79 protein-coding genes and 1 tRNA gene (1 of these 80 running past the window's edge) are annotated in these 115,343 nt (G+C 37.6%); 37 read left to right on the top strand and 43 right to left on the bottom strand.

The window, feature by feature from the left end; genetic code table 11:
* Positions 1-1,266 carry the 3' portion of an FG-GAP-like repeat-containing protein gene (locus AADJ06_RS18095; RefSeq protein WP_341227901.1) on the top strand. It extends 306 nt beyond the left edge of the window, so the window shows 1,266 of its 1,572 coding nt (coding positions 307-1,572); its start codon lies beyond the left edge, outside the window; it ends in the stop codon at positions 1,264-1,266.
* Positions 1,267-1,325: 59 nt separating this feature from the next.
* Here the strand turns inward: AADJ06_RS18095 and AADJ06_RS18090 are convergent, their stop codons facing one another.
* The 11 genes from AADJ06_RS18090 to AADJ06_RS18040 all read right to left on the bottom strand — a co-directional run bounded on the left by AADJ06_RS18090 (position 1,326) and on the right by AADJ06_RS18040 (position 16,367).
* The gene (locus AADJ06_RS18090) at positions 1,326-2,045 is read right to left on the bottom strand and encodes a 3-ketoacyl-ACP reductase (protein WP_341227900.1); all 720 of its coding nucleotides are present in this window, start codon (positions 2,043-2,045) and stop codon (positions 1,326-1,328) included.
* Positions 2,046-2,062: 17 nt separating this feature from the next.
* Positions 2,063-3,328, bottom strand: a complete 1,266-nt coding sequence (locus tag AADJ06_RS18085; RefSeq protein WP_341227899.1) for a carbohydrate porin — start codon at positions 3,326-3,328, stop codon at positions 2,063-2,065.
* A 137-nt stretch (positions 3,329-3,465) separates the two neighbouring features.
* Positions 3,466-4,992 (bottom strand): Dabb family protein, encoded by a 1,527-nt coding sequence (locus AADJ06_RS18080; RefSeq protein WP_341227898.1) that lies wholly within the window; start codon positions 4,990-4,992, stop codon positions 3,466-3,468.
* Positions 4,993-5,019: 27 nt separating this feature from the next.
* The gene (locus AADJ06_RS18075) at positions 5,020-5,514 is read right to left on the bottom strand and encodes a heme-binding protein (RefSeq protein WP_341227897.1); all 495 of its coding nucleotides are present in this window, start codon (positions 5,512-5,514) and stop codon (positions 5,020-5,022) included.
* Between the two features lie 78 nt (positions 5,515-5,592).
* Positions 5,593-6,168 (bottom strand): Crp/Fnr family transcriptional regulator, encoded by a 576-nt coding sequence (locus AADJ06_RS18070; RefSeq protein WP_341227896.1) that lies wholly within the window; start codon positions 6,166-6,168, stop codon positions 5,593-5,595.
* 50 nt (positions 6,169-6,218) lie between these two features.
* Complete coding sequence (locus AADJ06_RS18065; protein ID WP_341227895.1) at positions 6,219-7,271, bottom strand: hypothetical protein; 1,053 nt, start codon at positions 7,269-7,271, stop codon at positions 6,219-6,221.
* On the bottom strand, positions 7,268-9,130 hold the full coding sequence (locus tag AADJ06_RS18060; RefSeq protein WP_341227894.1) for an FAD-dependent oxidoreductase: 1,863 nt from the start codon (positions 9,128-9,130) through the stop codon (positions 7,268-7,270). Before AADJ06_RS18060 ends, AADJ06_RS18065 begins: the two co-directional genes overlap by 4 nt.
* Before the next feature lie 56 nt (positions 9,131-9,186).
* Complete coding sequence (locus AADJ06_RS18055) at positions 9,187-11,478, bottom strand: sulfatase-like hydrolase/transferase (protein ID WP_341227893.1); 2,292 nt, start codon at positions 11,476-11,478, stop codon at positions 9,187-9,189.
* Between the two features lie 97 nt (positions 11,479-11,575).
* Positions 11,576-12,826 (bottom strand): family 43 glycosylhydrolase, encoded by a 1,251-nt coding sequence (locus AADJ06_RS18050; protein WP_341227892.1) that lies wholly within the window; start codon positions 12,824-12,826, stop codon positions 11,576-11,578.
* A gap of 99 nt (positions 12,827-12,925) precedes the next feature.
* Positions 12,926-14,584, bottom strand: a complete 1,659-nt coding sequence (locus AADJ06_RS18045) for a sulfatase-like hydrolase/transferase (RefSeq protein WP_341227891.1) — start codon at positions 14,582-14,584, stop codon at positions 12,926-12,928.
* Between the two features lie 184 nt (positions 14,585-14,768).
* Entirely contained in the window at positions 14,769-16,367 is a 1,599-nt protein-coding gene (locus tag AADJ06_RS18040; RefSeq protein ID WP_341227890.1) for a hypothetical protein, read from the bottom strand.
* A gap of 188 nt (positions 16,368-16,555) precedes the next feature.
* On the opposite strand from AADJ06_RS18040, the gene AADJ06_RS18035 reads away from it, so the two are divergent.
* The 3 genes from AADJ06_RS18035 to AADJ06_RS18025 are packed head-to-tail and all read left to right on the top strand — an operon-like array spanning position 16,556 to position 23,095.
* Positions 16,556-18,106 carry an arylsulfatase gene (locus tag AADJ06_RS18035; protein WP_341227889.1) on the top strand — a complete coding sequence of 517 codons (1,551 nt, stop codon included), beginning with the start codon at positions 16,556-16,558 and terminating at the stop codon, positions 18,104-18,106.
* A 39-nt stretch (positions 18,107-18,145) separates the two neighbouring features.
* Positions 18,146-21,268, top strand: a complete 3,123-nt coding sequence (locus AADJ06_RS18030) for a TonB-dependent receptor (RefSeq protein WP_341227888.1) — start codon at positions 18,146-18,148, stop codon at positions 21,266-21,268.
* Positions 21,269-21,313: 45 nt separating this feature from the next.
* Positions 21,314-23,095 carry a RagB/SusD family nutrient uptake outer membrane protein gene (locus AADJ06_RS18025; RefSeq protein WP_341227887.1) on the top strand — a complete coding sequence of 594 codons (1,782 nt, stop codon included), beginning with the start codon at positions 21,314-21,316 and terminating at the stop codon, positions 23,093-23,095.
* A gap of 187 nt (positions 23,096-23,282) precedes the next feature.
* Here the strand turns inward: AADJ06_RS18025 and AADJ06_RS18020 are convergent, their stop codons facing one another.
* Positions 23,283-24,104, bottom strand: a complete 822-nt coding sequence (locus AADJ06_RS18020; RefSeq protein WP_341227886.1) for an AraC family transcriptional regulator — start codon at positions 24,102-24,104, stop codon at positions 23,283-23,285.
* Between the two features lie 148 nt (positions 24,105-24,252).
* Here AADJ06_RS18020 and AADJ06_RS18015 point away from each other — a divergent pair, with 148 nt between their 5' ends.
* Both AADJ06_RS18015 and AADJ06_RS18010 read left to right on the top strand, forming a co-directional pair.
* On the top strand, positions 24,253-25,359 hold the full coding sequence (locus AADJ06_RS18015) for a Zn-dependent alcohol dehydrogenase (protein ID WP_341227885.1): 1,107 nt from the start codon (positions 24,253-24,255) through the stop codon (positions 25,357-25,359).
* A gap of 8 nt (positions 25,360-25,367) precedes the next feature.
* Positions 25,368-26,147 (top strand): alpha/beta hydrolase-fold protein, encoded by a 780-nt coding sequence (locus AADJ06_RS18010; RefSeq protein ID WP_341227884.1) that lies wholly within the window; start codon positions 25,368-25,370, stop codon positions 26,145-26,147.
* 214 nt (positions 26,148-26,361) lie between these two features.
* On the opposite strand, the gene AADJ06_RS18005 is transcribed toward AADJ06_RS18010, so the two are convergent.
* Positions 26,362-26,433: transfer RNA gene (locus AADJ06_RS18005), tRNA-Arg, on the bottom strand.
* A 150-nt stretch (positions 26,434-26,583) separates the two neighbouring features.
* Positions 26,584-27,099, bottom strand: coding sequence for an acyl-CoA thioesterase (locus AADJ06_RS18000; protein ID WP_341227883.1), 516 nt, complete (start codon positions 27,097-27,099; stop codon positions 26,584-26,586).
* A gap of 305 nt (positions 27,100-27,404) precedes the next feature.
* Here AADJ06_RS18000 and AADJ06_RS17995 point away from each other — a divergent pair, with 305 nt between their 5' ends.
* From AADJ06_RS17995 to creD, 8 genes are read left to right on the top strand one after another with little or no spacing between them, the layout of a single operon-like run.
* Positions 27,405-28,052 (top strand): DUF1361 domain-containing protein, encoded by a 648-nt coding sequence (locus tag AADJ06_RS17995; protein WP_341227882.1) that lies wholly within the window; start codon positions 27,405-27,407, stop codon positions 28,050-28,052.
* Positions 28,039-28,404, top strand: a complete 366-nt coding sequence (locus tag AADJ06_RS17990; RefSeq protein ID WP_341227881.1) for a diacylglycerol kinase family protein — start codon at positions 28,039-28,041, stop codon at positions 28,402-28,404. The genes AADJ06_RS17995 and AADJ06_RS17990 overlap by 14 nt, the downstream gene beginning before the upstream one ends.
* A 4-nt stretch (positions 28,405-28,408) precedes the next feature.
* Positions 28,409-29,038, top strand: coding sequence for a hypothetical protein (locus tag AADJ06_RS17985; RefSeq protein ID WP_341227880.1), 630 nt, complete (start codon positions 28,409-28,411; stop codon positions 29,036-29,038).
* On the top strand, positions 29,035-29,328 hold the full coding sequence (locus AADJ06_RS17980) for a transcriptional regulator (protein ID WP_341227879.1): 294 nt from the start codon (positions 29,035-29,037) through the stop codon (positions 29,326-29,328). The genes AADJ06_RS17985 and AADJ06_RS17980 overlap by 4 nt, the downstream gene beginning before the upstream one ends.
* A gap of 50 nt (positions 29,329-29,378) precedes the next feature.
* Positions 29,379-30,152 carry a ferritin-like domain-containing protein gene (locus AADJ06_RS17975; RefSeq protein ID WP_341227878.1) on the top strand — a complete coding sequence of 258 codons (774 nt, stop codon included), beginning with the start codon at positions 29,379-29,381 and terminating at the stop codon, positions 30,150-30,152.
* Between the two features lie 7 nt (positions 30,153-30,159).
* On the top strand, positions 30,160-30,540 hold the full coding sequence (locus AADJ06_RS17970; protein WP_341227877.1) for a DUF2809 domain-containing protein: 381 nt from the start codon (positions 30,160-30,162) through the stop codon (positions 30,538-30,540).
* Positions 30,537-31,304: an oxygenase MpaB family protein gene (locus AADJ06_RS17965; protein ID WP_341227876.1), complete on the top strand. Its 768-nt coding sequence runs from the start codon at positions 30,537-30,539 to the stop codon at positions 31,302-31,304. The genes AADJ06_RS17970 and AADJ06_RS17965 overlap by 4 nt, the downstream gene beginning before the upstream one ends.
* A 32-nt stretch (positions 31,305-31,336) precedes the next feature.
* Positions 31,337-32,662: a cell envelope integrity protein CreD gene (creD, locus tag AADJ06_RS17960; RefSeq protein ID WP_341227875.1), complete on the top strand. Its 1,326-nt coding sequence runs from the start codon at positions 31,337-31,339 to the stop codon at positions 32,660-32,662.
* Between the two features lie 75 nt (positions 32,663-32,737).
* Here creD and AADJ06_RS17955 read toward each other — a convergent pair whose 3' ends face one another.
* Positions 32,738-34,702 (bottom strand): 3-coathanger stack domain-containing protein, encoded by a 1,965-nt coding sequence (locus tag AADJ06_RS17955; RefSeq protein ID WP_341227874.1) that lies wholly within the window; start codon positions 34,700-34,702, stop codon positions 32,738-32,740.
* A 141-nt stretch (positions 34,703-34,843) separates the two neighbouring features.
* Here AADJ06_RS17955 and AADJ06_RS17950 point away from each other — a divergent pair, with 141 nt between their 5' ends.
* The 5 genes from AADJ06_RS17950 (at position 34,844) to AADJ06_RS17930 (ending at position 43,353) form a co-directional block, all read left to right on the top strand.
* A complete protein-coding gene (locus AADJ06_RS17950) occupies positions 34,844-36,019 on the top strand; it encodes an AIR synthase-related protein (protein WP_341227873.1) in 1,176 nt (391 codons plus the stop codon).
* Between the two features lie 195 nt (positions 36,020-36,214).
* Positions 36,215-38,095 (top strand): DUF1800 family protein, encoded by a 1,881-nt coding sequence (locus AADJ06_RS17945; RefSeq protein ID WP_341227872.1) that lies wholly within the window; start codon positions 36,215-36,217, stop codon positions 38,093-38,095.
* 1 nt (position 38,096) lies between these two features.
* Complete coding sequence (locus AADJ06_RS17940; protein ID WP_341227871.1) at positions 38,097-39,605, top strand: DUF1501 domain-containing protein; 1,509 nt, start codon at positions 38,097-38,099, stop codon at positions 39,603-39,605.
* A 1-nt stretch (position 39,606) separates the two neighbouring features.
* On the top strand, positions 39,607-41,970 hold the full coding sequence (locus tag AADJ06_RS17935; protein ID WP_341227870.1) for a PA14 domain-containing protein: 2,364 nt from the start codon (positions 39,607-39,609) through the stop codon (positions 41,968-41,970).
* A gap of 12 nt (positions 41,971-41,982) precedes the next feature.
* Positions 41,983-43,353, top strand: coding sequence for a DNRLRE domain-containing protein (locus AADJ06_RS17930; protein ID WP_341227869.1), 1,371 nt, complete (start codon positions 41,983-41,985; stop codon positions 43,351-43,353).
* 103 nt (positions 43,354-43,456) lie between these two features.
* Here AADJ06_RS17930 and AADJ06_RS17925 read toward each other — a convergent pair whose 3' ends face one another.
* Together AADJ06_RS17925 and AADJ06_RS17920 are read right to left on the bottom strand one after the other, a co-directional pair.
* On the bottom strand, positions 43,457-45,208 hold the full coding sequence (locus AADJ06_RS17925) for a hypothetical protein (RefSeq protein ID WP_341227868.1): 1,752 nt from the start codon (positions 45,206-45,208) through the stop codon (positions 43,457-43,459).
* Positions 45,192-46,127, bottom strand: coding sequence for a CPBP family intramembrane glutamic endopeptidase (locus tag AADJ06_RS17920; RefSeq protein ID WP_341227867.1), 936 nt, complete (start codon positions 46,125-46,127; stop codon positions 45,192-45,194). The genes AADJ06_RS17925 and AADJ06_RS17920 overlap by 17 nt, the downstream gene beginning before the upstream one ends.
* A 62-nt stretch (positions 46,128-46,189) precedes the next feature.
* On the opposite strand from AADJ06_RS17920, the gene AADJ06_RS17915 reads away from it, so the two are divergent.
* The 5 genes from AADJ06_RS17915 (at position 46,190) to AADJ06_RS17895 (ending at position 50,040) form a co-directional block, all read left to right on the top strand.
* A complete protein-coding gene (locus AADJ06_RS17915; protein ID WP_341227866.1) occupies positions 46,190-46,753 on the top strand; it encodes a zeta toxin family protein in 564 nt (187 codons plus the stop codon).
* Complete coding sequence (locus AADJ06_RS17910) at positions 46,750-46,911, top strand: hypothetical protein (protein WP_341227865.1); 162 nt, start codon at positions 46,750-46,752, stop codon at positions 46,909-46,911. Before AADJ06_RS17915 ends, AADJ06_RS17910 begins: the two co-directional genes overlap by 4 nt.
* A gap of 4 nt (positions 46,912-46,915) precedes the next feature.
* Positions 46,916-47,944, top strand: coding sequence for a tRNA dihydrouridine synthase DusB (gene dusB / locus AADJ06_RS17905; protein WP_341227864.1), 1,029 nt, complete (start codon positions 46,916-46,918; stop codon positions 47,942-47,944).
* A 31-nt stretch (positions 47,945-47,975) separates the two neighbouring features.
* Positions 47,976-48,587 (top strand): DUF6134 family protein, encoded by a 612-nt coding sequence (locus AADJ06_RS17900; RefSeq protein WP_341227863.1) that lies wholly within the window; start codon positions 47,976-47,978, stop codon positions 48,585-48,587.
* Positions 48,588-48,654: 67 nt separating this feature from the next.
* The gene (locus AADJ06_RS17895) at positions 48,655-50,040 is read left to right on the top strand and encodes a glycoside hydrolase family 140 protein (RefSeq protein WP_341227862.1); all 1,386 of its coding nucleotides are present in this window, start codon (positions 48,655-48,657) and stop codon (positions 50,038-50,040) included.
* On the opposite strand, the gene AADJ06_RS17890 is transcribed toward AADJ06_RS17895, so the two are convergent.
* Entirely contained in the window at positions 50,037-50,822 is a 786-nt protein-coding gene (locus AADJ06_RS17890; RefSeq protein ID WP_341227861.1) for an L-2-amino-thiazoline-4-carboxylic acid hydrolase, read from the bottom strand. The two genes, AADJ06_RS17895 and AADJ06_RS17890, sit on opposite strands and share 4 nt — an antisense overlap.
* Before the next feature lie 142 nt (positions 50,823-50,964).
* Here AADJ06_RS17890 and AADJ06_RS17885 point away from each other — a divergent pair, with 142 nt between their 5' ends.
* Together AADJ06_RS17885 and AADJ06_RS17880 are read left to right on the top strand one after the other, a co-directional pair.
* Positions 50,965-52,248, top strand: a complete 1,284-nt coding sequence (locus AADJ06_RS17885) for a serine hydrolase domain-containing protein (RefSeq protein ID WP_341227860.1) — start codon at positions 50,965-50,967, stop codon at positions 52,246-52,248.
* 111 nt (positions 52,249-52,359) lie between these two features.
* Positions 52,360-54,318: a sialate O-acetylesterase gene (locus tag AADJ06_RS17880; RefSeq protein ID WP_341227859.1), complete on the top strand. Its 1,959-nt coding sequence runs from the start codon at positions 52,360-52,362 to the stop codon at positions 54,316-54,318.
* Here AADJ06_RS17880 and AADJ06_RS17875 read toward each other — a convergent pair whose 3' ends face one another.
* Complete coding sequence (locus AADJ06_RS17875) at positions 54,319-57,957, bottom strand: GEVED domain-containing protein (protein ID WP_341227858.1); 3,639 nt, start codon at positions 57,955-57,957, stop codon at positions 54,319-54,321.
* Between the two features lie 145 nt (positions 57,958-58,102).
* Here AADJ06_RS17875 and AADJ06_RS17870 point away from each other — a divergent pair, with 145 nt between their 5' ends.
* Together AADJ06_RS17870 and AADJ06_RS17865 are read left to right on the top strand one after the other, a co-directional pair.
* Positions 58,103-59,209, top strand: coding sequence for an acyltransferase family protein (locus AADJ06_RS17870; protein ID WP_341227857.1), 1,107 nt, complete (start codon positions 58,103-58,105; stop codon positions 59,207-59,209).
* Between the two features lie 20 nt (positions 59,210-59,229).
* Complete coding sequence (locus AADJ06_RS17865; RefSeq protein WP_341227856.1) at positions 59,230-59,517, top strand: hypothetical protein; 288 nt, start codon at positions 59,230-59,232, stop codon at positions 59,515-59,517.
* A 56-nt stretch (positions 59,518-59,573) separates the two neighbouring features.
* Here AADJ06_RS17865 and AADJ06_RS17860 read toward each other — a convergent pair whose 3' ends face one another.
* From AADJ06_RS17860 to AADJ06_RS17840, 5 genes are all read right to left on the bottom strand, one after another.
* Positions 59,574-61,256 (bottom strand): RagB/SusD family nutrient uptake outer membrane protein, encoded by a 1,683-nt coding sequence (locus AADJ06_RS17860; protein ID WP_341227855.1) that lies wholly within the window; start codon positions 61,254-61,256, stop codon positions 59,574-59,576.
* Between the two features lie 13 nt (positions 61,257-61,269).
* Positions 61,270-64,296, bottom strand: a complete 3,027-nt coding sequence (locus AADJ06_RS17855; RefSeq protein WP_341227854.1) for a TonB-dependent receptor — start codon at positions 64,294-64,296, stop codon at positions 61,270-61,272.
* A 416-nt stretch (positions 64,297-64,712) separates the two neighbouring features.
* On the bottom strand, positions 64,713-66,386 hold the full coding sequence (locus tag AADJ06_RS17850) for a RagB/SusD family nutrient uptake outer membrane protein (protein WP_341227853.1): 1,674 nt from the start codon (positions 66,384-66,386) through the stop codon (positions 64,713-64,715).
* Positions 66,387-66,416: 30 nt separating this feature from the next.
* On the bottom strand, positions 66,417-69,518 hold the full coding sequence (locus AADJ06_RS17845; protein WP_341227852.1) for a TonB-dependent receptor: 3,102 nt from the start codon (positions 69,516-69,518) through the stop codon (positions 66,417-66,419).
* A gap of 351 nt (positions 69,519-69,869) precedes the next feature.
* On the bottom strand, positions 69,870-71,039 hold the full coding sequence (locus tag AADJ06_RS17840) for a redoxin domain-containing protein (protein WP_341227851.1): 1,170 nt from the start codon (positions 71,037-71,039) through the stop codon (positions 69,870-69,872).
* 160 nt (positions 71,040-71,199) lie between these two features.
* On the opposite strand from AADJ06_RS17840, the gene AADJ06_RS17835 reads away from it, so the two are divergent.
* The 4 genes from AADJ06_RS17835 to AADJ06_RS17820 all read left to right on the top strand — a co-directional run bounded on the left by AADJ06_RS17835 (position 71,200) and on the right by AADJ06_RS17820 (position 75,458).
* Positions 71,200-72,090 carry a DMT family transporter gene (locus tag AADJ06_RS17835; protein WP_341227850.1) on the top strand — a complete coding sequence of 297 codons (891 nt, stop codon included), beginning with the start codon at positions 71,200-71,202 and terminating at the stop codon, positions 72,088-72,090.
* Positions 72,091-72,152: 62 nt separating this feature from the next.
* Positions 72,153-72,866 (top strand): UMP kinase, encoded by a 714-nt coding sequence (gene pyrH / locus AADJ06_RS17830; protein ID WP_341227849.1) that lies wholly within the window; start codon positions 72,153-72,155, stop codon positions 72,864-72,866.
* A gap of 66 nt (positions 72,867-72,932) precedes the next feature.
* A complete protein-coding gene (gene frr, locus AADJ06_RS17825; RefSeq protein ID WP_341227848.1) occupies positions 72,933-73,493 on the top strand; it encodes a ribosome recycling factor in 561 nt (186 codons plus the stop codon).
* A 27-nt stretch (positions 73,494-73,520) separates the two neighbouring features.
* Complete coding sequence (locus AADJ06_RS17820; protein ID WP_341227847.1) at positions 73,521-75,458, top strand: M1 family aminopeptidase; 1,938 nt, start codon at positions 73,521-73,523, stop codon at positions 75,456-75,458.
* Here the strand turns inward: AADJ06_RS17820 and AADJ06_RS17815 are convergent.
* The 3 genes from AADJ06_RS17815 to AADJ06_RS17805 form a co-directional block, all read right to left on the bottom strand.
* On the bottom strand, positions 75,455-75,937 hold the full coding sequence (locus tag AADJ06_RS17815) for a hypothetical protein (protein ID WP_341227846.1): 483 nt from the start codon (positions 75,935-75,937) through the stop codon (positions 75,455-75,457). The two genes, AADJ06_RS17820 and AADJ06_RS17815, sit on opposite strands and share 4 nt — an antisense overlap.
* Positions 75,938-76,029: 92 nt before the next feature.
* A complete protein-coding gene (locus AADJ06_RS17810; RefSeq protein ID WP_341227845.1) occupies positions 76,030-77,271 on the bottom strand; it encodes an ABC transporter permease in 1,242 nt (413 codons plus the stop codon).
* 107 nt (positions 77,272-77,378) lie between these two features.
* Positions 77,379-78,035, bottom strand: coding sequence for a hypothetical protein (locus AADJ06_RS17805; RefSeq protein ID WP_341227844.1), 657 nt, complete (start codon positions 78,033-78,035; stop codon positions 77,379-77,381).
* Positions 78,036-78,104: 69 nt separating this feature from the next.
* Here AADJ06_RS17805 and ggt point away from each other — a divergent pair, with 69 nt between their 5' ends.
* Positions 78,105-79,877, top strand: a complete 1,773-nt coding sequence (gene ggt / locus AADJ06_RS17800) for a gamma-glutamyltransferase (protein WP_341227843.1) — start codon at positions 78,105-78,107, stop codon at positions 79,875-79,877.
* Here the strand turns inward: ggt and AADJ06_RS17795 are convergent, their stop codons facing one another.
* The 12 genes from AADJ06_RS17795 to lysS all read right to left on the bottom strand — a co-directional run bounded on the left by AADJ06_RS17795 (position 79,878) and on the right by lysS (position 96,058).
* Positions 79,878-81,620, bottom strand: coding sequence for an arylsulfatase (locus tag AADJ06_RS17795; protein ID WP_341227842.1), 1,743 nt, complete (start codon positions 81,618-81,620; stop codon positions 79,878-79,880). It lies immediately after the preceding gene.
* Positions 81,621-81,641: 21 nt separating this feature from the next.
* The gene (locus tag AADJ06_RS17790) at positions 81,642-82,181 is read right to left on the bottom strand and encodes a hypothetical protein (RefSeq protein ID WP_341227841.1); all 540 of its coding nucleotides are present in this window, start codon (positions 82,179-82,181) and stop codon (positions 81,642-81,644) included.
* 115 nt (positions 82,182-82,296) lie between these two features.
* Positions 82,297-84,186 carry a family 20 glycosylhydrolase gene (locus AADJ06_RS17785; protein WP_341227840.1) on the bottom strand — a complete coding sequence of 630 codons (1,890 nt, stop codon included), beginning with the start codon at positions 84,184-84,186 and terminating at the stop codon, positions 82,297-82,299.
* Positions 84,187-84,285: 99 nt separating this feature from the next.
* Positions 84,286-84,588: a rhodanese-like domain-containing protein gene (locus tag AADJ06_RS17780; RefSeq protein ID WP_341227839.1), complete on the bottom strand. Its 303-nt coding sequence runs from the start codon at positions 84,586-84,588 to the stop codon at positions 84,286-84,288.
* Positions 84,589-84,662: 74 nt separating this feature from the next.
* Positions 84,663-85,412 carry a sulfite exporter TauE/SafE family protein gene (locus tag AADJ06_RS17775; RefSeq protein ID WP_341227838.1) on the bottom strand — a complete coding sequence of 250 codons (750 nt, stop codon included), beginning with the start codon at positions 85,410-85,412 and terminating at the stop codon, positions 84,663-84,665.
* A 31-nt stretch (positions 85,413-85,443) separates the two neighbouring features.
* Entirely contained in the window at positions 85,444-85,902 is a 459-nt protein-coding gene (locus tag AADJ06_RS17770; protein ID WP_341227837.1) for an Lrp/AsnC family transcriptional regulator, read from the bottom strand.
* A gap of 198 nt (positions 85,903-86,100) precedes the next feature.
* Positions 86,101-87,216, bottom strand: a complete 1,116-nt coding sequence (locus AADJ06_RS17765; RefSeq protein WP_341227836.1) for a hypothetical protein — start codon at positions 87,214-87,216, stop codon at positions 86,101-86,103.
* A 65-nt stretch (positions 87,217-87,281) separates the two neighbouring features.
* Positions 87,282-88,466: a histidinol-phosphate transaminase gene (locus AADJ06_RS17760; protein WP_341227835.1), complete on the bottom strand. Its 1,185-nt coding sequence runs from the start codon at positions 88,464-88,466 to the stop codon at positions 87,282-87,284.
* Between the two features lie 76 nt (positions 88,467-88,542).
* Entirely contained in the window at positions 88,543-89,010 is a 468-nt protein-coding gene (locus AADJ06_RS17755; RefSeq protein ID WP_341227834.1) for a hypothetical protein, read from the bottom strand.
* A 29-nt stretch (positions 89,011-89,039) separates the two neighbouring features.
* Complete coding sequence (locus tag AADJ06_RS17750) at positions 89,040-90,509, bottom strand: SusD/RagB family nutrient-binding outer membrane lipoprotein (RefSeq protein ID WP_341227833.1); 1,470 nt, start codon at positions 90,507-90,509, stop codon at positions 89,040-89,042.
* Between the two features lie 21 nt (positions 90,510-90,530).
* Complete coding sequence (locus tag AADJ06_RS17745) at positions 90,531-93,686, bottom strand: SusC/RagA family TonB-linked outer membrane protein (RefSeq protein ID WP_341227832.1); 3,156 nt, start codon at positions 93,684-93,686, stop codon at positions 90,531-90,533.
* Between the two features lie 656 nt (positions 93,687-94,342).
* Complete coding sequence (lysS, locus tag AADJ06_RS17740) at positions 94,343-96,058, bottom strand: lysine--tRNA ligase (RefSeq protein WP_341227831.1); 1,716 nt, start codon at positions 96,056-96,058, stop codon at positions 94,343-94,345.
* A gap of 110 nt (positions 96,059-96,168) precedes the next feature.
* Here lysS and AADJ06_RS17735 point away from each other — a divergent pair, with 110 nt between their 5' ends.
* Positions 96,169-97,005 carry a S1-like domain-containing RNA-binding protein gene (locus tag AADJ06_RS17735; protein WP_341228079.1) on the top strand — a complete coding sequence of 279 codons (837 nt, stop codon included), beginning with the start codon at positions 96,169-96,171 and terminating at the stop codon, positions 97,003-97,005.
* Between the two features lie 7 nt (positions 97,006-97,012).
* Here AADJ06_RS17735 and AADJ06_RS17730 read toward each other — a convergent pair whose 3' ends face one another.
* Positions 97,013-97,963 carry an MlaD family protein gene (locus AADJ06_RS17730; RefSeq protein WP_341227830.1) on the bottom strand — a complete coding sequence of 317 codons (951 nt, stop codon included), beginning with the start codon at positions 97,961-97,963 and terminating at the stop codon, positions 97,013-97,015.
* A 49-nt stretch (positions 97,964-98,012) separates the two neighbouring features.
* Positions 98,013-98,795: an N-acetylmuramoyl-L-alanine amidase gene (locus AADJ06_RS17725; RefSeq protein WP_341227829.1), complete on the bottom strand. Its 783-nt coding sequence runs from the start codon at positions 98,793-98,795 to the stop codon at positions 98,013-98,015.
* A gap of 173 nt (positions 98,796-98,968) precedes the next feature.
* Here AADJ06_RS17725 and AADJ06_RS17720 point away from each other — a divergent pair, with 173 nt between their 5' ends.
* Positions 98,969-101,944, top strand: coding sequence for a putative LPS assembly protein LptD (locus AADJ06_RS17720; protein WP_341227828.1), 2,976 nt, complete (start codon positions 98,969-98,971; stop codon positions 101,942-101,944).
* Positions 101,945-101,971: 27 nt separating this feature from the next.
* On the opposite strand, the gene AADJ06_RS17715 is transcribed toward AADJ06_RS17720, so the two are convergent.
* Positions 101,972-102,889: a PfkB family carbohydrate kinase gene (locus AADJ06_RS17715; RefSeq protein WP_341227827.1), complete on the bottom strand. Its 918-nt coding sequence runs from the start codon at positions 102,887-102,889 to the stop codon at positions 101,972-101,974.
* 222 nt (positions 102,890-103,111) lie between these two features.
* Between AADJ06_RS17715 and AADJ06_RS17710 the strand changes: the two genes are divergently transcribed.
* The gene (locus tag AADJ06_RS17710) at positions 103,112-104,629 is read left to right on the top strand and encodes a hypothetical protein (RefSeq protein ID WP_341227826.1); all 1,518 of its coding nucleotides are present in this window, start codon (positions 103,112-103,114) and stop codon (positions 104,627-104,629) included.
* Between the two features lie 79 nt (positions 104,630-104,708).
* On the opposite strand, the gene argH is transcribed toward AADJ06_RS17710, so the two are convergent.
* Complete coding sequence (gene argH / locus AADJ06_RS17705; RefSeq protein WP_341227825.1) at positions 104,709-106,049, bottom strand: argininosuccinate lyase; 1,341 nt, start codon at positions 106,047-106,049, stop codon at positions 104,709-104,711.
* A 464-nt stretch (positions 106,050-106,513) separates the two neighbouring features.
* On the opposite strand from argH, the gene AADJ06_RS17700 reads away from it, so the two are divergent.
* A partial coding sequence (locus AADJ06_RS17700) for an SdrD B-like domain-containing protein (RefSeq protein ID WP_341227824.1) occupies positions 106,514-115,343 on the top strand: 8,830 nt, incomplete at its 3' end.

Raw genomic sequence — 115,343 nt, 5'->3', positions numbered from 1 at the left:
AACCCAACATTAACTAAAGAAGAATGGAAAGCAATAAAAGACTTCATTTTAAAAAAAGCACAAGAAACTATTCCACAAGGCCCACGCCCTCCCATAAATTTTGAATTAGCGAGATTTAAGCTTAAACCTGTTTCCTTAGATAATAATCAGCAAATTCCAAGCCTTGTAAAAGTCTTAGGGAAAAATAGAATAGGTCTCGGACTGAGTTCATCGGCCGAAAATCACTCTTATAGTATTACAGATTTAGATGGAAAAAGCAAGGCGACCATAGCCCTTCCCTCTCCTGTTACAGCACTTCTTCAGTATGGAGCAAAACTTTATTTGACTTTAATGGGTCCATTTGCTGCTGATGATAATCCGCAGGGTAAAATTATTTCTATTGCTACTCAAGATGGTTTACAAATAAATAACTCCTTAGAAATCCTATTAAATAATAGAGAGCGGCCTATACATACCAATATTGCTGATTTTGACAAAGATGGAAAAAATGACCTCTTGGTAACAGAATTTGGAAAATACCTGGGAGGTCTGAATTTATATCTACAAAATAGTCACAAAGGCTATACTAAAAAAACATTATACAACGGCCCAGGAGCCATATCCACCATAATAAAGGATGTAAACCACGACGGGCTGCCCGATATCTATGCATTGATTTCTCAAGAGAAAGAAGGTATCAATTTGTATATAAACAAAGGACACGGAGATTTTGAAGAAAAGGTACTTTTGACTTTCCCCCCGTACTACGGCTCCACTCATTTTGAGGTGATTGACTTTGACCAAGACGGCAAAGATGATATCATTTATTCAAATGGTGACAGTGGAGATTTTGGTATGCCAGCCAAACCATTTCATGGCATTCGTTTTTATAAAAACTACGCCGATTTTTCATTTAAAGAAGAATGGTTTTATCCGCAGCAGGGCACTTACAAAGCTATTGTGAAAGACTTTGACCAAGATGGCGATTTAGACATAGCATCTATCGGATTTTTTGCCATTGCAACTTTGCCCGATGAGAGTTTTCTTTATCTAGAAAACCAAGGAAACATAAAAGGTAAACACAATTTTAAAACGTATTCCTTTTCTGAAGCCAGAAACAACAGTTACATGGTGATGGATGCCGGCGATATCGATAACGACGGCGACATTGATTTGGTTTTGGGCTCTTCGATGACTTTACTGACGAATTCAGAAAAAAAGAGGCAGTTTGAAAAATGGAAAAAAGAAGGCGGCATGATTATGATTTTAGAGAATACCTTAAAGTAACCTTTCTTAAAACATCCGCCTTATTTCTGATACTGCTTAGCAGTTTTAACTGTAAAAATCTAAGGATTTGTAGACCACAAGGCGGCACTTTTTAGCATGGCACGTCTTGGAAGTTTTAAGCCTGCCACAATTAATTCTGCAAAATCTTCTGGCTGAAGCACATTTTCCTCTGAGCCTTCTTTTACAAAACCTAATTCAACTGTCATTTCTGATTCTATGGTGCTTGGTGTTAATGTAATTACCCTAATATTATTTTTACGCACTTCTTTCATCAAAGATTCAGACATGCCAATAACAGCAAATTTTGATGCCGAATAAGCAGATACGTTTGAATTTCCCGTTAAACCTGCGGTAGAAGACACGTTAATGATATCGCCTTCATTCTTACTTAATAGGTATGGTAAAACTTCTTTGGTAACGTAATACATCCCCATTACGTTGGTTTGGATAATTTGACTCCATTCGCTCACTTTCATGTCATTGAAAGAGCCCAAAGCTGCAATTCCGGCATTATTAACCAAAATATCAACAGTGCCTAATGTGTCAATAATGCTTTTTATACCGCTTTTGACTTCTTCATAATTGCTCACATCAAATACCGAATAAATGGCTTTTACACCGTAGGTCTCTAATTCACCAACGGTTTCTTTCAAGACAGCCTCGTTTCTACCTGTTATAGCTACATCTATTCCTTCTTTGGCAAAAGCTATTGCAGTGGCTTTTCCTAATCCTCTTCCACCACCAGTTATGATGGCTTTTTTATTTTTTATATTTTCCATTTTGAATATGTTAATGTCTAAAAATTAGTCTCAATCCAGACACCTGGAATAATAGCATTTTTGATTAATCCAGAACCTCCTGGTTTAATGTCATATTGAACTGCAGGCTGAACTACAAAGTGCTTAGCTATTTGAAAACGATAACCCATCTCCAATACTATTTCTGAAGTTAACTCTTGTTCTTGTAAGTTGGCCCACTCTTCACTAAAAGTACCTACAGTAGCAAAGAATAGTAGCCTATCGTCTGCTCTTTTTTTGGAGAAACCTTTCCAATTTAGTCCAAAGCTACTTTGAAAAGGCACTTTCGCAATCTCACCATGGTTCGAATATGCCATCGTAAGAAAAGAACTTAAACCTTCTTTTAATTCTACGTCCAGATGCCCATAATAACGCGTAAAATGGTTCGAACTATTATCAGAATCAAAGGTATCAAAAGAGCCAAATGCTTGATGTGTTCCTAGATAAACTCTGGCATTACGACCTGCAATTTCCCCAAGCCAGTCGTATTGAAAAAATACGGATAAATCATCTGAACTCCTGAAAGCAAAGTCTAGCCCATGGTGCGAAATGTCAAACACGCGTTCGCCTAATTGATAAGCCGCTAATTGGAATTGGTGCTTAGCCGTCGGCTTGTATTTTAACCTTGTCCCCCAAGTGGGGAAGGGAAAAGTGGTCATCAATCCGTCTAATAAAAGGGCTCTTATGACACCATTTACGGTATTGTTGAGCGAATAATAGTATAGCGTGGACATAGTGAAGTCATCACTTGTAGTAGTTCGTCCTGCCTTTAAAGAGAGCTGTTTGCCAAAGTCTTTCTCAATACTTAAATCATATAAAAAAGTGCTTTGTCCACCAACCAAGGTCAATGGCTCAAAAACAGAACCCACGGAATTGGAAAGTCCACTGCCATGACGATTAATCATCGAAAGCTTTGCACGTGTTCCTTTCCAGCCCCATATTTTTTCAAAATCAAAATTGATTCCGGCGTAAAGTTGACCCGAGTAACTTCCTTTTTGCTCAAGTCCTCCCGAGACATTTGCCGCTGCAATAGCAGCAAATGAAAAGAATGGCACTATACCTTCATTTAACCATTTGCTTTGGTTTAATTCATCGGTCGTAGGTTTTGCACTTTCTTCCACAATCAAAGTAGCTGAAGTAGTCAGCATACTAGAGTCTATACCCTGGTTAATTTTCATGGCAAGGGTGGAGGTTTGAGATTCCTGAGATTGACCCATCAACGTTGACGAAGAAAAGACAAGGACGAGTAAAATTATTTTTTTCATTTTACGTCAAATTGAGGCAATAGATTTCCTGGCGATATCATTATTCGCTATTCAGTGCTTCAAAGTATTAGCACGATTTTCTCTTATTCTTGATTTTGTTGAGATTGTTTGACTTGTTTAAGTCATCACATGAATTTTTACTTTTCTGTCCAATAATCCATTACCAATACATCGGCTATAATTGGCCCTATTTTACCAACTAAGCGTATATGAGCTTCATGGAATAAGTAAATTTCTCTGCCGTGGTCGTCTTTAAATGTTAGATTAAAAACATGTGTCAAACCTTTACTAGCACCTTCTTTACTGTCATTAACGCCCCATTCGATATGCTCTATCTCTGGAATTTCATTTTTAAGATTTAAGAAAGCTTGAACAGCCTCGTTTACCTGTTCTTCAGTAGCACCTTCCTTGTATTTAAGGTTTACGATATGCCTTAAGACTTTGCCCTTTCTATCTATTTTAGGTAAAATCCTATAGGTCGCCACCTTCCTAAGGTCGAATCTATTGGAGCCTGCGATAAGGAAATTGCTATCACCAATTTTATGCGACCTCAAACCATAATAAATAGAAAAACCTGTTTCTAGGTAATTGATAGGACTTAGTATACCATTGACATCTAATTTAACAAGCTGAATACTCGCATCGTCTCTAGTACCTACTGCCAATACGGCTTCATTATCTTTTACAGACACAATTTCTATTCTAGTTTGCCCTTGTAGTTTAGTGTTTTCATCATCTTTCAAAACGTAATGTGGCACAAGTGCCCCTTTCTTGTCAATTTTAAAAACACTCACACCATCACCATGGTAAACAAAGTCTGGATTTTTGATAAAACCACTGCTTTTATCGTAATATTTATGATGTCTGTGGCCTACTATGATATAATAATTCTCTCCTAATTTCACTCCTGTTACGGGGTAGGCTCCTGTTAAATATCTATCTGTAGTATTGTCACCAATATTGTTGATGTTTTTAAATGTTCCGTTGTCTTTTACTTCAAAGCTACTTACGCCATTGTCTTGAAAGCCACCAGTGTATAAATATGTCTTTCCATTAATTTTATGTGTAAACATTCCAATAATTCCATCTGTAAAGATTTTGTCGTCGTCTTTCATAGACTGCACATGCGTCAGTTTTCCGTCATTCTCTATTTTGAAACTGCTTAAGCCTGGAGTTTCTTCCAAACCACCTATAAAAAGATAGGATGCTGCATCCATATGAACCACTTGTAATGTAATGGCAATACCCAGATGAGTTTCATCGGTATCCATAGTTAGGTACATGCGGTCAAGGGAACCATCTTCTAAAATCTTAAAAGTTTCAATGGCATTGCCATGTTTGTTTGCTACAAATAAAAAGTCGGTACCATTGATATTATCTGCAACCATTCCTCTTGCTGGTCCTTCTTCCTTATAGAGCTCTTGGGTACTTACAGGTGTTAATTTGCCTTCACTATCCATAGAAAAAACATCAACCCCTTTAAAACCTCCTACGTAAACATAGTGAGCACCGCCTTTTTCATAACTCGTTATAGTTACAGTGTTGTTAGCACTTATGCTCTTAAAGTCTTGCATGTAAGGCATTAGCTCATCTGTGGATTGCGAAAAGCTAAATTGAGACAAAAGCAATAAACTGAGTAGAATAGAAAATTTTATATTATTCATAAATCTAGTTTTTTAATGTTTTGTAGATTATTTATTAATTGAATCTGCCCCTGCTGAAGCAATTTCATGGTCTTGTTCGATAGTTCCACCACTCACGCCAATGGCCCCAATAATTTTTCCGTTTTCATTTTTTATAGGAACTCCGCCGGGAAAGGTCATGAGACCACCATTTGAAAGTTCAATGTTATAAATAATACCTCCTGGTTGGCTAAGTTTTCCCAAATCACCAGAATTGATATCAAAGTAACGTGAGGTTTTTGCTTTTTTGATGGCTACGTCAATACTTCCTAAAAAGGAATCATCCATTCGGATAAATGCCTTCAGGTTAGCTCCTGCATCCACTACCGCAATATTGACTAATACACCTGTCTGTTCAGCTTTTTCTTTTGCTGCTAGTAAAACTTTTAAAGCTTTCTCGTGTGAAATGTCCGTTGGTGCTTGTGCAAAAACGACACTAGTATTTAAAAGTATTAATATAAGTAAGTAGGCAATGTTTTTAGGTCTTGTTGTTTTGTTTTTCATCTCTGATTTACATTTTTAATTCTGCAAATATCTTCAAGGGAGATGACAAAAAAGTTGAACTTGTTCAACCGGGGATAATTAATTCAGCGATTTTTTAATCTTGCTCAAAAATTCGTGGGTTATTCCTAAGTAGCTAGCTATATGTTTATCAGTAAGTTTTAAGGCAATATGCGGGTAAGTCTCTACGAAAATCTGGTATCGTTCTTTGGCTGTTTGACAATGGTTACTTACTAAGCGGCGTTGCCATGCCACCAATGCTTTTTGAAACATTACTCTAAATAGCTTTTCTACGGAGGGGATTGTTTGGTAAAGTGAAAGTTTATCAGTCCTGTTGATAATTAGTACCTTACTGTCTTCCAAAGCTTGAATATTAAGATTGGAGGGAGTTTGATTCGTAAAACTATCAATATCCATTAACCACCAGTCACTTGCCGCAAAATATAAGGTATTTTCATTTCCTTTATCGTCGATAGTGAACACCCTAAAACAACCTTCAACCACAAAGCCTTCAAACTTGGATACATTGCCTTGTCTCAATAAAAAGTCTTTTTTCTTAATGATGCGAGGCTTAAAATAGCTTGTGAAACGGTTGATGTCTTCCTCTGACATCTCCACAAGATTGTTGATATTTTGTTTTAATAAATTATAGGGCATTGATTTTTTATTGGTTTACCTAATTCCTGAAACTGCAACTCTTCCACTTGCTAAAGTTTTTCCAGTGTTTTTAGATTGAAATTATCGTTTTCATTTCGTTTTTCTATTTCAAAAAAGTTTTCGTCTGATATAGGAATCTGATTATCTTTTAGCTTTGTCAATAATTCAGCGAAGACTTCTTTATCTATTTGACGAAGTATTAAGGCTACCAGCTTTTGATTTTGAAAGGTATTGTCAAGGCTTATTTCATTAATAAGAAATTCGCTGAGCTCAGAATGGTGTTTAACCTTTTCAAGCTTTTTAAGAATAGCCTTTTGCGTGAAATAATCTAGTTCTTGGTAATTGTTGATTATATAATTCTGAACCGACTTGGACTCAAAAAGTGTTTCAGGAATCTTTTCAAAGGCATTCTTACTGAAGTAGCCTTTACTCTCTGCCATTAAGCCTAAAATGGCGTCAATATTTTCGCTATAAGAGGCTTCATCTAAACGGTTAATAAGGAAATAATTATTTGTCTGGCTTTTTTGGCCTATCATCTTGGAAACAAGGTTTTTGTCTAAATCAGCACTTGTATGAGCTTTTATAGAGTCTACTACGGCACCATTTGCTACATGCCAGAGCGTATAACAAGTATAAAGTGCTCCTTCTATTACCTCTTTTTTTACGGTTTCTTTAGTGGCTCCAGAGTAGCCGTCTAATTTGGGCTTGTCAGATTTGACTACTAATTCTTCGGCAGGTATTTTGACAAAGTTCAAATCTTGATTTCTTAGAATACTTTGAAGCCTTTGATAGTCTTTTGGTGAAAAAGGAATATGGTCAAGTTTGGTCAAAGGCTCGCCAGAAAGAATTTCAAAGTCAATGAATTCACCAATCAAGTTCCAGTTGAAAATAAGATTGACGTCATAGCAAACTCTATCTTCACACACAGGAGCTATTATATTGGCTCTGTATGTGTCTAGTAGCCCTTGTTTGTCTTTTAAAGCAGTAACTTTAAAACTGCCTCCATTTTCCATGTTAACCTCAAGATCGCCTTTTTCTTGATGGTCAAATCTCAAAAAAGAAGAGCAAAAGAGGCATAAGATAATAGAGTAGAACAGTTTCATCTATCCTGAGTTTCCATTAATGTTCCACCTCTATTATAGTCTTGTGTATTAGGAATATTTGGGTTCCCTACACCTTTTATCATAAGGGCTTCTAATTGGTCAAAATGCTTTTGGTACAAACCTCTTGGATTAGTATTTTCTTTGGTACATACAGAAGCTGCCATGCCAAGAACCTCTCCCATCATTCCGCCTGTTCGCATTAACCTTACGGTACCTAATGCCACATGTGATACGCTTATGTCTCTGCCAGCCATCATCAGATTATTTATATTTTTAGAATACAAGCATCTGAAAGGAATAGGGTAGGGGTAAATTTTGGTATGTATCGCAATAGACTTAAACGCAGCCCCAGGGAATAATTTCGAGTTTTCAGGGTCTGGATAATGTAAATCAATGGTCCATGAGGTAGGTGCTGTGCCGTCAGGATATACGCGGCGTTCTGTCAAATCTTGCTCTATCAATACATAATCACCTTTTAGCCTTGCAGATTCTCGCTTACCAGCTATATAGGCTACCCAGCGGATGCTTTCATTTTTAAACTTCTCTTTATTTACAGACTTGTTTTTAAGGTAAGACCAGTTAGAATAAACGGCTAGCATACCGTAATCTCTAATTTGCTCAAAGTCTAGCGTCATATCTAAACCCATACCTGTTTCCCATTCCCAGTCTCCTTTAGTAATTTCCTCAGATTTCGCTTCGTCCCACTCCATGCCCCATTTTATATCAGGGAATGTCACAGGCTCATCTTTCTTTTCAGAAAACCACTGTACAGATGCACCCATTGTAAGATTATCACCTACTTCAGGTGCGGTAGGTTCATTATAAACAGATTTAGCCTCTCTACCAGTCATAAATTCTGCACCTGCTAAAAGTCCTATGGTACCATCACCGGTACAGTCGGCAAAGAGCGGTGCTTTGAAAATTACTTTTTCACCCGTTTCAATGTTCGTCGCAAATACTTTTTTGATAGTACCATTTTCGGTTTCTACTTTGTTCGCATGATGATTTAAGAAAAGAGAAATATTAGGTTCGTTTAAAACGGCATTTAGTTTTTTGTCGTCTTCATAATAGTTTTTTGGTTGGGCGTTCCCGCCTTCATCCGGCCCTATTTCATTGACTAGGTTTCCTAGGGCTGGATAAGGTTCTAGGTTTATACGTCCGCCTAAATGTACACGCACCTCCGAACTATTGTTCCCTCCAAGCAAAGGCCTATTTTGAATGAGAGCCACTTTTACACCATTTCTAGCAGCAGATATAGCGGCACAAGTACCAGCCATACCACCTCCTATGATCACAAAATCAAATTCACCAGCATCTCTAGGATTATCATCAAATCCGAAATAATCATTCCTAAACTGACTTAATTCTTTGACGTCTTCAATGGGTTTGAAGTCAGGGTCATTCGTGAAAATAATGGCATCGCAGCGGCCATTAAAGCCAGTTAAGTCTTTAAGAGAAAGAGTGATTTCTTTATTCGAAATAGCTATTTCACCTCCGTCTGTCCAAGCCCATTCTGCATGGTCTTTCCCATAGATTTTAGGTAAAGGTATACCGTCAATGGCCAATTGAAACTGCCCTGCGGCTTCGGCCTGTGACCATTGAGAAGACCAATTTAGGGTACGAACATAGACACGATATTTCCCTTTTTTAGGGAATGTTACTTTGGTAGAAGCATCTTTTACAGGAATGCCCATGCCATGTGCCATAAGAAAGGAAGACCCCATGACATCCATAAATTGTTGGTCAATCACCCATCCGCCTTTGTTCTCAAAACTTTCGGTTTCTATAAATACGGTGGTGTTTTTTTGTCCATAGGTATTGACCTGACTAAAGAGAAGAAGGAATACTAGTTTTTTCATTTTGGGTTGAATCTTAATGGCATGTAAGAAGCTGACCTCTACATTTTGTTTTGAATTTATTTCTTCTTGTATGCATATCCTAAAACAACTCTCAAAATATAGTCGTCGCAGGTGACGTATAGTGTTTTTTCGTCGTCAGATAAAACACAATTTGAGGTCTTTTTACCAGTATAGATAGTACCTAAATGTTTTCCCGATGGGTCAATGAGCAACACGCCATCTGGCCCAGCTAGAAATATCATACCTTCTTTATTTATGTCTAAGCCGTCTGGTTGTTGCTTGCTTCGGCTCTCTTCTACTAAGGTTTTAGCATCAAAAAACAAGCTCCCTTTCATTGGGAAGGTTTCTTTTTTTAAGTCGTAAACCATAAACTGTGAATTGGCCGAATTGGCCACATAAAGTTTACTTTCATTAGGCGAGAGCCCAAGGCCGTTAGGTCTACTTAAGTTTTCAACTAAAAGGTCTACCGTTCCGTCCAGATTTAACCTATATACTCCATAAAAGTCTAGGTCTGGTTTAATGTTCGGGTCCATGCCATAAGGAGGGTCTGTAAAATAGATGTTTCCCTTTTTGTCGACTATTACATCGTTGGGGCTATTAAGACGCTTTCCTTGGTAATTATCTACCAGAGTCTGAAAAACCGGAATAGGATAAGCATAAGAACTAATCAAACGGGCAATCTCTCTGTCGCCATCTCTACAGATAAGTAATTGACCATCATTGTCTACCGCAAGGCCATTACTGCCTGAGCCTTTTTTTGTGCCTGTATAGCCAGATTTCTCTAAGAACAATTCTATGCCCTTGCTTTCTGTCCATTTATAAATGACGTTTCTTGGCACATCAGAAAACAACAGTGCTTGCTCTTTTTCTACCCATACTGGCCCTTCTATCCAAGTGAAGCCTTCACCCAAAACTTCAATTTTAGTGTGTGCAGGAACCGTTTTATAAAAACTAGGGTCAAAAACTTTAAGCTCACCAAAAGTTCGATAAGCTCTTAAAGAATCTAAAATCTTGCTATACTTCTTTTTTATTTTAAGCTTATCCCCCGAAAGCTTAACAAGTTTATTTTGCTCTAGTTCATCATTCTTTATGTCGTAAAAGCGGTCGTCGTCGTACAGTTTATACCGCTTTCCCTTTACAAATCTGGAAGGCATGATGCTTTCTTTGTCCCAGCCTGGTCTTGGGTTGTGGTCTATTAAAACCCAATCTCTACGATTAAAATCTTCTTTTTTATTCAAGATTTCTGGCCAAAAACTACTGCCGTCCGTATAGAAACCTTTGGGTGTATTTCGGCCAATTACATCAAAAATGGTTGGAATAAAATCACTAGGAGCAACCATTTGGTCAGACTTCTGAGCGTTAATTTTCCCTGGCCAACTTAAGATTAAGGGTGCTCTAGTGCCATTGTCAATCATTTCACCTTTGGCTCCTTGCACGGCCTTTGCTCCTTTCATAGAAACAATACTTTGATGGGTACCATTGTCTGTATAAAAAATAAGTAATGTATTATCCCTAACACCTAAGTCTTCTAGCTGTTTAATGATTTTACCTACGAGCTTGTCGGCGTATTCCACCATGTCTCCAAAGTTTGCTTTGTCTACCAAAAGCCTTTGGCTGGCATCGTCCCAAGTTTTACTATCTGGCGTGATATTAAACGGAGGATGTGTAAGAGCCATTGGGTAATACACAAAAAAGGGTTGTTTTACATTTTTGGCTATAAAGTCATTAATGAAATCTACGAAAACATCTGGACCGTATTTGTTATGCGTATCTTTTAAAAAATCACCATCACTGTAAATCATTGGGTCAGCAAAACGACTCCCTTTGTCTTCCGTATGAGCAGTGTGATACATGGCATATTCATCAAAACCGGCATTTTCTAGAGTCATGCCTTTTCCTCTTCGTAGGTCTGAGCCGGGAAAGCCAGGAGGGTCATAACTTTGGAGTTGCCATTTTCCTACCATGCAGGTTTTATAGCCTTGTTCCTGCATTAAATGGCCTATCGTTTTTTCATTGGGGTCTAAAATTCCGAATGCCTTCCAGTTTCTGAAATTATATTTCCCCGTCATTAAGCTCACACGTGTAGGAGTGCATAATGGATAAGCGTAAGCATGGTCAAAAAGAGCCCCCTCTGAAGCTATTTTGTCTAAAACGGGAGTTTTATAAGATGTACCGCCATAAGCACCAAGTGCTTCTCTACCTAAATCATCGGCCATAATTAAGATAATGTTTGGCATTTTGTCTACGGTGGGCTCTTGGGCAAACGAAGAGATGCTAAACAAGTAGATTATAAAGAGACCACAGAGGATGAGTGGCTTATTTTTAACTCTAAGTTTTATTTTTTGCATAGGGAGTTTTTTCTTTCAAATAGTTTTAGGTATCTAAGGATAAATAATTAGAACAAAAGGCATTATCTCAATTGTAAATGAGGTGACGCTATTTGTATCAATTTCTAAGTTTGGCGTTTTCTTTTTTTACTCTATCTAATTGCTTTTTACTTAGGCTTTGCCTGTAGAATACATCTGGTTTATGATTTACACGGTGCTCTTTCATTTCTTCATCATGTAAGTCTTGACTTAAATCGCAATCAAACCTTACTAGCACCGAGTGGGTTTTCCCTCGACCACCTTGATTTATAAAATGGGCTAAGCCCCAAGTAATACCACGGCCATCTTTTGTATCTGTAAATGCATCGGGAATATAAGGTGCAGCAGCGTATGGCATAAGTTCTGTAATGGCGGCAATATTAAAATTTACGCCATCTTCGGCATATTGAACAGTGTTATGTTCGTTTCCATCTTTATATACTAGTGCTGCTATTCCTTCTTTGAAAGGGAATAAGGATGTTTCATGTCCTGAACTTATTACAGGGTTTAAGGGATGTTTGGTAAAAGGTCCTAAAGGATTATCTGCCGTAGCGAGGCCCTGCATTCTGACCCAGTTAGGGTTTTTATCAAAATCAGATTTATAATAAAGGTATATTTTACCATTGTGCACTAATGGGTAAGGGTCATGGATAGAAAAATGGTCCCATTCGTTTTCCGCACCGTTTGGTACTACTATTTTATGATATGGAGTCCATGGTCCATCGGGAGAGTCGGCATAAGAAACGGCCACAGGGCAGTCATCTCCTCGTTTTCCGCTGGCTTCCATAAATCCTTGGTAGTATAAATAGTACTTTCCTTCCCAGACTAAAATGTCAGGTGTGGTGACCGAACGCCAGCCTACTAGAGGTTTCTCGGGTCTTTTGATAGCAACTCCTTCTTCTTTCCATGTAAAACCATCTGTAGAACTAGCATACCAAATTTCTGCTAAATCCCAATCAGAAGAAGGAATAACATCGCTTGATTTTTGGGCACCCTGTGGAGGTGTGGAAGTTTCTCGGTGAGTGTACCAAACATAATACTTACCATTGGCAAAAATCACCTTTGACGGGTCTCTTCTGGTAATAGTCCCGTCGGCATTGTTATAGTCAAAACCTTTTACCTCCGTGTACTTGAATTGGCTGAAAACCTCGTTGTTTTCCGGTTTTGGGGCAGCGTAGTTGGTATAAATGCGTTCTACGGCTGCACTCATCTCTCTGTCTGGTTTGTCTTTAGGTAGTATGTAAGGAAAACCGTCTTGACTAAAAGTACTATTGACATTGAAAGTCGTTAATACACTTCCAAGAATTAAGATGAGTGCTGTTCTTTTCATGTTGTTCAATTATTTGAGCTTTGCTTATAGTGTTGTACTTTATTTAGAAGTGATGGAATTAGGTCTCTCTTTTAAATTTGATTTTTGGAAACAAGAATTTTAGTAAGAACCTGCACTATGGCTTTCAACCGTATATCTTAAAACTTTAGGTCGTTCAGTGCCCCTGGCATTCTTTATCTCTGATTTCCAGGCTTGCCTCATTTCTGCTAAAACTGTTTGGTTTGACTTTTCTGAAATAAGGTTATTAAGTTCGTATGGGTCTGTTTTTAAGTGGTACAGCTCTTCATAAACCGCTTGTTCCCCTTTTAAAGGAGCTTCCACAAAATCGCGGTAAATGGCCATGTCCAAATCATGGACGGCGTAGAGTATTTTGTTGGTTTTGATACCAAAGAAATCAGCAGCTTCTATTTTTTTTGAGGCGGAAAAAGTTTCGTTTTTATAATATCGGATATACTTCCATTCTTTATTTTGAACGGCCTCACATCGAGGGTTTCCAAATTGTGTAGACCATAAGTTTTCTGTGAAAATGTATTCACGAACGCCATTTTCTTGACCATTTAAAAGCCCTGAAATATCTTTTCCTTGAAAAGATTCAGGTTGCTCTATTCCAGCAAGGGACAGCATGGTGGCAGGAATATCAATGCTCTGTACCAAGGCATCTCGTTTAAGTCCTTTTAGGTGAGTGGCTTGGGAAGGATTATAAATAATTAAAGGCACGTGGGTTACTACTTCGTAACAAAGAGCTTTTCCGGCAAGGCCTTGTTCTCCATGAAAAAGTCCGTGGTCTGAGGAGAAAATAATGACGGTGTTTTTATCAAGTCCCTGTTCTTTTAGCGTTTTTCTAATGTTACCTACTAATCTGTCTATCCCGGTGACAGCTTGTGATTCTCTAATAATTCGCTCCCGATTCTCTTCAGGAGTGTAAGCGTAACTATAACTATCTTGACGGTCATCTGCTCTTAGTAATTCTGAGGGCAGTTTAGGGGTCTTTATATCTTTTTTTGCTATGTAGTTTGGAGGCATCGAGATCTCGTTATTTCTGTAGAGTGTTCTGTAAATTTCATCATCTTCTGGCTTAATTTTCATAGAACTGGTTCCGGCTCCGTGTGGAAGGTTTAAAGAAATCGAAAGTACAAATGGCTGTTCTTTGGGTCTTTCTTTTAAAAAGTGAACCGCACCTTCTAGCCTATCCTCATTGGAGTCATTTAGGAAATCGTCAATACCTTCGTTTATTACCTCAACCTGTGTGTTATGCTTAGCCCCTTTAAAAATTTTGTGCCTGTCTTTTGGGTAAAAGCCTAAATGCCCGTGGCCAGCATACCAATAATCAAAACTTTTATCCATTAATCCGCTTTCATAGCCTCCGTCTCCAATAGGTGCATGGTTTTTACCTATCCAGCCGGTATAATAGCCTGCTTTTTTCATCACCATAGGGTAAGACAGTTCCCAAGCTTCCGGCGAGACACTAGTACCTGAATTAAAATTAACCTGATGTTTTCTTTCGTATTGGCTTAGCAAAATTGAGATTCTACTTGGTGTGCAAATTCCGCTTGTGATATGGGCATTGGTAAAAACCGTGCTTTCGTTTGCCAGTCGGTCTAAGTTGGGGGTTTGGACAATTTCGTTTCCCTCATGCCCCATCAAACCATAAGACTGGTCGTCTGTCAATATGAATACAAAATTTGGTTTTTCGTGCTGTTGGGAATAGGTAGAATTGGCAAACAGTAGGCCTGTAAGTACGTAGATTATTTTATTCATAAGACTAAGGGTTAATGTCTTATCAAAGAACCTAACTATCAAAAGGTATTACAACCGATATGTTATCATGGTATAATAGGATATTACCATACAAAAAGACTGACCCTCTTTTTTCTAAATAAAATCTAGACTAAGCCTTAGAACTACATCGATTGATGTTTTACTATCAACAATGCTAATTATACTAGAATTTGCCTATAAATTCCGTCAAATTTACATGACGGTCAAGTCCCAATTTAGTGCGTAATCGAGAGCGTTTGGTATGTACGCTCTCATTTGAAAGTCCTAATAGCATTGATATTTCTTTACTGGAGAGTTTCAATTTAATCAAAGCACATAATTTATCATCGGAGGCAGTAAGGTTGGGGTAACTTGAGTGCAATCGTTTATAAAAACTGCTATTTATTGAGGTAAACCGCGTTTGGAATTCTTCCCAGTTTCTATTTCTATTTAAGTCCCAGTTCCTAATGAAATTCTTCAGGAATCTTGGTTCAGCTGCCCACTTTTTACTTTTCAAAACAATACCAAACTCCTCCACAATTTCGTCTTTTTCAATAAGTTTTAGCGTAGAAGTAGCAAGCTCCTTATTTTTCAATTCAATTACCTCTTGGACTTTTTCAAATTCCATTTCTTGTTTCTTTTTTGCCAGCTCCTTTTCTAGTCGATATTTTTTTGTCAAATACTTAACATAATAAAAGGCAAATAATCCAAGCAAAAGGATTCCACAAATTAAAAGAGCTCTTTGGAAAAACAGGATTTTACCGGTATTCTCCATTTCTTCAAAACGGATTAATTGTATCTCTGCTTCTTGTTCTTCTATGTATTTTCTTTGTTCATCTTGAATCTCAAGCAATGACTTGTTTCTTTCACTTCGGCTATCGAAAAAATCGAAATTAACATTAGCCATTTTATTGAGCATTTCAATTGCCTTTTCAGGTTCACCCCTTTGTAAATAAATATTTGAAAGTTCCTTATATATTTTGGGTATGAAGTCTAAATGTGCGTTGTATTTATACCCAATTCGTAAGGCATTTTTTAGTTTACTTTCAGCTTTTTTGGTTTCTTTTAAATGGCGAAGGTTAACTGCTTCATAAAATTCAAATAAGACGAGATATGACTTTAATTGCTCATTTATAATAGGGTAAGCTTGCTTAAAAAGAGCCTTTGATTTGGTGAACTCCTTATCCTTAGTTAGTATAACTGCTTCTTCCATTATTAGCATTGCATTTAGGATTTCACTCCTTTCTTTATCAATGTATTTTTTGCTGCTATCTAAGCTTTGCTTTTGCATTGGTAAATCATCGAAGTCTCTATAAAAGGAGCAAATATTATGGTAGTTTTCAGCTAGAATGGAAGGACTTTGCGAGTTTTCTTTTATTCGAGTCATTTGAGCATCAATAGACCTCTGAAAATATTTTAATGCTTCCTTCTTTCTTCCGTAAAAACCGTAATGTCTTCCAATTCTTAAGTTAATTGTTGAGATGCCTTCAAGGTTATTAGCTTGTTCAGCTATTAAAAGTCCCTTCCATAAATTGTCATAAGAGGCTTTATAATTTGCCTGGCTTCCATAAAAATGAGCAATTTTTAGAAGCCATTGTATCTGTTTGTTCGTGTCGTTTTGAGAAACTGCGGCTTCATAGCCACTTAAATTTGCTGAATAAAGGCTATCAGAATAAGGGTTTGTCGAGTCTGTAAAACCTACCTTCTCCTCTAGATTTTGAGATGACGCAATCGTTGAGTTAAAGAAAGAAATCCACAACAAGATGATTAAAACTCTAAGCATATATTTTTTAATAAAATTTAGACTTTAAAGCGGTAAGTACATATCTAAATGAGCAATTAGCGTCATAGAATACATATTTATTCCTTTTTGTTAAGTTTTTGTTAAGGTCTAAAATAGCAATATAACTGGATATAATAGCAAGATTTGCATGTCTTTAACAAAAAGAGTTCCTCTCTCAAAAATGAATAATGATAAAATTTAAAAGAAATATCACCACACTTGTCTTCTCTATTATTGCAATTTCAGTTTGCTTATTCTCATGTAAGTCTTCGGAAAAAAGCACTAAACCCAATATTGTTATCGTCTACTTGGATGATTTGGGTTTTGGCGATCTAAGTAGTTATGGTGCTACAGAGCTTATAACTCCAAACATTGATATATTAGCTAACGAAGGCATTCGTTTTACAAATGGCTACGCCACTTCGTCTACGTGTACACCAAGTCGTTATGGATTACTAACGGGTGTTTATCCATGGAGAAATAGTGATGCCAAAATATTGCCAGGAACAGCTCCATTAATTATTAGTCAGACTCAGCAAACTATCCCTAAAGTTTTAAAAACGGCTGGATACGAAACCGCTATAATCGGGAAATGGCATTTAGGCTTGGGTGATGGTGAAACTAATTGGAATGAAACCATTACACCAGGACCCAATGAAGTTGGTTTTGACTATTCTTACATTTTGGCTGCCACCCAAGATAGAGTACCTACTGTTTATATCGAAAATGGAAAAGTTGACAACTTAGATCTTAATGACCCTATTGAAGTCAACTATCAAAAAAACTTTGAAGGCCAGCCTACGGGAGTAGAAAACCCAGAACTATTGAAAATGAAATGGCACCATGGCCATAATAATAGCATAGTAAATGGCATACCAAGAATCGGCTATATGAAAGGTGGAGAATCTGCCAAATGGAGTGATGAGGATATGGCAGATACATTTTTAGATAAAGTAAAATCTTACTTAAGCGAAAAAAGAGAAAACCCATTCTTTCTGTATTATGCTTTACAGCAGCCTCATGTGCCTCGTACTCCACACCCAAGATTTGTTGGTAAATCCGGTTTGGGACCTCGCGGTGATGTTATCCTTGAAGCGGATTGGGTAGTTGGTGAATTATATGCCTCGCTGGAAAAAGAAAATTTATTAGAAAATACGATCATTGTTTTCACCAGTGATAATGGTCCTGTTTTAAACGATGGTTACTTTGACCAAGCAGATGAACTCATAGCCGACCATACTCCTTCTGGCGGATTAAGAGGTGGTAAGTACAGCCTTTTTGATGCGGGTACGCATGTGCCATTTATCACTTATTGGAAAGGGAAAATAGAACCCAAAACTTCTGATGCACTTGTGTCTCAACTAGACCTATTGAATTCTTTAGCCGCATTGGCGGGTGTAGAGGCTAATATTGAAGATGGTCAAAACTTACTACCCGCATTAATGGGAAAATCTGTCACTGGCAGAGAAAGTCTCATAGTAGAAGCTACATCTAGAACGGCATTGAGACATAAAGAGTGGGCTATGATTCCTCCTTATAAAGGGGCGAAGGTCAATAAGCAAGTAAATATTGAGTTAGGAAACGATTCTGACTATCAATTATATAATCTAAACACCGACCCTACACAAAAGGTAAATTTGGCACTTTCTGAACCCCAAATCTTACAAGAACTTATAACAAGATTTCAAGAAGAAAGAGGAAGTCTGAACCACACGATAAAAGAGTTAGAACTTAAATGATTTTTTTAAAAGTATTTTCAATTAACCTATAATAATACAATGAATAAACTTAGACATGTAAAATTGTTCTTGATTTTTACGGCACTGCTATTTGGCAACCAGCTGTATGCTCAAGATAAAATCAGTGGAATGGTCACTGACGAAACAGGCGAAGCCCTTGTGGGTGTAAATGTGATAGTAAAAGGTACCACCACGGGTACTATGACTAATGTAGATGGCAAGTATGAAATTGGGGCTGCCAAAGGCTCAACACTTGTGTACAGCTTTATTGGATTCAATAGCCAAGAGGTAGCTATACTTAATCAAAAAATAATAGACATTTCTCTAAAAGAAGGCTCTGTTTTAGACGAAGTAATAGTGGTAGGTTATGGGAAAGCAAAAAAGTCAACGCTTACTGGTGCGGTAGCAGCTATTGACAACAAGCAGCTGACTGCTGTACCTGTGGCTAATACGGCAAATTTACTAGGGGGAAGAGTTCCGGGAGTAATGACTCGCCAAAGTACAGGTTTGCCAGGCGGAGAAGATACTCAAATTCGTATCAGAGGTTTCGCCAAACCTCCACTTACTTTGGTGGATGGTGTTCAAATGGACTTTAGCCGTGTTGACCCTAATGATATCGAAAGTATTACGATATTAAAAGATGCTGCTGCGGCTGTTTATGGTGCTAGAGCGGGTAATGGAGTTGTTCTAGTCACAACAAAGCGTGGTAAGACTGGTAAAGCAAGAATTTCTTACGCCGGAAGTTACACATCGCAATCAGCCGCTCAGTTTTTAGAACAAGTAAATCCTGAACAATATGTTCAGCTTTTTCGTGAAGCTGATTTAATGGACGGAAACGGATATGATTTTACTTTTAATGATGAGGAGCAACAGAAATACAGAGACGGAGTTCCAAATTACGAAGGGGGAGACTGGGTAAATGCATTAATAAAGAATAACGCTCCTATGACGCAGCACAATCTAAGTGTTTCTGGAGGTAGCGAAAACATCAGTTACTTTACTTCTGTTGGTTTAACAGACCAAGAGAGTTATTTCAGATCAAGAGATTTTGATTATGGCAGAATAAATGCCCGTTCTAATATAGATGCTAAAATCAATAAAAATCTTAGTTTTAACCTGGATTTATCTTATAGAACAGAGCAAACCAATAGGTCGATATCAGGTGTACCAAACCTGAGCGACCTGTGGACAGAGTTGTCGACTACCCAACCAATCTTACCAACAGAACTCCCAGATCCTACAATAGGCTATCCTTACACTGGTTTCTCTCAAAGAAACCCTGTAACTTCAAGTACAAGATCTATCAGAGGGACATGGGACAGAACAGAGAACCTTTTCCGTGGTAAACTTGGTTTAACTTTTAAGGTGCCATTCATTGATGGATTAACGGCAAAAGCGGAAATTAATACCCAACAGTATGACCGTGCCATAAAACAATTCACTAAACCAGCGGAACTATATCAATACTTGCCAGCATCAGATACCTATGTACTAGAAGGAACGCAAAACCCTGTTTCAACTATATCTGACTCACAGTATAGACGAAATCAAATTTATCCTTTGATTTCGCTGGAATATGCTAAACAAGTAAATGACCATAGTTTCAAGATCTTAGGAATTGCTGAGCAAACCACCCAGAAATTCAATAGTCTTTCTGCAAGCAGAAGGGAGCTTCTTTCTACCGCTATTCCTGAGCTGTTCATTGGGTCTACAGATCAACAATTCAATTATGGATTTTCGGGTTCTGATATTGGAAGAAAATCAGTAGTAGGTAGACTTAACTATGGTTACAAAGACAAATACTTATTTGAATCTACTTTTAGAGCGGATGGAAATGTGCTTTTTGCTCCTGAAACAAGATGGGGATACTTTCCTAGTTTTTCGGCAGCATGGGTAATGTCGGAGGAGAGTTTTATGAAATCAAATAAAGTAGTTGATTTCTTAAAACTTAGATTAGCATATTCTCAATTAGGAGACGACACCGCAGATGGATTAACGGGTTTTGATTACTTAACAGGTTATGATCTAAATGGAATTTACATATTTGATCAAAGTGCTGGTTTTCCAAGAATTTCTACCAGAGGTTTGGTAAATCCACTCCTCAGTTGGGAAGTACTTACCATGTATAATTTAGGTTTAGAAACATCTGTTCTTAATGGTAAATTGACTTTAGAAGCCGAGCTTTTCTATAGAAAGAGAGATGGTATTATTGATGTAAACATTGAAGATGTACCTTCTACTTTTGGAGCTGCTTTACCAGTGGTGAATATCAATAGTCAAGATAGCAGAGGTATAGAGCTGTCTGCATATTACAGACAAAATGTTGGCAAATTTAAGTTTGACCTTTCACCAAACTTCTCCATAGCGAAATCGAAATGGTTAGAGGTTAAAAGTCAAGAAAACTTTACTGACCCCGATTTGCAACGAATTAATGGCCTAGACGGCAATTGGGTGAACAGAAGGTTTGGGTATGTTTCTGATGGAATTTTCATGTCACAAGAAGAGGTTGATTCTCATCAAATCATTCAAGATGGTAATGGAAATACAACTTTAAGACCAGGAGATATCAAATACAAAGACTTGAATGATGATGGAGAAATTGATTTTAGAGATCAAGATTTAATCGGTTTTGCAGCAGGTATTCCAGAATTAATGTATGGAATGAATATTGGCATAGACTATGGCAACTTTAGGCTAAGTGGTTTGCTTCAAGGAGCTTCTAGGTTCGGAATGGCTATTACTGCTTATGCTAGAGATATGTTTAGTAATGGATCAACTCCATTAACCTATCACTTTGAAAATCGTTGGCAGCCAGACCCTAACAATCCGGGGGTAAATATTAACCCTAATGCTTCTCTTCCAGCTGCTACCCAAGCTCCAGGAAGTAACAATGGTAAATTTTCAGATTTCTATTATAGAAATGTGAATTACCTAAGACTTAAGAATGTCAATTTGTCTTACAATTTACCTAGTTCATTTTTGGCTAAAGCGGGTATAGAAAGTGCCCAAATTTATATTGCTGCCGAAAATATTTTCACTTTGACTAATCTAGGTTTTTATTCCAATTCTTTTGACCCAGAATTTGACCCATCTGTAGGAGGAACAGGATATAATGTCCCAATTACAAAATCGCAGTCTATAGGTTTGAGATTAGGCCTATAATTTAGAGAACAAACATTGTATTAAATCATTAAAAAATTTAAACAGATGAAAAAAATTATTATACTTTTTGCGGGTTTGCTAATTTTTAGCACTTCCTGCGAAGACCCTTTCGAACTAACACCTACAGGTATTATTTCCGGGGATATTGTATTCGCTGATGAAAATTTGGCAAATGCCTTCTTGGCAAATTTATATGAGGAAAGTTTATTTAGCATTACCAGTGGAGGCACCAATATTGAAATGAACCTAATAGGTTCTTTAGGTGCTGAGGCTAGAAACTTTGCCCCATGGCAATCGCCTTTCGGACAAGTTATGAATACCGACTTTAATGAAACTGGGGCGGGTGTAATTGACTATTGGCCTTATGCACTTATTAGAGAAGCAAATGTTTACATAACAGGATTAGATAATTCTGAGAAGTTAAGTGCTGACTATAAGAGTGTTCGTAGTGCTGAAGCTAGATTTATTAGAGCCTTTGCTTATTTTGAAATGGTGAAAAGATTTGGAGGCGTACCTATCTTAACAGAGGCTCAATCGATTGACGCCACTCCTGAAGAATTATTTGTTACGCGTAATTCTGAAAAAGAAGTCTATGACTTCATAGGTTCCGAAATGGATGAAATTACAGCCATATTACCTGCTGTGGCTGATAATGATGGTAGAATCACGAGATGGACAGCATTGGCATTACAAAGTAGAGCCATGCTGTATGCTGCTAGTGTTGCAAATTTTGGCAAAGTTCAGTTAGATGGTCTACTAGGATTTTCTGCTGGAGAAGCCAACTCGTATTATCAGAAATCTTTGGCGGCATCAAAGGAAATTATGCAGAACGGGCCTTTTTCACTTTATAGAAAAAGTGATGATAAGGTTCAAAACTTCATGGATCTTTTCATAGACGAGACTAACAACACTGAAGTAATTTTAGCAGAAAAGTATGATCAAACTGCTGGTAAATCTCATGCATGGGATATAACAGGAACACCCGCTGGATTTGGTTTTGCATGGAACTCTAATTATCCTGTTTATATGGAAACATTAGAAAATTTCGATTTTATAGATGGCACTTCAGGTAAAGTAGATAGAGCTATGTATGATGACAAAACACCAATTGACCCAGAATGGTATTTTGAACAAAGAGACCCAAGAATGAGGGCTTCCATTTTTTACCCAGGTACAGCTTTTAAAGGCGATAAAGTATATTTCCATAGAAGTACAGACTATACAGATGCTTCTGGAACTGTGCAGCGTTCTACAGCACAGGGCTTCACAATTCCTGGTTCTGACGGATGGCCTGGTGCTGGGCACCCAAGACATGTTGGTGGTAACCCTACAGGCATGCTAATCAGAAAGAGAATAAACCCAACTACCCCAGACGGCGTGGGTTCTAGTACAGACATCATCATCTTTAGATTGGCAGAAGTGATGCTAAACTATGTAGAAGCGGCATTCTATTTAGGTGACCCAAATGGAGATATGGCTAGTATATTAAATGACGAAATCAGAGATAGAGCTGGAATGCCAGCTTTGACTGCAAATCAAATTACGGAAGACAAAATCCGTCAAGAAAGACGAGTGGAACTTGCTTTTGAAGAGCATGTGTTCTGGGACTTAAGAAGATGGCGTACGGCCGTTGAAGAATTGGATAATGTGCAAAAACATAGAACCCATTTTAGATACAATTATGATACGGGAATGTATACTATTCAATTAGCCGATGGAGATTTAGGAAGAATAAGGCTTTTTAAAGAAAGGAATTATTACTACGCTCTAGGTCTTGGGAGAATAGCTGACAACCCTAATTTGGTTGAAAACCCAGGATACCAATAATGCTTGGTTACTAATTAAATACTCTATCTAAAAACAAGAAGTCGCTGGAAATATTTTCAGCGACTTTCTTTTATGAGCAGTGTGAGAATATCATATTATTGTATAGAAAGTCAGTATTTTAAATTTGGAGGTATAGCGAAAATTATGAGTTAATTCATTGTAATTTTGGTACTCTTCTTAAGAAATTCTACCCTTTCCGGAAAACTTTTGGGCTTACTCCTTTCCACTTTTTGAAGGCTCTGTTGAAATACGGGATATCGTCAAAACCCGATTCGAATGCGACTTCATTTATTCTCATGGAGCTTGACGCCAAAAGCTGGGCAGCAGCCTCTAGTCGGTAATCTAAAATTACTTCAAATAGCGTTTTACCAGTAGTCTTTTTAAAGTATCTACAAAAGGAAGTCGGCGTTAAACCGGCTTTTTCGGCAACTTCATTTAGAGAGATGTCTTCTCTAAAATGTTCTATGATATAACTAAAAACAGAGTGAAAACGATCTGGGCTAGTACCTTGGGAAGGAACAATATCTAAAATGGTTTTTGAGGGTTGAGATGCCAGTTCCAGAAAAAGAGTCATCAAACCTAATATGCGTTGATTATTTTCAGCTTGGAAAATACCTTCTATTGCTTCTCTGTGATTGCCCTCAAACCTGATACCCGCCTTTGAAAGTGAAAAAAGCTTCTTAACCTCCTTAAATTCTGGAAGCTGAAAGAAGGTATTTTCAAAAATGGATTGCTTGAACTGAATCACATACGATTTTACAAATTCACCATCTGATTTTGGTATATCAAGCCAGCAGTGTGGCAAATTAGGTCCTAAGAAAACTAATTCACCTTCCTGAAATTCCTCCATTTTAATTCCAACATGCCTTGTCCCTTTACCCTTAACTATTAGTGTTAATTCGCACTCAGGATGATAATGGAATGGAGAATCAAAGTTTGGAAGTTCTAGTTCTCGGTATACAACAGAATGATTGTTGTTTGGACTAATATGCTCTAAAACTGCCTTCATTTTGCATCGATTGTTATATAATGCTTGTCTGGAGATAAAATAAGACAATTTTTTGAAAAGAAACACCAAAAAACTACTTCGAAATTAAATAACCTTTGTAAAGGTTTGAAATGGGCTATCGAGGATTTAAACATAAAATTGAACAAAAATGACCGAAGCAAAAGCAGCAATCGCTTTAGGAAATGGAGATTTTTCTATTGAGACTATCAATATTGAAGACCCTGTAGGTGACGAGGTACTGGTACAAATGAAAGCGGCGGGTATTTGTCATACAGACTGGGATTCTTTAAGCTGGGGCAAGCCTATTGTAATGGGTCATGAAGGGGCTGGTGTTGTTCACAAAGTTGGCCCTGACGTTAAAAACCTTCAAGTGGGAGACCATGTCATTCTAAATTGGGCTATTCCCTGTTATTCATGCTTTCAATGCATGGAGGGTAATCAACATATATGTGAAGAAAACTCTGCGGTTACTGCTGGTAATGCTCTTGCTGGTGGACATGCTACTTTAAACGCCACTACTTTTAATGGTCAAGCTATAGAGCGTTCGTTTGCACTGGGTACTATGGCGGAGTTTAGTTTAGTAAGGGAAGCAGCATGTGTGGTGACGATGGAAGATGTTCCATTTCCTAGTGCGGCTATAGTTAGCTGTGGCGTTATGACTGGTTATGGTTCAGTTATTAATGCTGCCAAAGTTAGCCCAGGAAGTACGGTAACTGTCATAGGCACTGGTGGTGTAGGCTTAAATGTTATCCAAGGGGCAAAAGTATCTGGAGCGTCAAAAATTATAGCGATTGACATAAAAGAGGAAAGGTTAGCACTGGCAAAACAGTTTGGAGCAACGCACACCATTTTGGCTGATAAGGAAGATAAAGTATTATTAAAAGCTGCTGAAAAAGTAAAAGAGCTTTGTAACGGAAGAGGGGCAGATTTTGCTTTCGAATGTACAGCCATTCCCTCTTTAGGGGCAGCTCCGCTGGCTATGATTAGAAACGCGGGCACTGCTGTACAGGTGAGTGGTATTGAGGAAGAGATTAGTATTGATATGAATCTTTTTGAGTGGGATAAGCTCTACATCAATCCTTTATATGGAAAAGCTAGACCACAAATTGATTTCCCGAAAATTATTGACCTCTATAAAAATGGCGACTTGCTTCTTGACGAAATGGTAACAAGAACATACCCCTTACAAAATTTAAAACAGGCATTTGATGATATGTTAGCTGGTAAAAATGCGAAAGGCGTACTTGTTTTTTGATGATGAATATGAAAACTTTTTTTACTGTAGAAAACGGCTCAAATAACGGCATAGAACATTTTACCGTTAAGAGTAAAGCCATAGGAAATCGCGTTGATGTTTCGGTGTATAAGCCAGCTGGTGAGTTTGAAAATTTACCAGTAGTGATATTACTTCATGGCGTGTATGGCAGTCACTGGGCTTGGAGTTTAAAAGCCGAAGTGCACCTAACTTTAAAACAAAAAATAGACAAAGGAGAATTGCCTCCTATGATGTTGGTAATGCCATCAGATGGTTTATTTCAAGATGGAAGTGCTTATTTGCCGCATCATACAGCGAATTATGAGAAATGGATTTCTCATGAAGTGCCAGAATTAATCAAAGAACAATTTCAAGAGGTGGGCGAGATTTCTCCCTTTTTTCTTGCCGGGCTTTCTATGGGAGGTTATGGTGCTTTGAGAATTGGAGCTAAATATCCTGAAGTATTTAAAGCTTTCAGCGGCTTGTCTTCCATTACCTTTTTTGACGAGTTTGAGCACTTTGTTGAAGATTTTGATGCTCTTAAAGCAGCTGTTATTAAAGAGGAAAAGGTCTTTGATATTATTGATGAAAATAAAAGAAAACTGGCTCCATTTAGATTTGACTGTGGTAGTAAGGATACGCTTTACGGAGGAAATGTCTCCTTACATGAGCAACTAAAAGAGGCCAAGATAGCCCATGAGTTTTACACCTATGAAGGGGAACATACTTGGGAGTATTGGAAAGAGAATATTGCAGAAACACTTCAGTTTTTTGCAAAACAATTATAAAAAACTGTTGAAATTTTAAAGATTGAGAAGAAATGTTATCGAGTAGTTTGCTTAATGGCTCCAAAGCGAATCTCTGATTGCCAACAGGCAAAAAGTTGAGCTCATCAAGGGTACCAGAAATGGAATGGGAGGCATTCCTTTGGGCTGCGGTCAGTCGGGCGGCGAACCGCTTCCATCCATTTAACTCTAGAGCCGTTTTTATTAAGTTAAAAAGTAGCTCCGGAGCGAATCGAACGCTCATCAAGGGTACCGGAAACCCTCATTCTATCCATTGAACTACGGAGCCAAATTACTTTCTTCTCTACCTATTTCTAACACCCTTATCAAGGGTACCTTAAACTGAACGGGCGGCGAACCGCTTCTACGCATTGAATGGCAGGTACGGAGCCAAATTACTTTTTCTCTGCTCTATTAATTACCACAAATTTAAGTGATTTTAAAGCCCAAAAATAGCCTTTAATTCATTGGCTTCTTCTGGATTCATTCTACCTCCTAAAACTAACCTTAATTGTCTTCTTCTTAAAGCTGCCGCAAACAAATCTTTTTCTTCCTCTGTTTCGGGAATAGCTTCTGCTATTTCTATAGGTCTGCCAGACTGATCTACAGCGACAAAGGTCAGAAAAGCAGTATTCGTTTGAATTCGAGTACCCGCTGGTATGTTTTCAGAGTAGACTTTGACCATGACTTCCATAGAAGTGTTAAACGCTCTTGTGACTTTGGCTTCCAAAGTAATTACGTCTCCTAGCGGTACTTTGTTTTCAAAAGAAACATTATCAATGGATGCTGTTACCACAATTCTGTTAGAATGTCTTTGAGCAGAAATAGCTCCCGCTATATCCACCATTCTCATCAAATTTCCGCCCATCAGATTCCCTAATGTGTTGGTATCATTCGGCATGATCATTTGAGAATTGATAGCTAAAGACTCAGAGACTTTCTTTGGTTTGGGCATACGTTTGTTGTTTTCTGGTGCAAATCTACCCGATTTATAAAAGAGGAACTAAAGATTTTACAGCAAACCCATTATTATTTGTGACCATGAAGGTATTTCTCGTCTTAAAAATGATTTTAACTTTTAAACCGTCGGGTTTAAAGATTATTATTTTGATTGATTATGTGGTCAAATTTTCTGAAACCCCTTTTAGATGACCACTTAAGCCCCTACTGAGAAATCAGAGGGGCTTTTATTTTTCATGAAATAAGTTTTGTAATGTTCTTTTTTTGATTCTACTTTGCATTTCAAAGTACTTTTAATAAATGAAAAAACATTACATCAGTCGGTCAACAAAGAGTCTTTTAATACTTTCTGGGCTTTGTTTCACACTTTTTTTAGTTCGTTTTCTCTTAACTAGTGAGATGCTTGGTTTTGGTTTAGTTTGGAATTTATTTTTGGCATGGGTGCCTTTATTCTTTGCACTTATTGCTAGGAGATATTCGAAAAAAGAAAACCATATTTTGCTTTATTTGAGTTTGGGTTTTTGGCTACTCTTCTTTCCTAATGCTCCTTATATTATTACTGATTTGGTGCATTTAAATCATCTGACAGCTTCTTTATGGTGGTTTGATTCCTTAGGTATTTTTATGACTGCCATGACAGGACTAATTCTTGGGATTTATTCTTTGAGTATTGTTCATTATTTGTTTGAAAAGTATTGGGGAGTACTTATGGCATGGGTAACAGTATTTATAAGTATTCTGCTGAGTGGGTTTGGGATTTATCTAGGCAGATTTTCAAGATTTAATTCTTGGGATTTATTTACCAATCCCGTTTTTCTCTTGCAAAGCTCGCTTAACGAAGCCTTCAACCCTTTGGCCATTAAACTAACGCTGGTTTTTACATTGGTTTTATCTGTTTTGTATATTTCTTTCAGAATCTTAAAAGTGCAGCCAGATGAATATCAATAAAATGGTTAAAAGTTTTGGCTTTGCCAGTAAGGGCTTTAGTCATTTGCTGAGAAGTGAGAATAATTTTCAGTTTCATTTCCTTGCAGCTGTTTTGGTATTCATTTGTGGTTTTTGGCTAAAAGTATCGCGAATAGAATGGGCAATATTGATAATACAAATAGGCTTAGTTTTCTCTGCTGAGGCTTTCAATACAGCTCTGGAAATTCTTTGTGACGTCGTTTCTCCAGATTGGAATGAAAAAATTGGCAAAGTAAAAGACGTAGCGGCAGCTGGAGTTTTGATAGTGGCTGTAGTAGCCGTGGCAGTGGCAATTCTGATTTTAGGAAATAGATTCATAACCCTTTATTTTTAGCACAATGCAAGAACATTTAAATGACCTGAAGGAAATAAGAAGCCTGATGGAAAAGTCTTCCAAGTTTATTTCGCTAAGTGGCCTTTCGGGCATCTTTGCGGGAGCAGTAGCTTTACTTTCAGCAGGTGTATTATACCTAAAAAAGGTAAACGCTGTTGGTTCTTATAAGTTAAGTGGCTTTTATATTGATAGAAGTACCGACGCTAGCTATTTGGAGTTTTTATTTCTTTTGGCGGTGGCTACATTGGTTTTGGCCATAGGAGGAGGTTTGTTTTTGACATGGCGAAAAACTAGAAAATCGAATCAAAAGCTTTGGAATCCTTTGTCTAGAAAACTCGCAGTAAGCTTAGCTATTCCACTTTTAGTTGGAGGTGTTTTTGCCATTGCTTTAGTGCTGAATGGAATGGTGCGTTTGGTACCCGCTACCACCCTTGTATTTTATGGATTGGCCCTTATAAATACGTCACAACATACCTATAGAGACGTTTACTCGCTTGGCTTGTGCGAAGTATTATTAGGTCTTTTCGCTTTGTTTGTTGCGGGGTATTCTTTGCTCTTTTGGACAATTGGTTTTGGCGTTTTACATATAGTGTATGGCGTAAGTATGTACTATAAATACGACAGGAAGGCATGAATTTAGACAAATTCAATAAAGCTTTTGAGAATAAGGCCAGGCTAGGCATTATGTCAGTACTGATGGTAAATGATACCATCAATTTTACTGGACTCAAAGAGATATTGGAGATGACTGACGGAAATTTGGCCACGCATTTAAAAGCCCTAGAGAAGGTTAAGTTTATTTCTGTAACAAAGGAGTTTGTCAAGAGAAAACCAAACACCACTTATAGTGCTACGAAAAGTGGGAGAGCAGCTTTTGAAGAGCATTTGGCGGTCTTAGAAGCTTTGATAAAAAGGAACACTTAAATTTTTTTATACCTGTACTTTGAAAAACAAAGTACTTTTAAATATATAAAATGAAGAGAAGAACAACCAAACAATGGCTGGAATATTTCCAAGAGAATACGACCCAGAAACGTATCGACTGGAGAATTGAGCCCAAAGTGACAACTGAAGAAAGAAAAGTGATTATTAAATCGCTTAAGGCCTGGCAGCTAGGCGAAACGTCAGAAGGGCATAATTTAATAAAGGCCACTAAAGTATACGCCGATAAGATTCAAGATTACGATTACCTCTATGCGGTCAAGCTTTTTATTAAGGAGGAACAAAAGCATGGAAATAACCTAGGAAGATACCTCGACTTGATTGGTGAAAGTCGGATAAGCTTTAACTGGGGTGACCATTTTTTCAGAAAAGTGAGAGGAATTAATACCAGCCTAGAAATATGGACTATTACTGTACTCATAGTGGAAACCTACGCACAGCTATATTATGAGGCAGTTCGTAAAACTATTAATTGCCCACTATTAAAAATTATTTGCAAAGATATTCTTATAGATGAAGCTGCTCATATCAAATTCCAAACGGAGCGTTTAGCTACCTATTTAGATAATAATACTCTCTGGAAGAAATGGACTCGGAAGTTTGTTTATCATGCTTTTTTCTATGGTATAAGCTCTGCGGTGTGGATTGGTCATCGTAAAGTTTTTAGTAAAGCCGGCTATTCTTTCTTGACTTACTTAGCCAAGGCTAAATTCAAGTTTGATAAAATTAATCATACTCTTTTCACCGCTCGTAACGAGCAAACAAGCCCCGCTTTTCAGCCTATTCTCGCTACCAAAAATTCATAATATCAAAATGTTTACATTTCGTTTAAATTATTTCTTGCTCTTCGTAACCATTCTTTTGGTCGAGGTATTTATCGCACTTTATGTGCATGACAGTTTTATTCGCCCATTTTTCGGAGATTTCTTAGCCTCCATTTTTGTTTACTTGGGTTTGAAGAGCATATTCAGTATGCCTGTCAAAGCAGCTGCAATTTTTAGTTTGTTGCTATCCTATTTAGTAGAGACACTTCAATATTTCAATTTCTTGGAATCGTCTGGTTTGCATAGCAATAAGTTCTTCAGAATTGTCTTAGGAACATCGTTCGCTTGGGAAGATATCTTGGCTTATACTTTAGGAATTGGCCTAGTATTACTTGTAGAAAACTACACAAAACTAAAGCTGTCAAAATGAATTTTGTAGCAAAATATTCTATTGTAAGAGAAATCTGGGGAAGCTCAGATACCCTGCTCTTTATTTTTGCGGGTGCGGCAGCCGAGTTTTCTTTAAATAAGTCTATTGACTGGCTCTATTTTACTGGAAAACTCCCGAAAGACCCCATTGGTAGGCTGTTTTCCACCGTGAACTATTCCCAAGACATACTTTTCTCCGATCAAGAAACTGCCAATAAGACCATTGACAAAATGGTAAAAATTCATGGGCAGGTTGAAAATGCCAGAGGCATGAAAATTCCCGAATGGGCCTTTAGGGATGTTTTGTACATGCTTATTTATTATTCCATTGCCGCTTTTGAGTTGCTTCAAAGAAAATTAAATCTTCAAGAAAAAGAGGAGGTTTTTGATGTTTTCTATAGACTGGGGCAAAGGATGAAATTAGAGGCTTTGCCAAATACATATTCCGATTGGCTGATTAGCAGAAAGGAACACCTCGAAAGCAATTTGGTGAAAAGTGATTTAAGTATAGACCTATACGGTCAATATAAAAGAAGCTTAGGACCGTTAAGATATTGGCTTCTTTTGGAGGCTCAAAAAGGCATGATGCCAATTAGCGTGCGAGCATTGTTGGGCTTTGCTAGACCAATTTCGATTTTCCCTATGATAGCGGCCTATAGAGTTACAAAGTTTTTATCCTTGAGCAATTACCTTTTAAAGATGCTTTTACCTGCAGTTTATACACAAAGAATTATGGACTTGAACACTCCTGAAATAAAGGGGTGACTTTTTAATAAAAATTTAAATACAAAATAACAATGGAAGAGAAACCGTCATTTTATCAAAGAAATCAGTTGTTGATCAAAGGGGCTTTAATCGGCTTTTTAGTTCTTCTTTTAATGATTCCGACATTTTTTATTCGAGACTTAATTTCCGAAAGGCAGCTTAGGAAATCAGAAGTACTAACAGACATTTCGCAAAAATGGGGAAGAGCTCAAACAATTAATGGGCCGCTTCTGAAAGTACCATACTTTCAGAAGGAGGAAGTACAGGTAAGTGCTAGCAACGGCACAACAAGTTTGCAAATAAAGAAAGTGGAGAAAATTAAATACTTCAGTCCTCAGGAGCTCAATGTTAGCTCTAATTTGATTCCGCAGAAAAGGAAGCGAGGCATTTTCGAAGTGATTGTTTATGAATCAGAGAATCACTTATCTGGGAATTTTAAATTTATCAACGACTTCTTTAAAGATATTCCTGAAGGTGACGTGGAATGGAATAAAGCAGAATTGATATTGGGTTTTTCAGACCTCAGAGGAATAAATAGTGAGGTGAAATTGCTTTTTGATAATAAAGAAGTAGACTTTGCAGAAAGCCGACATATTGCTCAGAGCTTTGGAGATGGTATTATTGCTCCTTTGGATTTGAGTGATTCTGATGGAAATGGAAGTTTTGATATCTCATTGAGGCTTAACGGTTCAGAGGAGCTAAATTTTGTGGCATTGGCTAAGCAAAATAATGTAGAGGTTACTTCTAACTGGGATAGTCCAAAGTTTTTTGGTGAGTTTTTGCCATTTGAAAGAGAAGTCAATAAAGATGGCTTTAATGCAAAGTGGCAGGTCTCACACCTGAATAGGAATTTGCCAGAGACATGGAGTGAGAACTCATTTCCAAGTTTCAGGGCAAGTACATTCGGGGTTTCTTTAATAAATCCGAATAATAATTATCAGAAATCTGAGAGGTCTGTCAAATATGCTATTCTGGTAATAGGTCTTACCTTTCTGGCTTTCTTTTTTGGAGAAATTCTCAAAAATCAGAAAATACATGTCTTTCAATACATATTGGTGGGTTTTGCACTGTGTATCTTTTATACATTGCTAATTTCCATGTCTGAAATATGGACCTTTAATTTGTCTTATGGAGTAAGTGCAGCCATGACCCTGATTTTAACTTTCTTTTATTCCAGAAGTATTTTTCAGAATACTGGTCTAGCATTAGGTATAAATGGTGTTTTGGCGGCTTTATATGCATTTATTTTTGTGATAATTCAGTTGGAGGATACAGCACTACTCATTGGTAGTTTAGGTTTGTTCGTTATCCTGGCTATCACTATGTATGTTTCCAGAAAGATAAATTGGTATAAGTGATTTTTTATGTGGGCTTGAACTAAATACTAGATCAGCCCATATATTGTTTTTTAGCCTTTGGGTATACCTAACATTCTATTCAATACAGTTTTTTATTTCTGCTCTAAAAGGATTTGTGCTATTAGTTTCAAAACCAGGGTTGATACTTATGCTTTTTCCGGCTTCTAGTTCTAGCTTTTCTGATTGCGTTTCCTGGATACTTATGTAGTCGGTAGCCTGATAAAGTCTTGGATTGGAGGCTATACTAGTGTTCAAAGTTCTGCTTTCTGGGCAAGGATTGACTTCGATACTTAAATGATTGAATGGTTGTTTAATGGTTGAGCATTGATTAAAGCCATATACTATATTATAAACTGCATCAAATTCAAATTCTGGACTAATAGGCCATTCACTATTTTCATTTTCAAAGGTGAACCAGTCATTTGTATTTAGTTGAATTCGAGCGGGGTACAGCGAGTTAGTAATAAGTTTTAAGTTTAGTGAGTCATATTTAATGATACTGGCAGGGGCAGATAGCTCTGCATGAAAGGTTGGACATTCAGAAAACTCATAGCTGAATACACTATAACCGTTAGAGTATGCATAGTTAATTTGGTAACCTGTTATTGAAAAACCAGAGCCAGTTTTTGTGATATTAGCGATGTGTTCATTTATGGGGTTGTTTATACCACTTGTCCAGTTACTAGTTCTATCGGAATATAATTTATGAAGGCGTATACTTTTTGTATTGTTGGTGCTGGAATTTTGATAATCATACGCGATGATATATTCATTATTGGTTTCGGCCAGTATTCCTTTTGGGTTAGTGATGTTATTTGACTCAAACAGCTTTTCATACTTAATTAGCCCGCTAGTGTCTATTTCAAAAAAAGCCGTATTGTAGAGCGAATTGTTTTTGTCTGAGGGGAAGCCCACGGAAGAACAGCTACCTAGAATTCCAAGATTTCCATTATCAGAGAGACAAATGGAACGAAAGTATTCATGTGAACCGCTACCATAGTTTTTGTTCCAAATACTGCTGCCAAGACTATCTATTTTAGATAAAAGACAATCCGAAAACCCAAAGTTCCCAGTAATATCACCATTACTCGAAGAGGTCTGTCCAACGGCGTATAGGTATCCTGAGTCATCTTCTTCAACTGCATGAAAGCTATCAGAACTGCTTCCACCAATCTGTTTTGACCACTTTTTATTTCCATTAGAGTCTGTCATTAATATAAACGCATCTTGTTGACCATGGTTTCCGATAGCGTCACCGTTGTTAGAGAGGCTATTGCCCACTAGAACATAATTTCCATTTTTGGTTTCAATACAATCAATTCCATATTCATGTTGAAGTCCTCCGAAATTTTTCTCCCAAAGAACATTTCCATTCTGATCAATTTTTGTGAGCCAAATATCATCTCCACCAAAGCCATATTCGCCAATTCTAAGGCTGCCTATTATTAGAATGTTATTTTCTGAAGTTAGTATCGCTTTGGAGGCATTTCGAAATTCAGTTCCCCTTACTATTGAGGTTTCCCAAATTAATGCGTTAGCTTCATTTGTTTTACGAATTATTATAGAGTTAACAGCTGAGTTTCCACGATAAGCAAAATCCATGTCTTTAGAATCTACAGATGCTATTAAGTATCCATTGTTACTACTGTCTTTCAGATAGGAAATTCCTTGGTCATTTCCGCTTCCTAATAAGACGGTGGATTTTAATATATTAGGGCCATATTTTTCGTAATACATGTAAATGCTATCTTGCGGATAAGAGGTTCCACTTGTATTCCAAGCAGAATCTATTTTCATCCATTTATTTTCATTAATAGCTAGAAACAGGGTGAAAGTTGGTTGATTAACGTCACGATATTCTTTACCATTTAAAACAAATGACATTGGAAATGTTCCACTTAAATTTACTTCTAATTCAATTCCATTTCCGGCAGAAAAGCTTACACCCGATGGTGCAGTTAGGGTAGCAGACGGTAATGTAGCGTATGAGTGGAAAGTAATTAGAAACAGGATAATAACTGCTAATTTAGATAAAGTCATTTTATGAATTTTAATTATTCAAAAGTAATATGATTAATGGAATTAAAAAGAATATAAAATAAGATTATGAACACCGGTAAAACCAATCGCTTAACTATTATCTTTTATCTTTGTGCCTTATAAAACCAAATATTTTAAATCATGACCGATAGGTACATGCAAAGAGGCGTTTCGGCTTCAAAAGAAGACGTACATAAAGCCATAGAAAAGCTTGATAAAGGTTTATTCCCAAAAGCATTTTGCAAAATCTCACCTGATACCTTGGGCGGAGACCCTGAATATTGCAATATCATGCATGCTGATGGAGCTGGAACTAAGACTTCTCTGGCATATTTATATTGGAAAGAAACGGGTGATTTAAGCGTTTGGAAAGGCATAGCACAAGACAGCATCATCATGAATACAGATGATTTGTTATGTGTAGGTTCTACAGGACCTATTCTTATGTCATCTTCTATTGACAGAAATAAAGGTAAAATTCCTGGTGAAGTAATCTCGGAACTAATCAATGGGGGAGAAGAAGTATTAGAAATGCTTCGCAATAACGGTGTAGAAATCTACAGTACAGGTGGCGAAACGGCCGATGTGGGTGATTTGGTAAGAACCGTCACGGTCAATACCACGGTTATAGGAAGAATGAAGCGTGCTGATGTTATTTCAAATGATAATATCAAAGCGGGTGATGTAATAGTAGGTTTATCTTCAAGTGGCCAATCTACTTATGAAGACGAGTATAACGGCGGAATGGGAAGCAATGGCCTTACATCTGCAAGACATGATGTTTTAGACCGAATTTATGCTGAAAAGTATAAGGAAAGTTATGACCCTGACATTCACAGCTCTTTAGTTTACTCAGGTAGCAAACAGCTAACAGATAAAATTAAAGTAGAAACTGGTGAGGAAATTTCTGTAGGTAAATTGATTCTTTCTCCTACTAGAACTTATGCTCCCGTGGCAAAGAGATTATTAGAAGAGCTTAAAGGAAAAATAAACGGGATGGTTCACTGCTCTGGCGGTGCTCAAACCAAGGTTCTTCATTTTGTAGATAATCTACATATCATAAAAGATAGCATGTTTCCGGTTCCACCACTTTTTGAATTGATTCAAAAAGAAAGTGACACTAGCTGGAAGGAGATGTATAAGGTGTTCAATATGGGTCACCGTTTGGAAGTTTACCTTCCTAAAGAGAACGCTCAAAAGGTGATTGACATCTCAAAATCCTTCAATATTCACGCACAAGTAGTGGGTAGGGTTGAAGCCTCTGAAACCAAAAAATTGACGATTACGAGTCAATTTGGGGAATTTGAATATACCTGATTAGGGTAGTTTTGGGTAATTATTAAAGTTCCGTAAGACCCTGCTAACTGCTTTAAGGTATTTCTTTTTAGTTGTATAGTGTTTATAGTAAGTGTTTAATGAGTGCTTCTGCTCTTTAATACTTATCTTTCAGTGATTTAGGAATAATATTTGCGGCTGTTTGCTTTTGCAAACCCCTAATATTTCCTTTTCAAGATGAAAACACTGCTACCTTTAATCTTTTGTAGCTTTTTGTTTACCACCATTTTTGGCCAAGAGCTAGAAACCTTTGGTTTAGGAAATGTTAGAAATGTTACCGTTACGGCAAGTTCAAATGCTTCCAATGGAATAAACACATTATTGGTAGATGGCTATATTCCAAATCATAATGCGGCCTCTCGTTTTTTATCGCAAGCTACACTGGGTGCTACTTTTTCTGATATCCAAGAAGTCGCAAATCTAGGTACTGAAACATGGCTAGAAAACCAATTAAGTCAGCCTAATTCTTTTAGTATAGAAGGCTACTTAAGATATTTAGCCCAAGGTGTGGCAGATTCCTTGAATCTCGCGAATCCACCTCCACAAACTGCATTTACAGTTGAAAACTTAAATTTAAGCGATTGGTATTTTGATATTGTTTGGTTTCAAGGAAGCATGACAGCACCCGATAAGTTAAGATGGCGTGTAGCCTTAGCTCTAAGCGAGATATTTGTAACTTCCAGAGTTTCTGATTTTGACGGAAACCCCTATGCCTTGGCCAGTTACTATGATTTGCTTTTAGACCAATCCTTCGGGAACTATAGGTCTTTGCTTGATAGTGTTACCTATCACCCTACTATGGCGGTTTATTTGACATATATGAATAACCATGCTCAGGGTGTTGTTAACGGAAATTTAGTTTTTCCTGATGAGAACTATGCCAGAGAAATCATGCAGCTTTTTTCAATAGGTTTATACGAGTTAAATATTGATGGAACAGAAAAGAAAGATGCACAAGGTAATTCTATTCCGACTTATGATAATAATGACATTGCGGAATTAGCAAAAGTGTTCACCGGACTTTCTTGGAATCATTCGCTTTACCTGGGCGATGGTGTAGAAAGTGAGCAAGATTACACCAAAAGATTGAAATTTTTTCCGATTGACAGTATGGATGCCTATAGAAACTCCTGGCGAAACCCGCCTAGAATTGTTGATGGTCATCAGTCTGGCGGTAAAACATTTTTAGGCACCACCGTAGGTCATGGAAGACCCATAGAACAAGGCGAAGACGATATTCAAGATGCCTTAGATGTTATTTTTAATCACCCAAATGTAGGTCCTTTTATAAGCAGACGACTTATTCAAAGGTTAGTAACCTCAAATCCTTCGAGTGCATATATAGGGAGAGTAGCTACCGTTTTTAATAATAATGGTCAAGGAGTCAGAGGTGATTTGGGGGCGGTGGTTAAAGCCATACTTTTAGATAGGGAAGCTAGGCTTGTCAATGAACAAGAAGAAGCTTTTGCGGGTAAACTGAGAGAGCCTTTTGTTACTTACATGAATTTAGTTTACGGTTTGGGATTAAACTCTACTACTGGGGTTTTCAGAAATAGAATGAATGAGGTTTATGACCAAATGGAGCAAAGGCCTCTGGAGTCTCCAACGGTATTTAATTTCTTTGAGCCTGATTACGTACCAGATGGAGACTTAAAAGAAGCTGGGAAATATGGGCCAGAGTTTCAAAAACTTAACTCCATTACGTTAACAGGCTATTTAAATGCTCTGAATGAGTGGTTGATAGACGATGACCCCATTGATTATTCGTCTTATTTCGGCGGAGAAACTTATAAAGAAGACCAGGAACCGCGTTTTGATTTTTCAGATGACTATGCTTTAAGTAGCGACCAAAACGTTTCGGTCTTACTAGATAAATACAACTTGATTTTGGCTCATGGAGCTTTAAGTGAGCAAAATCTCCAAGAAATAGAGTTTGTAGTTAAAAACTTGCCTTATCGATATTCGGATGGTTTACCTAATGAAGACGATCAGGATTTCAGAATTAGAATGGCTATATACCTTATCATGGCTTCGCCAGACTTTTTAATTAATAGGTAAAATGAGAAGAAGAGACTTTATTAAATCGGTGGGTTGTGGAGCCATGGGAAGTACTACGCTTCTGAATACTTTGGCAAATTTAGGTGTCATGAATGGTGCTATGGCAAATAGTACTTTTGATAATAATGCAGATGACTATAAAGCTATAGTTTGCGTCTTGCTTTCAGGAGGTTTAGACTCTTACAATATGCTAATTCCGGCTGGCACAGATGCTAATGGAGATAATGGTTTTGCCGAATATAACGCACTAAGAACTGATTTGGCCATTCAAGACATAGAGGACGTCAACGTTTTTAACGCTCCTCAGCATGTTGGAGTTCGAGGTTTTTCTAATGCTTATAGTTCATTTGGAGTGCATACGGGTATGCCTGAAGTCAAAACACTATTTGACCAAGGTAAACTAGCTTATATGTCAAACATAGGCACGCTGGTTGAGCCATTGATGTCAATAGCCGATTACCAAAACAGTGAGAAAAAGAAACCTCTGGGTATATATTCTCATTCTGACCAATCTATGCAGTGGCAAACTTCTGTGCCACAAAGTAGAGATGCTGTAGGCTTTGGTGGTAGAATGGCAGATTTGCTTCAAGCAAGTAATACCAATCAAAATTTAAGCATGAACCTTTCACTTGATGGTAAGAATATTTTCCAGCGAGGTCAAGACATTTCTGAATATGCCATTGGGTCAAATATTGGCCCTAATAATGTAGGTTTTGAGTCATTTCCCACATGGTGGAGTAATGCCGGTTATCTTAATCAATTGAGAGATAATGCCATTGACAATATGATGTCAAATACTTATGCTAATCTTCTTCAAAAAACATACGCCACCACGGCTAAAACATCAATTTCGGCCTTTGCTACTTTTAAAGAGGCTTTACAGAAAGTGCCTGCCATGAGCACCGTTTTTCCTGATACTAACCTTGGAGATGAAATGGCAGCTATCACCAGAGTAATGAGTGTGAGAAATGATTTAGGAGCCAAAAGACAGATTTTCTTTGTGAATTATGGTGGTTGGGATATGCATGATGGGCTAGTAAATGGCTTAAATGCAAGGTTGCCAGTAGTTAGCCAAGCTTTAAAAGCTTTTTATGATAGCACGGTGGAATTAGGTATTGCAGATAAAGTAACCACCTATACCATTTCAGATTTTGCCAGAACAGTAACCTCAAATGGCCAGGGCTCAGACCATGGCTGGGGCGGGAATAGTTTGGTAATGGGAGGAGCGGTGAATGGAGGAAAAATTTACGGCGGCTTTCCTCAAATGAGCCTAAATAATAATCCTCAAAATATTTCATTCAGAGGTAATTTCATTCCGGCTGTTTCTACAGACGAACTTTATGCGGAGTTGGCCCTTTGGTATGGCATTAGTCCTGCAGACTTATGTTATGTATTGCCTAATCTGGGCAATTTCTATTCTTATTCGGCAGGGAATTATCCATTGGGTTTGATGAATATGTCGGATGGGATTTCAAGTGTAGATAGACCTAAAAATTGTTTGACTTATTGATATGAAAAAAGTTCTATTTATACTGCTTTTGATGTCTGCATTTATTTCTGAAGGGCAAGCCCAATGCGTTGGGCAGGCTGGTCAGGTCAAATGGAATATTTGGATGGGTTTTGAAACTTATAGAGACAGCTCCTTTATGGCTGTGCAAGAGTTTTACCCCGAAACACCAGACCAAACCATAATTCTGGGTTCTTTAGAAACCGCTGTCAATTTCAATAATTATTACGTCTCTTATATCAGAGGCTATATTTCTGTGCCAGTTACGGATTCCTATTATTTCAATATTACAGGAGATGACGACTCTCAATTTTATCTCAGCACCGATGAAAACAAGGCAAATCTTGAGAAAAAAGCTTGGGTGTATTCGTACACCAGCGTTGGGCAACATGACAAAGATTCCACCCAAACATCAGAATTAACACAATTAGTAGCAGGCCAGAATTATTACTTTGAAATACATCATTATGAAGGTGGAGGGGGTGACCACGTAGGTGTTTATTGGCGAAGTCCAGATGTTCCTGATGTGGATACTGTTTGGCAAATAATAGACTACAATTACATCAAAGATTATAATTGTGAAGTGAGCTGTCCAGAAAGAGGTACCGCCTGTGACGATGGAAACGCAAATACTATTAATGATCAGCAAGACGGTCACTGTAACTGCGTTGGGGAATATCCTAAAACCAATGCTTGCATAGGAGAAAGAGGTAAAGTAGAGGCCTATTTTTATGACGATATTGACGGAACCTACGTAGAAAATGATTTGACTAATGCTCCAAACTTTCCTCTAGTGCCAGATAGGCGACAATATTTAGAAGGGGCTTTTGGTCCACATGATTATTATGATAGAAATGACTTCGGTTCTTTAGTACAGGGTTATTTAACAGTTCCCGTAACTGGTCAATATGAATTTAACATTACAGGAGATAATCAAACTTTTTTCTTCCTGAGTAAAAATGATTCCATAGAATATAAACAAACCAGTCAGGCTCTAGTTTTTTATGGAGTTGACGAATCAGAGCATGATAATTCAGTATTTCAAAACATAGGTCCGCTTCAGCTGGAAGCCGGCAAGTATTATTATTATGAGTTTAGGCATAAAGAAAACTCATGGAGAGGTTTCTTTAGTTTACACTGGAAAACACCTTTCCAAACGCATGATGGCTGGAAACAAGTACCAAAATTCTACCTCTATGATTATGATTGTGAAGTTTCTTGCATAGCTCAAGGTACACCATGTGATGATTTTGACCCATTCACAAATAACGATCAGATAGACGCCAACTGCGACTGCGTAGGAGTACCATGTTCAGGGCCAGACTGTGACAATCTATTTGCCAGTTATAATTTCTATGATAAAGCCGAGCATACCACTAACGTTATTAGTACTGAGGAAAATTCTTGGTTGTCTTGCGGAAACGGCACCGCCATAAACCCAAACCCATCTCGGGCTAACCTTAATAGGTGGATTAAATATGATTTTACAAACCAATATAAATTCGAGAATTCAAGGATTTGGAATTATAACGTACCAGGAGAAACCACGAAAGGTTTTAAAAATGTAGTAGTTGATTACTCTATTGATGGCACTTCATGGCAGGCTTTGGGAGGAACATATTCATGGCCTCAAGCACCTGGTAATAGCGATTACTCTGGTTTTATAGGGCCTAATTTCAATGAATTAAAAGCTAGGTATATTTTAATATCGGCGATTGATAATTGGGGAAACGCTACCTGTTCAGGGTTTAGTAAAGTGTCTTTTGATGCCTTATTATGTGATGATAAAGACACACCTTGTGATGACGGTGACCCGCTGACGTCTTATGATGTTTTTGACAATGACTGTAACTGCCGTGGTCAAGATATTAACTGTGCTAGTGATACTTTAGCTTTAGTAAGAGGAGAAATTACCGATGCAGAATTTAAGGCAATCAAAAGGATAGAATCTCAAAGTCTCGTGCCAAACACACAAAATATAACATTCACAGCCGGAAATAGTATAGTACTGCTCCCTGGCTTTGAGGTATCTAGTGAAGCTGTTTTTAAGGCAGATATCGCTAATTGTGTTCAAACAGCTTTTGAAGAAAATCAAGAGTTAAGTCTGAAGAAAGAAACAATGCTATCAGACGACACCGAAAGAGATAATATCAAAAAAGTAATATTTAGGCTCAATGCCCCAGGAGATGTCAAACTGGTGCTTTTAGATGCTAAAGGACAAAACTTGGTGACTATCATTGATGATTACTATGAAAACTTAGGAACGCAAGTTAAGTACATACCTACGGCCAAACTAGATAAAGGTACTTATGTAGTTGAGTTATCAATCAATGGGAATCAGTTGAAAGAAACCTTTACGGTAGATTAAATAAAAGAGATTTTGATAAGGCAATTAGCTGTATTTCTTTACTTATTCTTAGTGACCTTTTCGGTCAATTCACAGAGCTTTACACTGGAATTAGGTGCTGAAAAGGATAATAGTATTTTTTCGGAAAACACAGCTCTTAGTAATGGTGCTGGTAATAATATTTTTGTAGGAAGGATTCAAGACGGCTCGGCTTTTAGAAGAGGCTTGATAAAGTTTGATGTTAGCGACTTGCCGAGTGAAGCAGTTATAGAATCAGTTCAATTAGACCTGTATGTTTTTCGTTCTGCTCGTTCTACCACCACTCCGCATAGTTTTTCAATACATAAGGTTTTAAGCGAGTGGGGTGAAGCAGGAAGCTCAGGGAATGGTAGTGGAGCTGCCGCTCAAACTGGTGATGCTACTTGGTCACAAAGAACATATCCCAATACTGATTGGACTTCATCGGGAGGTGATTTTGCAGTTATAGCCTCTGCCGCACAAATGGTTTCTTACAGTAGTTTTAATTTAGAAAAAGATGTTTGGAGCTCTGCTCAAATGATTTCTGATATTAACTCATGGAGGTCAAATTCAAACACGAATTTTGGTTGGATTTTAATAGGAGATGAAACCATCTTTGGCTCCGCAAAGGGTTTTGTTTCTAGAGACATGACTGCTCCTTATGACTATGCCAGACCTAAACTAACCATTACCTACACTTTCCCTTCTGATAACAGAGTAATACTAAACGAAGTTAATCCGCAAAAGAGAAGAGTAGAACTTTATAATCCTGATAGCTCAGCGGTAGATTTAAGTAATTATACCTTAGTAGGCGGAACTACCACTTCTACCATTTCAGGAGGTAATGTTTCTATTTTGAACGGAAATATACTTTTAGATTCTTCGGAATATATTGTGCTAGAATGGCCTGACTTAAACCAAAATGATGGGGAATTAGCTCTTTATAATGGAGATACTATTTCTGGCGAATTGATAGATTATATACAGTATGGTTCTGGAAACCAATTACATGTAGCTGCCGCGGTTTCTGATAGTGTATGGGATAATGCCACACTATTTTTAAGTACAGAAAGTGACAGTAGCAATAGTTATTCATTAAGTACAGTTCAAAGCTATGCTAACGGTACAGAATCAAATTCTACACATTGGTTAAGTCAACATGAAACCCCGACTTATGTAAATATCCCATGCCTAGCTACTTTAAACTTAAAAGGTAATTTAGTGGAGGCGGATTATTATAGTTCTGACTTTATAGAGCTTGAAGGTGTCTTAAGTCCTTCTAAAGATGTTTTGCTAAGTTCAAGTAATGCCATTCACTTAAAACCAGGCACTTCCATAGAATTAGGGAATGTGTTTGAGGCTGTAATTGATGGCTGCTCGGAATAGTATTGATTTGCGTTAAATCAAAAGAACAAAACTCAAAAATGTTAAATATGAATAGAGGTCTTGGGCTTATAGTTCAGGGTGGAGGATATCAAATGTAAAAGCACTAGTTGTTTATTATTAGCCTTTTAGAGGTGTTTGCCGACAAGTTTTTCAAAATGTAAATATTCTGAAGAGGTTTTGCTATATAGATTTTATAATTGTACGGGTCTTCTACAAACATCGAAAACTTCACCTCTTTTCCATTTAAATCATAAAGCTTCAGTACGGGAATTACATTTCTTTCAGCACTCGAAAGGCGAACATAAAAAGTTTTTCCATTTACAGGGTTAGGATATATTTCAAGAGCTGAGCCGTCGTCAGAGTTAGGGAGGGCAACGTTATAATTGCAGCTTCGCACATTGGAAGCCATAAAATTCTCGTTTTCCAAAGCCTGTATATTGAAATTTAAAGTACTTTTGGTGAACTCTTTAATGGTGAGAGCTCCATTTTCATAAGTGCCGTTTCCACCTTCAATACTAACTTCGACCTCACTTTGATAAGGGTTTTGAATTTCAATCTGAAAAATCAAAGGAAGGTCGCTCGGCAGATTCCAGAAGTATTGGTGGTCACAGCTTTTAATTCTAAAGTCGGGGTTAGACTTTAGAACGTTTATTGTTATTTCCTGAGGCGGAGTACCCAATTCTACGGTATTACCGATTAACTTAAAAGTACCTGCCGCTTCAAAAAACACGGTATCATTTGAAACGTAACCAGGCCCTTCCATAGTGAAAATTGGAGGCGAAACACTATTGGTTTCATAGCTTAGGACATGAAACTTTGACAAATATTCATAGTTCTGCTTAGGTTCAAATAGGTCTAGGTAGATTAAACTATCTTTTAGTTTGCGAACACCGAGTTTGTCTAAAGCATAGAAATCGTCGCCTATTTGAACAAAGTCGTGAGTTTCAAATCTAATTTGGATATTACTATTAAGAGATTTCCATTTAGACGGCGTGTGTATAAACGCAAGGCCATTCTCTAACTCCTTGATATGATTGAAACCTTTATTATCAAAAACTTTGTTTCCCGCTTCAGATATTTCGAAATACTTATAATACCCTGAAAAAGTGTAATCGATGATTTCAAAAAGAAAATTATCAGTGCCTATATTAGGTTTTATTTTAACATAAGTTTCGCTATCTCTACCCCAAGGAACTCTGGGATAAATATTCATGTCACTGTAAGATATTAATTGGAAGAAATGGTCTAGGAAATAGATTTTAGTAGCAGAAGAATCTTTGTCCTTTAATACTAGGCAAATCTGTTTTTCATTTGAACTTATTGCTATAAAGTAGTTTTCGAAAGGTTGGTCGAAATCAAAATTGGAGCGAACTTTACCCGTAAGAAGGTCTTTACTAAAAACTTTATGATTAAGGGAATCGTAGAAGTATAACTCTCCAAGGTTGGTTTCGAGATGTAATATCTGGGAAGAATCTACTAAGTTAAGTTTATTCCCAAATGTCAGAGTCTTTAAATCGAAAGTCGAAATGCTTCGTGTATCGCTAAAGACTAATTTATTTCCCGTTTTTCCTATATAATTTATCTTTTCAGGGAATTCGGTGAATTGAATTTCTTCTTTAGATATATCATAAATACCAAACGCATCCAACGTTTGAAAGGTGTTTTTATCATCGTGGAAAGTTTTACTCTTATAGCTTACTAGAAATGATGAGTCACTTAACTCAAACATTCTTTCAGCAAAGTACCCTTCCTTATTCGGAATTAGATAGGAGCTATCTAGTCCAAAAACCTGACTGTAAGTTTGGCTTTGACTTCCAATGATTAGAATAAAAAAAACACTAAGAAATACTCTCACTCTGCTGTTTCCTAAAATACCAAATAAGCCCTCCCGTCAATACTAAAGAAGCAATAACGGCGGGCATTGGAAATGTTTCTAGCTCTTCGAGGTCAGTGCTGATAGCACCTGTGTGTGAGAGGTAAAACATTACTACTGCAAATCCATTATTGAAAATATGAGCGACTATTGGCACCCAAATATTGCCAGTCCAGAAATAGAAGTAACCAAACAAGGCACCAAGCATTAATCTTGGCAAGAAGCCGTAAAACTGCATGTGAATGGCAGAAAATATAAAAGCCGCTACCCAAATAGCTAAATGAGGATTCTTTAAGCCTTTATAAAGTTTACGTTGAATAAGTCCTCTGAAAATAAACTCTTCACCCACGCCAGCTACCACGGCTATCACAATAAATCCAACTAGCATTTTGATAAAACTATCAAAAGTGGTAAGGTACTCTGTCACTTCTGCGAGCGAGTCTTCCATGGTTTTAAAAAAACTTTCAAGACCAGAAAGAGCCTCAGGGAACTTCATACCCTCATTCATTTCTTGAAGCCATCCATTAAAAGGCAGAAAGCACAGTTGGGTAAGTATGACTAAAAAGAAGACGGCTGGCTTAGGCAAGCTTCTAAAATTAAGCTCAGAAAGGGATTTCTTCTCTACCACCTTCCAGTAAAATATCGCTGCAAGTACGAAGGTGATAATGGCAGCCACTCCCTGACCAAGCATTAAAGCCCACCAGCCAGAATCAGAAGCCATGAGAGCACCATTAATATTACTCAAATCTTCCATGCCAATTCCGCCTACTAAAATCATGACAGCCGCCGCCGCTAAATTTCCCACGACCATACATAAAAGAACCACTCCTATTATAATCAATAAGCTAGAAAGAGCTGGTTTGTCGGCGTTTAATTTGCTTAGGATGGAATTGAAATTCATGTTTTGAGGTTATTTTGATGTAAATTTGTAACCTCAACAAAAGTAGTAGATTTATTTCATCAATGGCTAATCTTTATATTATTGCGGGATGTAATGGAGCGGGTAAAACTACCGCTTCCATGACAGTATTGCCTGAGCTATTGGAATGTTATGAGTTTGTGAATGCAGATAATATTGCTGCAGGCTTATCCCCTCTAAATCCAGAAGGTGCTGCAATTAGGGCAGGTAGATTGATGCTTGAAAGGATTGATTATTTGTTAGAAAAAGGAGTTGATTTTGCGTTTGAAACTACTTTAGCAACTAAATCTTTTGCTAATTTTATTAAGGAAGCAAAAGATAAAGGTTATGAAATTACTCTTCTGTTTTTCTGGTTGAAAAATCCTGAAGTAGCGAAGTTGAGGGTGTCAAAAAGAGTATCTGAAGGAGGACATGATATTCCTGAAACTGTAATAGAAAGAAGGTATTTTAGAGGAATAAATAACTTAGTGAATATTTACTCAAACTTAGTTGACGATATATTGGTTTATGATAATAATGATGATACGCCTGAAGCAATATATTCTAGAATAAGTTTGGAAGAGGAAATATTTGTAGAGGAAACCTGGACGAAAATTAGAAATACATGAAAAAGCACTTAAAAGTGGAAGATTTCACCAAAAGCATCAAAAAGGCTATTGATAAAATGTTGGTTCAAAAGGCTAAAGATGGTCTTGATGTCGTTATTGCTGGTCCTGATGGCGAACCAATACATGTAAAGGCTTCAGAACTATTAAAAAAGAAATAGAATATTGGTCAAAATAGGCAACATAGAACTCGGTGAATTCCCATTATTACTAGCTCCCATGGAAGATGTGAGTGACCCACCTTTCAGGCAAGTCTGTAAGGAAAATGGGGCGGATATGATGTACACGGAGTTTATTTCATCTGAAGGTTTAATTAGAGATGCGTATAAAAGCACCCAAAAGCTAGATATTTTCCCTTACGAAAGACCTATCGGCGTTCAGCTTTTTGGCTCTGATGTGGAGACTATGGCGGAGTGTACTAAGATTGCTTCGGCGGTAAATCCCGATTTGATTGACATTAATTACGGCTGCCCAGTGAAAAAGGTAGCCTGTAAAGGAGCAGGGGCGGCATTGCTGCAAGACATCCCAATGATGACCAAAATGACGGAAGCTGTGGTGAAGGCTACCGACTTACCCGTTACGGTAAAAACCAGGTTAGGCTGGAATGAGGAGACTAAGAACATTGAAGAAGTAGCAGAAAGGCTTCAAGACGTGGGAATAAAAGCATTGACTGTTCACGGACGTACCAGAGCCCAAATGTATAAAGGGGAAGCTGATTGGCGGTTGATTGCCAAAATCAAAGAAAACCCAAGAATCAATATTCCAATTTTTGGAAATGGAGATATCGATTCGCCAGAAAAAGCTTTGGCGTACAGAAACAGATACGGAATTGATGGCATAATGATTGGCCGTGCGGCCATTGGTTATCCATGGATTTTTAATGAGATAAAACACTACTTCGCTACAGGTGAAAATTTACCTGCACCTAGTATGAAACAGCGAGTGGATGCCTGTAGGCAACATTTGAAGTTCTCTCTGGAATGGAAAAATGAAAGATTAGGTGTGCTGGAAATGAGAAGGCACTATTCAAATTACTTTAAAGGTCTACCCCACTTCAAGGAGTACAGAATGAAGCTGGTTCAATCACTTGAGCCTGAAGAGTTGTTCTCTATTCTTGAGGATGTGTTGGTTCAGTTTGACGGTTATTTCTTAGAAACCAAAGCTAAGAAAGTAGATTATGCAGGAGTGGATTAGTCTATATCCTTTTCGATTTCGTATTTGTTCTGTGAATAAAATTCTTCTTTTTCTTTTCTGTTTTTTCTCACTGAATGGTTTAGCACAAACCAGAGAATACGCCGTAAAAGTGGTAGGGCTTAGGGTAGGTACTATTTATGCCACGAAAACTAAATTAGGAGATAGTACTTCTTATGAGCTTAAAAGCAAGGTGGATGTTAACTTTTTAGTGTATAAACTAAAGGTAGATTACCAAGTCCGTTCTGTTTTGTCAAAAGGTAAACTGGTAAATTCTCTAGTCAAAGTAGAGTCAAATAAAGGTAACTTTTTGACAGATACTCAGAAAACTACAGAAGGCTATTTAGTCAAGTCCATCCAACATGAAGATAAGGTCAATAAGAAAATGAATCAAGATATAAACAGCACTTTTGCTAGCATATATTTTAACGAGCCTAATGCAAAGGATAAAGTCTATGCCGAATACTACGCTGACTTTATAAATATCACAAAGCCTTCTCCGGAGTACTATAAAGGAGTTTTAAATGATAATGTAGATGAGTATTACTATGAAAATGGGGAATTGATGAAGATTGTCAAGAAAAATAAGATTACTGACATGGTGCTTGAATATCAAGAACCGTCAAATAAAAAAGTAAGGAAATAAGGCTTTCATATTACAGATTTCAGCAGGAGCGTTTATCTTAGCATTTAAGATGAAACCCAATGCTTCCATGAGATTACTAATCTGCCTTTGTTTATTTCTTTCTTCACAAGTTTTTGCACAGCTTCCTAAACTAAAAGTTTCAGAGAATAACCGTTTTCTTCAAACAGAAGATGGTAAGCCTTTTTTCTGGACAGGGGACACTGCTTGGGAATTAATTCATAAACTTGATTACGACGAAGTAGACCACTATTTCAAAACCAGGGCAGAGCAAGGCTTTAATATTGTTCAAACAGTCTACTTGGCGGAATTAGACGGAATTGACTCACCAAACGCCTTGGGTCAGAAACCATTTGTTTCTGTTAATCCAATGAAACTAAACGTTTCTTATATCAATCATGTAAGAACGGTTTTAGATAAAGCCGCTGAAAATGGTCTCTATGTAGCACTTTTACCAACTTGGGGGGATAAGCTATTTAAAAACTCATGGGGAACTGGCCCAGAAATATTCAATGAAAAAAATGCTTTTGAATATGGCAAACTGTTGGGGCTGCACCTTCGAGACAAAACTAACATTGTTTGGATTATAGGGGGAGATAGAAACCCGAGGGAAGGTACAAATGATGCGAAGGTTTGGCAAGAAATGGCAAAAGGTATAAAAGAAGGTTTAGGGATTTTTGTAGATGGAATTTTCTCTTTTCACCCTCAGCCTCATGAGCCAGGAGGGTCTTCTAGATGGTTTCATAATGATGATTGGTTAAGCTTTAATATGCATCAAACTGGGCATTGTCCTAGTCAGACGTATAAAAAAATAGCACATGATTATAACTTACAGCCAGTTAAACCTACCATAGATGGTGAGCCACTTTATGAAGATCACCCAAATTGTTTCAATGCCAAAGAACTGGGTTATAGCTTACCAAGGGATATTAGAAGAATTATGTATTGGAATGTATTTGCTGGAGCCTTCGGTCAAACCTATGGCTCACATAATGTTTGGCAAATGCATGTTCTTAACGAAAAAGGAGTCAATGGCCCGCTAAGGCCTTGGAAAAAATCTTTAGACTTACCAATGGCCAATCAAGTGAAACATCTAAAAAGCTTGATGCTTTCAAGGCCCTATTTTGATAGAATTCCAGACCAAGGCTTGATTGAAGGAGAGCAAAGTGACGATGAAAACTATACGATAGGAACCAGAGACGAGTCTGGAACTTATGCTTTTATTTACTGCCCTACGGGCAAAACAGTTAACATTAATACCAAAAACTTGAGAGGTCAAAACCTAAGAATATGGTGGTATGATGTGAGAACAGGAGCAGCTTTTATGCTAGGAAATACGGTTAATTACGGTTCTTTTGCGGCAGTGCCACCTTCTAGCGGAAAAGGAAATGACTGGGTATTGGTTATTGATGATGCCTCTAAAGGCTATGATAAACCAGGAACAGTGGCATATTAAAGCTTCTGGAATCTAAAGTCGCATTTACTGGCACCATTGGCGATGGTGTCCATTCTTACTAATTCGTATCCGGCCAAACTAAAAGTAAGCTTGTCTACTTCACACATGATAGCCGTATAGTTTGCGGCCTGGTTATTTTTGAAAAGTGTGCAAATGCCGCAGGCCTTGATGTCCATTCCATAGCCAAAACCTAGGGTTGTGTTTTTGTCGGTAAACACATCGGCAGTAAAACCATTTTCATGTGAAGCTAGACTAGTTTTCCTACCATATCGTTTAAGGTAACTCTCAGCAAACGGCAAGTTTATTAGTTTTGGCTGTAAGGTGTTTATCCATTTGTGAAGCTTATTTTTTGGCTTTACATAATCCTTAGCTATGTCTACACAAAGTTTCTTAATAGTCTCAAAAGATTCGCCTTCCTTCTCTAAAACCTTAATTGTTGACAAGAAATATGCAGAAAACGCCATTTTTTTATCTAAAGGGTTTTTTGATTTCGCTGCAAACGTAATCTCCTTTAAAAGTAAAGTTTGTTTAGTCTCTATCTTCTTGATTATTTCTCTAAACCCTTCAGGATAACTGGTTTCTAAAGCCTTTTTGAAATACTTTCTAAAATTGTTTCTTAGGTAAATGATAGCAAAAGTGGCCGCTATGGTATCGGCAATAGGAAAGAGCAGTAAAAACCAATAAGACCAAAAACCGGAGTAGTAAAGAAGAGCAGTTATTGTCCACTTAGAAGCCATGAAAAGTAGTCCATAGAGGACGGTTTTCTTGACTTTGGTTTTCATTCTTTTGGTCATACAGGGAGCTTAGGGCTGTAAAGGTAGTATTTCTTTTTCTAACCCCTTTTAAGTAGAAACGCTTGGTGTCATATTCTTCTTTCTCGGGATAGAAATTCTTATTTTTGACAATATTCAAAACCCTTATAAAATGAAGAAAATACTTTTTGTGCTAATGGCTGTCTGCTGTACGGCCTATGCCCAAACGCCATCTATAAAGAAAAGTGCCCCATTAACTGCTGCTTCGCCTGAGTCAGTTGGTGTATCTAGCCAGCGATTAAATAGGATAGACGCCATGATTAATAGAGCCATGGAAGAAAACGTGATTCCGGGTGCTGTAGCCATCATTACGCGAAATGGCAAAATAGTGTACCAAAAGGCCTTTGGTCAGTCAGATGTACAAGCCAATAAGGCTTTTGAAACTAACAGCATTTTTAGAATAGCTTCGCAGTCAAAAGCCATCACCACCACAGCCGTTATGATGTTATGGGAAGAAGGTCATTTCTTTCTTGACGACCCTATCTCAAAGTACATTCCGGAGTTTAAAAACCCTACTTTGTTAGATAGGTTTAACCTAAAAGATAGTACCTATACCACCAAGCCAGCTGGCAGAGAGATTACCATAAGGCAGCTAATGAACCACACTTCAGGTTTAGGCTATGGTGTGATTGATGGTGACCAAAGCTTCAAAGCTATTTATAAAAAAGCAGGTGTAACGGACCTTTTCACTACAGAGGAAATACCAATTGGCGAAAGCGTAAAAAAACTAGCAAAATTACCGCTTCATCATGTGCCAGGCGAGGCGTATGTATATTCTGAAGGCATTGATGTGTTAGGCTATTTTGTGGAGGTTATCTCAGGAATGAAGCTTGACGAGTACTTCTCACAGCACATTTTTAAACCCTTGGGCATGAGCGACACTTACTTTTATTTACCAAAAAGTAAAGCCAATAGGTTAGTAGAAGTCCAAACCAAGAAAGGTGATAAGTGGGTACCTTTTACGGACGATTTTTACGATGTAAATTATCCTAAAACTGGAGCAAAAACTTTCTTCTCTGGAGGAGCGGGCTTGTCAAGCACAGTATTTGATTATGCCACCTTTTTACAGATGTATCTAAACGGTGGGGAGCTAAACGGTACTAGGCTTCTTTCTCGAAAAACTGTTGAATTTATGCTTGAAAATCAAGTAGGAGAGCTATTTGGTAAGGATGCTGGATTTGGTTTAGGTTTTTCTGTTCTTAATGAAAAAGGAGCTGCAGATGGCGGAAAAGGTAGCAAAGGCACTTTCCGTTGGGGTGGTTATTTTAATACGCAGTATTTTGCTGACCCAGTAGAAAACACCATCGGAATCATCATGAAGCAGACACAGCAAACCGGTGGAGACTATACTGGCGATATGTTTAGACAGATGGTTTTTCAGTCAATAGATGATTAGGAGCTTACCCAAAGGGTCGGGCTATTCGCTATATCTTTTTTTCTTAACACTAAGCCAGCCCCACCAAAAAAAGGATGCCGCTGCTATCCCTAAGCCAAAACATTAATTTCTATGAATAAGATTCTAAGCCTTCTTCTATTCCTTATTAGCTCTACTGCTTTTGCTCAATTAAAGGTTGCCAATATTTTTGGAGACCACATGGTACTTCAAAGAGATAAACCCATTCATGTTTGGGGTTGGAATACTCCAAATGAAAAAGTACAAGTGAAATTTAATGGAGAATCATACCAAGCCAGTACAGATGCAGACGGAAATTGGTCTTTGCTTTTAGGTTCTGCCTCAGCAGACTTAAAACCATTGACAATGGAAATCTCAGACAGAGATGAGAATATTTCGTTTTCAGATATTCTTATGGGAGAGGTTTGGCTATGCTCTGGTCAGTCAAATATGGAATGGAAGGTTTGGAATGTAGATAATTGGGCAGAAGAAGTTAAAAATGGAAATCACCCACTTATTCGTCATATTTTAATTCCTAAAGCAACTGCTTTTAGCCCGGAAAAAGATTTTTCAGATAGAGAGTGGGAGGTTTGTAATCCCAAAACGGTGGGCAATTTTACGGCAGTAGGTTATTTCTTTGCCAGAAAACTTTCAGAAGATTTAGGTGTGCCAGTAGGATTGGTTAATTCTGCTTGGGGAGGCTCGCATGTAGAAACTTGGATAAGTAAATCCGCCATGTTAACCTCTGAAGTGCTGAAGGACTATGCGAAAGGTATGCCAATTGACAGAGCAACATCAGACATAAAAATGGAGAAAAAGACCATTGAGCGTTTTCATGGTTCAAAAGACTTTGACATCTCTACGATTAATGAGCAAGATTACCTAAAACCAACTTATGATTTTTCCAACTGGACTAAAATTGGGCCAATGGGAAGTTGGGATTGGAAAGGTGTACCATCATTTAGAGGTACTGTTTATATTCAGAAGACCTTAGAACTTACAGCAGAGCAAGCGGAGTCTATTTCGGAAGTAAGTTTTGGAGAAACCACAGGCGATATAGCATTTTATGTAAATGGGAAATTGGTTTATCAAGGCTATCATGAAGACCTTATTAAATTTAAAATCCCTCATGGTGTATGGAATGCGGGCGAAAATAGTTTGCTTGTAAAGTTTGCGGCAAATAGAGGCCCAGAAAATACAGACTTAGGATTAAGTCACGGTGCCGATAAATATAAACTCTCTTTTGCGGATTCTTCCCTTCCTCTAATGGATTCAGACTGGAATGCAAGACCAAGTTGGGATGCTCCAAGAAAATATAAGCCATGGATGAATAATGAAGGTACTTTATGTTATAATGCCATGATAGCACCAGTGGTAGGTTTAGGCTTGAAAGGTGTTCTTTGGTATCAAGGGGAGTCTAATGCTGGAAGAGCGTACGATTACAGGAAAGCCTTTTCCCTTTTAATTAATGACTGGCGGAACCAATGGAAAGAAGAGTTGCCTTTTTTCTGGGTACAGCTTTCAAGTTATGGTGCTTTTAATGACAGTAATACAGGTTCCGATTGGGCAGAGCTAAGAGAAGCTCAAAGTATGGCCTTAAGACTTCCTAAAACCGGCGAAGTGGTGACTATTGACATTGGTAATCCTAATGATATTCATCCCAGGAATAAACAAGATGTAGGGTTTAGAATGGCACTTTCTGCAGAAAAGGTAGCTTACGGTAAAAATGTAGTTTTTAGCGGGCCTACTTTTAAAAGCATGAGGATAAAAGGAAAAAGAGCTGTTCTTAGTTTTGACAATGTTGGAGGAGGTTTAAAGGCAAATAATAAGTACGGAAATCTAGAAGGGTTTGAAATAGCAGGAGCAGATAAGAAATTCTATTTCGCGGAGTCTAAAATTGTAGGAAATACAGTTGTGGTTTCACATCCAATGGTTAAAGTACCCAAAGCGGTAAGGTATGGCTGGTCAAATTCTCCTGTAGATGCCAATTTGTTCAATAAGGAAAACCTGCCAGCCTCCCCGTTTAGAACCGACTCATGGAGAGGTATTACAGAGGATAGCCATTTTGAATAGTTAATTACATCCCGAAATAGAAGCTTTGAATACGGTGCCAGAATTTATTTGAAAGGGTGGTTTTACCAGTATATAGTTTTCAGCTTGTAGTTTTACTTGGCTATTTGTAATTAATGAGTTTTCAAGAGACAAATATCCTCTTGACTTGCTCTCAATGCTTACATTATCAACTAAACTTTGAAGAGAAAAATTTTCTTTGCAATCAGAAATATCAAGCCAATAATCTTCGGTTTCTGAAATATAGTTAACAGAAGTAATTGCACATGGGTAATCAAATTCTGGTAATCGGCCATCCCAAGCTCTAACTCGTAGTCTAGTTAATCCAGAAGGAAAATCTTTAGGAATAGTGAAAAAACCTTGAAATGAAGGGTTCATTTCCGAATTTAAATTTTGATAAAGGACTTCAGTAGAAGAGAAAATATTGTCATGATTTTTGTCAATCCAAATCATGAAACTTTGAGGATTCGTTTCATAGAAGCCGTTGTTGAAATAGTCATCTACCCACCTTGAAGTAGCTTCAAGTTGAAATGAATAAGTTCCACCTGAAGTTATTTTATAAACCTCATTGTATAGCTTATATCCAAACATGTTAGTTTGAGACTCCTTATAGATTATGTCATTATTACTCATTGAATCTTTAACAATAAACTTTGAAATTGGGATATATTTCATATGTCCATTATCCGGACCTCCTCCTCTTGGACTACAAGAGTTTTCGTCTATTTTTATAATAATGCTATTACTTCTTTCGCTTATGCCACAATTGTTTTCTAGTTTTCTTACGTAATACTCCCCATCAGAATCGGGATAGAAGTTTTCTTGACGGTTGTTTTGTAGGTAGACCGCATTGATAGCTGAGTGTGTCCAGCTCTTATCTACAATATAATGGCTGTTTGCACTTCCTTGAACATTAACCAAAAAAGAGATTTTGGTACCACTCTTTATAAATTCTGAGCTTCCTATAAGTTCTACTTTAGGGATTGAATTTATGACAAATGGCATAGATGTAGGGGTACTAATGTTTTTATTAGGGCGTACTATCTTAATTTTGTAATTGGAGCCTACATTAAACGTGCTGTCTAAGTAAAACTCTAAGCTGTCATTTTCAATGATTCCGTTAATTGGAGAACTGTCTAAGAAATTACCACTACTATTTGAAATTCGAAAAGTGAGCGAAGAGGGAAGAGGAATATTACCTGTACTGAATAAAGGAAGTTTGACGGTCTTTTTTGTGCAAAAAGGAGGAACATTGTCTGGTATCCGAACACCAATTGAATTAGACGAAGCTGGTTTTAAATTAACGCTAATATCACGTGCCCAACCTCCTGAATCGCATGGGTTATCGTATTCTGATGAAACTATTCTCATTCTAGTTATACCGTATTTTACTTCAGCAGGGATAGGAAAGAGCCCCCTTAATAAACTTTTGCCGTCATTTAATAAAGTTGAACTACCAGAATAAATTTTTTCGGAAGAGTCGAAAATTCCATTAAAGTTCATGTCTAACCAAACGGAGAGGCTAAAATTTGTAGGTTGTCCGAATCTATCGAAAGCTTCAGATAAGTCTTCCATATAGTACAAATCTCCTAAAACAAGTTCTATGTTTTGTTCTGAAAGGTATTCGTACGATTTAGAGATATTGTTTGAAGAATTGATATTTATTAAATGCTTGTCTTCTTCATCTTTCAAGGTGAAATACTGCGGGTTATAGGAAGAATTTCCTCCACCGCCTCCTAGCGAACAATATTCTTTTTGAATAGTAAAAGAGATCGTGTCTCTATTATAGCCGCAACTGTTTTTTAATTCTGTTATATAAAGAACTGTAGTTGTAGTATCAGGGTCTAAGATATTCAAATCTGAAAAGTAGGTGGCTGTATTATAATCTCTAAAATTCTTTTGTCTCCATTTGTTTGCATTAAGGTTTCCACTTATGGGTGGTCCACCTTCTAGTGAAACTGAGTATTCATAGTTACGGTTTTGGCTTATCAGAGAATCCTTAGAAAAAATGGTGGCTTTTACGGGAGTATTTATGGCAAAGTCTTCGCTCAGATTAGCACTTACAGTTCCGTCTGAAAGGCTTTTCATTTTTATTTTGTAGCCATAGCCGTATTCAAAGGTTTCATCATCTGGAACTGGTATTTTTAAAGGAGATTCGCCAGAAATATTGATTTTATATATATCGTCAAATTGTCCTTTGTTGTTAGAAATCTCGCATTCAAAATTTCTTTGATTAGTTCCGGAGTAGTGAAGTAATATGCTATCCCCTACACAATAGCTTTTCTTGCTTAGACTGTCTATTTGATATCCAGAATGGTTAAATTCTTTTTCGAATTGGGCAATCCAGGCATCATGAAGGAATAAGTAACGTGGGTCACTAAGGGTTTGAGAAATATCATGATCTGTGGAATTGGTGTTTGCAGAAACTAAGATTTGATTCTGATGATCTAAAATAACTGAAGCATTTCCTAAGCCGTGGACCTCAGTAGGCCCTTCGGCACCGGAACCACCTATTATTTTAGACCAGACAATTTCTCCGAATTCAATATTGACCTTCATAAGCCAAAGATCAGATTGCCCAAATTTTTTCTTACCATATATGTTACCATCTTCTCGAAATGTTTTGCTAAGTAAAAGCATGTGGTTCGTGTCATACTTAACTACATCCAGCGGTGTGTTTCCGTCGTAATACTTTGTCCATATTAAGTTTGAGTATTGATCATATTTATTTATGGAAAACAGAGAACCATCGCCGTTAAATAAGTAATAGTTAGTACCATCAGATGCTAGTTTGTTAAACTCGGCACTTTTCGTGAAATTAGATAGAATGTTACCAGAATTGTCAATTGAGAAAATCCAACTGTCTTCAAAACTACTTTGCTCAGGAACATCTCCGGTTCCACCGCTTCTGGTGTGAGCTCCAATAATTATTCGATTTCCATTTTTTACAAGATCTACAAATGTATCGCTGGCTGTTCCACCATACCGTCTTTGCCATAATAATGTTCCAGAATTGTTGAGTTTTATTGCCGAGATACCATAATCATTGTTTTCAATATCTGTAGTTACTATAAGTAGATTATTGTCTGTAGTCTGTGTTACTTTAGATGCTCCATATGTTGGCTTGGTACTTGGGAAAGTACGCCACATAATTTGACCATAAAAACTGAACTTAGCAACCCAAAGAGAGCCTTTGTCCGTTGGTCTGGGTACTTTGCCGTTTGTTGAATTAATTTGGCCTATAACAATTATACCATCATTTTGGACTAGGATATCTTGTCCTGTATCACTAAGGCTCCCACCAAACGTTTTAGACCAGCTTACATTAAAGTTGGCATCCAGTTTAACTAACCAAAGGTCCGGCTCATATGCATAAACATCAATTTCAGGGTAATAATAATAGTGATTTATAGCGGAAGGATAAACTCCTGACACTTGGCCGTCGTTAGACTTTGCATATCCTATAAAAACGTAACCACCATCTGGTGTTTTACGTAAAGTCTGTATTCCCTCCGCTCCTCTTCCACCGAAGGATTTATCCATGAAGATGCGGGGCTGAGCTATAATAGAAGCTGTGCCAGAAAAAAGGAGTATCAATAGAAAGTAATATCGGAAGTAGAGGGATGAGACAGCTATTCTCATAAGGTAACAGAGCTTTTTTAAAGATGGAGATATGTTCTTGAAGCGGTTGGGTAAATATACAAAAATGAGGAAATTAAAGACTAAGACTTTTTATTTTGCATGTCCATTAAAGCAACCATCTGACCAATATTCTCATCCAACACTCATGAAAAATAAAACCCGTCGCCACGACATTGATTGGATAAGAGTTATCGTATTCGATATGCTGATTTTTTATCACGTAGGAATGCTCTTCGTGGAGTGGGGTTTTCATCTGAAAAACAATGTTATTGTAGACTGGATTCAGTGGCCTATGATTTTCGTGAATCAATGGCGGCTTCCTATACTTTTTGTGGTTTCTGGTATTGGAACCAGTTATGCCTTGTCAATGAAAAGTGGCTGGGCTTTTAGTCTAGAAAGGTTCAAAAGGCTCTTTATTCCTTTAGTGGTTGGAATCTTAATTATTGTTCCGCCACAGGTGTATTTAGAGCGTATTTATAAGGGAGCTGAGTATTCTAGCTTTTTAGATTTTTACCCATCTATTTTTAATACGGGACCATATCCCGAAGGCAACTTTAGCTGGCATCACCTCTGGTTTTTACCCTATTTGTTTTTAATGTCTTTAGCGGCACTACCATTATTTCTATGGTTAAGGCAGGAAGGCAATTCTATTATTTCGTTTCTGAAAAGTACGATAAAGAAGAATAAAGGATTAATATACCTATTTGCTATCCCCTTAATATTAGTAGATCTTTTTTTAGAGGGTGACTATCCCGTTACACATGCTTTAATAGGGGATTGGTACGCTTTGGCCTGGTTTTTTACTTTATTCATCTATGGCTTTCTTTTGGTAAGTATAAAAGAAGCCTTTTGGAAAACGGTAGAAAAACTGCGATACGCTTCACTCATAATAGGTATAGTAGCTTTGCCATGCTTAGTTTGGCTTTGGTATAATTTAGACCCAAGTTTCTGGATTCCAATAGCTCGCCAAATTAACTGTTGGGCCTGGATATTGACCATCTTTGGTTTTGCCTCAAAGTACCTTAATAAACCAAGTGAGCTTTTAACTTATAGAAATAAGGCGGTATATCCTTTTTATATTTTACACCAAACTGTAATGATGCTTTTAGCCTTCTATTTGGTAGACTTGAACATCCATTACGGCATAAAAATGTTTGTCTTAGTCCTCGGTACTTTTGGCTTGACTTGGATGCTTTATGAATTTATTATAAGGAGAGTTAAATTGCTACACTTGCTTTTCGGTATAAAGTAAGTTTAATACCTGGTGATATTATGTCAAAACCAGAGAAGATACTTACGCTTCATCCTCAAGGGAAAAACGGGGTGAATATTGATATGGAGAAATATAATACACTTAAGGATTATATTTTAACAGCTCTCAAAGAAAGTACTGAGATTGGCTTTTTTGATCTATTTGAACAAGCTAAAGGTGAATTACAGGCAAGTTTTGAGGGAAAGGTAGGCTGGTACTTTGTAACAGTTAAACTTGATTTAGAAGCTCGAGGAGTTATAGAAAGAATTCCAAAGAAAGGTTCACAGGTTATTCGCCTAAAAAAATAAAGGCACCTCCCATAAAGGAGATGCCCTATTCGTCTTATTATAAACTAAAATAATTATTAGTAACCAGGGTTTTGAGGGAATGAAGCATTACCACCGTCCACAAGGTCAATTTGCTCTTGCGGAATTGGTCTGTAATTATGCTTCTCTTCAATGTTTACAGAACCATTAGGGTTATACATTTTTACTCGCTCCACTAATTTACCCCAACGTTTAAGGTCAGTCCATCTGTGTCCTTCACCTAAAAGCTCTCTAGCTCTTTCGTCATAGATAAACTCCATGGTAGCTTGGTCTGCAGTGATTTCCATTACATTTTCTGAACCAGAAGCGGCAGCTCTCCTACGAACAGGATTGATATAGTTAACAGCCTCAGCATTCTTCCCTTGCATAATTAAACACTCAGCTACGTTTAAGTAGATGTCACCAAGACGAGTAATCATGAAATCTCTTCCACCTTGTACCTCATTAATACTTGCTCTTAATGGGTCTAAGAATTTAGATAAAACACCAAATTGCTTTTCTTGGTACACGCTAGGGCAGTACACTTGATAAGGGCGTTTGGCTTTTTCTTCTTCAGTCATTTCGAAACCAGGCATATAAATAGCGGTATCACCAATAGCAACAGTGATTTCGTCTTTTGATTTATCAAGAGATGTAGGGAAAGTTCCCTCACGTGTTGCATAGAACACTTTCTTGAAACTCTTATCATAACGAACATCATTTACACGGTCTGCAAAAGCAATGTTATACGTATAGTCAGTTGGTCTCAAACGTTTCCATGGACGACCCACTTCTAACACACGGCTCATACCTGGCTGAGTATCATACTCCATTAAGTAGTATAAATGCCATCTATTACCGGTTCCACCAGCTGTTAATAAATCATAGCTAAACTGTACAGAGAAAAGAGCTTCTGAGTTTTCGTCATTACCTAATTGGAATAGTTCAGCATAGTCAGAAACTAATTCTCTATCATAGTTATTGATTACATTTTTACCATACTGCTCAGCCTTGGCAAAGTCAGATGCTCCACCACCAAACGGACGTGTCGCAAGTGCCATATGAACCTTCACAAGCATAGACTCTACAGCTAATTGCGTGTATCTTCCCCACTCACCACTTGTGGCAGGTAGATCAGGCATTGCAGCAGCGTAATCCGCTAAGATCTGCGTATAAACAGCCTCTTCTGAAGAACGAGTGATTTCCGTAATAGGACCAGAAGACTCTGTTAATCTTAAATCAAGACCACCGTAATGCTGAACTAGCACAAAGTAAAAGTGTGCTCTTAAAGCTTTAGCTTCGGCAATTCTTGTTTTCAAGGTTGCAGCGTTAATACCTTCAATGTTAGGTCCACGCTCAATTACCGCATTACAAGTATTTATACCTCTATAGTACTCTCTCCACAAGGTTCTTACCCAGTTATCTCTTCCATCAAGGTCTGACTCGTATCTGTCATATCGTTTATAACTACCATCTGCACCATGCGTATATGTATCCGTACCCATCTGAGACATAGTCATTCCCATTTCTTGGGCATAAAACTGTCTTAAATAAGAATAAGAAGCTTTAACTGCATCTTCAAATCCTACAGGTGAGTTGATGTAGTCATTTCCTATATCAGAAATAACATTTTCTTTTAAAGGGTCTTCACAGGACTGACCAGTTAATAACGTAACTAAAAGCAACGCTACCATTCTTATACTCTTCATCTTTCTGAATAGTGTTTGTTTTATATTTTTCATTGTTGCTTATATTTTAAAATTTAACATTTATACCCAAAGTAGCTGACCATGTAGCCGGAGTTACATTGCCATCTAAACTTGCGTCAATATCAGTTTCTGGGTCAGAACCAGAATATTTTGAGATAAATGATGAGAAAATAAACGGCTGCTGAACACTTGAATATATTCTCAATGACTGCATTCCTAATTTTTTAGCAGCTGCTTCAGCAAAATTATACCCTAAATTAATGTTTCTTATTTTCACAAAAGAACCATCAAAGATGTTCAAAGATGACCCCCATTTCGGGAATTCTTGATTTTGATTTGGCTTAGGGAAAGTGTTTACAGGATTCGTTGGAGTCCAGTAGTCTACATCAATATTATTATACCTCCCAAATAATGAGTTATTACTTGTATGATAATTACTTCTGATAGTTTGGCCTAAACGAGCATAAACGAATGCAGAGAAGTCAAAGTTTTTAAACGAGATTCTATTTGTGATACCTCCAGAAAACTTAGGTACACCAGAACCTTGTTTAACTCTGTCATCGGCATTTATAACGCCATCGTTATTTTGGTCTACCACTCTAATTTCACCTGGTACACCGCCATAACTTGCAGCTAAATCAGCTTCGTCTGTTTGCCAAATTCCTTGCTGCTCGTAGTCAAAAATTACCGAAAGTGGCTCTCCAATAAACCAACCATTTCCTACATCATCTACTTTTCCATTAGCTAATTCTACAATCTGCTCTTTGTTAGTAAAGAAGGTGAAGTCTGTGCTCCATTTAAAGCTATTGCTTTTGGTTACGTTTACAGTACTAATTGTTCCTTCAAAACCTGAGTTTCTTGTTTTACCCACGTTGGTAGTTACTAATGAGAAACCAGTAGAGGTAGGTAAGTTTCTAGATAATAAAAGGTCACTAGTATTGGTATTATAATATTCTAACGAACCATATATACGCCCACTATATAGACTGAAATCTAAACCCAGGTTTAAAGTTGTAGAAGTTTCCCATTTTAAGTCAGGATTTCCAATAGTTCCAGGTGCATAACCAAAAGCAGCAGAATTTCCAAAATTATACGCCGTTTGCGTTAGCAAGCCTTGAGTTTGGTAAGGTCTAATACCCTGATTTCCTATTGAACCATACGAAAGTCTAAGTTTCATCAGGTCTATAGAACGAGCACTCTTAATGAAGCTTTCCTCTGACATATTCCAAGCCACAGCGACTGCAGGGAAATACCCCCATTTTGTGTTAGCACCAAATCGAGAAGAACCATCGGCACGTAAAGAAGCTGTTAGTAAATACTTATCGTTTATGCCATAGTTTAATCTACCCATGTAAGAAAGTATTGTCCATTCTTCTAGAGTAGAATATACATTATCAATAATACTGGCAGTACCTAAGCTATTGTATTGCTGATTTTCAGAAGGAATACCTGAAACCGCAACACCGTTACGTTGGAAGTTATCTGTTTGGTAAGACTGAACTGCAGTTAAGTTCATGTTTTGATTACCAAATAATTTTTTATCATAAGATAGGATATTTTCAATGGTATAGTTGAAAATATCTTGATTTTCAATAGAAGCTCTTGGAGGTCCTAATCGAACAGCATTTGTGAATGTTCCTGCAAAATTATCATACTTATCATTTCTGATATCAGGCCCAAAATTAAATCTGTATTTCAAGTCTTTAAGAATGTTCCATTCGGCATAAAGACCAGCAAATAGCCTATTACTTTTTCTTTGGTTAACTATAGCACCGTCTACTATTTCCGAGAAAGGATTTGAACGAAGTCCATCTTCTGTTGGTAAGAAGTTCAAGGAACCATCTTCATTATAAGGTTGACCTAAAGGATTCTCACGGAAGGCTCCTCCTAATGGATTAAAGCTTTCACCTTCTCTAACGGAGTAGTTCATAAAACCAGACAAGCCAATTCTCAAGTTTTTGGTAATGTTATGGTCTAAGTTTACTCTAAGAACATTTCTGTTATAACTTTGATTTGGAATGATGCCATTATCCTTATAATAGTTCAAAGACATATAGAACTGTGAACGGTCATTTCCTCCAGCAAATCCAATTTGATGGTTCATTTTAGTTCCAGTTTGAAGTAGTCCAGACACATAATCCGTAGAACGGCCCAAAGCAATACTCTCTAATTCTACTGTAGTGAAAATGGAAGCATCGTCAGGAATAGTTCCATCAGCTTGTCTATAAGCTTCTCTCTTTGTTGCGGCAAATTGCTCACCGTCCATTAGGTCAATGATGTCATGTGCTTTAGAAACACCGTAGTAAGCGTCATAATAAACAACTGGCTTACCTTTGGTACCTCTTTTAGAAGTAATAAGTATTACACCGTTTGCTCCACGAGCTCCATAAATGGCGGTGGCAGATGCATCTTTTAATACTTCCATTGAGGCAATGTCGTTAGGGTTGATGTCGCCAGTTCCTGTAGATAATGGGATACCATCTAATACATACAAAGGATCGTTACCAGCACTAAATGAACGACGTCCACGAATTACCACTCGAGGTTGAGTTCCCGGCTTACTACCTGCTTGCATTACATCCACACCAGCTATTCTTCCTTGAAGAGCTTGCTGCGTGTTTTCAAGAGGTAAATCTGTGATGTCTTTCGCTTTTACAGTACTAATGGCACCAGTCAACTGACTTTTCTTTACAGTACCATAACCTACTACCACCACTTCTTCTAAGGCAGCAGCATCTGTGTTCAGTGTAACATTGATTACAGATTGGTTGCCTACAACAACCTCCTGAGATACATATCCTACAAAAGAGAAAGTAAGTGTCGAGTTTGCAGGAGCTGCAATACTATACTTTCCGTTTACATCGGTTGTAGTTCCTATCGTAGTACCTTTTACTACTACACTAACACCTGGAAGCTCGGAAGCATCATCTCCGCCAACTGTACCTGTGACCTGTGCAACCGATTGCAAAGAGGTCAGTAAAAAAAATAGCATAAAGCTGCTACCTGCTAAACTTAACTGCCAAATCCTTGTTTTTAAGGAGTCAGCAGTATTACTGAGTCTAGTTCTTTTCATAAATAATAGAGTTAAGTTTAATAAAAATGAAATGGTTTAAAATATGACGTTTTTAAGGCTGATTATTGCTTTAAGAACATCTTTGGTCGGTAAGGTAGTTGGAGTCGAAGAAAATTGCAATATTTTCACAAAATAATTTCATGGAAATAGTCAAATAATACCTTTTTAAAATCTAATAAATCAGTTTGATCTTCTTATTTAAATGTTTGGAATGAACAAATTATGCTCTTTTCTAATACTCTTATTGATTTTGTCTACAAAAAGAGGTGTTTGGTTTTTACTGTAATTGTTTAATAGATAGATGAATATGGCTTATAGATATACCAAATTGAAGAAATTGGGCTTTCTTTATAAAAAAACGAGACCCTCGCAAATGCGAAGGTCTCGTTGAAAATGGGGAGTAAGTATATTTCTCTTTAGTATCCTGGGTTTTGAGAAAAAACGCCCACGTCAGATCTGTCAATTTGAGTTTGAGGAATTGGGCGTAAAAGATGTATAGAAGTTATGAAATCTTTAGCTTGTGGGTTATATAGTTTAACCCTTTCCACCAAGTTGCCCCATCGCTTTAAATCTAACCATCTGGTTTGCTCTCCGGCCAGCTCTCTTGCTCTTTCTTCCATGAGCATTTCCATGTTCATTTGAGCCGATGTAATTGCCATTGCTTCTTTTTTGCCCGGCCATCCCGCTCTTCTTCTTACCATGTTTATGGCGTCTGTAGCATCTTGGATATTTCCTGCTCCTAACTGAGCTTCGGCTAGCATTAGATAAGCATCAGCCAACCTAAATACAAAATAGTCTCTACTGCCTGACTCATAAGTCATATCAGGTCTTTTAGTATCAAAGAATTTAGTGAGTGTTGGGAATAAAGCCTCAGAGTACTTACTAGGATTTAAAACTTGGTAAGGCCTTTTGGCTCTTTCCTCTTTTGACATCTCATAGCCCGGGATAAATATGGTAGTATCTCCAGAGGCAAAGTTTAAAGTTGTTTTAGAGTCATCAAAGGCAGAATTATAAGTTCCTGGTTTATTAGACTTCCAAGTATCTCTAAATGTCTTTTTGTATCTAGAGTCATTTACTCTTTCACCAAAAACGGTTTCAAGAGCATAGGTAGTAGGTCTTAGTCTTTTAAATGGACGACCGTAGAAAACATCGCGTTGCATACCAGATTGCACATCATACTGCATACCAAAAAATAAATGAAGGTTATTACCACCATTTGTTGCATTCGTGTTATTAGTAAGGTTAGTGAGAAGATCTGAGGTATATTGTACTGCAAAAACTATTTCAGAGTTTTTCTGATTGTTTTCATCAAAAACACTAGCGAAATCGTCTAAGAGAGAAAAGCCGTAATTCTTAACAACACTTTGACTTAACGTAGCTGCTTTGCTGAAATCGTCACTTGCTTTAGAAGAAGAATATGCCTTAGCTAAATAAACTTTAGCCAATGCCATCTCAGCAGCTGGTTTTGTTGCTCTTCCGTATTGGCTTTGAGAAGCTGGTAAATCAGCAATAGCCGCATTGAAGTCGGCAATAATAGCCGTATACATATCTGTATCCGTAGCTCTAGTAGTTGCTTTTGTAGGAGCCAAAGTTTCAGACAACCTTAAGTCAACACCACCATATTGTTGAAACAAAATAAAGTAATACTGAGCTCTTAAAAATTTGGCTTCAGCTACTCTAAGTTTTTTAGTTTCTGCCGCTACAGAAGATTCTGGAGCTCTGTCAATAATAGCATTGCAGGTATTTATACCTCTGTAAAGCTCATCCCATACGTTTGCTAAATAATTTACAGACGGATTTAACTGAGGGTCGTAAAAGTGGAAACCTTTATAACCTCCATCTGCTCCGGTAGCATAAATGTCAGTTCCATATTCGGTCAAGGTTAGTCCTTGCTGGGTACCGTAATAATACCTCAACGTAGAGTATGCTGAATTTACAGCATCTTCAAAACCTTTTGGGGTGTTGATATAATTATTGCCAATACCAGAAACTACTACTTCGTCTAGAACGTCTTCGCAAGATTGCGTTGGTAAAAGTAAAGCCGCTAATGCTAATAGTTTTACGGGCTTTATTATATTATTCAATTTCATTTTCTTCTTTTTTTTAATTTTTTGTAAAAATTAGAACTTGGCGTTAAGTCCAAAAGTAAACACCTTAGTGGCTGGTGTTACACCATTATTTACAGCTGTGATAGGGTTGTTTTCAGAAGAAGAGATTGCAGCTTCTGGGTCAACACCATTATACTTAGATCTGAACTGTGCCCAAATGGCAGGTTGCTGAATAGATGAGAACAATCTTAAAGATTCCATTCCTAGTTTATTAGCAAGAGACTCGTTTAAAGCATAGCCGAAGTTTATGTTTCTCAACTTGATAAATGAACCGTCAAAGTATATCAAAGTAGTATTGTATACTGGGAACTCTTGAGTACTCTTAGGCTGAGGGAATTCATTGGTAGGGTTTAGAGGAGTCCAGTAGTCTACTTTAATCTGTTGGTATCTACCAGCCAATGAGTTATTGTTTTGGTGGAATCCACTTACAATAGTATTACCAAACCTTCCGAATAAGAAGAATGACAAGTCAAAGTTCTTATAAGAGAGCCTATTAGTAAGACCTGCAGAGAAGTCAGGAACGTCAGAACCATTAAGCACACGGTCATCTGCATTAATAACGCCATCATTGTTGGTGTCTTGAACTCTAATTTGACCTACAGCAGAACCATAAGATTTAGCAAGTTCTTCTTCTCCTAATTGCCATATTCCAACTTTCTTATAATCATAGAAAGAGTTTAACGGTTGGCCAATAAACCATCTGTTACCTATATCATCTATTTTACCATTATAAAGCTCTATAATAGCTTCTTTGTTTTTAGTGAATTGGAAGTCGGTAGTCCATTTAAACCCACTGGTTGAGTTTACATTGACCGTAGTAAAACCTAATTCAATACCTCTGTTTCTAGTCTCTCCTACGTTTTTAGTAACTTGACTAAAGCCTATAGAGCCAGGAAGCTGATCAGCAAGAAGTAATGCAGTGGTATTTGTTTGATATAGCTCTAGAGACCCTTGTAATCTACCTCTCCACATGCTGAAGTCAAGACCAATGTTGGCTGTTGCAGAGCTTTCCCATCTAAGATCTGGATTTCCTATAGTGTTTGGTCTATAACCAAAAGCAGCCGTGTTATCCCATGCATAAGCTGTTCTACTTAAAAGACCTTGAGTTTGATAAGGAGATACCGCTTGGTTTCCTACTATACCCCATCCTGCTCTTAGTTTTAATAAGTCTAACCAGGTGATTTGTTTTGCAAAGTCTTCATTGCCGATGTTCCAGCCCGCAGCCACACCAGGGAAGTTACCGTACTTAGTGTTCTCCCCAAATCTACTAGAGCCATCACGACGTAATGTTAACGTAAGAAGGTATTTGTCGTTAAAGTCATAGTTTAAACGACCCATATAAGAGTTAATAGTCCAGGCTATTAAATCACTTGATACCCCAGTTACTGAGCTAGCATTTCCAAAGTTGAAAAACTCTTGCGACTCGGCTGGAATGCCTTGAACGTTTGTGCCATATTGCTCATAACGGTCTCTCTGAATAGAGTGAAGAGCCGTAGCAGAAAGGTTATGCTTATCGAAAGATTTAGTGTAAGAAAGGATATTTTCTAATGTATAGTTAAATCCAAATCTATTGGTGCTGCTTGCTTGAGGATCTCCACCTTTTCTTGCGTTTGTTTGAGAACCAACAAATCGGCCACTTCTTGAGATATCAATATCGGGACCAAAGTTCATTCGGTATTTTAAACCATCAATGATTTTCACTTCTGCAAACATACTATTGAAAATACGATAAGACTTGGTGTTGTCAATTTGTGCACCAGGAACTATCTCAGCAAGCGGGTTAGTTAGAAGGGCATCGTTAGTAGGAGAGAAATTGATGTTACCTTCATCATCGTATGGAGCACCTAAAGGGTTTTGGTTTAGCGTAAAACTATATGGGTTTAGATTCTCACCATTTCTGTCAGACAGCATCATATAAGATGATAAACCTATTTTAACAGACTTGTTGATATTATGGTCTACGTTTGCTCTTAAAGAAGATCTTGTGTAGTTCAAACCTTCAGAAATTCCTTTGTCTTTAAAGAATGAGCCAGAAACGTAAAACTGCGTTTTGTCTGTACCTCCTTGTACTCCTATAGAATGACTTTGAATAAAGCCGTTCTGTAAAATCATGTCTTGGTAGTTTGTGTTTCTGCCGGCAGCAATACCCGCAGCCACACTTGGATCCCCACCTAATACGGCAATGGTCTTGTCGGCTTCTACAGAAGATTGACCTGTAGGTACAATGTTCCCACTTGCATCTTTATATATTCCAGTAGAACGATACGCTTCTCTTACATATTCAGCAAATTCATCTCCCGAAAAAAGTTCAATTTTATCTAAGGCTTGCGATTGTCCAAAATAAGTGTCGTAAGAAACGGTGGTTTTACCTTTTACAGCACCTCTTTTAGTGGTAATAAGTACTACGCCGTTTGCCCCTCTAGCTCCGTAAATGGCGGTAGCGGTAGCATCTTTTAATATCTCTAAAGATTGAACATCGTTAGGGTTGAAGTCTTCATATCCTCCGGCAATCGGAATGCCATCTACCACATATAGAGGATCATTATTGGCTCTGAAAGATCTTCTTCCTCTAATAAGAATTTTTGGAGTAGAGCCTGGTTTACTTCCAGATTGAGATACGTCTACCCCGGCTACTCTTCCTTGTAGTGCTTGGCCTACGTTTGTAAGTGGCATTTCACTAATTTGTTTGGAAGAGATCTGTGAAATTGCTCCTGTAGTCTGGCTTTTCTTTAAAGTACCATAACCTACTACTACAATTTCGTCTAATGAAGCTGCATCAGTAGCTAAAGTCACATTAATAATGCTCTGACTTCCTACCAAGATTTGCTGTGCTTCGTAACCCACAAATGAGAAGGTAAGTGTTGCGTTTGAGCCTACGTTAATCGAATACTTTCCGTTAACATCTGTGGTAGTTCCAGTGGTAGTTCCTGTAACTACCACGCTAACGCCGGGTAAGGATGAGTTATCATCTCCCATAACCGTTCCTGTAACCTGTGCAACCGATTGCAAGGTTATTCCAAATAAGAGCAGTAGAATACTGCAATTACCAAAAAGAGGCTGTAGAATCCTTGATTGTAAGGAGCTAACAGATTTTCTTAGTCCGTTTTTTTTCATAAAAATAGAGTTGTTTTAACCAAAATAGATTTTGAAAGGATTAAATAATTAATAATTCAAATCAGGAATCTGACTCAAGCGTGGAAACGCAATCGAATGTAGCGATTGTACAATTTATTCTACTAATTCTTACAATTGTACGTATATGCTATATAGTTTGATTTTATGAAAGACGAAAGTGCCAAGTTGTAGGTGCAAAATATCCCTTTGAGATTTCTAAAATTTGTAGCTAGTAGACATGAAGGAAATAAGTTATAAAATGGGAGGGTTTTAAAAAGTTATTTTACGGTCAAAAAAAAGAGCCAACTCTGTTAAAGTTGGCTCAAAATAAGAGATTTAGATTTAGCTCTTTTAATCGAAATATCTACCAATATTGTCGGCAATTTCATTTCTAAGTTCTAAGATATCTATCTCACCCATTTGAGAATAGACCTTTTTACCTTCAGGAGAAATTAACACTGTATATGGTAGAGCACCTTGCCAGTCTGGATCTATAGCCTCTATCATATCATACTTATTTACACCTTCTTCTAAAATATAATTAGTGTCTGTTGCTAATTTCTTTTTAAGAAACTTCAGGGTGTTGTCATAATTGTCTGCTTCGTCGTTAGAAACCGTTACAAATTCAAAATTTCTATCTCTATACATTTTATAGGATTCTGTCAAACCCTGAAATTCTGCTACACAAGGCCCACACCAAGTTGCCCACACGTTTACAAGCCTATAGTTTCCTGTGCCCTTGTTTTCCATAACTTCTTTTAGTTTAGCAAGGTCAGCTTTTTCAAGACTTACTGGCTCTTTTGACCAGTCTTCAATCTCTTTAGCCTTGTTCTTTGCTTTCTCCATCCATTTAATAGAGCAGCCAAAAGTCTTAGTAACTGCTGGGTCTGGTGTATTTCCAGCTAGAAGTGCATCTGTTGCTATTCTTAGGTTAAGTACTTTTTCTTTTCCAATATGCTCATCATCGTCTATTCTTCCTACATATTGCAGTTTTCTGTCTTTATCAAATAAGAAAACATGAGGAGTAGCTATAGGTCCGTATTTGGCAGTAACTTCTTGCGTAGCTCCATCATATAGATATGGGAAGTTGAAGTCCTGATCTTTAGCACGGTACTGCATGTCTTCAAAACTGTCGTTAACATCTGTATAGCCTAATTCATTAAAAAGTACAGCCTTATCTGCATTTGGGCTAATGGCCACTAACTGAACACCTTTGTCCTTATAATCTGTAACATATTTTTTAACACGAGCTTCATATGCTTGAGCAGTAGGGCAGTGATTACAAGTAAATAGAACAGCAAGAAGGTCGGCATCTTCAAAACTCTCTAAGGTATATTCCTTATTGTCTACTCCCATTAAATTGAAGTCAGGAGCTTGAGAGCCTATTTCTAAAGTCTTAACAGTTTTACTGTCTATAATAGCAACTTCTGCTATTTCTTCTGTCGCTTCTTCGGTATTTTCAGTGGAGGAAGTACATGCCGTGAATGCTAATGCTGCGGCTAGGTAAAGATAATTCTTCATACAATCGTTTAGTTAATTTATTTCGGGTTGAAATTTTTTATAAAAATACATGATTAAAAGGAGGAAGTTAATTTAATAGCGTTGCTTATACTCTATCAAATGAATGTATTTGTCTATTTTTGCCTTTATTTTACTGTTTTAGGCTTCAAAATCTTTCAATGTGATTGAAAAACAGAATTCTTCTAGTGGACTTTATGCATGGTCCATCCTTCTTTTTCTGGCGGTTATTTGGGGTCTCTCTTTTTTATTTATCAAGAAAATTGTTGTGGTTCTGACTCCCATTGAGTTGGGGGCTGGTAGAGTTTTCTTTGCTTCAATATTCTTGATTCCGTGGGTCTTAAAAGGTCTGAAAACAATTCCAAAAGAAAAGTACAATTGGCTAGTTGGAATTGGTTTGCTAGGTAACTTGTTCCCTGCCTTTATATTTTCACTCGTAGGTAGTAAACTTAACAGCTCTTTGGCCGGAACGCTAAATTCTACTACACCTATTTTTGTTCTTATTATAGGTGCTCTTTTTTTTGCATCTAGAATCCTGAAATTTCAAATTATAGGAATCATAGTAGGCTTTACCGGAAGCCTCATTTTGGTATTTACAGGGAATACAGAAGGCATAAATTTCGCAAACCCTTACGCACTATTGGCCATGTCGGCTACACTGATGTATGGTTTTAATGTGAACATTGTTAGCAAATATCTAGGAGGCTTGAAACCCCTTCAAATGACAGCAGTTGCCTTTTTCTTTGTAGGAATAGTAGCAATGATTGTATTATCCTTTACTGATTTCTATTCTAAAATCTTAGCACCGGAAAATAGAGTAGTGCTTTATTATCTAATTTGCCTTGCTGGTGTTAATACTTCACTAGCCTTAGTGCTTTTCAACTATATGCTCCAAATATCATCTCCGGTATTTGCCTCCTCCGTCACTTACCTTGTTCCAATAGTGGCTACAGTAGCAGGTCTTTTTGATGGCGAATTGATTTCAATTTGGCATTATCTGGGAATGAGTGTTATTTTGATAGGTGTATACCTAATAAATAAGAAGGAAACGTAAAGAGGTTTTAATAAGAGAAAAAATAATCGCAATTCAATTATATTTGCACAAACACCCAATAAATGTCAATCAAGTACAAGAGAATCCTACTAAAACTAAGCGGCGAAGCCCTAAACGGAGGAGATAAGAGCCAGATAATTAATTCGGAAATCCTTTCGCAATTTGCCAAAGAGGTAAAGTCAGTGGTAGATGCAGGCTGCGAGGTGGCCATAGTGATAGGTGGAGGTAATATTTATAGAGGGGCATCTGCCGACTCAGGAATAGATAGGTCTCAAGGAGATTATATGGGAATGCTGGCCACAGTTATCAACGGCATGGCAGTACAGTCTATCTTAGAAAACCACGGTTTACAAACCAGATTGCTTTCTGCCATAAAAATGGAACAGATAGCCGAACCATTTATAAGAAGAAGAGCAATTAGGCACTTAGAAAAGGGTCGTGTCGTTATTTTTGGAGCAGGCACAGGTAATCCGTACTTTTCTACAGACTCAGGAGGAGCTCTAAGAGCGAATGAAATAGAAGCAGAGGTTTTGTTAAAAGGAACCAATGTGGATGGTGTGTATGATAAAGACCCAAGGAAAAGTGATGACGCAGTGAAATACACTGAAATTACTTTTGATGAAGCCATTAATAAAGGCTTAAAAGTGATGGATAAAACAGCATTTACCCTTTGTCAGGAAAATGATTTGCCTATTATTGTTTTTGACATGAATGGAGAAGGCAACCTTTTAAGGGTGGTAAATGGTGAAACTATAGGAACATTAGTAAAAGATTAGTTTGAATGGTGAATAAACCATTCACATAAAATAATTCGTAAATAGCCCAAACGAAATTTAAGAGCAATGGAAGAAATTGACATGATACTGGAAATGGCGGAAGATAGTATGCAAAAATCTTTGCGTTATACTTCGTCTGAATTGAAAAAAATTAGAGCAGGAAAAGCAAATGCAAACATGCTTGATGGTATCTCCATAGACTATTATGGTGTTCCTACTCCCATTAATCAGGCCTCATCTGTAACCACACCCGATGCCCGTACTATTTCTATTAGACCTTTTGAGAAAAGCTTATTAGCCGATATTGAAAGAGCTATTATAAATGCTAATTTAGGTTTAGCCCCTACTAATGATGGTGAGTTTGTAAGACTAAACTTACCGCCAATGACGGAGGAAAGGCGATTTGATTTGGTGAAAAAGGTTAAAGCAGAAATGGAAACTGCTAGAATTAACGTTAGAAAAGTTAGACAAGAGTCTAATGATGAAATTAAGAAGCTTAAAAATGATGGCGTTTCTGAAGATGCTATTAAAATAGGGGAAGAGCGAGTTCAAAAATTGACGGACAAGTTCATGGTTAAAGTGGATGAAATGCTGGCTGTCAAAGAGAAGGATATAATGAGCGTTTAAGTTTTCAGGTCAACAAATATGGGTAATATGAAAAGATTATTTTTTTTATTTTTCTTAGTAACTACCCATTTAGCTGATGCTCAAAATTACTTTGATGAAAATCTGAGTTGCTTTGATTCTAAAATCAGAATAACGGAAGACAAACTATCAAAGCTTAAAGTAGCTTATCCGGGTGATGGAAACATAGACGTTACCTACTACTTTTTAGATATAAAAATAGAGCCGAGTACCAGATACTTAAAGGGTTCTGTTCAGATAGATTTTCAGCCATTGGTAGAAAATCTGTCTGACATAAGTTTAGATTTGGAAGAATCTTACACAGTAGACTCTGTTGTTTATAAAAATGAGAGGCTAGGTTTTATTCAAGAAACGGCTCAAATAAAAATTAATTTCCCGGCACCTTTAGTCTTAAATGATGTTCCAGCATCTATCAAAGTTTATTACCAAGGAACCACGCCTAGTTTAAGAGATAAAATTGGTTTGGCTTACACTACGCATGGTAATAATCAGCCGGTGATTTGGACATTAAGCGAACCTTATGATGCCCCACTTTGGTGGCCATGCGTAGATAACCCTGCCGATAAAGCTGATTCATGTGACGTATGGCTAACATTACCTAGTTTCTATACAGCTGTATCACAAGGTGTCTTGGTGGATTTACTGGAGAATACGGACGGTACTAATACTGCCAAATGGAAGCACAGGTATCCCATAGCACACTATTTAATTTCTATTGCGGCATCTAATTATCAGCTATTAGAAAGAAGTTTTACTTACGGTGAAACTGCTGCTATGCCCGTTTTGGATTATGTGTATCCTGAAATAGCTAATGACCCAAGGTTGAGCCCTCTTTTAGATGAAACTGTAGAAATGTTAAGCGTTTTTTCTGAAGCCTTTGGCGAATACCCTTTCATAAAGGAAAAATACGGGCACGCCATGTTTGGCTTTGGGGGGGGGATGGAACATCAGACCATTAGTTCTATGGGGACATTCAATACAGGCTTGATAGCCCATGAATTAGTTCATCAATGGTTTGGGGATAAAGTTACCTGTAAAACTTGGAGAGATATCTGGGTTAATGAGGCTTTTGCAGAGTTTGGCTCTTATTACTTTACAGAAAAGTCAGAAGGGAAGGCAGCTTACAATAGTGAGGTAAGTTTGGCAATGAATGGGGCTAAATTTGTGAATGGTACCGTGGCGATAGAGAATACTAGTTCGGTGAACGAGATTTTCAATTTTGCTAAAACTTATCAAAAAGGCTCTGTGGTGGTACACATGCTCAGAGGGGTATTGGGTGATGATGTTTTCTTTAAAACACTTAAAGAGTTTCAGAATACAGAGTTTGCTTATGGAAATGCAAGTATCGAAGATTTCAAAGCGGTGGCCGAAAGAGTATCGGGTGAAGATTTGACTTACTTTTTTGACGAATGGCTGTTTGGTACGGGCTATCCTAAATACTTTTTTGGCTGGGAGCAAACAGAGGATAATACAGCTTGGTTGAGCATTATTCACTCAGGCTCAGAGGATACAGAATTATTTACGATGCCCGTGGAGTTGAGCTTAACTTTTAAAGATGGAAGCAGTCGAATTGAAAAGGTTTTTGTAGACGCAAACACAATGATAGTATCATTAGATAATCTGGAAGGAGAGCTTAGTTCTATAGTTTTTGACCCAAATAATTTGATTCTTAAAGACCTTTCTTTAGGTTCTTTTGTGCCAGCTTTAGGCACCCAGGAAGAAATAGGTTTTTCCTTATACCCAAACCCTACAGACGGGCTCTTAAAATTTAATACTTCAGGGAAAACGCCGTATTCTTTTAAAATTCATAATACTAATGGTAAAACCATGGGTGCAGGACAAACTGATGTGCCCTTAAATGTAAAATACCTCCCGAGTGGAAGGTATTTTATTCTTTTTGAAAACGACGATAATAAAGCTTTTGTTAAATCTTTTATCAAAAATTAAACCGGCTCAGCAACAGCTAGAGTGTCTTTAGATAAGGGAGCTGGTTGTGGTAAAGCAGGCTGCGGCTGTGGTAACTGTGCAGGTTCTTCGTAATCTTGATAAACAGGTCTTTCTGGTTGTGGTTTGAAAATTACTTTCGTAATAAAGTATTTGGTATCTCCATTCCAAGGGAATCTTACAAACTTCTCTTGATAAATTAAGGTAACTCTTTCCCCTGTTCCCAGTGCTTTTCTTAAATCTGTGATGACAGAATCTGCCACAGTAGAGAAATCCCAATAGCGAGGCTGAAGTGTTCCAGTTTCACCTGAGTATCCACCTTCGTTAAGCACACCTTCATAGGTTTTAAATATATAGCCTCTTTCACTAAGTTTAGAAAGAGTACCTGCTCTTTCTCCTGAGCTAAAGTAACCTGTACTGATATACCAAAAAGCAGCTAACAGTATGGCTAAGAAGACTAAAAGAAATATTCTGAATTTCATAAAATGCGGTTTTATTTCGTTTGTTATACAAAACAAATGATTTTTTTCAAGATTATCTCTATTTCATCTATTTTGAAGAGAAATGATGTTGTTTATTTAGAGCGAATTGCAATTACTGGATTCAAAGCTGCAGCTTGAGATGCAGGGATTATTCCAGAGAGAATTCCAATAAAACTAGCTATAAAAAGACCCACTATCATGTTACCCGAAGTTAATATCAAATCAAGGGAACCGAGGTCAATGAAGCTAATTAAATAAACGAGTAATAGGCCTATGAGTCCGCCCAATACACATAAGAATACAGATTCAAAAAGAAACTGAAAAAGGATGAAGTAATTTTTAGCCCCTAGTGATTTCTGAATTCCAATGATATTGGTTCTTTCTTTAACGGATACAAACATGATGTTTGCAATCCCAAAACCGCCTATCAAAAGAGCAAAAGCTCCAATAATATATCCACCAACGCGTAAAGAACTAAAAACAGAAGATAAGGCATTGGCGGCAGCATCTGGTCGATTTAACGCAAAATTATCTTCTTGTGTAGGTCTTAATCCTCTTATAGTTCGCATGAGTCCAGTGATTTCTCCTTCTAGGGCAACCATGTTTTCATCATCTTCATAAGCTTGAAGCTGAATCATCCCATATAGGTTTCCACTGGAAAACATTCTTTTGTGTTTTAAGAAAGGGATGTAAATTTTTTGGTCTGGGTTGCCGCCAACGTCTACCAGTTGTTTTCCTTTGATTTCTTGTGTGCCAATCACAGTAAATTTCTGACCCTTTATTTTGATGCTTTTGCCTATACCGTTCCCGTCAGGAAAAAAGGTGTTGTAAATTTCTCCGCCTAAAATGGCTACGCTTTGTCCTGAATTTATTTCTTGCTCGGTAAAGTATCGACCTTCAATTACAGGAACCTCTGTGATTAAGTTAAATTCTGCGGTGATTCCATGGCATAAGGCATCAAAACTGCTGTTTTCGTATTTTGCGTTTGCTAAAGAGTAATCCATGATAGTTATGGCGTTCGCATTTTTAATGCGTTCTTTCAAAAACTGATATTCGGAGTATTTTGGCCTTGGTCTTTGAAAATACTTCCACCAAGGATAATCACCCTCTCCAAACATCCACGGAAACTTATCTACATAAATAGTTTTCTCGCCGATGCTGCTTAATGAATTTTTGATATTAGCCTCTAGCGAGTCAACCATGGTTAATACACCGATGATGGAGAAAATGCCAACAGTAACACCTAAAAGCGAAAGTAATGTTCGCAGAAGGTTTGCCCTAAGAGCTTGCCATGCAAATCTAAAACTTTCAAATACGAGTTGTAGAAATTTCATTCAATTAGCCAATTTTGGTAGTGTAAAGGAAGATAATCAACACTCAAAAAACAAAGCTTTTGGTAGGGAGGTCACGAAGGGATAAACGAACGGATGAAAAGGAGGATTTATGGATATCGGCCCCAGCCATTCATACCAAGTGAAATGCCTAAGGTGGCTGATGGGTAAAAGCCCTTCTGAGCTATTCTATTGAAAGAGGTATAGTAAATGAATTCATAGCCAGGCTCTAAGTCTTGGTCAAAATTGTGTTGGTATCTTACGCCTGCCCCTACGAAGAAATCAAATGTTGGGACTCCTTTTTTGATAAATGTTTTTCCATACTTTAAATGGAATGCCAGTACATTTATATTGACAGTATATTGGTCAGTTTGAGGGTTTTTACTAGGTAGCTCATCGGTTTTAACGGCAGTTTGAGGGTATAGAACGTTTTTGTAAAATAATTCACCTCCAAAATATGTACCCCACGGCTTATCCATATCTATGGTTTTATAATACTTCTTGTATTCTATTCTAAAAACGTCAGCTTTGATATATTTGTTTTTCTTGAAAAGCTTAGGAGCTCCAAAGCCATAAGAGAATTGGAGGCTGTTCTTTGGATTAAGAAAGTACTCGGCTTGAAACTGAATGGTAGGGTCAATATTGGCCATGGCGAATGGCCTGAATTTTATTGCATATTTAGGTAAGAAAGTAGTAGTTTCTTGCGAGAATACAGAATTTGTTGAAAGTAGAATGTAGAAAAGTGATATTTTAGTGAGGTATTTCATGTGAATGTGAACTTTATCTATTGTGAATTAAGTAGGAGGTTGAATCCTCACTATATAAAAATAATAATAATGACTAAAAATCTTACTATTCTTCTACTAACTGTTTTTCTGTTTTCTTGTAAAACGACCCAAAAAGCTGCTAATATTAAAACGGGCGATGGCTTGTTTGAACTCTTTGTAGAAGATGAAAATAGAAGCACCTTTTATTCTGATAAGAAAGGAGTTTTTGGAGCCAACGGCATGGTGGCTTCTGCAGACGTAATGGCTTCTGAAGTTGGGAAAGAAATATTAAGAAAAGGTGGAAATGCCGCGGACGCTTCGGTAGCTACTTTTTTTGCTTTGGCGGTTACTTACCCTTTCGCAGGAAACTTAGGTGGTGGTGGATTTGCCGTGATTCGTGAAGGAAACGGAACTAACCATGCACTAGATTTTAGGGAGAAAGCACCTTTAAAAGCACATAGAGATATGTACTTGGATGAAAAAGGAGATGTAATCAAAGGGAAAAGCACCTCAGGATATTTAGCTTCTGGCGTACCTGGCTCTGTAGCAGGAATGGTAGAGCTACATCAAAAACTTGGGAAAATGTCTTGGGAGAAGTTGTTGCAGCCTGCTATTGACCTTGCCGAAGACGGAGTTATATTGACTGAAGGTAGAGCCACTGGAATGAATCGCTCTAAAAAGCGTTTTCAATTAATGAATGGTGAGGATACCCCTTACTTTATTCATCCTACTAAAGAAGCATGGGAAGCTGGCGATTTGTTTGTTCAAAAAGATTTGGCTGAAAGCCTTAAAAGAATTCAAAAAGGTGGAGCAAAAGGTTTTTATGAAGGAATTACCGCTGATTTGTTAGTGAAAGAAATGGAAAAAGGAGGCGGAATTATTAGTCATGAAGATTTGCAATCTTATGACGCTGCTTGGAGAGAGGCTATAAAAAAGTCATACAAAGAATACGAAATTATATCTATGCCGCCGGCATCTAGTGGGGGAGTGGCTTTGGTTCAGCTGATGAGATTGGTAGAGCCATATCCTTTAAAAGATTGGGGTTGGAATTCTGGTAAAACAGTGCAGGTAATGATAGAGGCGGAAAGGAGAGTGTATGCTGACAGAGCCAAATGGATGGGAGATACGGATTTTGTGAAAGTACCTATGACGGAGCTTATGTCTTATCCTTATCTGCAAGAAAGATGGGCTTCGTTTGACGAAAAAGTGGCAAGTAAAAGTGAAGATATTTCTGGAGGGGCGGTTCCATATTATGAATCAGACGAAACCACACACTTTTCTGTGGTAGATGGCGATGGAATGGCGGTTTCTCTTACCACGACTTTGAATGGCGGATATGGTAGCAAAGTAGTGGTAGATGGAGCAGGCTTTTTGATGAACAATGAGATGGATGATTTTAGTGTAAAAGCTGGTGTGCCAAATATGTTTGGTTTAATAGGAAATAAGGCTAACGAAATTCAGCCTGGGAAAAGAATGCTTTCTTCAATGACACCAACGATAGTAGAGAAGGATGGAAAATTACTAATGGTGGTAGGTACGCCAGGTGGAAGTACCATTATTACTTCGGTTTATCAAACGATTCTTAATGTGGTAGAGCATGGCATGGGCATGCAGCAGGCGGTAAACGCATTGAAATTTCACCATCAATGGTTGCCAGACAAAACTTTTATAGAGAAAGATGCCTTAGACTTAGATGCTCTTCAAGAGTTACTAAACAAAGGTTTTATAATAGAAGCTCAAAACAGAACTTTGGGAAGAATGGACTGCATCATGCTTCACCCAAACGGAATGCTTGAGGGAGCTTCTGACCCAAGGTCTGAAAATACTAGCGTAGGTTTTTAATCATTCTTTGGAAAGAATAATAGCCTTAACCTCGGCTACTTGGGACTTGGGAATTGAAAGAGCGGAAAGCACAATGTTATTTGTGCCTTTTGGAATCTTGATATTCCCAATTTTCATTTTAGACCAAGTTTTTTCGTATGCTTCCTTTCTGGTGATTCTGTCGGGACTATCTATTAAGGTTCCTTCAAAGGCTTCAGTCAAGGATTTAGTCACGTCTGAGGTTCCAATTTTTACTTTGATTACCGCTCCTATGGACTCTTCAGGGCAATTGTAAATCAAATAAGCATTCAATTCAGTCTCTTCTGTAGCGTTCACTAGCCATCGCATTTCATCTGCTGTAGATGTCCAGTTTTTTAACCAATCATGTGCCCAACCGTGTCCTTCTTCATATTTTAAGTTTCCAGAAAACTGAGCTTCGTAAGCTGGTAATTCTATGTAATCGGTATTGACAGCTATCGGTTTTACAGATTGATAATTCTTTGAGGCATCTTTAAACCAGCTGAGGTACTTAGTGTAAAGGTTTTGGGTAAGCGGTGTGTTGTCCTCTGAAATATCGCTTTTCTGACTTGGGTCAGAATCTAAGGAATAGAGCTCAGGTGATTTCCCTTTAAAAACCATCAAGTTCTCACCTGTTCTTAAAGCTCCAGGATTGTCTTTTAGGTCTTTGTCAAGAAATGCCACATGGCTAAATATTTCCCTTTCTGGTATTTCAGTTTCCTCGTTTAAAAGAACATTAGCCAAGCTAATACCGTCAATTCCTTTTTTAGATTCCTGCTCAATACCACAAAGCTCTTTTAATGTAGGTAGCCAGTCAATGTGTGCTGTCAATCCATCTATTTTTCTTCCTTTCGTTATTTTATTTGGCCAGTTAATGATGGAAGGTACTCTTACCCCGCCTTCATCCACATGCCCTTTTACTCCTTTCATTTCACCATTGTAGCGTGTACCGTTTGGTCCATTATCAGACATGAAAATCACGATGGTGTTTTCTGCTAAACCTTCATTTTGTAGTTTCTCAAGGAGTCTTCCAATATTGAAATCCACATTATCTACCATACCATAAATACTGGCAAGTCCGTCGTCTAATCCTTTCGCTTTATACTTGTCGAAGTAGCTGTCTGGCACTTGAAAAGGGCTGTGTGGGGCGTTATAAGGGACATAACATAAGAAAGGTTCTTCTTTGTTTCTGTCAATAAAATCTATGGCTTTGTCTGTAAGATAATCGGTGATAAAACCCGTGCTTTGAATCTCGGTATTATTGCTATCGAGTTTAGTGTCAAAATAATTGCTCCAGTGGCCTGCACAAAAGCCTATAAACTCATCAAAACCTTGGTCTGTTGGGCGGTTTGGGTAATGTGAGCCGTTGTGCCATTTGCCAAATATCCCTGTTTTGTAGCCATTGCTTTTAAAAACTTCGGCAATAGTTTCTTCTTCGGCATCCATGATTTCTAAGCCGTTAGAAACTGAAGTTGCACCAGTTTTTAGATGATACCTGCCGGTCAATAAGCTAGCTCTGGTAGGAGCACACAGTGGCGACACATAAAAGCGGTCAAACTCTGCTCCATTTTTACTTAATAAATCTAGGTTAGGAGTTTCGATAATATCATTGCCATGACTTGTCATGTCTCCCCAGCCTTGGTCATCAGTTAATATGAAGAGGATATTGGGTTTCTTTGCTACCTCTTTTTGACAAGAAAAAATAGAGAAAGAAAAAAGAGCAAGGAATACTAAGGAGAATCGCATTGAAAAAGGCTTTGTTGAATTTTACTTAAAAGTATAGAAAATTCCGAAGCCACTATTGTTGTTCAAAGATGCATTTATAGATAATGTCGATACAGAGTTATTAATGGTATAATCAATATTACCGAAGCCAAAACCAGCAGTAAGCATTAGGTTTTCTTTAAAGTGATACATGAATCTAATTGGTGTGGCATAAAGGTTAATATTTGCACCATCAGTATTTCCAAAGATAGCTGAAACAGACCCTCCAATATATGGAGCAAGATATAGATCATCCACCAAAGGAATAAACTTACCCCGTTCTACAGATGGTCCTATGGAGACAGAATTGTTAAAAGTATTGGTAGGATAAAGGGCGAATTTTCCGCCAAAGGCCCAATAGGTGTTATCGCTCTTGATTTTCCCGAATAAAAGAGAAGAACTTATTGAAGTAAAGTCATTGTTTGAGCCAGAGATAACTTGTGCGTTTAAGTTTCCATTAACTATTTTTCTACCGGCCAAGTCTTGGGCATGAGCCAAATGAGAAACTAGAATTAGTGATGCGAAGAAAAAGAAGTGTTTCATAATGTGATATTTAGTTTAAAAGACGAATCTAGAACTAAATAACTTGAAACAAATACATCTCCTAGATATTTTTTTAAAAAAAATATCTAGGAGATGTAAAGGAAGTATGGCAGATTTATTTCGCTCTTTTAACTAAATCTGCTCTTGAAATTAAGATGGCTCGGCCTATGGCTCTTCCATTTCTAAATGTCTGTGTTCTAAGACTTAAGTCACCTTCAGGAACCTCAAAGGTACCTTCGTATTTGTTGCCAAATTGAACCGGATAAGTATTGTCAATAGTATAGAATATTTCGGTATTTGCTAAGTCGTTTTCTAAAGTTACGAGGAGCTTATCGCCTTCTTTTTTAACAGAAACTATCGGGTCTAGCACTGCATGAGAAATGTTGGTTTTCGCCATTTCAAATCTTGCAAAGTGGGTTTCCGTTCTATTTAAAAAACTTTGATAGTTTTTGCTCTCTTTTGGACTCCAAAGTGTTTCTGAAATAGCAAATGCCCTTGGATAAGTCATATAGAAAGCAAATTGTAGATTTGGAATAACTTCTGTCCAAAGGTTCCCTTGCCCTCCTAAAATATATTTAGCATCTACATCGTCTGGTACGGGCTCAAAAGAGTATGCTTTTTTAAGGCTTAAGTTAGCATAGATAGGATTTTCTAAACTTGGGTCTCCCTGCGTATAGTCGAGGTATGCAAAAGTAGTAGGTGTCATCACTACATTATGCCCTAGTTTTGCTGCTTCTATGCCACCCTTCATACCTTGCCAGCTCATTACGGCCGCACCTTCAGCTAGACCACCTTCTAAGATTTCATCCCAGCCAATCATCTTTTTACCTTTGCTATTGATGATTTTTTGAACACGACTTACAAAATAACTCTGCAGACCATGCGTGTCCGCTATTTTGTTAGCTTTCATGAATTTCTGCACTTCAGGGCTTTCTTCCCAGTATCCGTGGTAGCACTCATCTCCACCCATGTGGATGTATTGATTAGGGAAAAGCTCTGCCACCTCTGTCATTACTTTATCTACAAACTCATAGACCTTTTCGTCAGCTGGATTTAAGGTGTTTTCAATTAGCATTTTGAAATGCGGGCCTGTCCAGTCGGCAAAGTATCCACCAGGGTTAACCACTTTAGGCTCTTTCAAAGTAGAAAGTTCAGGGTAGGCCGCTAAAACCGCCATGCTATGCCCAGGGATATCAACCTCAGGAACTATCGTGATGTTTCTATCGGCAGCATATTTAATAACCTCTTTTATATCTTCATGTGTGTAGAAACCACCTTCTGTAGCTTTTTCTCCTTCTTTAGGGAAGGGTCTGTCTTTACCAAAACGACCATGTCTTGGTACTCTCCATGCACCGACCTCTGTAAGTTTTGGTAGTGATTTTATTTCTATTCTCCAGCCTTCGTCATCTGTCAAATGCCAGTGAAAAACGTTAAATTTATACTGAGCCATTTTGTCTAAATAGGCTTTGACGTCATCTACAGAGAAAAAATGCCTACTTACGTCAAGCATGAGTCCACGCCAGCCAAATCTAGGGTAATCTGTAATTTTACATCCCATAATCATCCCCATACCCATTCCGTATTCGGCGGTGTTTTCAAACTCTCTAGGTAATAATTGTCTTAAAGTTTGAAGACCATTGAAAATACCTGCAGCTTCGTTAGCCATTAGGCTAATTTCATTTTCTCGTACTTCAAGCTGATAGCCTTCTTTAGGGAGTGCAGGAGCAGCGGCCAGGGAAATACTGATGACCCTGTTGTTTCTGCTGGGTTCAGCTATACTTTTTAGCTCAATCTTATTACCAGACTGGGCAAGGAAATTTTGAAAGTTAGTTACATAGGTTTTTACTTGTGCATCATCAGTTCGGATGTCAATACCCACTTGGTTGTCGAGCATAAACATTCCGTCATTTGTTTCATAAGAAACAGGAGTAGGGATAATTTGATGCTGAGCCAGAGAAGCTAAACTAAGAGCAAAGGATAGTGCTAAGGTTAGTACTGTTTTCATTTTAATAAATTAGGATGAAACCAAAGTTATTAAAATATTTTAATAATTACCTTTTTGTTGTAGAATTATACTTTGACACAAAGCTTTGAGTATCGTGTTTTACCTTAGGTTTACCCAAGAGCCTGCGTCATGCACATTTTCCAAACCTTTGCTTGTTAGTATACCTTTTGCTTTTGAAGAACGCATACCTGAAGCACAGCAAAGTACTAGGGGCTTTTTATATTTCTGAATTTTTTTAAAGTTATTTGCCAAGGTATCTAAGGGGATATTTATAGCATTTTTAGCATGGCCTCCAGAAAACTCTCCAGGGCTACGCACGTCAATAATAATAGCACCATTGCTTACTAGTTTCTTAATTTCTTCTGAATTACCAGCAAATATTTTTTTTATGAAATCGAACATTTTGTTTTGTGTTTTATTTGACACAAAGCTACGTATGCAGTTTTCAAAAATAAGTGAGTTAAGTCACAGATGCTTTATCTGAAGAAAATGACCAGAGCACCTAATAGGGTTAGTCCAAGTATTAGCTTTCTGTAGTTGTCGTTGTTTATTTTCTTCACTATTCTAACACCAACAAAGAAGCCGGCTATCATGGCAGGAGCTAAAACTAGATCAATTTTAAATGTATTAAGGCTAATGGTTTCCCAAGAGAAAACGTGAAAAGGTACCTTAAAAAGGTTGATGAATAGAAACATCCACGACACAGTACCTATAAATTCATTTTTCGGGAATTTTAAAATCAAGAAGTAAACGTTTGAAAAAGCTCCAGCTAAGTTTCCAATCATGGTGGTAAAACCTGTGACTAGCCCCATGGTACTTCCAAACCAAAGGCCTTGTGGCATTTTCTCAGACTTTCTTCTTTCCCACCAAAATAGTAGACCTACAGCTGCAAGAATAATCACGGCCATGATGCGTTTAAACAGTGTGTCGTCAATGTCTCTACCCACATACCAGCCAATTAGAACACCGGCTACCATCCATGGCATTAAAATTTTAAAATGCTTCCACTGGGCATGCCTGTTATAATAGAGTACTGCTAGTACATCGGCCATGCAGAGTAGAGGGAGCACTATACCCGTAGAGGCTTTTGAGCCAAATACTAAAGCCATGATGGTGACATTCATAACATCTACTCCACGGAGCCCTGCTTTAGAAAAACCTACAATAAAGGCAGAAAAAAATACGAGTGCCCATTCTAATAGGCTATGGTCTGAAAAGAAATCCAATATTTTGGGGATATTTGAAAGTTTGACAAGTTTAAGAAAGAATACTGGCTTGTTTAACTTCTTTTACCACAAATTGACTTTGAGCGTTGCCAATATTAGAAAGAGCCGATAGTTTATTAAGAATAAATAGCTTGTATTCTTCCATATCTTCAATTACTATTTTAAGTAGAAAATCGGCACCACCAGACACACAATAGCATTCTACTACTTCGGGAAGCGTTTGAATATCCTTTTCGAATTTTTCTAAATATTCAGCGGCATGTTCTTTTAAGCTGACGCTACAAAATACAAGTAAGTTTCTGTGTAGTTTTTTCTTATTAAGCTCAATGGTATATTTCTCAATAATACCATCTCGCCTAAGTCTCTTGATTCTTTCATGAACGGGAGTGGTAGTAAGGTTAAGTTCTGCCGCAATCTCTTTATTAGTGCTTAAGCCGTCTTTTACTAATAGCTTTAGAATTTTTAAGTCAACTGGGTCAATACGATTCATGGCAAAATATTCTAAATTATGGATAAATATATTCAGTCTGTCCTATTTTGGAATCAAATTAAGCGAGATTTAGGAAATTAGTCTAATTGTTGATGTTAATTATTTTTCAGGTTTAAAGTTTTATTGCTGTAAAGCAAAACACTCTCGCCATTATGGCGAGAGTGTTTTAGTTTATTGATGAAAGAGGATAGGAGTCAATTATGCATGATTTTCGCTCATACTAGCTTCGCGTCTTTTGAATTGAAGTTTTGATGTTAGCATTGGAACCGTACCTAAGGCTAATAAGGCAACACCTAAACCAACTATTTTCCAAATGTCTACAAAGTAAGTACCTGCTGTAAGTATGGTTAAAACCAATGTGGTAGAGAATGGAAGGGATATGGCTAATACCATTATGGCTAGTTCCGAGTTAAATGTTCTTTTCTCTTTTGCTATGCCCATGCTTTCTTCTTTGTTCAGAAATAATGAGATATGAGCAAACGGCCAAAAGCTTATACAACTTAAAGGGAAAATTATAGTAAGAAGTATATGGTTTGCTGAACTCATGCCAGTAGAAAATATAAATAACGCACTCAAAATAAGGCTAATGCCAGCTCTTAAAGACAACAATGAAAATACAAGCTTCTTTTTGCCTTCTTTAAGATTAACGGCTAAACCAATAAAAATTAGTACCAATGGCGTCATGATAGCACTGGTTTTGTCAAAAACACCCTGAACAACGGCAGGAAGTGAACTGTAACTTACGCCAAAACCTAATAAAACAAGTCCGGCTACTAGCACAATATTGATAGGCTCTTTTGCCAAACTGGCTAGTAATGAAGTGATTTTCTCTTTGACATTCTGTTTTTCAGAACCAGAGTTTTTAAGTGACATATTCATGGCCACTACATATAAAAATATTAAGCAGAAAAACTTATTTCCAATGTCGCCCATGGCGGCCATGGCTAAGCTTTCTTCGCCTAAAAATTCAACAATAAAAGGAAAACAAGACAGGCCAGGAGCTAATGAAGGAATAAGCAATGTTAATGTTCTTGCACTTGCCGAGTCTTTTTTCATTCCGAAGCTTGACAATACCACTGGCGTAATCAAAAACATGATGAAATTAAAAAGAAGAGCTACTACTGGAATGAAAAGTAAAGATGCGTCCAAATTTATTTTCATTAAGGCTATGAAAATGGTGGATGGAAGTGCCACAGAAAGTACTATTTCCTTGATGCCGTTAATTTTGTCTTTGCTGCCAAATTTAGCTTTAAGTATGAAACCTAAGGCTATTAGTAATACAAGGATAAGGGTTTTGAATATAGCTTCGTTCATTGAGATAGGAAATTTAAAGAAAACAGCTTAGCCGAAATTCGGCTAAGCGTGTTTATAAGAATTGATCAACTTAAAGTTTTAAGAGCACTTACGAACATTTTCATTTCGTCCATGGTACCCATACTTACGCGGCACATGTCTTTGCCCATAATGGTAAAAGCTCTACAGCCTACACCTTGGTCACGCATTTTGCCTAAGAACTCTTTACCATTCATATTTATCTGGAACATCATGAAGTTGGTGAAAGAAGGAATAGGCTCATAACCCATTGCGGCTACTGCTGCCATGGTATATTTTTTGGCAGCGTCATTTTTAGTTTTAGTCATTTCCTGGAATCCATCATCACCGTAGGCTGCTGTAGCAGCTTTAATTGATGTTAATGATATACCCATACCACCACGTGTAACGCTTGAGATTTCATTAATGAATTCAGGCTGAGCAACCATAAAACCGATTCTTAAACCAGCCATACCCATGATTTTTGAGAACGTGCGACAAACAATTACGTTATAGCCTTGTGCTACTAACGGAGACTGTGTAATGGCTTCTGGGCCATAGGCTAGTTCCATGTAAGCCTCATCTATAAAAATTGGAACCTTCTTAGATACTTTTTTACAGAATGCTTCTAAGTCTTTAGCAGCAGTCATGGTACCTACAGGATTATTTGGGTTACAGATATAAACCAATTTTGTTTCAGAATCCACAGCCTCGGCCATTTTATCTAAATCATGCGACCAATCAGAAGTACAAGGTACTGGCTTCCAAGTAGCTCCAACTCTTTCTGCCACACGAATAAGCGACATGTAAGTTGGGTCAGCAGAAACTAAGTTTCCTCCATTCATAAAACGAACAATGGCAACCTTCTCCAAAAGATCAGAAGAACCAGGCCCCATCATAAGGTGCTTAGTAGTTACTCCTTCTTTTTTTGCTATACTTTCCATTAGTTCAGCCATTTCTCTCCAAGCGTAGCGATTTCCGCCACTAACAGAATCAATAACGGCTTGTTTTGCACTAGCAGGAGGTCCGTATGGATTTTCGTTTGAAGTAAGTTTAGCAACAATTTCCGGTGCGAAATTTTCGTCGACGAAATATTCTCTAGCTAATGGGCTATATACAAGACGGTTGCTAGCATCTAATTGGAAAGGTGCAGTTTCAAAGGCTCCTTTTGCTATATGTGGTGCTAAGGCCATGCCTCCAAGAGACATTAAACCTGTCTTAAGCATGTTTCTACGATTCAGAGATTTTTTCATGTTACTGTTTTTTTTATTTTGATCAATTCTAGAGTTTTTAAAAAGAAAATGAAGCCCCCGAAGGGGCTCCTATAGGTTAGTTTGAAGCTAATTTGAATAACTTAGTAAAGGCCACATCTTTATAAGTTCCGGAGGCACTTAAGGAAACTGTTGAGCCTGATTCGGAAATTCCTAAAGTAGACCATGGTACTTCTACTGAAGCAAGTCCATCTGCTCCTGTAGTAAATGTTCCTATTTCTGCCCCTCCTCTAAATTTTACAAGAAGTGGTACAGATGCTACTGGAATGGAATCAATCCCCTTGGTATAATCCAAGATGTTGGTTTTGTCAAGTTCTAAAACCATTAGGCTTAGTTTAGCGGTTTCGCCAAAAGATGAGCTTATAGTAGGGTCAGTAGTTAGGCCTGATGATGGAGAACCAGTGTCTCCCTTTACTGTTACTAATACTGGTGCTACTACTCTGTCTACAAAAGGATCTTGCTTTTCACAGGCCACAAATGTGGAAACCAGTGTCAGTCCTAAAATGATATATGATAATTTTTTCATTGTTGTCTTTTTTTTGTTTGAATCAAAAATTACTCTGCCCACCAAAGTTTAGTTTGCATATTGTCAGGACCTCCGTTTAGCGATACGCCAGCGTCAAGTTTTGCTTTATTAAGTGAGTACTCCGTGGTTGGGTATGGCAAACGCGTTGGAATAATACCATCGTTTTCGAAAATTGCTCTTGGGTCAGCTGCAGGAATGCTTGGGAAACCAGTTCTACGAAATTCTGTCCAAGCTTCAATTCCTTGACCAAATAAGGCTACATATTTCTGAGTCATTATTGTTTCCTTAGTTAATGCACCAAAAGATGTTTCAAAGTCGGCAGGTTTAGTTAAGCCATAAGAGTCAAAAGAAGCTTCTATGCCTGTTTTGAAATAAGCGTCTGCATCACCAGAAATATCCCCATCTAATGCTGCTTCAGCTAAAATGAAGTTTAACTCGCTGTAAGTCATTAGGATACTAGGTGCATCTGCAGCACTGAAAGAACTTTGAAGAATAGACGCTGAACTTAAGTAAGTAGTAGCTATGGCATCAGGTAAGCCGTTAGGAATACCATTGTACTCACCATTAACTGCTGTGGCAATTGCTCCTAATCTTGGGTCAGAGGTTTCTGTCATTAAGTCTACAAAAGTCTTACTCATACTCCAGTCCGTACGTCCGCCCTGTACCATCACTTCATTCCAAGTATTATTACTTGGCCTTGTGGCGGTGTGTACTAGCTGAGCATTGTCGTCATTACTTGAGAAGATTGGATATGTACCTGGAGCACCTAAAATCTCTGCCATAATAGCCTGAGATTCTGCTGACTTTTTAGCAGCCTGTCTGTTTGCTAATTTCAAACGAAGAGAGTTAGCAAATTTCTTCCACTTTAAGATGTCACCACCATAAAGGATATCACCTGCTACTGTAGGCCCACTTACAGATAACTTTTCATTAGCTAATTTTAAATCAGCTAATAAACCTGTATAGATTGCTTCCATGGTGTCATACTCAGGTGTATAAATTGGCTCACCAGAAGTACCAGACACCGCTTGCGAGTAAGGTACCGCACCATACATGTCAGTAAGTAAAGAATATACCCATGATTTCATTACTAAGGCTATGCCTTCGTAGTTAGTATTTGGGCTTATTCCTTCGGTAGTACTAAGTGTTTCTATTCTTTGAAAGTTAGTAAGACCATCATTGTAAAGAGACTCCCAAGTGTTATTATAAAATGCTGGAGTAATACCATAACTGTCACCTTCGTTAGAGTAGATGTTTCTAGCCAAATACTGTATCCATAGCATAGCCCCATCTAGGTTTAACCTTTCAAAACGGGTGCTTCCTCCCCAGTATCTGTCTACCGACTGCTCAATGGCATATGGTAGTAAGTACTGTGCCCCAATCTTCGTAGGATTGTTAGGGTCGGTGTTTAATTCTTCAAAATCATCTGTACAGCTGTTTGCAAAAACAAGCATGATTCCAGCGAGAGCAGATAAGAATATTTTATTATTGATTTTCATTTTCTTGTCAATTTTAATGGATTAAAAGCCTAGAGATAGGTTGAAGCCTAAGCTTCTTGAATTAGGCAATTGTCCGTAAGTGAAACCTTGAGAATTACCACCATAAGAGTCAACCTCAGGGTCGATATGTGGAGAGTTAGAGAAAAGCATTAACACGTTACGACCAACTAAAGAAAGTTTTGCTTTTTGAATTTTCATTTTCTCTAAGAAAGCAGAGCTAAATGAGTAGCCTAAAGACATCTCTCTAAGTTTTACATAAGTACCATCAAAAATTGCAGCTTCGTGGTACCTTCTTGGGCTGTTATACCCATAAAACTGATTTCCGGCTACCATGACTGTATTTGGTACATACTCTGGGTTCTCGTCAGTGCCAATGTTCATCACACCTGCTCCAATTACACCTTCTTCACGTCCAACTGCTGTTTCAGCATATTGGCCTGTCCATCTTGCTGTAGCAGTTCCTTCGTCATAGAAGTCTCCACCAAATCTTGCATCAATAAGAGCTGTTAGCGTTACGTTCTTGTAGCTCAAAGTATTCATAAAACCACCTGTCCAATCTGGCTGAACATTACCCAATACTTGTGGCGTACTTTCTACTTGAGGAAGACCGTTTTCATAAATAATCTGTCCGTCAGGGCTTTTAGCAAAACCAATACCGTAAAGAGTACCGTAAGGTTCGCCTATAGTCGCTATTGAAGTTAAACCTCTACGCTCTTGTAAAGTGTAGGTGTCTAAGCCTTCAGCCAATTCTACTACTTTGTTTTTATTTTTAGAGTAGTTTAATAAAACATCCCATTTGAATCCTGAAGGAGACTGAAAGGCTGTTCCGCTTAAGCTGATCTCGATTCCTTTATTATTAACTTTTCCTGCATTAAGAACTCTAGAATTGTAACCACTTGCTTTTGAAATTTCAACACCTAAAATTTGATTTTTAGTAGTTTGATCGTAGTAAGTAACATCTAATGCTAAGCGACTTTTGAAGAATCTTAAGTCAGCACCTAACTCTATACCCGTGGTGATTTCTGGTTTTAGGTAAGCATTAGCTATTTCTGTGTTTTCATAATATTCAGGAATAGAACCATCCCAAGAGCCATCTGCACGGAACGTCTGACTTAATTGATATGCATCTGCATCGTTTCCTACTTGTGCCCAGCTAGCTCTTAGTTTACCAAAAGAAAGGATAGGGCCGCTGATATCAACTAAGTCTGTAATTACAGCACTAAGTGACGCAGAAGGGTAGAAATAAGAATTGTTACCGTTTGGTAAAGTACTAGACCAATCGTTTCTGGCTGTTAAATCTAAAAACAATGCGTTTAAGTAACCCATTTGAGCCGAGCCATATACACTCTGTACTTCTGATTGTTCAATAGTACTTTCTGCCGTGTTTTGGCTTGGGTTAGCATTTGAAAGGTTATAGATACCGTCCACTACCAGTTCACCTACATACGTGTAATTACGCTTGTAATAGTTTGTTCTTACTGCTCCACCTGCTTGACCTACAAAAGAGAAATCGTTTGAGAACATTTTGTCATAAGACAAAAGAAAATCATGATTGTTTTCTTGTTTTCTTAATACAGTTTCAGAGAATCTACCTGGTGATGTATTTCCGTTTCTAGTACGTTCAAAGTTTGATACGTTAATTCTAGTGTCACTCCAAACATCTGTACCCGTTCTAAGCATTAGGTTTAGATTATCTGTGATGGTTGCTTGAATAGAAATATTACCCAATAAACGGTCTTTGTCGTTCGTAGTTGGCAAAAGTTCGTTAGTATAGAATGGGTTAGTGAAGTACGTGTGCTGCCAGTTTGGCGGGTCCGTATCTCCTTCTTTTTGAATATGAGTATCTACATAATCAGACCAGTTGGCCAGTCTATCCCAAGATACATGACGGTGAGCCCAAATAAACTGCTGACCTGATTGGTAGTTTCTGTTTCCACCAGTTTTGATGTAGTCTGCAGTGAAATTAGCTTTCAGCCATTTAGTTAAATTATAGCCGGACGCTAAAGTGAAGTTATCTCTGCTGTAATCATTAAACGACGAAATACCTTTTTGGTTTAGCTTGCTATAAGCCAATCTGAAGTTACCGTCTTCGTTTCCTCCAGAAAGTGCAATACTGTTTGTTAACGTAGTTCCTGTTTCCCAGAACTCATCCCAGTTATCTGGTTGTGGTGTTAGAGGAGCTACATCCGTACCTGTCCACCATTGTCTTGTAAGTCTTCCATCTAAAGGAGCTCCCCAGCTTTCATCTGTACCTGCTGTACCGGTAGTTACACCAGGCACTAAATTGCCATAAGCAGCTTGGTATTGGTCATAGGCATCAGGCTCTAAAACGCCACTCCAGCCGTTTGCGTACCAAGTTCTATAGCCATTTCCTCCACCATAAGTGTTTTGGAAATCAGGCTTAACAAATGGCCTTTCTACTGTAAAGTTTGCATTGTATTCAACTCCAATTCCTTTAGTTGAACTCCCGTCTTTTGTGGTGATCAATATAACACCGTTTGCGGCTCTAGAGCCATAAAGTGCTGCTGCGTTTGGTCCTTTAAGCACAGACATTGTTTTGATATTGTCTGGGTTTACTTCAGAAATACCACCACCGTAGGTGTTATCATTATCTTGCTGCATTGGTACACCGTTAATTACTATCAATGGACCGTTATTTCCTGACACAGAAGAAGCACCTCTTATTTGAATATTTGAACCACTCCCAGGTCCACCGTTAGAGGATATACGCACACCGGCAACTTTACCAGATAATCCGTTAACCACGTTGCTTGAACGAGACTCTGTTAGTGTTTCGCCAGCAAGTTCCTGTTGAGAAAAACCAAGTGATTTCTTTTCTCTGCTAATTCCTAAGGCAGTTACTACGACTTCATTAAGTAGTTTGTTATCAGAAACGAGAGTAACATTAAAGGAGGTTTTGTTTCCTACCGTTACTTCCTGTGTTGCAAATGCAATTGCACTAAATACTAATATAGATTCTTTAGAAGGTGCTTTTAAAGAAAATTTACCATCAAAGTCTGAAATGGTACCAACAGTGGTACCTTTAACAGCAATGGATACGCCAGGTAGCGGGCCGTCTTCTGCAGATGACACTACCCCTGAGATAGTCTGAGCATTTGCCGTAAGGGCAAAAAGCAGCAGAACTAAGACTCTGTTTAAAAGTAGAAATTTTTTCATTTAGGTTCAGTTTAGCTTAAGGTTCATTTTAACAAGTTCTTGAAATGTTTTCTCCGCCCGGAAAATGGAGTTCCCCGACCGCTCGGTTCTTACATTGACCAAAGGCGGAGAAAACATTTTATTTCTTGAAACCACGATTTTGAATTTCGTGATGAAATTTTCTTAAGATTAGTTTAGAATTATTATTACCACACACACTAGACACCGTTGTCTACAGTAGCTATGCTTCTACACATAGCCTCTGTAAAACTTTCGCCATTGTTGCGGTCGGGATGGGAAGTTTCGTTTGCTAAATTTTGTATTTCGTTCTAAATACAGTTCAAGTGTACTGCACTATTTGTTTTTAAAAAAATTTAATATGGCAAAAATGAGTATTTGCCATAAAAAAGATAAATGATTATAACATAATATAAAATAAGTACAATAAGTAAAGCAAAAGTGGTGAATATTGGAGTGTGAGTGTCTTAGTGGCGTACTATTGTATTATTCCGTTATTTAGAATCCTTCTTAAGAGTGGTCAAGAGTATGAAGAGTAGCTTAATACGAACGTGGAGAAATGTTATTTAAATGCCTTATAGACTATTTTGGATAAAAAAAGCCTCCATTGGTAAAAGGGCAATGGAGGCTTTAGTGTTTAGTGAAAATTGGTGTGTTTTTTATGAAACCCAGTTCTCAATTTCCTCTTTAGAGGGAAGTTTTGTGTCAATTTTTAGTTTTTTACGCATTCCGCCCAAATCATTAAATATTTTATTCGGATTAGCCTCTTTAAGAGCCTCAATGGTGAAGAATCCCATTTTTTGCAAAGCTGGGACCCAAATTTCAGGAACGCCAACGGCTTCATAGTCGGCCACGGTGGCAACTTCTACTTTTTTCTCTGGTCTCATTTGAGGAAAGAAAAGCACCTCTTGAATACTCGTATTATTAGTCAATAGCATAGCCAGCCTGTCAATACCAATACCAATACCTGATGTAGGGGGCATACCGTACTCTAAGGCTCGTAAGAAGTCTTGATCAATGAACATGGCTTCATCATCTCCCTTTTTAGTCAGCTGCATTTGCTCCTCAAAGCGTTCACGTTGATCAATAGGGTCATTTAGCTCAGAGTAGGCATTGGCTAATTCTTTACCATTCACCATTAGTTCGAATCTTTCTGTTAAGTCTGGGTTATCTCTATGTACTTTACATAATGGACTCATTTCTTTAGGATAATCAGTAATGAACGTAGGCTGAATGTAATGATGCTCACATTTTTCCCCAAATAACTCATCAATGAGCTTTCCTACTCCCATAGTATCATCAACGGGTATGCCTACTTTTTTACAAACCTCACGTAGCTCTATTTCATTCATTCCTGCCACGTCATACCCAGTATGAACTTTTATAGCTTCCAAAATAGGAACTCTTGCATAAGGGGCTTTGAATTCAATTTGATTTTCGCCTACAGTTACTGTTGAAGTACCATTGGAGTCTAAAGCTACTTTTTCTAGTAACTCCTCAGTCATTTCCATCATCCAGTTATAATCTTTGTAGGCCACGTACAGTTCCATGACTGTAAACTCTGGATTATGCGTTCTGTCCATACCTTCATTTCTGAAGTCCTTAGCAAACTCATAGACAGCATCAAAACCTCCAACTATCAATCTTTTGAGGTACAGCTCATTGGCAATACGAAGATATAAAGGGATATCTAAAGCATTGTGATGTGTCATAAATGGACGAGCTGCTGCACCTCCAGGAATGGGCTGAAGAATAGGTGTTTCTACTTCCAAGTACTCTCTGTCATTGAAAAACTGGCGAATAGAATTTGTGATTTTCGTTCGTTTTAAGAAAACATCTCTAACCTCAGGATTTACTATAAGGTCTACATAACGCTGACGATACCTTAATTCTGGGTCTGTAAAGCCATCATGTACATTGCCGTCTTTGTCTCTCTTTACTATTGGGAGAGGTTTGAGGGCTTTATTGAGTATTTTGAAAGACGTTACGTGAATAGAGATTTCTCCTACTTGAGTCACAAAGGCATATCCCTGGATTCCTAGAATGTCACCAATGTCCAAAAGTTTTTTGAAGACAATGTTGTACATCGTTTTGTCTTCTTCTGGGCAAATGTCGTCCCTTCTGAAATAGACCTGAATTCTTCCAGAACTATCCTGAATTTCTGCGAAAGCTGCACTTCCTTTACCACGTACACTCATGAGTCTACCCGCAAGGCTTATAAACTTATAGTTTCCTTTTTCTGTGTCAAAGTTTGCCTTTATTTCGGCAGACGTTGCGTTGATTTCAAAAAGCTCTGGCGGGTAGGGATTTATGCCCATAGCCATTAGCTCTTCTCTCTTTTGTCTTCTAAGGATTTCTTGCTCGTTCAGTAACATCTATAATTGTTCTATATATAATGGAATGTTTAGCCCATTCCAAGCGTAAAAAAGAATGCAAAATTATGAAATATTAATCAATCTCCGATGAACATTGCCTAGCTTTGAGCATGCTAAAAGTAGGTCAATTAAATAAGTTAGAGGTTTTAAGAGGTACATCGGTAGGTTTTTACCTAGGAGATGACGAAAATAACGATGTATTACTACCTCATAAGTACATTCCCGAAAACCTGAATGTAGGCGATGAGGTGGAGGTTTTTCTTTACAGAGACTCTGAAGATAGAATCATTGCTACCACTTTAGAACCTCTTATAAAGCTTAATGAGTTTGCTTGTTTACAGGTAAGTGCAGCTACCAGAATAGGGGCATTTTTAGACTGGGGTTTAGAAAAAGACCTTTTTGTTCCTTTTAGAGAACAAAATCAAAAGCTTAGAGAAGGGGATTACACGGTGGTCTACCTTTATTTAGATACCGAGACAGATAGGCTAGTAGGTTCATGCCGACTGAATAGGCACTTTGAGTTTGAAAACATTGATCTAAAAGAAGGGGAGGAGGTAGACCTTTTGATTTTGGACAAAACCGACCTAGGATATAATGTGGCGGTCAATCATAAATACCGTGGACTTATTTATGAAAATGAGATTTTCCAAAGGGTAGCTTGGGGAGACATCACTAAAGGCTTTGTGAAAGTGGTGCGAGAAGATGGTAAAATTGACATCACCCTTCAAAAGCAAGGTTTTGAAAATATCAATGAGCCCAATGCTCAAAAGGTATTAGAAACTTTAAAAGCCAATGGCGGCAGCCTCGACCTTTCTGATAAATCTGACTCTGCAGATATTCAAGGCAGATTAGAAATGAGCAAGAAAGCCTTCAAAAGGGCTATTGGTAGTTTATACAAGCAAAAGCTTATTGTTATTGAGCCGGAAGGGATAAGCTTGGTTCAATAGGAATACGTTACTCCTTCTTCTTCCCCTCCTTATCTTTCCCTTTAAAAAGAGAGAAATGCACATAACGTCTCGGATTCGCTTTCAAATCAGAAAGTAGGGCGTCTAAAGATGCGGCTGTTTCGTCAAGGTTGGAATATAGTGACTGGTCAGAAGTTAATTTGCCTAAAGTACCTTGTCCCTCATTTACATTTGTCAGAATATCCTGCAAGCCAGCTATGGCAGTATTAAGGCTGCTTACTGTTTTCTCTAGTTCTAAAGTACTAAGGTTTTCTGTAAATGCTCCAGTTCTTTCCATTATTGGAGCTATTTGAGTGTCTAAGTTTCCCGTAACTGTTCCAAGGTTTTCTGTAACAGTTTCAGCATTAGAAATAACTTTTGCCAGACCATTAGAATTTTGAGCTAAAACAGCGTTTAAACCATCTGTAGTTTTATTGGCAGAAGTCAGGAGTTCATTTAAGGCATAACCGGTTTGGTCAAACTGCTTTACCACCTTATTAAGATTAATTAAAAGGGAGTCCACATTTTGCAGAGCAGGTGTAATGGTAGATATGGCTTCATCAGCCAAACCCATTTCAGTTTGACCTTTAAGAAGGCCTCCTTCAGGTAGGCTTGTCCCTGGTTCTATTTGCAGTTTTATCAGTTTACCACCTATAAGTCCATCGTCAGATAATAGAGCTACAGTTTGGTCTGTAAGTTTTATGTGCTTTCTAACGGCTAATGTTACATTTATCCGATTATTCTCTTGGTCTGTCTTCATAGACATTACACGCCCTACATTTACACCTTTAAAGGTAACGGCGTTTGAGGTCTGAAGCCCTTGTACATCACTAAATACTACTTGGTATTCATTTTCTGTAGAAAATACATCCAAACCTTTAAGATAATTGAAACCTAGATATAAGATAACTAGCGAAATGATACCTAATAAACCAACCTTCGCTTCTTTACTTATTTTCATTTTTTGCTGTTTATGCCTGTGATTACAACTATGACACAAATATAATGCCTTATTGGTTTCTTTCTACGTCAGATTTGTAGGAATTGAATGCCGTGTATATCGCTTTCGCAATATTCTCTCTACCACTTTCCGAGGCTAATTTTCTGGCATCAGTAGGATTAGAGAGGTAACCCGTTTCAATTAATACACTCGGCATAGTAGTTTCCCAGATAACCAAAAAACCTGCTTGTTTTACGCCACGGCTTTTATTTCCATGATTAACAAATTGACGCTCCACTCTTGAAGCAAAATCCATGCTTTGATTCATAAAAGCACTTTGGTAGTTGGCTAACATGATATGTGCAAGCGGAGAGTTTGGGTTAAAACCTTTATAAGACTTTTTGTAATTATCTTCCATTAAAATCACATTATTCTCTCGCTTAGCCAGGTTAAGGTTATCCTCACTTTTATGAAGCCCCATAACATAAGTTTCTGTACCACTTGCATTTGCAGATGTGAACGCATTACAGTGTATGGATATAAAAAGGTCGGCTTTATTTTTATTGGCAATTTCCGCTCGCTCGTTTAATGGAATAAACACATCAGTGTCTCTAGTGTAAATTACATCTACATCTTTTAGATTATTTTTTATCATTTTACCTAAGCGGAGAGCTATGTCTAAAGCAAATCTTTTTTCTCGGCCATTTCCTGTACCAGGGTCTTTGCCACCATGTCCGGCATCAATCACCACTTTTTTTACGGCGTTTAAGGGATAGCTATTGAGCCTGCTGAACGAAAAAAAAGTGGCAGATGTAAGTAAAAAGGCTATTATGAAGGTTTTATTAGAAAGCATGATGTAGTGTTATTTAGGTAAATTTAACACGAGATTTGTATAATTTACGTTATTAGGAAGTACAATTAAAGTACTTTTGTGATTCAAATTTAACTTTTTTGATAAAACAGGAAAAATTTAAAAATATTGTCCTGAGACTTTCCTCTAAAATCGTAGGTCGCAAATCCCATATTTTGTGTCCTATTCTTTTGTTGTGCTGCCTAGTTTCCAGTTTGACTTATGCTCAAACAGACTCTTTAGTAGCAGCTCAAGATACTATTACCAATGGCATATTTTCAGACTCATTAGTGATTCCCAAAGATACACTTCCGAAGAGCTTAATTGCCGACTCCTTAGTAAGTGTAGATAATAACTTAGAAACTACTGTGGTTTACTCTGCTGATACCATTATAATGGAAGTGGATGGAGAGACTGTTTTTTTATATGGTAATGCTTCCGTAGAGTATGGAGATGTGGATTTAAAAGCTGATTTTATTCGCTTTAGTTGGGTAGATAGTGAGATTTACGCACACGGAGTTCCAGATTCTACAAAGTTGGTGGGAGAGAAAGTAAAAGGAAAACCGATTTTTACGCAAGGAGCAGAATCCTATAATACAGATACCATAAGGTATAACTTTAAGTCTAGGAAGGCCATTATTAAGGGGATTGTAACGCAAGAGGGAGAGGGTATAATTCAAGGTGAGAAAGTAAAGAAAGACCCAAAGGATAACCTCTATTTAGTAGATGCTAAATACTCTACTTGTGATTTGGCGGAGCCGCATTTTCATATTGCTGCAAAGAAAATTAAGCTTGTGAATAAACGCTCCATTATTTCTGGGCCATTTAATTTAGTTTTGGCCGGTATTCCTTTGCCCATAGGTTTTCCTTTTGGCTTTTTTCCTGTGCCAAAGAAGAAGGAGATAGGTACATCAGGTTTTATTATGGGTAGCTATGGAGAAGAGCCCAATAACAGAGGCTACTACTTTAGAGACTTTGGTTACTATCATGCTTTCAATGAGTATATCGGTGCAAAGGTTTTAGGTCAAATCTATTCCAAAGGAAGTTTTGGTCTTGGCGTGCAGTCACAGTATACCAAGAAGTATAGATACTCAGGAAATGTCAATGTCCAGTTCAATGTCAATAATCCTGGTGATGAGCTGTCGCTTCAAGAAACTTCTAGAGATTTTAATATTTCATGGTCGCATTCTCCGCAAAACAAAAGACCTGATAGAAGTTTTTCTGCTTCGGTCAATTTGGTAAGTAATGGCTTTAATCAAAACAATAGAAGGCTAGACGCCGTAGACCAATACACCAGTAATACTTTTGGCTCATCTATTCAATACTCAAAAGACTTTGGGAAATTGATAAGAACGAGTGGAGCATTAAGGGTCAATCAAAACGTGTCTACCAAGGTTTTAAATGCTGGAGCTACATATAGTTTAGCTGTTAGTCAGTTTAACCCATTTGTGCCAGAGAAAAAACAAATAGGAAGATGGTATGAGTCTTTTAGAACAGGGCTTTCAGTTAATGGAGGCTACTCCGTAACAAATCAAAACAACACTCGATCTACCAGCTATAATGATTACAATATTGCTGGAGTTTCTAACGAGCCCATTTCTGCAATAGAAGAAAGAAGAAAGCAGGAGCTCGAGCAGCTTCTTTTGTCAAATAATTTAACTGATGAAGAAAGAATTCTTTACGAAGAGCAGCTTGCAGCTTTAGATAGCCCAGTTATTGAGGGTATTGATAATATTCTTAATAATGGGGTGTTTAATACTTCTTATAATGTGCCTATTTCGCTACCAAACCTGAAGATTGCTAAGTATATAAACCTGACGCCAAGTATTTCCTACAAAGGAGATGTTTTTACTAAGGAATTGAAGTATCAATTTGTAAATCCTGGAGACGGAGAGAAGGTTGTTACTTTAAGCGATGGAAGAACTGTTACTGTACAAGGTGTTGAAGATTATGATTCTGTTTCATACAGCTATGATGATTTACAAAACTTAAGAGTTTTAGTTGACCCTAATGGTGGCGGTGTAGTCGTAATTGATACCTTAAATAAGCCGTCTTTTGGTCAGAGCTATTCTTTTGGAACAAGTTTAAATACTAGAGTGTACGGAACTTATAGGTTTAACGAAAAAGGAAGAATGCAGGCTATTAGGCATACCGTTTCTCCTTCTATGAGTTTGAGTTACACACCAGATACCGAAGGGCAGTATGCGTATAAGACTGTTACTAGGCAGGATAGTACGGGGGCTATAACTGAAAAGTATTTGCCAAGATTTATCAATTCTTCGGCGAGAACAGGTTCGGCTTCAGCCAATATTAGTTTCGGAATAACGAATCAGCTAGAAGCTAAAATGCGAAGTAAGTCAGACACTGCTCAAAACGAATTTGAGAAAGTTTCCTTGCTTGACAATTTTAGTATAAACGGGAGCTACAATCTTCTTGCTAAGGTAGGTTTAGGCGAATTTGCACTGTCCAATATTAATTTGAGTGCTAATACATCCTTATTTAAAGGTTTGATAAGGTTAAATACAGGAGGTACCATAGACCCTTACCAGTATGTTAAAGACGATTTAATTTCCAGTAACCTAGCCGGGCAAAGAGTTCCGATTTTTAAATGGAAAAATAATACAGAAGTAGATGTGGGAGACTACTTGAGTAGTTTTAACTTGTCTATGAATACCACGCTTAGTCCTAAAACCTTTAATAAGGGTAAACAAGGAGGAAAGGAAACGGATGAAAATGAAGACCCCGCGAAAGCTGCCATGGAGAAGTTTATCAAGGCTAACCCTATGGCTTATGTAGATTTTTCAATCCCATGGAGTTTGACAGTGGCTTACTCTTTAAACTATTCTAAGCAAGGTCTAGCAGATGCTCGAGTAACGCAAGCTTTGTCTTTTAGAGGAGATTTTAGTTTAACACCAAAGTGGAAAGTAACCTACAGTACAGGTTGGGACTTTGTTTATAAAGATGTAACACTGACTACGGTGGGAATGATGCGTGAGTTACACTGTTGGGATATGAGCTTTAACTGGACACCTATTGCAGGTAATGCGGCAAGAGCCTCAAACTATAGTTTTGATTTGAGGGTTCGTTCTTCCCTTCTTAAAGATTTAAAAGTAAGTAGGAGAAGACAGTATTATGACCGAGGAGGTTTCTAGCCATAACACTGTCTTGAAAATATTTGATTAGCTAATTTCGAAACTGGCTAGCTGTACAAATTCCATTACTCTATCGTTTATCTCTTGGTCAGTTAGGCCTAATATTCTTTCTACACCAAATTTCTCAACACAGAAAGAAGCCATTGCCGAACCATATATCATAGCTCTTTTAAGGTTATTGAAAGATAAGTCGTCAGACTTTGCCAAATAGCCAATAAACCCTCCGGCAAAGCTATCTCCAGCACCCGTTGGGTCAAAAACATCCTCTAACGGTAAAGCAGGGCAAAAGAAAATCTTATCTCCTTGGAATAATAAAGCACCGTGCTCACCTTTTTTAATAACCAAAGTTTTAGGTCCCATTGCCATAATGGTTTTAGCCGCTTTTCTTATAGAGTAGTCGCCTGAAAGTTGTCTTGCTTCAGAATCATTTATTGTCAAGCAATCAATATCAGCAATAACTGCCTTTAGTTCATCCATGGCTATGTCCATCCATAAGTTCATGGTATCTAGCATCACAAATTTAGGACGCTTGTTAAATTTATTTAAAGTAGCATGCTGCACAGCAGGCACCATGTTTCCTAACATAAGGTATTCGCAGTCTTGGTATTGCTCAGGTAATTTTGGCTCATAACCATCCAAAACATTTAACTGAGTCTCTAGGGTGTCACGGCTGTTCATATCATTATGATACTTACCAGACCAGAAAAATGTTTTACCGTTTGGGTCTATTTCTAGGCCGTCAGTATTAATGGCATGTTTATGAAATGTTTCAATCATTTCGGCAGGAAAATCTGCCCCAACTATCCCCACTAAATTATTCTTTTTAGTAAAGTAAGAAGCAGTTAATGATATATAAGTGGCAGCCCCACCAATAATTTTATCTGTCTTGCCAAAAGGTGTCTCTATTTTGTCAAATGCTACAGAACCTACAGTTAATAAACTCATGAATGATGTTTAGTTTTATAATTTTATGCAAAAATACTACGATTCTCGGAATAGTAACATTTGAATTTGCCGAACTATACGGAGGAATTTTGGCAAAAAAGCCCTTACCGTAAAAAATCGTACCATGTTTTTGTTTAATATTTTAGTGGATAGTTTGCTTATATCTATTAATTCTTTGTTGTATTTTTACCCTCTAATAACTAAATAAGAACAATTTTTCCAATGAAGAATCCTTTATTTCTTATCGGTGCTTTTTTGCTCACAGTAGCATTTAGTACGCAATCAAATGCCCAAGGTTCTGTACCATGTGTAGAAACGCTTAACTCGTTTTTTCATGATGAGGTAGTAACTACTATGCCAGAAGGAGCTGCCCCAAAGATCCTTAATAGGCTTGGAACTAATCCTCAGTTTGGACGAATTAGACGACATACAGCCGCTTCGGCCTATGCTCATCTTAAAGCTGTCAAAAGAAGAAGCAAAAGAAATGGTGCTGAACTTGATAGACTTTTAAGAACCCTAGGTTATACAGGTTCTGAAGATCCTGAATTTGACAAAGATGACATTACTCCAGTAATTGTACCTGCTGGCTCAGTAGGGTGGATGGGCTCAGGAAGTAAGAAATACTTCAAAGCTCAATTCGGAAAAGATTTTGAAGGGTATCAGATTTTTGTTAAAGATGGCCCTTGCTTTGTCTACATTATGAAAACTTGTGGAAATATCTTCTTCCAAGATCTTCCTAAATGTGACCAAGAGATTCCTTGTCCTGAGTGTAATAATTTTTCCGCTTGGAGTGCTAATAATACAGCCAATCCATATTGTAACTGTACACCATGTCCAGATTGTCAGGATACGGTAGATCAAACAATCAACTTATCGGGTGCTGGTGAAGTGGCTAGTGGAGATTGTGTAATGGGGACTAAAGAAGTAGAGTTAGTAGCATCTTATGGTGGTCAGAGCTTATGTTTAGGTAAATTGACTGTTCCTGTAAGTGTTACATATGAATACGCAGCATCTGGTTCTACGAGTGCTTCGGAAGTTGTAAGAGTAGATAATCAAAATGGAAACGCACTTTCCAATGTTGATTTAAAAATTCCAGTAAACTTAGATTTTGATGTAGAAGAAGGTCAGACAAGCTTTGGTGATAACGGTGCCATTAGAATGGATGTTACTAAAAAGAGATTTGCTGTCTTGAAAAAGGATTATGCCTTATGTCCTGCTGATATGGCTGGAACTGAAATGGAAGGTCTTTCTGCTACAGAAATTGAATCAACTGATGCAGTAGTAGCTGAAGCTGCTTCGGATGGAGTTATTGGTAAGAAAAAACAAACTATTTTCTTTGCTGGAAATGATGCCATAAGTGAAGTAGTAAGTAAAGAGCACAGTAACACAGTAACTGTTATTGCCCATGCCAAGAAAATGGGTAAACTTTCAAAAGGAGAGTCGGCTGACAAATATTTATGTTTAGGTCAATATAGTGTTGCTGGAGCATCTGCCCTTCAATACATGCTTACTGGAAGTAGCAACCTTACGCATGCTTTAGAGATTTGTGATGGTGAAGGAAATGAGCCAGCAGAGAAAAATATTGACTTGCCAATTGAGCTTGACGCAAGTTTCACTAAGCAAGAAATGAAAGTAGGTGATGATGGAAAAGTTTATATCGAAATCACTGAGAGTCAATACAAAAAAATGGGTAAGAGATTCTCAAGATGTTGCTCAAACGGAGACGATTCTTGTTTCTAGGAGCTTATTCGTTTTAGATATAAAAAAAGCATTCCAAACGGAATGCTTTTTTTATGCAGTAGAATGAAAGTTCTAATTCTTAACGATTAAGTAAATTCTCAAACGCTTTATCTACTTTATTAAATTCAAATCCGGCAATTAAGTAGTCCATATTTTTCACTAGAGCATCATTACATAGGTTTCCTATGCTACCTTCTAAGGTATGATTAAGGCTTCTGTCTGGTACAAAGTTTCCATCATTAATGCCTTCGCCAGTAATTTTGTAAGCATCTCTAAATGGTGTGCCCTTTAATACAAGGTTGTTTACATTTTCAACACTGAATAGTAAGTCATACTTTGGGTCGTCAAGAATATTTTTCTTCACCTCCATTTCTCTTACCATAAATTCCGTAATCTCTAAACACTCCGAGAAGCTATCAAAGGCTGGAATAAGAATTTCCTTAAGTAATTGAAGTTCTCGGTGGTAACCGCTTGGTAAGTTTGATAATAAGCTGTTTATCTGAGTTGGTAGGTTTTTTAAAAGATTAGCTTTTCCTCTGAGTATTTCTGCCACATCAGGGTTCTTTTTATGAGGCATTATGCTACTGCCTGTTGTGATTTCCTCTGGTAACTTGATGAAAGCAAAGTTCTGGCTGTTGTAAAGACAAACATCCATTGCCAGTCTTGATATAGTATTGGCAATGTTACTCAAAGCGGAAGAAACGGCATATTCCATCTTCCCTCGAGTCATTTGAGCGTATACTACATTATAATTTAGGTCATCAAAGCCAAGTAACTCTGTAGTCATGGTTCTGTTGAGTGGGAAAGAAGAGCCATAACCAGCACCACTGCCTAAAGGATTTTTATTAACAACCTTATATGCTGCTTGAAGTATAGTAATGTCATCAATAAGGCTTTCTGCATATGCTCCAAACCATAGGCCAAAAGAAGAGGGCATAGCTATTTGAAGGTGAGTGTATCCAGGCAGTAGGTCTCCTTTGTGCAAATTGCTTTTCTCAATAAGAGTTTGAAAAAGCGAATTCGTTTGAGAGCACATGTCTTCTATCTTACTCCTAAGGTACATCTTAAGGTCCACTAAAACTTGGTCGTTTCTAGAGCGGCCGCTATGGATTTTCTTTCCAATATCTCCTAATCGCTGGGTGAGTATTAACTCTACCTGACTGTGAACATCTTCTACGTCATCTTCAATTTTAAAAACACCACTGTCAATGTCGGAGATAATACTTTTACATTCTATAAGGAGTGATTCTAGTTCTTTTTTTTCTAGAAGTCCAATACTTTCCAGCATAATGGCATGAGCCATGGAGCCGAATACATCAAATCGGGCTAAATGAATATCTAGTTCTCTATCTTGACCTACGGTAAATTGTTCAATGTTTTCTTGAACTTTCTTACCATTACTTTTGCTCCAAAGTTTCACTACGTACTTGTTTTTTTGATTATTAACCTCACAAAGAAACAAAGAAAGTGACCTAAAATAGAAATATGCGTCTAATAATCTGAAAAGGAAAAATATTAAGCGGAGACATTTTTAGCACGGTATTTGCACTATTATTTGGGAATTCTTAAAACGTCTTATGCCGTTTTTTGGATTAAATAAAATAAGTCTTAAAAGATGCCTTCATTGGTGTTTGGGAGGGCTTTTTAGAAAGTAACATCGTGCAATCCTGTATTTTGGCATAATTTTTAAGGGCGAATTGCCCTTTCAAATACTGTCGTTTATATATGGAAAACTGGATGTTGCTTTTTTTTATTTAGAAAAAAAACTGATAATTCTGATAAGGAATTTAACATTGCTGATTGAATTTATTTAAAAAACTAGTTCTATTGAGAGAACACTTACTTAAAACTGAAATGAGAAGTCTGTCCAGATTATCTTCAAAAATGAAGAGAAGGCTATTTAGTGCCCTATCTTTAATTACACTATTATCATTCTTTGGTTCACCGACATTTGCTCAAAGCAAGGGGTCAGGAACAACGGGTCAAAGTAGTTCGTTGAAAAGTGCTTTAAGTCAGCAATCCTCCGTTGCGGGCGAGAGTCTTTCCTTTAAGGAAGCTGAAGCTGCTGTTTTAAAAGCAGCCCCGTTTCTTCAAGGGAGCGAACATGCCTTGGAACGACTAGAGCGGGTTAATAGATTCATGACTTCTGACTTTGTAAAGGAAGAAGAGGCCTCCAGTAAAATGGTTTCTGCAAGGGTGGTAGCTTCGGTTGATACAGACTGGAGCTATTCTTGTGCTGAAGGCAAGAGGATGGATGTATATGGTCAGGGAATAAAGGGACAGACAACCTCGACCATTAATATTCCGAATGCGAGCAATATTAACCGCATTTATGCAGAGGTAATATATAAAGGGGGTAACCCTGGCTCTTCTATTACTATTCAAGGTAAGACTGCACAGAGAACTACTCCAGTAGGAGGTAGCTCTGACGTTTATGTTTATAGAGCTGAGCTTTCGGCAGCATCCTCTGTGACATATACAAATTCAAGTAGTACTTCAAATCTTCAGTCATTAGTATTATATGTAGAGAGAAATGTTGTAGGCTTTCAAAGTTCAGGTGTTTTTGCTAAAAGGAGTGGTTATAATGATGTGCAAACCATCAATATGTCAATTCCAACATCTTCTTCTTCTAGGAATTTGACTATTAATGTTCCTATTTCCGAAATGACGAACGATAACAGGTACCTTATGATTAAGGCCACTGCAGGTTCAAGTTCGACTTCAAAATTTATTTATAGTTCAGATAAGTCTTTAGGAGATTGTTGTTTAAATATTGTAACGCTGGAGCTTAATAATGTTCCTGCTAACGTAAGCAGCATTGCTATTCAAGTAGATACAAGGCATAATCAAAATGGTCAGTCTGGAGTTAATGGTCAATCTTGGGTTTTAGGTAGTGCTATTGCTATTAATGGAGAGTGTAATCCAGCTCCATTGTCTTGTGTTTGTTTGTCAAATAATCTGGTCTTAAATCCTAACTTTGATTCTAACGCTAATAATTGGATAGCTCCTCAGGGTCAATTCTCAAGATATACAGGGGGACCTTCTGGAGGATATGGTATTTTAAATAATAGCAATTATGACAATGACTATACAGTTTATCAAGATGTTGCTTTAGGGGAGAATAAATACTACAAGTTGACAGCGGATGCTGCAAAGCACGGAACAAGTAATAATGCATATTTGCGATTAGAGTTTTATCAAGGAAATACGCTCATCAGCATGTCTCCTGATTTTAATATCACGAAGAACTTTGATGGAACTCTTCAAAGTATAACACCTATAGAAGGTTATACTCCACAAGGAACTAATAAAGTTCGTATTTATGGCTATGCTAGAAAAACGGCTTTAAAGTTTGATAATGTTGTTTTAAATACCTGTTACTCAGAGGTTATTGTAAATAATACAATAAAAGTAAAGCCGCAATGTGGCTCATCAGATGGTTCTATAGAGATTCAGGCTTCGGGTGGAAGTGGTGATTATCAATACAGAATAAATAATGGTAGTTATCAAACATCAAATAAATTTACTGGCTTAGGTCAGGGTACTTATACTATAGAGGTAAAAGATAAAAATAGTACGTGTAAAAAAACTACTTCTGTTGCTCTTGATTGTGAAGATTATTGTCCTTATTCAATAACAGACCCAGATCCTACTTCTGCAGAAGTTAACCCAAGTCAGGTTTTTGATTTGTCTGTTAAGACAGATGCTCCTAGTTCGGTTTATATAGAATGGGTAAGGTCAACACAGAATGTTAATTCATTAGATCAACTTACAACTAAAACAGTAGTTGGTGGTGGGTACGTTGCTAATGGTGGGGTTACAATTCAAACTACAGCTCCATCTTCTTTAGGTACATATTACTATTATGCTTGTTTCAAACCAGAAGATCCTTGTGGGACTTTTGCGAAACATATTATTACTGTAAAGAATATAGGAACTAACGATCCCGTTTGTCTATCTGGAGAAAGAGCTCTAACTGATAATTTATTAAGAGGAGCATGTGCAACATCTTCAACTTATTATTCAGTTTGGTTGGATATGAGTTCTTCTCAAGGGAAGCCTAATTATCAACACTTTAGAACAACGGACCTTAAATTTGAAGAATATTGTAACGGAACTGCTAAAATTTACGGTAGAGCCAAAGCCGATGGTGGAGGTAACAATGACTACATTGATGTAGTCTATAATCTTTCAAATAGAACTGCTACCACACCATCAAATAGCCCGAAAGCTAATTCATGTACGACTTACGGAAATGATTTGTATTATTATACTGATGCTGAGGGAACTATAAAAGGTGGTTCTAGTGGAATATATGCTGGAATGGAAATTACTATTTCTGATAATAATAGTAATTCAATGCCTGCTTTCCAACTAGGTACAGGTGCCAATGTTAATACAAATGATTTTGGAGCTAGTGGTTGGTTTAGCCTTAATTTTACAAATTCAGGTTCTAATGGTTGGTCTAAAAAAACAGATCATGGTGATTTTAATTTTAATCTAGGTGGAATTGTTCCTTTTGAATTGGAAGCTTCCGCTAGTTCACAATCCGTTTGTTTAGATGGTTCAGTTACTTTCAATGCTCAGTTTAAAGGAGAAGTTCCTCAGGACTGTAGTCTTTCTTATTCATGGAAATCTCCTGATAATGTTACAGTTAGCTCTTCTCAATCTTTCACGATAAGTAATGTAGATGAAAATGATGCTGGAGTTTATACAGTAACTGCTTCGTTTGTTTCTGGTGGGAAAGTTTGTAGTGCTACAGCTACTGTTAATATTATTGTTGATGCTAACTGCGAAGGAACCCCCGTATGTGTTCCAGATTGTACGCCGGTAGCTTTAGCTTCTTGGGACTTGGATAATTGTAACACCGGAACTGGTGGAAACTGGTACGGAGAATTTACCGCAAAAACTAATACTGGTGGATGTGGAGAAATAGAAGCAAGTACAATATATAGGGTAAATCCTGATGTAAATAAACACTCTTGTGCCTCAGGAATTTCAGGAGATGCAATGTGCATTAATGGTATTAACTCTACATCGAAACCAGGATCGGGTAATGATAGAGCAGTTAGATTTGCAACTACAATTACACCATCTAATGGTAAATCATATAAACTGTCTGATTTACAGTTTAGTTATAAGAGAAGTGGTTATCAGTGTAATGATGGTGGTTCGCAGTCTCTTGTACTTTATGTTTTCAAAAATGGTACACAAGTGCATGAGGAAACCATTACTGGCTTAACTAAGTCTTGGAAAACAAAAACTGTTTCATTTGCAGAAACAGAAGACTTTATTTCAGATGCAGCCACTACCTATGAATTTGAGCTAATTGGTTTTAACCCGACTGGAGGTTGTACGGTTTGGGAAATTGATGAGGTCAAATTGAATGGATGTTGTGGAAACTCCGTAGCTAAACCTATTATTAATGTAAGTAGTGCTAATATCTGTAAAGGAGAGTCCGTAACACTTACAGCATCAAGTTGTTCCGGAAATCTTCTTTGGAGTACAGGAGCTACTACGGAGCAAATTGTAGTTAGTCCTCAGTCTACAACTAGTTATTTAGTTAGTTGTTCTTTGGGGTCTTGTGCTGCCGAGCAATCTGTGGAAGTAACTGTAGATCCTAACTGTAATAATGATGTTTGTTTGACTTGTCAGCCAAAAACTGTCGTTAAATGGAATTTGAATCAGTGCCTTGCTCTACAAGAAGCCTATTCTTACAGCGAGTTTTTACCTGAATATCCTAATTCTGGTAATTTCACATCTGTTTCAGCTACAAACGTTTACCGAAATAATCCTTCAAATAACCCTCATAGTTGTGTTGTAGGATATACAGGGAATGCTAACTCAGATAGAGCGATGTGTATTTCTGCAAGTAAAAGTTCTTCGGCAGATTGGGATAAAGCAATTAGGTTTAAAGCTACTTTTGATCCTTCTCAAACAGGAGGAATAACCAAATTGAGGTTTAACCAAAAGGCAGAAAAGACTTTAGATTATGCTCCTGAGCCATCATCAAGTGGTGGTACGGCTAGTAATAATTATCCGAAAAAGTACTCTATAAGAATTTATAAAGAAGGTAATTTAGTTTATGAGTCTTTAAATCGTTCAACAAACCCAACTAGTTGGACTACCGAAGAAATTGATTTAAGTAATGACCCTGATTTTGAATTCTCGGATGAAACTGAATTTGAATTCAGAATGACTGCTTATTCTCCTGTTGGAAATGGTGCAGATCTTTCAGTATGGGATTTAGACAATATTGAAATTGTTGCTTGTAATAAGTCCGATGTGATTTCGGCTACTGCTTCAAACAATGGGAATATATGTATTGGAGGAGATGTTACTTTAACTGCAAATTCAGGAACGGCTAATCTAACCTATAATTGGACAGGGCCTAATGGTTTTTCAGCTACAGGTTCTTCTGTAACTACTGATGAGGCAGGTGTTTATACTGTTACTGTCACTTCAACAAACAGCTGTACCGCTACAGCAACTACGGAAGTTACTTTTAAAGCTCAACCAACGGTTTCGGTAAATAATACAACCACTTGTGCTGGTGAAACTGCTACGTTAACGGCGTCTGGTTGTAACGGAAACGTATCTTGGAATACTGGAGCAATTGGAAATACATTAACCATCAATAATCCAGATGCAACCAAAGAGTACACTGCTATGTGTACTGAAAATGGTTGTACGGCATCTGCTTCTGGAGTTATTTATGTTCAAAACTGTGATGAAAATTGTATTCCTCCAACTGATGATAATTTTGAAATTTGTGAAGATGAGCTCTTAACAGAAAATGTTGCTAGTAATGATTTATTACCTAGTGATGCTTTTGATATAGTTTATAGTTTAAATTCTAATGTTTCCAATGGAACACTGAATTTCTCAGGTAATGGTGAGTTTGTCTATACTCCTACGACAGGTTTTTCAGGGATAGATAATTTTGTTTACAAGCAAGTTTATAAAATAAATGACTCTATTCAAGGCTATTCTACTGATGATGCTGTTTTAAATGGCTGTGGTACTAATAAAATAATAGATACCTATGTAAAGGGTCTTGAAGGTGGAGGACAGTCAAACTCTATCACTATTCCAAACCCATCAAATCTTAATAATGTAATTGTTGAAGTTTGGGTGGAGAATGGTTCTTGTGCTAACACTATGACTATTGAAGGTCAGACGGTTACAGGGCAGTTTGTTGTAAGGACAAATGGACAGCCAGATTCTGAAAAAATATTCAGAACTACACTTTCTAGTGTAAGTGCGGATGGCAAAATAGATATTACTGCTGGCAATGGTTCTTGTCAGATGAGTAGTGTAGCGGCATATGTAGAAAGAGATCAAATAGGTGGTGCATCTTCATACTTGTCTAGTGATACTGATTTGTATCATGGATATGTTTCAGGTGGAGATGACTGTGTGACGGTTAATATACCTATAGGTGGAAGTTCGGCACCGAGAGATATAGATTTTAAAATTCCTCTGCACGAGGTAGATGATGTTAGACCAGTAACTGTTACTATTACAGCTGGTGGGGTCACTCAAAGTAAGACAAGTACTTCAGGGTTAAACGGAGCAGATCTGGTTTCTATAACTTTGAGTAATGTACCAGCCAATACCGAAATTGCTGAAATAACGGTATGCTCTCCTGACGGTAATGGTGACTCTTTTGGAATTGGTGCTGTTTCTGCTGCTGTGGAAGAATGTACACCTCCAAGTAAGATTTGTGAAGAAGTTGCTCAAGTTGAGATTATTGTACATCCAAAACCAGAAGGCTCAATTCCTGCTATTGCAGATGCTTGTGAAGGAGGGAATCTAACTATCCAATCCGGAACTTGGACTAATGGAGCTACGTATTCTTGGGTTGGACCAAATTCTTACAGTTCAAATCAACAAAACCCTGTGATTAGCAGTATTACAGAAAGTACTCAAGGTATTTATACATTGACAGTTACATCCGTTGAAAACTGTACAGCTACAGCTACGGTTATGGTAAATGTTGTACAATGTGGAAGCATTGGGTCTACGGTTTGGATTGATAGTGATAATGATGGAATTATTGATGGTAATGAAGATGGTATTTCTGGAGTTACAGTTTCTCTTTTTGACGGTTCAAATAACTTTATAGAGAGTGTTCCTACTGATTCAGAAGGGAATTATTATTTTGATGAATTGGCCCCTGGCCAATATCAAGTCAAAATACTTGGAGCAGACTTACCAACGCAGTATCAATACGCTAGTGAAACTACTATTGATACGGAAGAGGTGGATGGAAACAACAATGGTTCGCAAGTATCAGGAGGTCAAGATATAAGTTCACAAGTTGTGGTATTAGAGCCGAATGGCGAACCAACTGCGAATGAAGAATTATTAGGTAATTCAGATAACCAAATTGGTGGTGCTCAGGATGATACAAATGATTCTTATGGAGATATGACTGTTGATTTTGGATTGATATTAAATCCTAAATTAAATATTAACAAAACTTTTGTTTCAGCAACAGACTTGGGTAATAATCAATTTGAAGTCCTATATAATATTGTAGTTGATAATTCAGGAAGTGCTAAAACAACTTATGGTTTATCAGATCTACCAGCTTTTGATAATGATATAAATATTTTAGAAGCTTCTTATACTTCTGATGCTCCTGGTTTTTCTGGAACTAGTTTAGCAGGAAACGGGCCATGGTCACTTTCTACTGATGTATTATTGGGAGGTGGTCTGGAGCATACTTACGTATTGAAAGTTAAGGCTGCAATAAACTTAACAGATGGCGTTACTGGAGATGATACTTATAAAGAGTGTGGCTCTGGAAATTCCTCAACAATTGCTGCAGGCGAAGGTTTATTTAATGTTGCCTCTCTTTTAGATGGCAATGAGCTAGTAATAGATAAAGATTCAGCATGTGGCGATTTACCTTTCATTACGCATTCAAAAACTCTTTCGGCTACCACGGCCTTAGGAGATAATAAGTATGAAGTAACTTATGAAATAGTTGTGAATAATATTGGTGGAGCTTCTGGAACATATGGGTTGAAAGACGATGCTTCTTTTGAAGATGATATCAATATTTTAGATGTTAGTTATACTACTACTTCAGGTGTTCCAACAGTTTCACTTTACCCTACGGATAATGTATGGACTTTAGCAAATGGTGTTTCTTTGGCCGCAGGCGGAAGTCATACTTATTCTGTGAAAGTCATTACGCAAATAGATATGACACCAGGTTCTTCTGGAAATAATGTTTATGAGGGATGTGGCTCAAAAACAGGTGGGACAGAGTTCGAAGCTGGCGAAGGTTTATTTAATGAGTCTTTATTGACGGACTTTGAAGGAACAGTTATAGAGAAAGATACCGCTTGTGGAGATTTACCATATATTGTTCACTCTAAAGTTGCTTCAAATAGAACTCAAATAGATCGTGACGATTATGCTATTGAGTATACTATTGAGGTAGAAAACAAAGGTGGTAAAGACGGTGTTTACGGACTTCAAGATGCTCCTGGCTTTGACTCGGATGTTGAAATCCAGTCAGTGGCCTATACAAATAATGCTGGAGTTGCAGTCAATACATTAAATATAGGAGATGCGGTTTGGACACTTTCAGAAGATGTTAGTTTAGCTGTTGGCCAAAAACATACTTATATACTAACTGTCGATGTTAAACTGAACCTAGAAACGGGTTCTTCTGGAGATAATGTTTATAACGAATGTTCTTCTTCAAATGGAGGAGATTCCTTCACTAAAGGAAATGGACTTTTCAATGAGTCAATCTTATTAGATTTAAATGAATTAGAAATAGCAAGAGATACAGCTTGTATTGATTTATTAGCTGCTCTTGGTGATACAGTTTTTGTGGACATTAATGGAAATGGTTTACAAGATGTTGGAGAAGAGGGTATTCCTAATGTAACTGTTACTTTAAATGGAATAGTTGATGGAGTTGCAATTACTCCTCAAACTGCTGCTACAGATGCTAATGGTTTCTATGAGTTTATTGGATTGGAGCCAGGTGATTACACAGTAACTTTCCCAACCTCAGCAAACATTGATGGTCTTACTGGCCAAATAACGGCTGATGATGCTACCAATGGAAATACAGATGGAACCGATACGAATAAAGATTCGGATGCAGATCAAACAACTGGAATAACAGAAACTTATACCTTGTCTTATGGTGAATTTGAGCCAAGAGTCGACGCCGGTTACTATGTACCAGCGAGTTTAGGCGATACAGTCTTTGTAGATGTAAACGGAAACGGTTTACAAGATGCAGGGGAGCCAGGTATCGAAGGGGTAACGGTTATTTTAACAGGAACGACGGGCGATGGTGAGCCAGTAAGTGAGACAACGACGACTAATGGCGATGGTTATTATGAGTTTACAGGATTAGTACCAGGCGACTATGTAGTAACATTCCCAACGACCGCCGATGTAGATGGCTTAACAGGTCAATTAACAGATGAGAATGCTAATGGTGAAGCGGATGACGAAGGAGCAGACGATAGTGATGCAAATGAGACAGACGGAACCACGGATACAATCACACTTACAAGTGGCGAAGACGAGAAAGATATCGATGCCGGTTACTATGTACCAGCGAGTTTAGGAGATACAGTTTTTGTTGACACGAACGGAAATGGTTTACAAGATGCAGGGGAGCCAGGTATCGAAGGGGTAACTGTTATTTTAACAGGAACGACGGGCGATGGTG

It is taken from the genome of uncultured Arcticibacterium sp., from assembly GCF_964021845.1.
In the GTDB taxonomy this organism is placed as follows: domain Bacteria; phylum Bacteroidota; class Bacteroidia; order Cytophagales; family Spirosomataceae; genus Arcticibacterium.
The sequence above is the reverse complement of the archived record's forward strand: the minus strand, read 5'-3'. Positions and strand labels throughout refer to the sequence as shown.

Bases quoted from the DNA above. Each gene is read 5' to 3' on its own strand.
- pyrH (WP_341227849.1), top strand. From the start codon at position 72,153: ATGTCAATCAAGTACAAGAGAATCCTACTAAAACTAAGCGGCGAAGCC.
- AADJ06_RS17995 (WP_341227882.1), top strand. From the start codon at position 27,405: ATGAAAAAACATTACATCAGTCGGTCAACAAAGAGTCTTTTAATACTT.
- AADJ06_RS17935 (WP_341227870.1), top strand. From the start codon at position 39,607: ATGAAAAAAGTTCTATTTATACTGCTTTTGATGTCTGCATTTATTTCT.
- AADJ06_RS17940 (WP_341227871.1), top strand. From the start codon at position 38,097: ATGAGAAGAAGAGACTTTATTAAATCGGTGGGTTGTGGAGCCATGGGA.
- AADJ06_RS17820 (WP_341227847.1), top strand. From the start codon at position 73,521: ATGAAAAGATTATTTTTTTTATTTTTCTTAGTAACTACCCATTTAGCT.
- AADJ06_RS18090 (WP_341227900.1), bottom strand. From the start codon at position 2,045: ATGGAAAATATAAAAAATAAAAAAGCCATCATAACTGGTGGTGGAAGA.
- AADJ06_RS18035 (WP_341227889.1), top strand. From the start codon at position 16,556: ATGATAAAATTTAAAAGAAATATCACCACACTTGTCTTCTCTATTATT.
- AADJ06_RS17985 (WP_341227880.1), top strand. From the start codon at position 28,409: ATGCAAGAACATTTAAATGACCTGAAGGAAATAAGAAGCCTGATGGAA.
- AADJ06_RS17745 (WP_341227832.1), bottom strand. From the start codon at position 93,686: ATGAAAAAATTTCTACTTTTAAACAGAGTCTTAGTTCTGCTGCTTTTT.
- AADJ06_RS17945 (WP_341227872.1), top strand. From the start codon at position 36,215: ATGAAAACACTGCTACCTTTAATCTTTTGTAGCTTTTTGTTTACCACC.
- AADJ06_RS18025 (WP_341227887.1), top strand. From the start codon at position 21,314: ATGAAAAAAATTATTATACTTTTTGCGGGTTTGCTAATTTTTAGCACT.
- AADJ06_RS18085 (WP_341227899.1), bottom strand. From the start codon at position 3,328: ATGAAAAAAATAATTTTACTCGTCCTTGTCTTTTCTTCGTCAACGTTG.
- AADJ06_RS17885 (WP_341227860.1), top strand. From the start codon at position 50,965: ATGAAGAAAATACTTTTTGTGCTAATGGCTGTCTGCTGTACGGCCTAT.
- AADJ06_RS17895 (WP_341227862.1), top strand. From the start codon at position 48,655: ATGAGATTACTAATCTGCCTTTGTTTATTTCTTTCTTCACAAGTTTTT.
- AADJ06_RS17870 (WP_341227857.1), top strand. From the start codon at position 58,103: ATGAAAAATAAAACCCGTCGCCACGACATTGATTGGATAAGAGTTATC.
- AADJ06_RS17975 (WP_341227878.1), top strand. From the start codon at position 29,379: ATGAAGAGAAGAACAACCAAACAATGGCTGGAATATTTCCAAGAGAAT.
- AADJ06_RS18070 (WP_341227896.1), bottom strand. From the start codon at position 6,168: ATGCCCTATAATTTATTAAAACAAAATATCAACAATCTTGTGGAGATG.
- AADJ06_RS18060 (WP_341227894.1), bottom strand. From the start codon at position 9,130: ATGAAAAAACTAGTATTCCTTCTTCTCTTTAGTCAGGTCAATACCTAT.
- AADJ06_RS18065 (WP_341227895.1), bottom strand. From the start codon at position 7,271: ATGAAACTGTTCTACTCTATTATCTTATGCCTCTTTTGCTCTTCTTTT.
- AADJ06_RS17770 (WP_341227837.1), bottom strand. From the start codon at position 85,902: ATGAATCGTATTGACCCAGTTGACTTAAAAATTCTAAAGCTATTAGTA.
- AADJ06_RS17955 (WP_341227874.1), bottom strand. From the start codon at position 34,702: ATGACTTTATCTAAATTAGCAGTTATTATCCTGTTTCTAATTACTTTC.
- creD (WP_341227875.1), top strand. From the start codon at position 31,337: ATGGAAGAGAAACCGTCATTTTATCAAAGAAATCAGTTGTTGATCAAA.
- AADJ06_RS17735 (WP_341228079.1), top strand. From the start codon at position 96,169: ATGCTAAAAGTAGGTCAATTAAATAAGTTAGAGGTTTTAAGAGGTACA.
- AADJ06_RS18045 (WP_341227891.1), bottom strand. From the start codon at position 14,584: ATGAATAAAATAATCTACGTACTTACAGGCCTACTGTTTGCCAATTCT.
- AADJ06_RS17710 (WP_341227826.1), top strand. From the start codon at position 103,112: ATGAAGAATCCTTTATTTCTTATCGGTGCTTTTTTGCTCACAGTAGCA.
- AADJ06_RS17950 (WP_341227873.1), top strand. From the start codon at position 34,844: ATGACCGATAGGTACATGCAAAGAGGCGTTTCGGCTTCAAAAGAAGAC.
- AADJ06_RS17840 (WP_341227851.1), bottom strand. From the start codon at position 71,039: ATGAAGAATTATCTTTACCTAGCCGCAGCATTAGCATTCACGGCATGT.
- AADJ06_RS18015 (WP_341227885.1), top strand. From the start codon at position 24,253: ATGACCGAAGCAAAAGCAGCAATCGCTTTAGGAAATGGAGATTTTTCT.
- AADJ06_RS17980 (WP_341227879.1), top strand. From the start codon at position 29,035: ATGAATTTAGACAAATTCAATAAAGCTTTTGAGAATAAGGCCAGGCTA.
- AADJ06_RS18020 (WP_341227886.1), bottom strand. From the start codon at position 24,104: ATGAAGGCAGTTTTAGAGCATATTAGTCCAAACAACAATCATTCTGTT.
- AADJ06_RS17965 (WP_341227876.1), top strand. From the start codon at position 30,537: ATGAATTTTGTAGCAAAATATTCTATTGTAAGAGAAATCTGGGGAAGC.
- AADJ06_RS17755 (WP_341227834.1), bottom strand. From the start codon at position 89,010: ATGAAAAAATTATCATATATCATTTTAGGACTGACACTGGTTTCCACA.
- AADJ06_RS17875 (WP_341227858.1), bottom strand. From the start codon at position 57,957: ATGAGAATAGCTGTCTCATCCCTCTACTTCCGATATTACTTTCTATTG.
- AADJ06_RS17970 (WP_341227877.1), top strand. From the start codon at position 30,160: ATGTTTACATTTCGTTTAAATTATTTCTTGCTCTTCGTAACCATTCTT.
- AADJ06_RS18030 (WP_341227888.1), top strand. From the start codon at position 18,146: ATGAATAAACTTAGACATGTAAAATTGTTCTTGATTTTTACGGCACTG.
- AADJ06_RS17845 (WP_341227852.1), bottom strand. From the start codon at position 69,518: ATGAAAAAAAACGGACTAAGAAAATCTGTTAGCTCCTTACAATCAAGG.
- AADJ06_RS17715 (WP_341227827.1), bottom strand. From the start codon at position 102,889: ATGAGTTTATTAACTGTAGGTTCTGTAGCATTTGACAAAATAGAGACA.
- AADJ06_RS18075 (WP_341227897.1), bottom strand. From the start codon at position 5,514: ATGAAAAACAAAACAACAAGACCTAAAAACATTGCCTACTTACTTATA.
- AADJ06_RS17760 (WP_341227835.1), bottom strand. From the start codon at position 88,466: ATGAAAAAATCTCTGAATCGTAGAAACATGCTTAAGACAGGTTTAATG.
- AADJ06_RS17890 (WP_341227861.1), bottom strand. From the start codon at position 50,822: ATGAAAACCAAAGTCAAGAAAACCGTCCTCTATGGACTACTTTTCATG.
- AADJ06_RS17915 (WP_341227866.1), top strand. From the start codon at position 46,190: ATGGCTAATCTTTATATTATTGCGGGATGTAATGGAGCGGGTAAAACT.
- AADJ06_RS18080 (WP_341227898.1), bottom strand. From the start codon at position 4,992: ATGAATAATATAAAATTTTCTATTCTACTCAGTTTATTGCTTTTGTCT.
- AADJ06_RS17860 (WP_341227855.1), bottom strand. From the start codon at position 61,256: ATGAAAAATATAAAACAAACACTATTCAGAAAGATGAAGAGTATAAGA.
- AADJ06_RS17910 (WP_341227865.1), top strand. From the start codon at position 46,750: ATGAAAAAGCACTTAAAAGTGGAAGATTTCACCAAAAGCATCAAAAAG.
- AADJ06_RS18040 (WP_341227890.1), bottom strand. From the start codon at position 16,367: ATGCTTAGAGTTTTAATCATCTTGTTGTGGATTTCTTTCTTTAACTCA.
- AADJ06_RS18050 (WP_341227892.1), bottom strand. From the start codon at position 12,826: ATGAAAAGAACAGCACTCATCTTAATTCTTGGAAGTGTATTAACGACT.
- AADJ06_RS17805 (WP_341227844.1), bottom strand. From the start codon at position 78,035: ATGAAATACCTCACTAAAATATCACTTTTCTACATTCTACTTTCAACA.
- AADJ06_RS17865 (WP_341227856.1), top strand. From the start codon at position 59,230: ATGTCAAAACCAGAGAAGATACTTACGCTTCATCCTCAAGGGAAAAAC.
- AADJ06_RS17725 (WP_341227829.1), bottom strand. From the start codon at position 98,795: ATGCTTTCTAATAAAACCTTCATAATAGCCTTTTTACTTACATCTGCC.
- AADJ06_RS17795 (WP_341227842.1), bottom strand. From the start codon at position 81,620: ATGCGATTCTCCTTAGTATTCCTTGCTCTTTTTTCTTTCTCTATTTTT.
- AADJ06_RS18000 (WP_341227883.1), bottom strand. From the start codon at position 27,099: ATGCCCAAACCAAAGAAAGTCTCTGAGTCTTTAGCTATCAATTCTCAA.
- AADJ06_RS17855 (WP_341227854.1), bottom strand. From the start codon at position 64,296: ATGAAAAGAACTAGACTCAGTAATACTGCTGACTCCTTAAAAACAAGG.
- frr (WP_341227848.1), top strand. From the start codon at position 72,933: ATGGAAGAAATTGACATGATACTGGAAATGGCGGAAGATAGTATGCAA.
- AADJ06_RS18055 (WP_341227893.1), bottom strand. From the start codon at position 11,478: ATGCAAAAAATAAAACTTAGAGTTAAAAATAAGCCACTCATCCTCTGT.
- AADJ06_RS17990 (WP_341227881.1), top strand. From the start codon at position 28,039: ATGAATATCAATAAAATGGTTAAAAGTTTTGGCTTTGCCAGTAAGGGC.
- AADJ06_RS17810 (WP_341227845.1), bottom strand. From the start codon at position 77,271: ATGAAATTTCTACAACTCGTATTTGAAAGTTTTAGATTTGCATGGCAA.
- AADJ06_RS17790 (WP_341227841.1), bottom strand. From the start codon at position 82,181: ATGAAACACTTCTTTTTCTTCGCATCACTAATTCTAGTTTCTCATTTG.
- AADJ06_RS18010 (WP_341227884.1), top strand. From the start codon at position 25,368: ATGAAAACTTTTTTTACTGTAGAAAACGGCTCAAATAACGGCATAGAA.
- AADJ06_RS17920 (WP_341227867.1), bottom strand. From the start codon at position 46,127: ATGAATTTCAATTCCATCCTAAGCAAATTAAACGCCGACAAACCAGCT.
- AADJ06_RS17815 (WP_341227846.1), bottom strand. From the start codon at position 75,937: ATGAAATTCAGAATATTTCTTTTAGTCTTCTTAGCCATACTGTTAGCT.
- AADJ06_RS17785 (WP_341227840.1), bottom strand. From the start codon at position 84,186: ATGAAAACAGTACTAACCTTAGCACTATCCTTTGCTCTTAGTTTAGCT.
- ggt (WP_341227843.1), top strand. From the start codon at position 78,105: ATGACTAAAAATCTTACTATTCTTCTACTAACTGTTTTTCTGTTTTCT.
- AADJ06_RS17780 (WP_341227839.1), bottom strand. From the start codon at position 84,588: ATGTTCGATTTCATAAAAAAAATATTTGCTGGTAATTCAGAAGAAATT.
- AADJ06_RS17850 (WP_341227853.1), bottom strand. From the start codon at position 66,386: ATGAAATTGAATAATATAATAAAGCCCGTAAAACTATTAGCATTAGCG.
- AADJ06_RS17750 (WP_341227833.1), bottom strand. From the start codon at position 90,509: ATGAAAATCAATAATAAAATATTCTTATCTGCTCTCGCTGGAATCATG.
- AADJ06_RS17765 (WP_341227836.1), bottom strand. From the start codon at position 87,216: ATGAACGAAGCTATATTCAAAACCCTTATCCTTGTATTACTAATAGCC.
- AADJ06_RS17880 (WP_341227859.1), top strand. From the start codon at position 52,360: ATGAATAAGATTCTAAGCCTTCTTCTATTCCTTATTAGCTCTACTGCT.
- lysS (WP_341227831.1), bottom strand. From the start codon at position 96,058: ATGTTACTGAACGAGCAAGAAATCCTTAGAAGACAAAAGAGAGAAGAG.
- AADJ06_RS17730 (WP_341227830.1), bottom strand. From the start codon at position 97,963: ATGAAAATAAGTAAAGAAGCGAAGGTTGGTTTATTAGGTATCATTTCG.